Below are 115,343 nucleotides of genomic sequence, written 5' to 3' on the forward strand. Positions count from 1 at the left end.
CGAGGTAATTGGCATCGATTTTTGACACGCTGTTGAGTTCTCAAGGATCGGACGCACACCATCAGTTCGCCGTGTGGCGAAGCCTCTGGGGCAACCTCTCAATCGTATGCTTTCCTGCGTCGTTTCCCCAAATCCGCTTCGCGGCGGGAAAACCGTGGTGGAAAGCCCCCACGTCCTTCTCTGTTCGGCGCAACGAATCGCGCCGGAGACGAACTGTACTGCATGTGGGGTTCAGCCCCGGGACCGGCCTTCTTCGCGGTGGTGACCGCGGTGGTGTCCGTTCCTCCCTGTCGGGCTGACGTCGAGAACATTAGACGGATCCCGCCGCAGAAGACAAATCCGCAGGTCAGCGCCCTGCAGGTCTCCCACGGCGGGATCCGGGGCGCTCAGGCTCCGCGTCGTCCCGCGGCCAGGGACTTGCGACCTCGGCGCAACAGGGCCACCTCGCCGTGCAGGAAGTCGTCCTCCCCCAGGACCTGCTCGGGGTCGGAGAGCTTGACGTTGTTCAGCGAGGCTCCCCCGTCCCCGATGACCCGGCGAGCCGCGTTGCGGGAGTCGACCAGCCCGACGGCGACGAGGGCATCGGTCACCGACATGCCGACGGAGACCTCACCCCCCGGCAGCTCCCCGGTGGCGTCGCGCAGGGTGCGAGCGTCCAGCCCTGTCAGGTCGCCCTTCCCGAACAGCGCCTCCGATGCCGCCTGCACCGCTGCCGTGGCTGCGGCTCCGTGGACGAGCGTGGTGACGTCAGCGGCCAGCGCCTTCTGGCACTCCCGCAGGAACGGCTTCTCCGCCAGCGACTGCTCGAGGCGCGCGATCTCATCGGGCCCTCGGTCGGTGAAGACCTTGAGCAGCTTGACCACCGAGGCGTCCTCGACGTTGATCCAGTACTGGTAGAAGGCCCACGGGCTGGTCATCTCGCTGTTGAGCCAGATGGCGTTGCCCTCGCTCTTGCCGAACTTGGTCCCCGCGGCATCGGTGATCAGCGGGGTGGTCAGCAGGTGCACCGACTTCCCCTCCACCCGGTGGATGAGGTCGGACCCGGCGGTGAGGTTGCCCCACTGGTCCTGGCCGCCGGTCTGGAGCGTGCAGCCGAAGTCCCGGTAGAGCTGCAGGTAGTCCAGCCCCTGGAGGATCTGGTAGCTGAACTCGGTGTACGAGATCCCCTCGTCGCTGTTCAGCCGTGCCGCGACGGCGTCCTTCTTGATCATCTGGTTGACCCTGAAGTGCTTGCCGATGTCGCGCAGGAAGTCCAGCGCGGACAGCGGGGCCGTCCAGTCGAGGTTGTTGACCATCACCGCCGCGTTGTCCCCCTCGAAGTCGAGGAAGGGACGGACCTGCTCCTGGATGCCGGCGACCCACTCGGCCGTCTGCTCCTTGGTCTTGAGGATCCGCTCGGACGACGGCCGTGGGTCGCCGATCAGTCCCGTCGATCCCCCCACGAGACAGATGATCCGGTGCCCGGCCCGTTGCAGGTGTCGCATGACGATCAGCTGCACGAGGTTGCCGAAGTGCAGCGACGGAGCCGTCGGGTCGAAACCGCAATACGCCGTGATCGGCCCGTCGGCGAGTGCCTGGCGCAGCGCGGACTCGTCGGTGGTCTGCGCCACCAGTCCTCGCCACTGCAGCTCGTCGAAGATGTCGCTCACGATGTGGGTTCTCCTTGTCCGGTGGGTCGTGCCGCGGAACCGCAGGCACGAGCACAGCCTGCCCTATGACCCGGTATGGCGTGCACGGGACGTGGTTGGTCGATTCGGTGCCGGTCGGTACACCGAGACGCTCGGTTCGTCCGCGAGCCAGAACCGCCACGGGTGCGCGTCGCCGTCGCCCCCGGCTCCGGCCACCCCGACCCGTGGCCCCGTCCGTACGAGCGCTGGGTCGGTGGGGGTGCCGGGCGCACGGAGGACCACTCCCGTCCCGGCGGCACAGGCATCGAGGCCCGTCTGGGCACCGTCGAGGGCCAGCGTCGTCGCGAGCCGCGCCGGTCCGCGGGCCCAGTCGCGACGGCGGATCCCGTGCCGTCGCAGCGCGGCCACGTCCTCCCCCTCCACCACCTCGCCGGCCCGCAGCAGCACGGCACTCGCCGCGCCGTCGTCGCCGCACACGATGTTGGCGCACCAGTGCATCCCGTACGTGAAGTAGACGTAGAGGTGGCCCGCCGGCCCGAACATCACGGCCGTCCGCGGGGTGGGACCCCGGAAGGCGTGCGACCCGGGGTCGGACTCCCCGGCATACGCCTCCACCTCGGTGAGCCGCACCGTCACGCCGGCGTGGCTGATCGTGGCGCCGAGCAGGGCCGGGGCGACGGTGAGGACGTCACGCGCGAAGAAGGACCGTGAGAGGCGGCGCCCGAGCCGGACGGGACTCAGTCCTTGCGCCGACGGATCTTGTTGCCCAGCCACACCACGGGATCGTAGTGACGGTCGACGACACGCTCCTTGAGCGGGATGAGCGCGTTGTCGGTGATCTTGATGTGTTCGGGGCAGACCTCGGTGCAGCACTTGGTGATGTTGCAGTAGCCGAGGCCGTGCTCCTCGCGTGCCGCCGGCCGCCGGTCGGCACTGTCGAGCGGGTGCATGTCGAGCTCGGCGATCCGCATGAGGAACCGCGGCCCGGCGAAGGCCTGCTTGTTGTCCTCGTGGTCGCGCACCACGTGGCAGACGTCCTGGCACAGGAAGCACTCGATGCACTTGCGGAACTCCTGGCTGCGCTCCACATCGACCTGCTGCATGCGGTACTCGCCCGGCTGCAGACCCTCGGGTGGCGAGAACGCCTGGACCTCGCGCGCCTTCTGGTAGTTGAACGAGACGTCGGTGACGAGGTCGCGCTGCACGGGGAAGGTCCGCAGCGGCGTCACCGTGATGGTCTGGTCCTCCTCGAAGGTGCTCATCCTGGTCATGCACAGCAGTCGCGGGCGGCCGTTGATCTCGGCGCTGCACGATCCGCACTTGCCGGCCTTGCAGTTCCACCGGACGGCCAGGTCCGGGGTCTGCGTCGCCTGGAGGCGGTGGATGATGTCGAGGACGACCTCGCCCTCGTTGACCTCGACGGTGTAGTCCTGCAGGTCGCCACCATCGGCGTCCCCGCGCCAGACCCTGAACTTCGCGTCGTAGCTCATGCCCCGCTCCCGTCGTCGGGCCCCTGCGCTGCCCCCGGCTGTGATGCCGGCGGTCCGTCGCGGCGGGCCAGCTCCGCGTCGGTGAGGTACTTGGCCAGCTCGCTGCGTTCGAACAGCTCGAGCAGGTCCTGGCGGATCTCTGGCACCGGCTGGTGCTTCAGGGCCACGTCCCCCGCGTCGTCCAGCGTGCAGATGAGGTTGACCCCTCGCCACTGGGGGTCCATCTTCGGGAAGTCCTCGCGGGTGTGACCGCCGCGGGACTCGGTGCGCTCGAGCGCGGCCAGGGCGACGCAGCGGCACACCGCCAGCATGTTGCGCAGGTCCAGGGCGAGGTGCCACCCGGGGTTGAAGGGACGTTTCCCCTGCACCCCGACGCTCTTCACCCGCTCGTCCATCTCGTCGAGCATCCCGAGCGCCTCGCGGACCTCACCCTCGCGCCGGATGATGCCGACGAGGTCGTTCATCTTCTGCTGCATCTCGCTGTGCAGGGTGTAGGGGTTCTCCGAAGCCTCCCGGAAGGGCGCCAGCGCTGTCTGCACCGATGCCCGGACGTCCGCCTCGCTCACCGTGGGGCGGGAATCCCCCAGAGCCGCAACGTATTCCGACGCTCCAGCTCCCGCCCGCCGACCGAACACGAGGAGGTCGGACAGGCTGTTGCCACCGAGCCGGTTCGAGCCGTGCATGCCGCCCGCCACCTCGCCGGCGGCGTACAGACCGGGCACGGCCGTGGCCGCCGTGTCGGCGTCGACCTCGACGCCACCCATGACGTAGTGGCAGGTCGGCCCGACCTCCATCGGCTCGGCCGTGATGTCGACGTCGGCGAGCTCCTTGAACTGGTGGTGCATCGACGGGAGCCTGCGGGTGATCTCCTCCGCGGGGAGCCGGGTCGACACGTCGAGGAACACCCCGCCGTGCGGCGATCCCCGCCCCTCCTTCACCTCGCTGTTGATCGCGCGCGCGACCTCGTCGCGCGGCAGCAGCTCGGGTGGCCGCTTGTTGTTCTCCGGGTCCTTGTACCAGCGGTCCGCCTCCTCCTCCGTGTCGGCGTACTGCCCACGGAAGACGTCGGGGACGTAGTCGAACATGAAGCGCTTGCCCTCGGAGTTGCGCAGCACTCCCCCGTCGCCGCGCACCGACTCGGTGACGAGGATTCCCTTGACGGACGGGGGCCAGACCATGCCGGTCGGGTGGAACTGGATGAACTCCATGTTGACCAGGGCCGCACCGGCGCGCAGGGCCAGGGCGTGTCCGTCGCCGGTGTACTCCCACGAGTTGCTGGTGACCTTGAACGACTTCCCGATGCCGCCGGTCGCCAGGATGATCGCCGGTGCCGAGAACACCACGAAGCTGCCCGTCTCCCGCCAGTAGCCGAAGGCCCCCGAGACGGCCCCCGACGCGTCCTTGAGGACGTCCGTGACGGTGAGCTCGGCGAACACCCGCAACCGTGACTCGTAGTCGCCGGTCTCGCGGTGGTCGTCCTGCTGGAGGCTGACGATCTTCTGCTGGAGGGTGCGGATCAGCTCCAGGCCGGTGCGGTCGCCGACGTGGGCGAGGCGCGGGTACTCGTGGCCGCCGAAGTTGCGCTGGCTGATCCGGCCGTCGGGCGTGCGGTCGAACAGCGCGCCATACGTCTCCAGCTCCCACACGCGCTGGGGGGCCTCCTTCGCGTGCAGCTCGGCCATCCGCGGGTTGTTGAGGAACTTGCCGCCCCGCAGGGTGTCGCGGAAGTGGACCTGCCAGCTGTCCTTCTCGTTCGCGTTGCCCATCGAGGCCGCGATGCCACCCTCGGCCATGACGGTGTGCGCCTTGCCGAAGAGGCTCTTGCAGATGACCGCGACCCGCAGGCCCTGCTCCCGCGCCTCGATCGCCGCACGCAGGCCGGCACCACCGGCACCGATGACGATGACGTCGTAGTCGTGCCGTTCGAGGGGTTCGACGTCGGTCACGCAGGCTCCTAGTTGATGAGGCGCAGGTCGGAGAGGGTCCCCGAGGAGACCAGGGCGATGTAGGCGTCGGTGACGACGAGGCTGCCGAGCGTCACCCAGGCGAACGTCATGTGGCGGGCGTTGAGCTTGCCCACGAGCCCCCAGGCCTTGTAGCGCAACGGGTGCTTGCTGAAGTGGTTGAGCCGGCCGCCGACGATGTTGCGGCACGAGTGGCAGCCGAGCGTGTAGCACCAGAGCAGCACCACGTTGGCGAGCAGGATCAACGTGCCCAGGCCCAGCCCGAAGCCGCCGTCCTTGCCCCGGAAGGCGTGCAGCACGTCATACGTGTTGATCAGGCTGATGAGCACGGCAGCGTAGAAGAAGTAGCGGTGCAGGTTCTGCATGATGAGGGGGAAGCGGGTCTCGCCCGAGTAGGAGCGGTGCGCCTCGGGCACGGCGCACGCCGGCGGGCTCATCCAGAACGAGCGGTAGTAGGCCTTGCGGTAGTAGTAGCAGGTCAACCGGAACAGCAGCAGGAACGGCAGCGTCAGGGCCGCGAACGGGATGAGCGCCGGCCACGGGCCGAACGGCGTGCCGAGGTGGGTCGAGCCCGGCACGCACGAGGTCGACAGGCACGGGGAGTAGAACGGGGTGAGGTAGCCGTAGTCGGCGACGAAGTAGTCCTTCTGCAGGCTCGCCCGCACCAGGCCGTAGAGCAGCCACGCGGTGAAGCAGACGAACGTGACGAGCGGCTGGAGCCACCACCGGTCCTCGCGCAGCGTGCGCTCGGCCACGCGGGCCCGACCGGGAGCGTGGACGCCTCCGCCGAAGGGGGCGTTCGACACGTCAGTGGCCCCGGGACGGGCCGACGCCCTCGTCCTCGGCGTCCGACCACAACGCGGGGTCGTACTCCTCGTCGGTGATGAAGACGATCTCGCCGGGTCCACCGGCACGGTCCTGCGACCCCACCCCGGCGCCGCGGGCCAGCAGGTCGACGTCGTCGGCCAGCCGAACCACGTCGTCGCGCAGTCGTTGGACGTCGAGGGTGTTGCCGAGCTCCTTGGAGAGCGCGGTCACCGCCCGTCGCAGTCCGGCCACGTGACCCGCAGCCGCAGTGAGGTCGTCGCTAACACCCATGGCACCGTCCTTGTCGCGAAGGTCGAGGCGGGTCGCCTGTGACCCACGTCACCGAACCTAGCGCGAAGGGCGCCCGAAATCGTGGGACTGCGCCGAACGTGTTTCGTCCTCGTGCGTGACCCGGCTCGCGGACGGCCGTGGAGCGCCCCGAGCGGGGTGGGGCGTCAGCGCACCGTGATGGGGGTGCCGGCCCACGTGCGGGCCGCGGCGGCCTGCTGCTGGACGCGGGTCAGCTGCTCGGCGACCCGTACGGGCGCCGTGCCGCCCTTGGCGCTGCGCGAGGCCAGGGACCCCTCGACGCTCAGGACGTCCCGGACGCCCGGGGTGAGGTGCGGCGAGATGGCTGCGAGGTCGGCGTCGGTGAGGTCCCACAGCTCGATCCCGCGCCCCTCGCACACGCGCACGCAGGCACCGGCCACCTCGTGGGCGATCCGGAAGGCCACCCCCTCCCGCACGAGCCACTCCGCGATGTCGGTGGCCAGCGAGAAGCCCTGCGGCGCAAGGGAGGCCAGTCGTTCGGTGTTGAACTCCATCGTCTCCACCATGCCGCTGAACGCAGGCAGGAGGACCTCGAGCGTGTCGACCGCGTCGAACACCGGCTCCTTGTCCTCCTGCAGGTCGCGGTTGTAGGCCAGCGGCAGCGCCTTGAGGGTGGTCATCAACCCGGCGAGGTCGCCGACCAGCCGACCGGCCTTGCCCCGGGCCAGCTCGGCCACGTCGGGGTTCTTCTTCTGCGGCATGATGCTCGACCCCGTCGAGTAGGCGTCGTCCAGCGCCACGAAGGAGAACTCCTTGGTCGCCCAGAGGACGACCTCCTCGGCCAGCCGCGAGATGTCCACCGCGGTCATCGCTGCGACGAACGCCATCTCGGCGACGAAGTCCCGCGACGCGGTGCCGTCGATGGAGTTCTCGACCGCGGACGTGAACCCGAGGTCGGCCGCCACAGCCTCCGGATCGAGACCGAGCGACGAGCCGGCCAGGGCCCCGGAGCCGTACGGCGACACCGCCGCCCGCACGTCCCAGTCCTGCAGCCGCTGGACGTCGCGCAGCAGCGCCCAGGCGTGCGCGAGGAGGTGGTGGGCGAGCAGGACGGGCTGGGCGTGCTGGAGGTGGGTCCGGCCGGGCATGGCGACCTCGGGATGGCGGGACGCCTGAGAGACGAGAGCGTCGACGACGTCGAGGACCAGCGCCGCGACCGAGCGCGCGTGGTCGCGCAGGTACATGCGGAACAGCGTGGCGACCTGGTCGTTGCGCGAACGGCCGGCGCGCAGGCGCCCACCCACGTCCGCTCCGGCGCGCTCGATGAGCCCGCGCTCGAGGGCGGTGTGCACGTCCTCGTCGTCCTCGGCGGGTGCGAACGCCCCGGACTCGACGTCGGCGGCCAGCTGGGCCAGCCCGGCGAGCATCGCCTCGAGGGTGGCGTCGTCGAGCAGGCCGGCGGTGTGCAGCACCCGGGCGTGGGCGCGGGAGCCGGCGAGGTCGTAGGGCGCGAGGCGCCAGTCGAAGTGGGTCGACTTGCTCAGCGCCGCCAGGGCGTCGGCGGGACCACCGGCGAAGCGACCACCCCAGAGGCTGACCTTGCCCGTCTGCGGCTGGTCGGGCTCGGCGGTGGGGGTCGGGCTGTCGGGGCTCACAGGTGCTCCTGGGTAGGGCGTGCGGTCGGGTCTGCGGTCGGGTCTGCGGTCGGGTCTGCGGTGCGGTCTGCGGTCGGGTCTGCGGTCGGGTCCGCGGTGAGGTGCGGTCGTGCTCGGGGCACGGCCGGGCCCACGTCAGTCGGTCGTGCCGGCGAGGGCCAGCAGGTCGCCCGCCGTACGGCGGCTGGCGGCCGGGCCGGTCGTGATGATCATGATGGTGTCGTCGCCCGCGATGGTGCCGAGGACCCCTGCCAGGTTCGCGTGGTCGATGGCGGAGGCGAGGAAGTTCGCCGCTCCGGGCGGGGTCCGCAGCACGACGAGGTTGTGGGACGGCTCGGCGGTGACGAGCAGCTCCTCGCACACCCGCCGGAGCCGAGCGGTGAGGGCCGTCCCGTCAGCGGCGGGGCGGGCGGTGCGGTCCCCGCCCTCCCCCGGCACGGCATACACGAGGGAGCGGCCGGCGCGGACCTTGACGGCGCCGATCTCGAGGAGGTCCCGGGAGAGCGTGGCCTGGGTGACCTCGATGCCGTCCTGGGCCAGCAGCGTGAGGAGGTCGGCCTGCGAACGCACCTCGTGCCGTCCGAGCAGCTCGACGATCCGGCGCTGGCGCCCGGTGCGGGTCGCGGCGATCGTCATGCGTCCTCCAGGAGGAAGGACAGCAGCGCCTTCTGGGCGTGCAGCCGGTTCTCCGCCTCGTCCCAGACGAGCGACTGCGGGCCGTCGATGACGGCGGCCTCGACCTCGTACCCACGGTAGGCCGGGAGGCAGTGCAGGAAGACGGCATCCGCGGCCGCCCCGCCCATGAGCGACTCGGTCACGGCGAACGGCACGAACGGGCTCTGCGCTCCCTGGCGGTCGCCCTTCTCCTCCTCCATGCCCATCGACACCCAGGTGTCGGTGACGACGACGTCGGCCCCGGCGACGGCCTCCGACGCCTCGCCGGTGACGACGACCGAGCCACCCTGCTCGGCCGCGATCTCCTGCGCGCGAGCGAGGATCGCGGCGTCGGGCTGGTGGCTCGCGGGCGTGCCGATGCGCACGTGCATGCCCGCCAGGGCGCAGCCGAGGAGGTAGGAGTGCGCCATGTTGTTCGCCCCGTCACCGACGTAGGCGAAGGACAGGCCGCGCAGGGATCCCTTGTGCTCCAGCACGGTCAGGAGGTCCGCGAGGATCTGGCACGGGTGGAACTCGTCGGTGAGGGCGTTGACCACGGGCACCCCGGCGTACCGCGCCATCTCCTCGATCCGCTCCTGGCCATGCGTCCGCCAGACGATGGCGGCCGACTGCGGACCGAGGATGCGCGCGACGTCGGCGATGGACTCGCGGGTGCCGATCTGGGCGAGGTTCCCGTCGACGACCATGGGGTGGCCGCCGAGGCCGCTGATCGCCCCCGCGAACGACACCTGGGTGCGGAGCGTCGGCTTGTCGAAGACGACGGAGACGATGCGCGGCCCCGCCAGCGGGGTGCGGGAGTATGGCGCGGCCTTGAGCTCCAGCGCCCGCTGCAGGACCAGCGCCTGCTCGTCGGCGGTGAGGTCGTCGTCACGCAGGAAGTGGCGGGTCATCGGGCGTCCTTCGTGGTGGCGGCCGGCGCGGCGGCACGGGTGGCGTCGAGGGCTGCGTCGAGCAGACCGGGGAGGGCTGCCACGAACAGGTCCAGCTGGTCGGTGGTCACGACGAGCGGTGGTGCGAGCCGAAGCGCGTCGGGGGCCACCGGGTTGACGATGAACCCTGCGTCCCGGGCGGCGGCCGCGACGTGCGCCGCCACGGGTTCGGCCAGGGTGATCGCCCGGAGCAGACCCTTCCCCCGCACCCCGGTGACGAGCGGATGCTGCAGTGCTGCAACGGCGTCCGCGAGGTGCTGGCCCGCTGCCGTCGCGTGCGCGAGCAGGCCCTGCTCCTCGATCGTGTCGATGACGGCGAGCCCGGCAGCCGCGGCCAGCGGGTTCCCGCCGAACGTCGACCCGTGCTGCCCCACCGTGAGGAGGCCGGACACGTCGGACCCGAAGGTCACCAGGGCGCCGATCGGCACCCCGCCGCCGAGCCCCTTGGCCAGCGTGATCGCGTCCGGGACGATCCCGGCCTGCTGGAACGCGAACCACGTGCCCGTCCGCCCGATGCCGGTCTGGATCTCGTCGACAACGAGCAGGGCACCGTGCTCGGTGGTGAGCTCGCGGGCAAGCCGAAGGTAGGTCGCGTCCGCCTCGATGACGCCCGCCTCGCCCTGGACCGCTTCGAGGACCAGTGCTCCCGTGTCGGGTCCCACGGCCGCGCGCAGGGCTGCCTCGTCGCCGTACGGCACGTGGCTGATGCCGGGCATGAGCGGGGCGAACGGCTCGCGGTAGACGGCCTTGTGGGTCAGGGCGAGGGCGCCGGTGGTGCGCCCGTGGAAGGCGCCCTCCGCGGCCACGATGCCGCTGCGGCCGGTGCGCCGGCTGAGCTTGATGGCCGCCTCGATCGCCTCCGCGCCGGAGTTCGCGAAGAAGACCGCGGACCCTGCCGGGGCGTCGGCGATGCCGAGGATCCGCTCCGCCAGCGCGATCTGGCCGGGCGAGGTGAACAGGTTGGAGACGTGGATCGCCTCGCCGGCCTGCTTGCTGATCGCCGCGACCAGCGCCGGGTGGCCGTGGCCCAGGGAGTTGACCGCGATGCCGCCGACGAGGTCGAGGTAGCGCTTGCCGTCGACGTCCCAGACCCAGCAGCCGTCGCCGTGGGAGAGGACCAGGGGCGGACGCCCGAAGACGCCCAGGACGGCGTGCTCGTACCGGTCGAGCAGCTCGTCGTTGCGGGTGGCCATCAGGCGTCGCCTTCCGTCGTGGCGGTGGAGGTTCCGGCGGAGGCAGCCGCCGGCGCCGCGGAGTCGGGGACGACCATGGTGCCGATCCCCTCGGAGGTGAACACCTCGAGCAGCAACGAGTGCGGCTGGCGTCCGTCGATGACGTGGGCCTGCGGGACCCCGTTGTCGACGGCGCGGACGCAGGCCTCGAGCTTGGGGATCATGCCGGCGTCGACACGACCGAGGAGCTCACGGGCTCCGCTGACCGACAGCGACGACAGGAGCGAGTCGCGGTCCGGCCAGTCGGCGTACACCCCCTCGACATCGGTGAGCATGACGAGCTTGTGGGCGCCGAGGGCGACCGCCAGCGCAGCGGCAGCGGTGTCGGCGTTGATGTTGAGGACCTGGCCCTCGACGTCGAGGTCCGGCGCCACCGTCGAGACCACCGGGATCCGCCCGGCGTCGAGGATGTCCTGCACCGCGCCGGGGTTCACCGTGACGACGTCGCCGACGAGCCCGAGGTCGACCTCCTCGCCGTCGACCTCCGTGCCTCGGCGACGGGCGCCGAACAGGCCTGCGTCCTCGCCCGAGAGACCGACGGCCACGGGGCCGTGCTGGTTGAGCAGGCCGACCAGCTCACGGCCCACCTGACCCGTGAGCACCATGCGGACGACGTCCATCACCTCGGGGGTCGTGACACGCAGGCCACCGCGGAACTCGCTCTCGAGGCCGAGGCGCCCGAGCATCTGGGCGATCTGGGGGCCGCCGCCGTGGACGACCACGGGACGCAGGCCGGCGTAGCGCAGGAACGCGACGTCCTGGGCGAACGCCGCCTTGAGCTCGTCGTCGACCATGGCGTTGCCGCCGTACTTGACGACGACCAGCGACCCGCGGAAACGCTCGAGCCACGGCAGGGCCTCGACGAGCGTCTGGGCCTTGCCCCGCGCCACGCGCAGGGCGGCCTTCCCGATGTGGCCGCGGACCGTGCTCGTGGTCGTGGCCCCGTTCGGTGTCGGGGCGGTGGTGGCCGGGGTGGTGGTGTCGGTCATGGGGTCTGGGCTGCCTTCAGCTCGAGTAGGCCGAGTTCTCGTGGACGTAGTCGTGGGTGAGGTCGTTGGTCCAGACCGTCGCCGTCGCGTCGCCGGCGTGGAGGTCGACGAGGACGTGCACCTCGCGTGCCGTGAGGTCGACCAGGGAGCGGTCCTCCCCCACCCCGCCGGCCCGGCACACCTGGACGGAGTTCATCGCGACGTCGAGCTGGTGGGGGTCGAAGGCCGCCCGGGTCGTGCCGACGGCTGCCAGCACCCGCCCCCAGTTGGGGTCGTTGCCGAAGACGGCGCACTTGAAGAGGTTGTTGCGGGCGATCGAGCGGGCCACCTCGAGCGCGTCCGCCTCGCTCGCGGCCGCCCGCACCTCGATGGCGATGTCGTGGTGGGCACCCTCGGCATCGGCGATGAGCTGCCGGGCCAGGCCGGCGCAGACCTCCGTGACCGCGGCCGTGAGCTCGTCGGCGCCGGGGGTGACGCCCGACGCACCGGACGCGAGCAGCACCACGGTGTCGTTGGTCGACTGGCAGCCGTCGGAGTCGATCCGGTCGAACGTCGCAGCGGTCGCCGCCCGCAGCACCGCGTCCAGCTCCCCGCCGGTGACGACGGCGTCCGTGGTCACGACGACCAGCATCGTGGCCAGGGCCGGGGCGAGCATGCCCGCGCCCTTGGCCATCCCGCCGACGCTCCACCCGTCCCGCTGCGCGACAGCCTGCTTGTGCACGGTGTCCGTGGTCTTGATGGCCACGGCCGCATCCTCGCCGCCGTCGGCGTGCAGGGCGGCCGCGGCGGCGTCCACGCCCCCGAGCACCTTGTCCATCGGGAGGAGCTCACCGATGAGCCCGGTCGAGCAGACGACCACGTCCCCCGCCGAGACACCCAGGACGTCGGCGACCTTCTCCGCGGTGGCATGGGTGTCGGCGAAGCCCTGGGCCCCGGTGCAGGCGTTCGCCCCGCCCGAGTTGAGGACGACGGCATCGACGCGACCGTCGGTGAGGACCTGTCGCGACCACGTCACCGGGGCGGCCTCCACCCGGTTGCTCGTGAAGACGGCAGCGGCGTGGTGGTCGGGCCCGTCGTTGACGACGAGCGCCAGGTCCGGTGCACCCGTGCTCTTCAGCCCGGCGGCGACGCCGGCAGCGCGGAACCCGGCTGGGGTGGTGGTGCTCACGAGAGGCCTCCGGAGAGCTTGGCCGGCGCGACGGTGTGCCCACCGCGGCGCCAGGTGTCCATCGCGTCGTCGGCACGGTCGCTGTCCACGAGGATCCAGTCGGTGTCGTAGGTCGAGAGCGCGAGGATGCTGATCTTCTTGCGTGCCAGGGGTTCCAGCAGGCCGGCGAGGACGCCGACCATGGTGAAGTCGAGGGGCCCGGCGATCTCGAACGCCGTGAGCGGTCCTTCCTTCTGGACCCCGTCGGGGAGCGTGTCGAACGCCGAGACGATCGAGGTCTCGCTGTCGGTGTACGTGATCGACGCCAACGGGCCGGTCCGCCAGTCCCACGACGGCTCCTCGCCGGCGGGCAGCCGGACGAAGGCGACGGCCTGGTCGTGGCGCATGAGGTGCAGGGGCAGGCTCACGGTGCCACCCCCGCTGCGGGGAGGCCGGTCGTCTCCGGGAGGCCGAGGGCGAGGTTCAGGCACTGGACCGCTGCGCCGGCCGTCCCCTTGGTGAGGTTGTCGATCGCCGCGACGACGACCACGCGGCCGACGCGCTCGTCGACGACGACCTGCAGGTGGACGCTGTTGCTCCCGAGGACGCTGCCCGTCGACGGCCAGGACCCCTGGGGCAGCACGTGCACGAACGGCTCCGCGGCATACGCCTCCTCCCACACGGACCGGACGCTCGCGGGGTCGACGCCCTCGGCGAGCGGCGCCGTGCACGTCGCGAGGATCCCGCGGGGCATCGGAGCCAGCGTGGGGGTGAACGAGACGGTGACGGGTTCACCCGCGGCGCGGGTGAGGTTCTGCTCGATCTCCGGGGTGTGGCGGTGCGTGCCACCGACCCCGTATGGCGACATGGCACCCATGACCTCGGCGCCCAGCAGGTGGGGCTTGAGGGACTTCCCGGCGCCGGAGGTGCCCGACGCGGCGACCACGACGACGTCCTGCGGGGCGAGGACGCCGCCTGCGTAGCCCGGCGCGAGGGCCAGGGACACCGCCGTCGGGTAGCACCCGGGCACGGCGACGTGCTGCTCCCCCGCGAGGACCGCGCGCTGCTGCTCGCCGTGACCCACCGGCAGCTCGGGGAGGCCGTACGCCCAGGCGCCGGCGTACGGGGTGTCGTAGAACGCCTCCCAGGCCGCGGAGCTCGCCAGCCGGAAGTCGGCGCCGCAGTCGATGACGACGACGTCGTCCGCGAGCTGGGATGCCAGGGCACCGGAGTGCCCGTGCGGAAGGGCGAGCAGGACGACGTCGTGGCCGGCGAGCGTCTCGGGCGTGGTCTCCTCGATCACGCGGCCGGCGAGCGGCGTGAGGTGCGGGTGGACGGCGCCGAGCAGCTGCCCGGCGCTCGAGGCGGCCGTGACCGCGCCGATCTCCACGTCGGGGTGCGCCAGCAGGAGCCGGAGGATCTCTCCCCCGGCGTAGCCACTGGCTCCGGCGACTGCCACGCGCTGCATGTGCATGAACATACACCCCCATGAGAGTTCATGCAGTCGTGCTCGCTGTCCGGACACCCTCCGTGGGGGTGCCGTGCCGGGTCTCAGCCCAGCGGGTCGTCGTCCCCCCACGGCACCAGCGTGATCGTGCGGTCCGCAGCATCCAGCCCACCCGCGGCCCGGTCGCGCAGCGACGCCGGGGTGTCCACCCCGGCCCGGACCATGCGGCCCGACCACACGTCGTGCTCCCCGGCCGCGAGGGCCAGGGCCAGGGCGGTGACCTCGCCCGGGTCGGTCCACTCGGTCCGGCTCACGTGCGCCACCATCGCCTCGGTCATGTCGGTGCGCACGACCCCGGGGGCCAGGTCGAAGGCGAAGACGCCGTGGTCACGCCCGGCGAGGTCCGTGGAACCGGTCAGCCTGGCCAGGGCCGTCTTGCTGGCGTTGTAGGCCGACGCCACGGCGCCCGGACGCACCCCGGCACCGCTGTTGACGTTGATCACCCGGCCAGAGCCTGCGGCCACCATGTGCGGCAGGACGGCGTGGGTCACGAGGAACGGCCCGCGGACGTTGACCTCCATGGTGCGCCACCACTCCTCGGGGTCCGCCTCGTGGATCGGCACCTCGGTGTCGATGACGCCGGCGTTGTTGACGAGCACGTCGATCCGGCCGTGACGGCCCAGCACCTCGCCCACCCACCGCTCGACGGCCACCCGGTCCGTCACGTCCGCGACGGCGCTGGAGCCCCGCTCCACGGCATACCCGGCCTGCTCGAAGGCGTCGGCGAGGTGTCGGCCGATCCCCCGGGACGCGCCGGTGACGACGACGACCGGGGCGCTCGACATCGCGGCCACGGTCACCGCTGCACCGCGCCGGTGCGCTCCGTGGCTGCAGCGACGGCGGCATCGCGCAGGGCGCTGACCTCGTCGGTGGTCAGGGTGCGCTCGGCGGCCCGGAAGGTGAGCCGGTAGGCCAGGGACTTGTGACCGTCGCCCACCTGCTCCCCACGGTAGATGTCGAACAGCTGCACGGACTCGAGCCGGTCGCCGGCGCCCGACCGCAGCGCCGCCTCGACGTGAGCCGCAGGCACGTCCTCCGCGACGACCAGCGCCACGTCGGTGTGGGCCGGCGGGTAGGTCGACAGCTCGGTCGCCTGCAGCGGGACCCCGGTGGCGGCCACGAGCACGTCCACGTCGAGCTCGGCGGCCACGGTGCGTGCCGGGAGGTCGAGGGCGGAGGTGACCTTCGGGTGCAGCTCGCCGGCGTATCCGACGACCGTGCCGTCCTGGAGCGTGATGCCTGCCACCCGGCCAGGGTGCCAGGGCGCACGCTCGGTGGCGGTGACGACCAGGTCGAGGCCGAGGGCCGTCCCCAGGGACAGCGCCCAGGCGACCGCGTCGGAGGCATCCACCTTGCGGCCGGGGCCCCACGGGCCGCCCCGCTCGACCTCGCCGGCGGCCGCCATGGCGACGTGCCGTGGCTGGTCCGGCACGGCAGCGCGGATCCGTGCCAGCGTCTCGTCGTCCGGCTTGACCTCGATGCCGGGGACGGGCGCCTTCGACGGCTCGTCACGACCGATGGTCACCAGTCCGAGCTCGTAGACCGCGACATCGCGCTGACCGCGGGCGACGTTGCGCCGCAACGCCTCCAGCAACGTGTCGAGCACCGAGGTGCGCAGCAGCGGCAGCTCGTCGGACAGCGGGTTGACGAGCGACTCGGCGCGGCGCCGGAGGTCCTGGGGCGCGTAGCCCAGGGCGTCGAAGAGGCCGGGAGCCACGAACGGGTAGGTCAGCACCTCCACGAGCCCCTGCTGCGCGAGCGTGTTCGCCACGACCCGGCGAACCCGTTGGCCGTGGGTCAGTCCGTGCCCGGCCCTGGGGGTCGGCAGGACGGACGGGATCTGGTCGTACCCGCGGACGCGCGCGACCTCCTCCACCAGGTCCGGCCCGTCGGTCAGGTCGGGGCGCCAGGTCGGCGGCAGCACCGAGACGACGACACCACCCTCGGCGACGCCCTCGTCGGTGACGTCGCAGCCGATGGCACGCAGCGTGCCGACGACCTCGTCCTGGGGGTAGTCGAGCCCGACGTAGCGGGTGGGCAGCGTCGTGTCGAAGGTGATGGGGCCGCGCGACGAGCGCTGGTCCACGTCCGTGACACCGGGGTCCGCCGTGCCACCACCGTGGGTGACGAGCAGGTCGACGGCGAGCTGGGCGGCGGCAGCGGCCACCGCCGGGTCGACCCCGCGCTCGAACCGCTTGGACGCCTCGGTGGTGAGCTTGTGCCGTCGCGAGGACCGGGCCACCGAGATCGGGTCGAAGTGCGCTGCCTCGATGAGCACGTCGGTCGTCGCGGCCGTCACCTCGGACGACTCGCCACCCATGACGCCGGCGATCGCCAGCGGTCGGTCGTCGCCGTCGACGATGAGCAGGTCCTGGGGGTCCAGCGCCCGGGCGACGTCGTCCAGCGTGGTGAGCTTCTCGCCCGGCCGGGCGCGGCGCGTGCCGACCCCACCGGACAGGGTCGACAGGTCGAAGGCGTGCAACGGCTGGCCGAGCAGCATCATCACGTAGTTGGTGACGTCGACAGCCAGCGAGATGGGCCGCATGCCGAGCTGGGTGAGGCGCTTGCTCATCCACTGCGGCGTGGCGGCCGTGGTGTCGACACCGCGCACGATGCGCGCGACGTACCGGTCGCACCCGGGGACGCCGTCGATCGGCGACCCGTCGGTGACGTTCACGGCATACCCGTCGTCGTTGGCTCCTGCGACATCGAGGTGGGCCGGGTCACGGAACACACCACCGGTCGACAGGGCGTACTCGCGGGCGATGCCCCGCAGCGAGAAGCAGTAGCCGCGGTCCGGGGTGACGTTGACCTCGACGACCTCGTCGGCCAGCCCGAGCAGCTCGATGGCGTCGTCACCGGGCGTGAGCGCGGCGGCGGCGTCGGCGCCCAGGAGGGTCGACAGGACGATGATGCCGTCGTGGTCGTCGCCGAGCCCGAGCTCGCGGGCCGAGCAGATCATGCCGTTGGAGACGTGGCCGTAGGTCTTGCGCGCCGAGATCTCGAAACCGCCGGGCAGCACCCCACCCGGGAGGACGCACACGACCAGGTCGCCGGGACCGAAGTTGTGCGCCCCGCAGACGATCTCCTGGGCCTTGCCCTCGGTCACCCGCTGGCCGTGCTCCCCGACGTCGACGGTGCACCAGTTGATCGTCTTGCCGTTCTTCTGCGGCTCGGGCTCGACGGTCAGGACGCGGCCGACGACGATGGGGCCCTTGATGTCGCCACCGCTCAGCCCCTCCTCCTCCAGACCCACGCGGACGAGGGCGGCGGCGATGTCGGCACCGGTGGCGTCGGCGGGCACGTCGGCCAGCTCACGAAGCCAGGACACGGGCGCGTGCATCAGATCTCCATTCCGAACTGGCGGGAGAAACGGACGTCTCCCTCGACGATGTCGTGCATGTCCCCCACGCCGTGGCGCAGCATCAGCGATCGCTCGATGCCGAGGCCGAAGGCGAACCCGGAGTAGCGCTCGGGGTCGACGCCGGCGGCCCGCAGCACCCGCTGGTTGACCATGCCGCAGCCACCGAGCTCGATCCAGCCGGTGCCGCCGCACGTGCGGCAGGAAGGGTCCTGGCCGCCGCAGACCCAGCACTGGCAGTCGATCTCGGCGCTGGGCTCGGTGAAGGGGAAGTAGTTGGGGCGCAGCCGCGTGACGATGCCGTCACCGAACAGTCGCTGCACGAACGCGTCGAGCGCGCCCTTGAGGTGGGCCATCGTGATGTCCTCGTCGACGACCAGGCCCTCGAACTGGTGGAACACCGGCGTGTGGGTCGCGTCGAGGTCGTCGGTGCGGAACACCTTGCCCGGGCAGAGCACGTAGATGGGCGGCTCGCGATCGAGCATCGTGCGGATCTGCACTGGCGAGGTGTGCGTGCGCAGCACCAGGCCGCTGCCGGCCGGCGCGACGAAGAACGTGTCGGCCTCACCACGGGCGGGGTGGTCCGGCGACAGGTTGAGGGCGTCGAAGTTCAGCCACTCGGACTCGACCTCGGGACCCTCGGCGATCTCCCAGCCCATGGCCACGAAGATGTCCTCGATCCGCTCGGACACGAGGCTGATCGGGTGGCGGGCCCCCAGCGGGCGCCGCGGCGCGCGGACCGTGAGGTCCATGGTCTCCTCGACGAGGATCCGCTCGTCGCGCTCGGCCTCGAGCTCGGCCTGCCGGGCCGTGAGCGCCTGGCCGACACGACCACGCGCCTGCCCGACGCGCTTTCCGGCCTCGGCCTTGGCGCTCGGCGGCAGGGCACCGATCTCACGGTTCGCCAGCGCCAGAGGGCTCTTCTCCCCCTGGTGCGCGAGGCGGGCCGCCTTGAGCGCGTCGAGCGAGTCGGCTGCCGCGATCGCTGCCACGGCGTCGGCGACGGCCTGGTCGATCACCGCAGGGTCGAGCGCTGCGACCTCGACCGGGTCGTACTGCTTGTTGGGTCCTGACATGCCACTTCCTCTGTCGGCGCAGCCTCGGGGGCTCTCCACCCGTGGGCGCGCACGGCTCGGCGCCCGGGTCGGGCCCACCGAGTCTAGGGGCGCACGACGGCGTCCCCGGTGTTGGGTTGGGGGCTGGGTTGCGCCTTCGGTGGCGGCGAGCAGCCGCGGGGCGGAGCGGGGGCTCGGTGGTGGCCACCCCGCATACGGGTATGGCGCCGAGCCGGCGCGCGCGGGACGGGACCGTCCGCGGTGGGTGCCCTCAGCGCAGCCGTGCGACCGCGTCCGAAGGCGCGGTAAATCGCTCGGCGAGACGGGTCATGGCACCAGCCTGACCCAGGACCGCGTGGCCACGCAACCAGGTTCCGTGGGCGGCTGACGCGCTCACGCGAGGTAGTCCGGCGGCTCCGACGGCAGGCTCAGGCGGAACTGCGCCCCACCGCCGGGGGCCGACTCCACCTGCACCTGGCCACCGTGCGCCTCGACCAGGCCCTTGACGACGTAGAGGCCCAGGCCGGTGCTCCCCCGGCTCGCGCCGTGCCAGAACCGGCTGAAGACGATGTCCCGGTGGTCGTCGGGGATGCCCTTGCCCTGGTCGCTCACCACGAGGTCGATCCCTTGGTGGTGGTGGCCCTTGGACTCGAGCAGCTCCTGGGCGTCCCCGCAGGCCTTGCTCGCCGCGAGGGTGACGACACCCTCGCCGTGGCGGAACGCGTTCTCGATGAGGTTGGACAGGATCTGGTCGAGCCGGTCGGGGTCCGCCCACACCTCGGGCAGGTCGTCCTGGACCTCGATCGCGAAACGCTCGCGGTCCTGCCCGGAGGCCACCGCGCGCTCGACGTGCCGCCCGTAGACTGCGGCGACGTCGACGGGCTGGGGGCGGATCTGCAGGCGGCCCGCGTCGATGCGCGAGATGTCGAGCAGCTCGGTGATGAGCCGGGTGACCCGGTCGGCGTCTGCCTCGATCGTCTCGATCATGAGGCGCTTCTGGTCGTCGGTGAAGCGGTCCCAGCGACGCAGCAGCGTCGACGAGAAGCCCTTGACGGACGTCAGCGGGGAACGCAGCTCGTGGGCGACGGTCGAGATGAGGGCGGCGTGGTCGGCCTCGAGGCGGCGGCGGGCCTCGGCGTCGCGGACCATGACGATGACCCGGTTGACCGGCTGGTTGCGCCCCGGCCGCAGGTACTTCGCGGTGACGAGGACCTCGCGGCCACCCTCGAGCATGAGGAACTTCTCGCGGTGGCCCGTGCGGATGTTGAGGCCGCGCCACGGGTCCGTGACGTCCCACCAGTCGGTGCCGTCGCTGTCGCGCAGCGTGAGCGCCTCACGGATGTCGCGGCCGACGAGATCGCGGGCACGCATGCCGAGGACCTTCGCCGCGCGGCGGTTGAGGAAGCTGATCCTCGCGTCTGCCTCGGCGGCGATGAGGCCGTCGGGGAGGACCTCGCTGGCCATGGCGGCCCGCTCGGCGTCGAGGATGGCTCCGGGCCGGTAGTCCATGCGGGGAACCCTAGCCCCTCTGTGCCGCTGCGGAGGCGTAGACACAGACCGTGGCAGCCATGGCCAGGTTGAGCGACTCGGCCGCTCCGTAGATCGGGACGCGCACGACCTCGTCGCACTGCGCCCGGACCTCCTCCTCCAGTCCCCACGCCTCGTTGCCCATGACCCAGGCGTGCGACGGGACGAGGTCGACGTCCGGGAGCAGCACCGTGCCGGCGCCGTCGGCGGCCAGGACACGGATCCCGGCGTCCCGGAGTCGGGTGATCGTCGCGTCGACGCGCAACCCCGTGACGACCGGGAGGTGGAAGAGCGAGCCCGCCGTGGAACGCACGACCTTCGGGGAGAGGACGTCGACCGAGGCGTCGCTCACGAGGACTGCGTCGGCCCCGGCGGCATCGGCTCCCCGGATCACGGTGCCGGCGTTCCCGGGGTCGCGGACGTTGGTCAGCAGGACCAGCAGCCGCGGCGACCCCACGAGGACGTCGTCGAGGGTCGCCACCGGGGTGCGGCAGACCGCCGCGAGCCCCTGCGGGGTCGGGGTCTCGCTCATCGCGGCGAGCACCTCGTCGGTGACCTCGTGGACGTACAGGCCGGCAGCGGAGGCCGCCGTCACCACCTCGACGTACCGCTCCGCGGCGTCGGGGGTGAGGTACAGGTCGACGACCAGCTCCGGGTGGTGGCGGACCACCTCGCGGACGGACTGCGGCCCCTCGACGAGGAACCGGCCGGTCCGGTCACGCACCGAGCGCCGGGACAGTGCCCTGACCGACTTGACCCGGTCCGACCTGGTGTTGGTCAGAAGGGTGTCCGGCTGGGGCATGTCCCGGCGCTCGGGTGGAGTGCTGTGACGCGCTGGATCAGGCGTTCGCGGTCTCGGCCACGGCCGGGACGTTCGCGCGCGAGATCTCGACGAGGGCGGCGAAGGCAGCCTCGTCGTTGACGGCCAGCTCGGCCAGCATGCGACGGTCGACCTCGATCTCAGCAGCCTTGAGGCCCTGGATGAAGCGGTTGTACGTCATGCCGTTGGCGCGGGCGCCGGCGTTGATGCGCTGGATCCACAGGCGACGGAAGTCGCCCTTCTTGGCCCGACGGTCACGGTAGGCGTAACCGAGGCTGTGGGTGACCTGCTCCTTGGCCTTGCGGTAGAGGCGCGAACGCTGTCCGCGGTAACCGCTGGCGCGCTCGAGGACGACCCGGCGCTTCTTCTGGGCGTTGACTGCCCGCTTCACGCGTGCCACGTGAGTTCTCCTTGCTGTCTAACTGCTTGCGAGGCTGCTTGTCGAGCCCGGCCAAACAATGGGGTTGGGTGGGGCTCGGCTCAGCGGCCGAGGAGCTTCTTGACCTTCTTGGAGTCCGGCTTGGACACCTCGACGTCGTTCGCGATCGAGCGCGTGAAGCGCGAGGACTTGTGCTCGAGGAGGTGGCGACCGCCAGCCTGCTCGCGCATGACCTTGCCCGTGCCGGTGATCCGGAAGCGCTTCTTCGCACCGGAGTGCGTCTTCATCTTCGGCATGAGGCCGATCTCCTTGCTGTTGGTGTAACCGTGTCGTTCGTGCGGGTGGTGCAGGGGTGGAACCGGGCTCAGGTGGCCGGCTCGGTGGTCTCTGCCTCGGGGGCGGTGGGCTCGGCGGCCGTCTCGGTGGAGACGTCCTGGGCCTGGTCCGCGTCGGGGGCCGGGGCGGCGGTGCGCGCGCGGCGCTGCTCGGCCATCGCCTCGGACTTCTTCTTCGTCGGACCGAGCACCATGATCATGTTGCGGCCGTCCTGCTTGGGGGCCGACTCGACCGTGCCCAGCTCGATGACGTCCTCGGCGAGGCGCTGCAGGAGGCGGAAGCCCAGCTCGGGGCGCGACTGCTCGCGTCCGCGGAACATGATCGTCACCTTGACCTTGTCGCCGCCCTTGAGGAAGCGCTCGACGTGGCCCTTCTTGGTGCCGTAGTCGTGCGGGTCGATCTTCGGGCGGAGCTTGATCTCCTTGATGACCGTGTTGACCTGGTTCTTACGCGCTTCGCGCGCCTTCAGTGCCGCTTCGTACTTGAACTTGCCGAAGTCCATGAGCTTGGCGACTGGAGGCTTGGCCATCGGGGCCACCTCGACGAGGTCGAGGTCAGCCTCGGCGGCGAGCCGCAGCGCGTCCTCGACGCGCACGATGCCGACCTGTTCTCCGTTGGGGCCAACCAACCGCACTTCCGGCACCCGGATGCGGTCGTTGATGCGAGGCTCGCTGATGGTGGTGCTCCTTCGGTCAGGGAATCGTCCGACCGCACCCAACGAGAAGAGGCTCCCCGCCGCTGTCGCGCGAGAAGCCTCACCAGTTCCGTCACGGGTGCCCCGAGTACCGTGTGCGGTGCGGGCTGACGCCCGCGGCACACGCCTCGTTGGACCCGGGAACCCGGCGACCGAAGTGGTCGACGCGGGTGGAAGCAGGTGCTGCTTCTCTTGCACACCGCGCCCACCTGTGTGGCCACCCGAAGGCGACCCCGTGAGTGGTCACGGCCGGTCGATCTGCAAGGCTACCAGCGTGAGCACGGAATCTCCCAATCCCCACCCGACCACCTCCCGCTACGACGAGACCACCCCTGCCGACGACGGACAGCTCGCGCAGCAGACCCGTGACATCTCCGAGGTGCCGGCCGTCGAGGTCATCACCACCGCGGCGATCCACCTGATGAGCGCTGCCGCGGTGAAGTGCGGGCTCGCGGAGGGCCCCGACGCCGCCGACCACCTCGACCTCGACGAGGCCCGTCGCCTCATCAACGCCCTGGCCGGTCTCATCACGGCCTCGGCCCCCGACCTCGGCAGCCAGCACGCCGCTCCCCTGCGCGACGGCTTGAAGTCCCTGCAGCTCGCCTTCCGCGAGGCCTCCGTCATCCCCGACGCGCCGGGTCAGGGTCCCGGGGAGAAGCTCACCGGCTCCGTCGTCTGACCTCGCCGGAGCGGCGCCGAGCCGCCAGGCTGGACCGGTATGGCGCGGGAGCTCAGACGGTGGCTGCGGCGCGGGCGCGCTCGGCGGACTGCTTCGCCCGTCCGGCCCGGTGGCGGCGGGCGCGGCCGGAGGTGGCGACAGCTCCCACGAGCGCGATGACCAGCCCTGCCGCCGCGACGACGAGGAACCCCGCACCCCACCCGACGTGGTCGATGGCGACGCCGGCCAGGGGCGCACCCATGGCCCCTCCGGCCGTCATGAACGACCCGTGCCAGCCCATCGCCTCCCCGCGGGCGTCCGCGGGGACCACGCGGCTCGCCTGGTCGACGGTCGCGGTGATGGTGGGCGCGCAGAACAGCCCCGCCACGAACCCGAGGACGGCCAGCGACGGCGCCCCGGACGCGAGCGCCATGGGTGCGGTCACCAGGGCCAGCCCCCCGAGCAGCCAGAAGGCCGAGATGGAGCGGCGCAGCCCGCCGTAGACGAGCCCGCCGACGAGCGACCCGAGGCCCCAGACCGCCAGCACCCAGCCGATCGACCCGGGCGACTGGAAGTCACGCAGGGCCGCGACGAAGGCGATGTCGGAGCCGCCGAGGACGAGGGTGGCCGCACTGGCGCCCAGGCAGATGGCGATGAACTGTGGCCGCAGCCACGACGAGCGCGGCACGGAGGCCGCCGCGGCGACGGCCACGCCCTGGTCGTCGACCTCGCGCGGTGCGTCCTCACGGATGACCGGGTTGGCCGCCCACAGCAGGATGCCCGCGGCGACGCCGAGCATCTGGATGGCGAAGAGGACCCACGTGGTCGGCCAGACCGTCGCGGCCCAGACCCCGAGTGCGGGGCCGACCATGAAGGACAGCTCCACGGCCACCGAGTCGAGCGAGATGGCCGTGCGGCGGTCGTCCTCGGGGACGGCGACGATGATCGCCTGCCGGATGATGGAGAACGCGGGGATGACGAAGAGTCCGGCGACCGAGGCCAGCACGAGCAGCGGCCAGTACGACACGAACGGCGCGATCGACCAGCAGACCGCGGCCACGACGATCGACGGCACGACCACCCGGCGCAGGCCCATCCGGTCGAGCAGCCGCCCACGCCACGGGCCGCTCACGGCGATGGCGATGGTGGCAGCGGCCGAGACCAGGCCGGCCGCGGCGTAGGGGCGGTCGAGGGCGGACACGACGTGGAGGGTGAGGACGATGCCTCCGGCGAACACCGGCATGCGCACGAGGAAGCCCAGCACGAGCGCCCGGCGGAGGGCGGAGCTGGCGAGGACGCGGCGGTAGCGGTGGAGCACTAGCACTCCCCCACTGTCGCAGTCGGGACCGACACCAGCCAAATGGGTTTCGCTCCTGACACCCGGGACCGGGCTCAAGGGTGTCGACGCGGCTCCTCCAGGCGACCTACCGGCCGGACAACCGCTCCTCCCGCAGCACGTCCACCCGGTCGCGTGAGTAGGCCGAGGTGGAAGCAGGAGCCGCCCGTCCGAGGCGCTCGCGAAGAGCTGCGTCGCCCATCCCCCTGTCCAGCGCCCCGGCCAACGCCGCGACGTCCCCACCGGGACGAGCAGGCCGTACACCCCGTCCGTGACCAGCTCACCCCCACGGCGCGGCCGGGCTCCCTCGGATGCGGACCCCGCCCGGATCGGCGAGGGTGGAGGCAGGCTCCGCGCCATACCCGAACCTGACCGACCTGACCGCAACGAACGATCCCGAGGAGCACCATGACCACCCAGAACACCGGCGAGTCCATCCAGACCGCACCCTCCGACGAGGCCCGACTCGGCTCCCACACCGACAACGGCGCACCGGCCCCCAGCGACCGCAACTCCCTGACCCTCGGCGCCGACGGCCCGATCCTGCTGCACGACGTGCACTTCCTGAACCAGATGGCGCACTTCAACCGCGAGCGCGTGCCCGAGCGCAACGTGCACGCCAAGGGCTCGGGAGCGTTCGGCACGTTCGAGACCACCGAGGACGTCTCGCGGTACACCAAGGCCGCGCTGTTCCAGCAGGGCTCGACGGTCGAGATGCTCGCGCGCTTCTCGACGGTCGCCGGTGAGCAGGGCTCCCCCGACACGTGGCGCGACCCCCGTGGGTTCGCGCTGAAGTTCTACACGCCCGAAGGCAACTACGACCTCGTCGGCAACAACACCCCGGTGTTCTTCATCCGCGACACCATGAAGTTCCCGCACTTCATCCGCAGCCAGAAGCGCCTCGGCGGCTCGGGCCTGCGCGACAACCACATGCAGTGGGACTTCTGGAGCCTCAACCCGGAGTCGGCGCACCAGGTCACGTACCTCATGGGTGACCGCGGCATCCCGAAGACGTTCCGGCACATGAACGGCTACGGGTCGCACACGTTCCTGTGGATCAACGAGGCCGGTGAGAAGCACTGGGTCAAGTACCACTTCCACAGCAACCAGGGCGTCGAGGGACTGACCGGGGAGGAGGCCACCCGCATCGCCGGGCAGGACGCCGACCACCACCGCCGCGACCTCTGGGACTCCATCGAGGCCGGTGACTTCCCCAGCTGGACGCTCTCGATCCAGGCGATGCCCTACGAGGACGCGAAGACCTACCGGTTCAACCCGTTCGACCTGACCAAGGTGTGGCCGCACAGCGACTACCCGCTGATCAAGGTCGGCACGATGACCCTGAACAAGAACCCGGACAACTTCTTCGCCCAGATCGAGCAGGCGGCGTTCGAGCCGTCGGCCGTCGTGCCCGGCATCGGCTTCTCCCCCGACAAGATGCTGCTCGGTCGGGCCTTCGCCTACTCCGACACCCACCGCTACCGGATCGGCGCCAACTACCTGCAGCTGCCCGTCAACCGTCCCCGCGTGGAGAACCTCAACACCTACACGCAGGACGGTGCGATGGCGTTCGAGCACCGCGGTGACGCCCCGGTCTACGCCCCCAACAGCCAGGGCCGCGGCTACGCCGACCAGGTCGGCGAGGTCGAGGACGGCTGGGAGGCCGACGGCGCCATGGTGCGCCAGGCCTACACGCTGCGCGCCGAGGACGACGACTTCGGTCAGGCCGGCACGCTGGTCCGCGAGGTCTGGGACGACGCGCAGCGCGAGTCGTTCGTCGAGACCGTGGCCGGTCACCTGCTCGGTGGCGTGAAGTCGCCGGTGCTCGAGAAGGCGTTCGACTACTGGAAGAACGTCGACGCCGACACGGGCAAGCAGATCGAGGAGCTCGTCCGCGCCGGTCTGGGTGGCGACAACCCCGGCGGCATGGCCGACGACGCCAAGGTCGTCCAGGACCCGATCGTGGAGACGAACACGCAGGCGTCCAGCTAGTCCCACGACACCGTGTGCCGCGTGCCCCCGGAACCACCCGGGGCACGCGGCATACCGTGGTCGTCGTGACGATCTTCCACCTCGCCGAACCCGCCCACTGGGCCGCCGCCCAGCTCTCGGGCAGCTACACGCAGTCGACACGCGGACGCACGATGGAGCAGGAGGGGTTCATCCACTGCTCGTCCGCGGAGCAGTGGCCCGTGGTGCGCCGCAACTTCTACGCCGACGTGCCAGAACCCTTGCTGCTGTTGGAGATCGACGTCGACGCGCTCGCCGAGCCGCCGGTCGTCGAGGTCGGGAACCCGACGACCGGCGAGACCTTCCCCCACCTGTATGCAGCGCTGCCGACGTCCGCGGTCGTGCACGTGACCGAGCTCGCGCCCCCGCACGGCGAGGACGTCGACCCGCGGCCGCTCAGCTGATCGAGAAGGCCAGCCCGTCGATGCGGGCGCGGATCTCGCCGTCCGTCGCCAGCCGCTCCCCCACGGCCGTGGCGATCTCCTGGACCCGCTGAGCCGGGAGGCCGGGCACGAGCGTGAGGGCGACGCGCAGCACGCCCTCACCCGGCGTCCCGCCGGTGAGGGCGTGGCCGACCACGTCGGGCTGCTCGTGCAGGGCGTCCGCCACGGCGGCCGCCACCTGGGGGTCCTCGTGCGCCGGGAGCCACTCGCGCTGCTGGGCCAGCGCCCAGACCATGCTCGGGCGCAGGGCGAGCGGCTGCTCGCCCGCGACGTCGACCACGATGACGTCGCACCGTTCGCTCACGGCGGCCTGCGCTGCGCGGGCGGCGGTCACGGGCACGGGGCGCGCCTGCGGGTCCCAGGCGGAGATCGCGTCCATCGAGGTGAAGACGGGCAGGGCCCGGGCACCGTCCGGCGCGACCAGCGTCACGGCGGCCATGTCCGTCTGCTTCTCGACCAGGTGCTCGCCGCTGTCGTCGACCGAGACCGGCTCGGCGACGATGGGGACGAGGAGCCGGGCGCCGGCCACCGCGGCCATCAGGGCGCGTTCGTCGGACGGGTCGGCGAGCGCGGCCGCGAGTGCCGGGTCGGCGGCGCCGGTGTCACCGTCGAACCCCGTTCCCGTCAGCTCACGACCGCCGAAGGGAATGCCCGCGGAGTCCTGCGAGGGCGTCGACCCGCTCACGGTCGTCCCGCCACGTCGAGCGCGTCGGGCAGCGTGAACGCCCCGCGGTAGAGCGCGGACCCCACGATGGCACCCTCGACGCCGTCGGCGACCAGGCCACGGATGGCCTCGATGTCGGCCAGCGTCGAGACTCCGCCGGAGGCGACGACCGGGCGGTCGGTGCGGGCGCAGACGTCCCGCAGCAGCTCGAGGTTCGGCCCCTTGAGCATGCCGTCCTTGTTGACGTCCGTGACGACGTAGCGCGCGCAGCCCTCGCGGTCGAGCCGCTCGAGCGTCTCCCAGAGGTCGCCACCCTCCTGCGTCCAGCCGCGTGCGGCCAACGTGGTGCCCCGGACGTCGAGGCCGACCGCGATCCGGTCACCGTGCTCGGCGATCGCGGCGGCGGTCCACCCCGGGTCCTCCAGCGCCGCCGTCCCGAGGTTGACCCGGCAGCAGCCGGTGGCCAGGGCAGCCTCGAGGGAGGCGGCGTCGCGGATGCCGCCGCTCATCTCCACCTTGATGTCGAGGCGCCCGACGATGTCAGCGAGCAGGTCGCGGTTCGAGCCACGCCCGAAGGCCGCGTCGAGGTCGACGAGGTGCAGCCACTCGGCACCCTGCTCCTGCCATGCGAGCGCCGCCTCCCACGGGTCGCCGAACTGGCCACCGGTGCCGGCCACCCCCTGCACGAGCTGGACGGCCTGGCCGTCGGCGACGTCGACGGCGGGCAGGAGTTCGAGGCGTGGCGTGGTCATGCGATGTCCTTCACGTGTCGTGCGGCGGTCGGTGGGGTGCGTCAGTGGTGTCGGTCGATGGTGACTGTTCTGCCTGAGGGACAGGCTGTTTCGACAGGGTGGGGGACACCTCAGAGGGTGCGGACCCAGTTCTCGAGGAGCGCCAGCCCGGCGTCCCCGGACTTCTCGGGGTGGAACTGCGTCGCCGACAGGGGGCCGTTCTCGACGGCCGCGACGAAGCGGCCACCGTGGTCGGCCCACGTGACCTTGGGCGCCACCGCGGCGAACGCGCCGGTGGGCGGCTCCAGGACCCAGTCCTGCACGGCATACGAGTGGACGAAGTAGAAGCGCTCGGACTCGACGCCCGAGAACAGCCGTGAGTCGCCCGGCGCCTCGACCCCGCTCCAACCCATGTGCGGCACGACCTCGGCGCGGAGCCGGGCGACGGTGCCGGGCCACTCCCCGAGGCCCTCCTGGGGCGTGCCGGTGGGTTCGTCGGAACCGTCGAACAGGACCTGCATCCCCACGCAGACCCCGAGGACGGGCCGCCCCCCGGCCAGGCGGGTCTCGATGACGAGCGGCCCGTCGGCGGCACGCAGGCCGGCCATGCACGCGTGGAAGTTGCCGACACCGGGGACGAACAGCCCGTCGGACTCCAGGGCGAGGCGACGGTCACCCGTCAGCGTCACCTGCGCGCCGACGTGCTCGAGGGCACGCACCGCGGAGCGGACGTTGCCGCTGCCGTAGTCGAACACCACCACGTGTGCCATCAGCTCTCCTCCAGTTCGGCGCGGTGCTGCGCCTGCTCTGCCATGCGGGACTCGAAGCGCGCCACCGCCTGCGCGGTGGGTGCGACGACCTGTCCGCGGGGTTGGTCGGACGGTGCCAGCAGGTCGCCGCCGGGCAGGGACAGGACCTCGAGCACCCGCCGCAGGTACCGCAAAGCGTCGCCGGAGCCATCCTTGAGGACCGCGTGGACCGCGGAAGGGCTGGTCCGGCTGTGCGCGGCCGCCACCAGCTCGGGCGGACGGGCCGGGTCGAGTCCCGGCGTGCGCAGCGGGCCGTTCTCGGGTTCCCACACCAGCCACCGGTGGCCGGCGCGGAACCCCTTGGGCTGCAGGCTGACCACCGCGCGGTGGTCGATGACGAACACCCCGATGGACGGCCGCAGCCGCAGGGGCACGGGCCGTCCCGCGAGCACCGTGACCGCGTCGTCGTACGGGGCCCGGGCGCGCGAGGAGCGCTCGGCCGGCAGCAGCGCCGTCCACTCCCCCAACGGCACGACGTCGCAGGCGACGAGCCCCCTGCGGACCCAGCCGGACACGGGGCCGGGCTTGGCCCGCACCAGGAGCAGTCCGCGCGAGTCCCGCGCGGGCTGCCACGGGACGCTCACGTGGAGAGGCTGCCCTTCGCGCTGGGGACGCCGACCACCCGCGGGTCGCGGGCCACCGCGGCCCGCAGCGCGCGGGCGACCGCCTTGAACTGCGCCTCGACGACGTGGTGGGGGTCGCGTCCGGACAGGACCCGGACGTGCAGGGCGATGCCGGCGCGGTAGGCGAAGGACTCCCAGACGTGACGGGTCAGGGAGCCGACGTAGTTGCCGCCGATGAGGACGTAGGCCTGGCCTTCCGGCTCACCGGTGTGGACGACGTAGGGACGGCCCGCGACGTCGACGACGGCCTGCACCAGCGCCTCGTCGAGGGGCACGGTGGCGTCACCGAACCGGGAGATCCCGCTCTTGTCGCCGAGCGCCTCGCGCAGCGCGTCGCCGAGCACGATCGCGACGTCCTCGACGGTGTGGTGCGCGTCGACGTCGACGTCGCCCGTGGCCTTGATGCGCAGGTCGATCAGCGAGTGCTTGGCCAACGAGGTGAGCATGTGGTCGTAGAACCGCACACCGGTCGACACGTCGGCGACGCCCGTGCCGTCGAGGTCCAGCTCGAGCTCGACGCTCGACTCGGACGTCGAGCGGCTCAGCGAGACCCTGCGGTCACCTGCGGTCACGACGGGCTCCTGTCCGTGGCTGTTGCAGCGATCTCGGCCACGGCGGCCAGGAACGCGTCCGTCTCGGCCGGGGTCCCGGCCGTCACACGAAGATAGTGGGGAATGCCGACGTCGCGGACCAGCACCCCGCGGTCCAGCAGCGCGCGCCACGTCGCGGCAGCGTCGACGAGTCCGCCGAAGAGCACGAAGTTGGCGTCGCTGGCGACCGGGTCGTAGCCGAGGGCGGCCAGCTCGGCGACCATCCGATCGCGCTGCTCCTTGATGACCTCGACGGTCCCGAGCATCTGGTCGGCGTGCGCGAGAGCCGCCAGCGCGATGGCCTGCGTCGGCGCCGACAGGTGGTACGGGAGACGCACCAGCCGCAGCGCGTCCACGAGGGCGGGGTCGGCGGCGAGGTAGCCGAGCCGACCCCCCGCGAACGCGAACGCCTTGCTCATGGTGCGCGTCACGACGAGCCGCGGTCGTCCCTCGAGGAGGGTCAGGGCGCTCGGGGTGCCGGGGCGGGCGAACTCGGCGTAGGCCTCGTCCACCACGACCACGGCCCGCTCCGCCGCGGCATACACGGCCTCGACGACGTCGAGCGGCAACGCGGTGCCGGTGGGGTTGTTCGGTGAGCAGAGGAAGACCACGTGCGGCTGGTGCGCCCGCACCTGCTCCACCGCCGACTCCACGGTGAGGTCGAACGGTGCGTCGGTCCCCTGCCCTCGCAGCCCGTCGACCCACGTCGTGCCCACGCCGGTGCTGATGAGCGGGTGCATGGAGTAGGCGGGGGTGAAGCCCAGGGCCGTCCGGTCCGGGCCGCCGAAGGCCAGCACGAGGTGCTGGAGGACCTCGTTGGAGCCGTTGCCGGCCCACAGCTGGGCCGGCTCCAGCGCCACCCCCGTGGTCGAGGACAGGTATGCCGCGAGGGCGGTCCGCAGGTCCGTGAACTCCCGGTCGGGGTACCGGTTGAGGTCCGGTGCCACGGCGGCCACGCGGGCGGTGATGTCGGCCACGACGTCGGGCGGCACCGGGTAGGAGCTCTCGTTGGTGTTGAGGCGCACGGGCACGTCGAGCTGGGGCGCGCCGTACGGGCTCGCGCCACGCAGGTCGGGGCGCAGCAGCTCCTCGAGGGGGGTCAGGTCGCTCACGACGTCCGCCCGGCTCAGGATGCGTCGAAGCGGGCCGTGACCGCCTCGCCGTGGGCGGGCAGGTCCTCGGCCTGGGAGAGCGTCACGACGTGGTGCGCGACCTCCTCGAGGGCGGACCGGCTGTAGTCGACGACGTGGATGCCACGCAGGAAGGACTGCACGGACAGGCCGCTGCTGTGGCAGGCGCACCCGCCGGTGGGCAGCACGTGGTTGGACCCGGCGATGTAGTCGCCCAGGCTCACGGGTGAGTACGGGCCGACGAAGACCGCGCCGGCGTTGCGCACCCGGGCGGCGACCGAGGACGCGTCCCGCGTCTGGATCTCCAGGTGCTCCGCGGCGTAGGCGTTGACGACGTCCAGGCCTCGCTCGAGGTCGTCCACGAGGACGACGCCGGACTGCGGGCCGGTGAGGGCGGTGCGCACGCGCTCCGCGTGCTTGGTCGCCGGCACCCGGCGCTCCACGGCCGCGGCGACCGCGGCGGCGAGCTCCGGGCTGTCGGTCACGAGGACCGATGCGGCGTTCGGGTCGTGCTCGGCCTGGCTGATGAGGTCGGCCGCGACGTGCACCGGGTCGGCGGAGTCGTCCGCGAGGACGGCGATCTCGGTGGTCCCGGCCTCCGAGTCGATGCCGATCAGGCCCTTGAGCAGGCGCTTGGCGGCCGTGACGTAGACGTTGCCGGGGCCGGTGACGAGGTTGACGGGCTCGGCCACGACGGCCTCCTCGCCCTCCCCGTCGGTGAACCCGTGGGCGAACGCGGCGACCGCCTGGGCACCGCCCACGGCATACACCTCGTCGACGCCCAGCAGCGCGCAGGCGGCGAGGACGGTCGGGTGGGGGTAACCGGCGAACACACCCGTGTTCTCGCGCTGGGGCGGGCTGGCGACGGCCAGCGAGCCGACCTCGGCGATCTGTGCGGGGACGACGTTCATCACGACGCTGGAGGGGTAGACCGCACGGCCACCGGGCACGTAGAGGCCGACGCGGTCGACGGGGACCCAGCGCTCGCTGACGGTGCCACCCTCGGCGACCGTGGTCGTCGTGGTGGTGCGGCGCTGGTCCTCGTGGACGATGCGCGCCCTGCGGATCGACTCCTCGAGCGCGGTCCGCACGTCCGGGGCCAGGGTGTCAAGGGCCGCGGCGATGACGTCGGCGGGCACGCGCAGGCTCGTGGGGCGGACCCCGTCGAACCGTTCGCCGAGGTCGTAGAGGGCCTCGGCGCCGCGGTGCCGCACGTCCTCGCACAGCGGCCGGACGGTCTCGACCGCCGCCGCGACGTCGAACTCGGCGCGGGGCAGGAGGTGGCGCAGCTCGCGGACACCGAGCACGCGTCCGCGGAGGTCGATCGTGGACATCATGGGGCCAAGTCTAGGCGGGGCCGTTCGCGGCTCCTGTGGCGGTCTCAGCCCCCGGAGCCCTGGCGTGGCATGAGCGGGTCCGTCGGGACCTCGGGGCCCACCCGCGGGTCCGGGCCCAGCCCGCCCGCACCCGGGCGGCTCGTGGAGCCGTCGGGGTCCACCTGCCCGTCAGCGCTGCGGGCGTCGTGGCGGAAGGTCGCCTCGATGCTGTCGGCCACCTCGTCGCGGGGCCACCGGGCAGCCAGCAGCACGAGCACGCCGAGGGTGATCACCGCGCAGATACCGACCGCGGCAGCGGCCGAGGTGTGCTCGGAGATCCACCCCGCCGCGAGGAAGCAGACGCCCGTCACGCCGACGGACATGGCCCCCGCGAGACCGAACACGCGGCCCCTCATCGTGGGTGGGACGAGCAGGGTGAAGGCCGACTGGAGCGGCAGCATGTAGCACTGGAGGGCGCCCGAGAGGAACCACGCCACCCACACCACGGGCAGCGGCGGCTCGAAGATCGTCGCGAGCAACGGCAGCGGCATGAGCACCGCGAGGCGCATGACGAGCCGGAACTGGCGCTCGGCGGGGAGCCTGGCGATGAGCAGCACACCGACGACTGCACCGAGGATGGGCGCGGCCATGAGCAGGCCGCCCCACGAGGACGAGCCGCTGTGCTGGGTGCCGTACGGCAGGGCGACGGCCTCGGGCGCGGCGATGGCCAGGGCGCTGGCGAGCGAGAGCAGCAGCAGCATGGTCAGGACGCGGCTGGAACGGATCTGCTGCCAGCCGTGGGCCAGGTCTCCGGCCAGGCTGTAGAGCGGGGTCTCCGTGGTCTCGGCCAGCGACCTCGGCGGAGTGATCCACATGAGCAGGGCGGCACCGAGCACGAAGGTGGCCAGGTCGAGCAGGAGGGCCTGGGTGTCCCCGATGACCCCGACGATGACACCACCGATGGCCAGGCCGATGGCCTGGTTGATCTGGGTGGCGAGGGTGTTCAGCCCGAACGCGCGGGCGTAGAGCCGGCGGTCGGGGAAGATGTCGGTGAGCAGCACCTGGCCGGCCGTGATGGCCGGACCGCCGACGAACTCGAGCACGAACACGATCGACAGCACGAGCGCGAGCGACTCGGTCGTCGACACGGTCGCGATCAGGGCCAGGACGAGCAGCGCGCGCAGGAGGTGCGTGCCGACCATGACGGTCCGTGCGGGCCAGCGGTCGCACAGGGGCGACAGCAGTGCCCTGCCGAGGATGCTCGGCACCAGGGACACGGCGAACGTGGCCGCCGTGGCGAGGGCCGAACCGGTCCAGGCGAACACGACCGAGGCGATCGTGATGCGGGCGATGTAGTCGCCCCACGTCGACAGCGTGGCGGCCATGAAGACGGGCAGGAACACCGGGGCGCGAAGCACCTCGGTGTACGAGGGCACCACAACGGCACCGTCCCTGCCCCTGACCATGCGCCGACCGTACCTCGCTACCGCGAACCGTAAAAGTCGAACTCGGTCACCGTCCGGGCGTGTCGGGCCGCCCGGCGGTACCGGCCCGCGAGGTCTGCTCCGGAGCCCGGATCGCCACCGAGGATGCGGCTCACGCCGTCGGCGACCCGCAGGTCGGAGGGCACGCTGTCGACGGGCCGGCCGCGGTAGAGCACCGCGGCGTTGCGCAGCCGGGAGGCCAGGGTCCAGGACTCCCGCAGGGCCTCGGCGTGCTCGGCGCTGATGAGTCCGGCGCCCTCGGCCGCCTCGAGCGCAGGCAGCGTGCTCGTGGTCCGCAGGCCCGGCACGTCGTGGGCGTGCTGCATCTGGAGCAGCTGGATCGTCCACTCGACGTCGGTCAGGCCACCGCGCCCGAGCTTGAAATGGCTCTTGGGGTCGGCCCCGCGGGGCAGCCGCTCGGCCTCCATGCGCGCCTTGAGGCGGCGGATCTCCCGGACCTGCTCGGGGGTGAGCCCGGCGTCCGGCCAGCGCAGGGGGTCGATCAGCTCGACGAACCGCTCCCCCAGCCCGACGTCGCCGGCGATGGGGGTCGCGCGCAGCAGCGCCTGCGACTCCCAGGTGAGCGACCAGCGCGAGTAGTAGGCGCGGTAGCTCTCCAGGCTCCGCACGAGTGGTCCGTTCTTGCCCTCGGGGCGCAGGTCGGCGTCGAGCCCCAGCCCGGTGTCGGGTCCGGCACCGCCGAGCAGGCGGCGCAGCTCCTGCACCGTGGCGAGGGCCTGGTCCTGGGCGGCGGCCTCGGAGGCGCCCTCGACGGGCTCGTGGACGAACAGCACGTCGGCGTCGGAGCCGTACCCCACCTCGCCGCCCCCGAGTCGTCCCATGCCGACGACGAGCAGCCGGGTGGCGGGCGGGCCGTGCTGCTCCGCCACGACGCGGACGGCCACGGACAGCGCGGCCTCCAGGAGCGCGGCCACGAGGTCCGTCAGCGCGGTGCCGACCTCGCGCAGGTCCAGCTGCCCCGTCAGGTCGGCGACGGCGATCCGGAAGAGCTCCTGACGGCGCAGGCTCCGCGCTGCGCGGACGGCCCGGTCCGGGTCCTCCTGACGACCTGCAGCGGCGGTCATCCTCTTGACCAGGTCGGCGCGCGGCAGGGGCGTGAGCCCTCCGGTCTCGCCGAGGATCGCGACGGACTCGGGGGCACCGACGAGGAGGTCGGCGGCATACCGGCTGCGCCCGAGGACGTGCGCCAGCCGCTCGGCGGCCGTGCCCTCGTCGCGCAGGAGGCGCAGGTACCAGTGGGTCGAGCCGAGCTCCTCGCTCACCTTCCGGAAGGCCAGGAGCCCCCCGTCGGGGTCGGCCTCGTCGGCGAACCACGCCAGCATCACCGGCAGGAGGGTGCGCTGGATGGCCGCACGGCGGCTCACGCCTGAGGTGAGTGCCTCGAGGTGGCGGATGGCACCGGCGGGGTCACGGAAGCCGAGCGCCGCGAGCCGCTCGCGGGCGGCCTCCGGACCGAGGCGGGCCTCGGAGCTGCTCAGCTTGGCGACGGCAGCCAGCAGGGGCCGGTAGAAGAGGCGCTCGTGGATGCGGCGGACCTCGCGCGCCTGCTGCTGCCACTGCGTGACGACCGCCTTGGCGGGGTCCGAGCGGTGTCCCAGCGCCCGACCGAGGCGGCGCAGGTCCGCCTCCCCCGTCGGCATGAGGTGCGTCCGCCGGAGCCGGAACAGCTGGATGCGGTGCTCGAGGGTGCGCAGCAGGCGGTAGGCGTCGTCGAGCGTGGCGGCGTCCTCGCGCCCGACGTACCCACCCCGCGCGAGCGCGTCCAGGGCCTCGAGGGTCGTGCCGGAGCGCAGCGAGTCGTCGGAGCGGCCGTGGACGAGCTGGAGCAGCTGCACGCTGAACTCGACGTCACGCAGCCCGCCGGGACCGAGCTTGAGCTGGCGGTCCGCCTCAGCGGCGGGGACGTGCTGCTCCACGCGGCGCCGCATCGACTGGACGTCCTCGACGAAGTTCTCGCGGGACGCGGCCTGCCACACCATGGGGCGGACGGCGTCGAGGTAGGCCTCCCCGAGCGCGCGGTCGCCGGCCACCGGACGCGCCTTGAGCAGGGCCTGGAACTCCCAGGTCTTCGCCCAGCGCTCGTAGTAGGCGCGGTGGCTCTCGATGGTCCGCACCAGGGGCCCGTTCTTGCCCTCGGGGCGCAGCGCCGCGTCGACGGGCCACAGGGTGCCCTCGCCGGTCGAGGTGGAGCAGGCGCGCATGAGGTGGGTGGCCAGCGAGGTCGCGGCACCGATGGCGCGCGCCTCCTCGACGCCCTCGCGCGGCTCGGCCACGAAGATGACGTCGACGTCGCTGACGTAGTTGAGCTCGCGCCCACCGGTCTTCCCCATGCCGATCACGGTGAAGTCGCACAGGTCGGCGTCCTCCCCGACGTGCTGACGGGCGATCTCCAGGGCGGCCTCGAGGGCAGCCTCCGCGAGGTCGGCGAGCGCTGCCGCCGCCTCCGGCAGGGCTGCAGGCGGGTCGTCCGTCGTGAGGTCCAGGGCCGCGATCCCGAGCAGCTGCCGTCGATAGCCGATCCGCAGCGCGTCGTATGCCGTGCGGTCACCGGGGTCCCGGACCGCGTCCACGAGGTCGTGGACGCGCTGCGCGGGGGTGCGGGGTGCGGCCTCGGTGACGCTGCGCCAGTGCTCGGGGTGCGCGACCAGGTGGTCGGCGAGCGCGGTCGAGGCACCGAGCACGGCGAACAGCCGGTCGCGGGCCGGGCCGGAGTGGCGCAGGGCCGCGACGAGGCCGCTGACCTCCACGCCCGTCCCGGACTCGGCGTCGCGTCGCTTCGGCTCGCCGGCACGCAGCGACTCCATCAGGCGCACCAGGCTGAGCAGCGCCAGGTCGGGGTCGGCGACCGCGGACAGGGCGTCCGGCAGGCCGTCGTTGAAGAGGTCGTCGAACGGGTCGACGAGTCCCGCGAGCGCCCGGTCGGCCAGGAGCTGCTCGGCGCGCGGCGGGTCGGCGAAGCCGAGCCGAGCCAGGGTCGCGGTCTGGGAGACCGCCCGGCCGGCCATCACGACCACGCGCCGCGTGACCGGAGGGGACCGGCCTGCCGCCGGCCGCGCCGTGGCGGACGCGGTCCCGGCGCGATACCGGTCCTCACAGTCCGGGCAGGTAGCGCTCGAGCTCGAACCGGGTGATCTCGCCGCGGTAGTCGTCCCACTCGGCGCGCTTGTTGCGCAGGAAGAAGTCGAACACGTGCTCGCCGAGGGTGTCGGCGACGAGGTCGCTCTTCTCCATCACCCGGATGGCCTCGTGCAGGGACGTCGGCAGCGGCTCGATGCCCATCGCCTGGCGCTCGGCCGACGTCAGGCCCCACACGTCGTCCTCGGTCTCGGGCGGCAGCTCGTAGTCCTCCTCGATCCCCTTGAGGCCCGCGGACAGCATGAGCGCGAACGCCAGGTAGGGGTTGCAGGCCGCGTCCAGGGTGCGCACCTCGACCCGGCTGCTCTGTCCCTTGGTCGGCTTGTACATCGGGACACGGACCATCGCGGACCGGTTGTTGTGGCCCCAGGTCAGGTGGGCCGGCGCCTCGCCGCCACCCCAGAGGCGCTTGTAGGAGTTCACCCACTGGTTGGTCACGGCCGTGATCTCGGCGCCGTGGCGCAGCAGGCCGGCGATGAACTGACGGCCCACCTTGCTCAGCTGGTAGGGCGCCCCGGCCTCGTAGAAGGCGTTGCTGTCGCCGTCGAAGAGGGACATGTGGGTGTGCATGCCGGAGCCGGGGTGGTCGGCGAACGGCTTGGGCATGAAGGAGGCGAAGATGCCCTGCTCGAGCGCGACCTCCTTGATGACCGTCCGGAACGTCATGATGTTGTCGGCGGTGGAGAGGGCGTCGGCGTAGCGCAGGTCGATCTCGTTCTGCCCCGGCCCGCCCTCGTGGTGGCTGAACTCCACCGAGATGCCCATCGACTCGAGCATCGTGATCGCGGCGCGGCGGAAGTCGTGCCCGGTGCCGTGCGGGACGTGGTCGAAGTACCCGGCCTGGTCGACCGGTTCCGGGCTGTCACCGGGCGTGAAGCCCTGCTTGAGGAGGTAGAACTCGATCTCGGGGTGCGTGTAGAACGTGAACCCGAGGTCGGACGCCTTCCCCAGCGCGCGCTGCAGGACGTGGCGGGGGTCGGCGAAGCTGGGCGAGCCGTCGGGGAGGGTGATGTCGCAGAACATCCGGGCCGTGCCCGGGTTCTCACCGCGCCACGGGAGCACCTGGAACGTCGCCGGGTCCGGCTTGGCCAGCATGTCGGCCTCGTAGACGCGCGCGAAGCCCTCGATCGCCGAGCCGTCGAACCCGATGCCCTCGGCGAACGCGCCCTCCAGCTCGGCCGGCGCGACGGCCACCGACTTCAGGGTCCCGAGCACATCGGTGAACCACAACCGCACGAAGCGGATGTCCCGCTCCTCGATGGTGCGAAGGACGAACTCCTGCTGACGATCCATGGGGGTGATCCTGCCCTAGAAGGGTGACGCGGGGGGTGCCGCACCACCGTGGTGTTCAGCTGGCGAGAACCGACTGCGCAGCGTTGTGACCCGGTATGCCGCTGACGCCGCCACCGCGGCGAGCGCCGGCGCCCGCGATGCGCACCCTGGGGTGCCGGGTCTCGACGCCCCACGTGCCGACCTCGCTCGCCTGCTCGGCCCAGGGCCACTGCAGGGAGCGGTGGAAGATGTTGCCGCCCGGCAGCCCCAGGTCCGCCTCGAGCTCGACCGGGGTGCGGGCCTCCAGGCAGAACGCCCCGTCACCGTCCCGGAGCAGCACGTCCTGGATGGGCTCGGCCAGCACCGAGTTCAACGACTCCAGGGTGCGGGCCAGGGCGAGGTCCTTGGCGGCGTCGTGCTCCTCCGCACTGCCCCGGAAGAGGCGGGCAGGCATGTGCAGGCCGAACAGCGTCAGCGTCTGGGCGTCGGTGGCGGCGAGCTCGGCACCGAGGATCGAACGGTCGGAGAGGCTGTGGCAGTAGATCTCGCACGGCGGCAGGTCGGGCACGCGCCCGGCCGCCGCCGCGGCATACGAGTCCTGGAGCTGGGTGTAGCCCTCGTTGATGTGGAAGGTCCCGGCGAACGCCCCGGTCGGGTCCACGGAGGAGTCGCGCAGGCGGGGCAGCCGTGAGAGCAGCATGTTGACCTTGAGCTGGGCCCCTTCGGGTTCGGCCTCCGTCTCGACGGGGTCTGCCCCCGCGGCCTCGAGCAGTCGGTTGAGCACCACCGGTGCGCAGGCCGCGTGGATGGTCGAGGCCGTCGCGGAGCCGCCGTCCCAGCGGACCTCCCCTTCGGGGTCGAGGGCGAGCACCCTTGTCCCCGTGCGGATCTCGGCACCGGCGGCGACGGCAGCGCGCGCGAGGCCGTCGGTGACGGCGCCCATCCCCCCGACCGGGACGTCCCAGTCGCCCGTGCCGCCACCGATCAGGTGGTAGAGGAAGCAGACGTTCTGCCGCAGGTCGTCACCGCGCAGGTCGGCGAAGGTGCCGATGAGCGCGTCGGTGGCCACGATCCCGCGCACGGTGTCGTCGGTGAAGGTCGCCTCGAGCACCTCGCCGAGGGGACGGCGCACCAACGCCTGCCAGAGCTCGTCGTCGCCCACGAGGGCGGCCAGGTCGTCCTCGGTCCGCAGGGGTTCGAGGACCGTCGGGAAGACCTTCTCCGCGAGGCGCTGCACGCGACCGTAGAAGTCGTCCCAGGCGGCGTGCTCGCCGGCACCACCCGTGAGCGCGGCGAAGCCCGAGGCGGTCGCGCCCGGGTCGCCGTGGTCGACCAGCAGGCCGCGGGCGGGGTCGGCCGGCACAGGGGTGAAGGAGGAGTACCGGCGACGGATCAGCCGGACGTCGAGGTCGAGGTCGGTCATCACCTGCTTGGGCAGGAGCGAGACGAGGTAGGAGTACCGCGAGAGGCGGGCGTCCACGCCGGGGAAGGCCTGGGCAGACACGGCCGCGCCCCCCACGTGGTCGGCAGCCTCGAGCACGAGGACCTTTCGGCCGGCTCGGGCGAGGTAGGCGGCGGCGGTGAGCCCGTTGTGGCCGGCACCGATGACGACGTCGTCGTAGTTCACGGCGCCGAGCCTACGGGCTGTCGAACAGGCGGAGTCCGGCACCCGGTGCGCCCGGCCGCCCCTGCGTCAGGGCCTACGGTGGGACGGTGAGCCGCCCCTCGGGTCGACGCGACGAGACCACGCCGCCGGACGGCGACGCCCTGAGGGGCGCAGTGCGCCCGCGCGCCAGGCTGCCGGGACGCCGTCCGTCACGACGACGCGTGGAGGTCGACGGCGTGGATGCCTCGTTGCAGCCCCTCATCGACCGTGCCATCACGGACCTGGCGGACCGGGTGGGGGTCCCGCCGGACGAGGTGGTGGTCGAGGCTGCGGCATCGGTGACCTGGTCGGACAGCTCGTGCGGGTGCCCCCAGCCCGACCGGTCGTATGCCCAGGGGCCGGTCGACGGGGCGTACGTCCGCCTCCGCGCGGGCGGACGGGTCTTCCACTTCCACGGCGGCGGAGGTCGCCCCATCTTCCTCTGCGACGGCTGAGCGGTCGCCCCCGTACCCTCCGTCCGCCGCAGGTCGGGGTCGACCGCACCGTGGTCACGCAAGAAAGTGCAGCGGCGGGGGATGTGCTCGAACTCCTTCCGGGCATACATTCCGGCACGGGGCACGTGTGACCGTCCCGACGGCCCTTCGCGAGACCCCGCCACCTGTTGGCCGTGTCCGGTGGTGAGCCGGACGGGAGGAGTGTTGTCGTGAGGCGCATCATTGCAATGGCAGGGGCCGCGGCTGCGGCGCTGTGCATGGCCACGACACCGAGCTGGGCGGCGACCGCGTCGCCCACGTCGGCGTCCCCGGCAAAGAGCTCGGTCGTACCGAGTGTCACCAAGAGCGCGACGGGCAGCTACATCGTCGTCATGAAGGCAGACCCGCTCGTGCGTTCGATGAAGGTCAAGGACCTGGGCACCCCCCGGGGACGGGAACGCAAGGCCGCTCTGCGGGCGACCCACGACGCGGTGCTCAAGCGCGCCGGTGTCTCCACCACCCAGAGGACCACCGACTACAGCAACGCCGTCAACGGGTTCGCCGTGCGCACCAGCCTTCGCAGCGCCGAGAAGATCGCCCGCGACCCCGGCGTGGCGCTGGTCCTGCCGGACGAGCTGCGACAGCCCACGGCGGTCGCCAGCGACTCGCGGGGCCACGACGACGGGCGGGGCCTGTCCGTCAACGGCCTCAACAGGTTCCTCGGCCTGACCGGCAAGGGTGACGCCTATGCCCGGGGGATCACCGGCAAGGGCGTCCTCGTCGGGGTCATCGACACCGGCATCTGGCCCGAGCACCCCAGCTTCGCCGCCAGGCCGGGACTTCCCGCCGCACCGGTGTTCGACACCGCCGAGCGTTCCGCCTGCGCCTTCGGCAACACAGCCTGGAACCCCAACGACAAGCCCTTCGCCTGCAACAACAAGCTCGTCGGAGCACGCGAGTTCCTCGACACCTACAAGGCCAACCAGGGTCTCGAGGCGCACGAGTTCGACTCTGCCCGTGACAACGAGGGCCACGGCACCCACACGGCATCGACCGCCGCCGGCAACGGCAACGTCCGCGCCAGCATCTTCGGCGTCGGCAAGGGCGTCGTCTCGGGCATCGCCCCCGACGCCCAGGTGATCGCCTACAAGGCGCTCGGAGACCTCGGTGGCTTCACCTCCGACCTCGCGGACGCGATCGACCAGGCCGTCGCCGACGGCGTGGACGTCATCAACTACTCGATCGGTGGCGGCGCACAGACCGTCAGCGCCGACACCATCGCCTTCCTCTTCGCGGCGGACGCCGACGTCTTCACCGCGGTGTCGGCCGGCAACTCCGGACCCGGTGCTGCGACGATCGGTGGTCCCGCAGACGTGCCGTGGGTGACCGGCGTCGGAGCCACGACCTACCCGACCTTCTACAAGGGGGTCGTCAAGCTCGGCAACGGACGCAGCTACGTGGGCGGATCGGTGACCAGGGGAACGGCCAGGGCCGAGTTCGTCGACGGCGCCCGCGCCGGATCTGCCGGTTCCGACCTCTGCCTCGCCGGCACCCTCGACCCCGCCAAGGTGACCGGCAAGATCGTGCTCTGCGGTCGCGGCACCAACGGTCGGATCGAGAAGAGCTTCGAGGTCCAGCGCGCCGGCGGCATCGGCATGGTGCTCTACAACCAGAACGACGTGGACAACATCTTCACGGACAACTTCTTCGTCCCGACGGTGATGGTGGACAACTCCCCGGGCACCGCGATCCGCACCTGGGTGAACTCGACTGCGCACCCGGTCGGCAGCCTCGTCAACGGTGGCATCAGCAAGGCTCCGTTCCCGACCCCGACGGTCGCGAGCTTCTCCAGCCGTGGCGAGAACCCCACGTCGGGCGACATCATCAAGCCCGACATCAGCGCGCCGGGTGTCCAGATCATGGCCGGCAACACGCCGTTCCCGTCGCCCGGCACCCAGCCGGCCGGTGAGCTCTTCCAGGCCATCGCCGGGACCTCGATGTCCGGGCCGGTCGTCGCGGGCTCCTACGCCCTGCTCAAGCAGGCGCACCCGGACTGGTCGGCCGCCGCCGCCAAGTCGGCCCTGATGACGACCGCCGACACCCGCGTCCGCGACAACGACCGCAGGACCCAGGCCGGGCCGTTCGCCATGGGCGCCGGTCTGGCCGTGGTCGGTGAGCCGGGCGAGAAGGGATCCGCGTTCCGACCGGGACTGGTCTACGACGCCGGGTTCCTGGACTACCTCGGCTTCCTGTGCGCTGAGGGACCGGAGGCGTTCAGCAATCCGGATGCCACCTGTGCCAGCCTCCGGGCGGCAGGTGTCCCGACGGTGGCGTCCGACCTCAACTACGCCTCCATCGGCGCAGAGGCCGTCCCCGGGGCGACCACGGTCACCCGGACGGTCACCAACGTGTCCGGCAAGAAGGCCACGTTCACGGCCCGGTCGAGCGCCCCGCCCGGGTACTCGGTCAAGGTCACGCCGTCGACCCTGCGGCTCGCACCCGACGAGTCGGCGACGTTCACCGTCACCCTCACCAACGGGGGGCAGGCTCCGTCGGGCGAGTGGCGGTTCGGTTCGCTCACCTGGGCAGGCAGCGGGTATGCCGTGCGCAGCGCCATCGCGGTCAAGGGCGTGGACATCGCGACGCCGGCCACCGTCTCGGGCACGGGCACGTCAGGCACGGCATCGATCCCCGTGCAGTTCGGGCGGGCCGGCGCGTACACGGCCACCCCGCACGGACTGGTGCCTGCGACGGACACCAACGGGACCATCGACCAGGATCCCGACCAGACGTACCCGAGTGCCGACGACGGCTCGGGCGTCGACCAGATCCCCTTCACCGTGAGCGGCGTCAACCTCGCCCGGTGGTCACTGGTGCTCCCCGGCGCCACCGACCTCGACCTCTACCTGCGTGGTCCTGACGGCAGCATCGTCGCCCAGAGCACCAACGGTGGGACCAACGAGGAGATCACCCTGGAGAACCCGGCTGACGGCACCTACACGATGGTGGTCCACGGCTGGGCCGTCGGGACGCCGGGCACGGCGTACGACCTGCGCAGCTGGCTGGTTCCTGACGCCACCGGCGGCAGCCTCCAGGTGACCTCGGGCAGTCCAGTGACCGCAACGGTCGGTGGCAGCACCACCGTCGGCCTGGCCTGGTCCGGCCTCACCGCCGGGACCGACTACCTGGGCACGGTCAGCCACGCCATCGGCGGAGTGGGGGTGGCCACGACCGTGGTGTCCGTGACGGGATGACCTGACCGAGCCACCTGGCGGTGGCCGACAGCACCAGCACGTGAGGCCCCGGGATCCTTCGATCCCGGGGCCTCACTGGAGCTGACGATCAGGTCAGAGCACTCAGCGGTCGAAGCGGACCTTGAGCAGCATGTCCTGCGCGTTGTTCGTCGTCTTGGCCACCGTGATCTTGGTGCCCGAGCCGGCGACCTGGACCGAGTTCTGCGGGTTGTCCGCAGTCCAGTACTTCTTCTTGTCGAGGTCGTAGAACGTCGGGATCGCCTTGCTCGACTTGACCGTGGTCGGCACACCGTTCATGTGGAAGGTGACCGCGTCGGTCTTCTCCTGCCCGAAGGTGGCGTCGAACGGCTGACGACGGTTGCCGAGCAGCGTGCCGTTCGGGAACTTGACCGGCAGGTAGCGCGCGTCCACCGGGAGCACCTGGCCGTGGCCGGGGTGCACGCTGGTGTTGTTGTCGCCGTACTGGCCGTCGACGTACGTCACGAGCAGGCCGTTCTGGTACGGGAAGCGCTCCACCCAGTCGGGACGGGTGTTGGACCAGCCGAAGTTGTACGGGCCGGTCTTGAGGGTCTTGTCGTACCCGTTGTAGACGCGGTTCTCGGCGAGGTAGTAGTGCTGCACGACCTCGGAGGTCGAGCCACCCGTGCGCTTGAACCCGTTGGCGGTCCAACCGTTGTCACCGTTCTCGACGGTGTCCGTGAGGACGTTCGCACCGTCAGCGGTGACGGCGATGTCGTCGAGGAACGGGCCCTCGTAGTGCAGGCCACCGTCGGTGGCGTAGCGGAACCGGAAGGTGATGTTCTGGCCCGCGTACTTCGACAGGTCCCAGGTCTTCTGGGCCCACGGCGTCAGACCAGCGTTGCCGGCCGGGCCGTCGACGAGTCCGCCGACCTGCTCCCACGAGCCGCCACCGTTGGTCGACACCTCGGCGTAGAGGGCGTCGTAGTCCTGCTCGATGTTGTACTGCAGCCAGGCCGAGACCGACGCGGACTTCTTGCCGGTCAGGTCGATGGTGCGGGCCAACGTGGAGTTGAGGCCGTCAGCCGAACCGCCCCACCACTCGAACGAACCGCTGTGCGGCTTGTTGTAGGTCGTGGTGACCGTCTTGTCCGGCAGGTTGACGAGCAGGGCCTGCGGCAGCTTGGCGTCGTCGCGGTCGGCCGGGCCGATCTTCACGTCGCGGTCGAAGCCGTGGTTGACCTGCTGGTAGTCCAGCCAGCCGAGCTGCAGCTTCTCCCAGGCGCCCATGTTGCCGGGCGTGGTGCCGATGGAGTCGGTGCCCTTGTTGAGCCACGAACCACCGGACATCAGCGTCCAGAAGCCGGTGCCGTTGTCGCCACCCGCGGTGTCGTACAGGTCCGGCAGACCGAGGTCGTGACCGAACTCGTGCGCGAACACACCGAGGCCACCGTTCTCCGGCTCGGTCGTGTAGTCACCGATCCACATGCCCGAGTTGCCGAGCGGCACACCGCCGAGCAGGTTTCCGGCGGGGCCGGTCTTGCCCTGGTTGTTCGAGTAGGCGTACCAGCGGTGCGACCAGATGGCGTCCTCGCCCTGGGCGCCGCCACCGGCTTCCTCGCCCTCACCGGCGTGGATGGCCTGGAAGTGGTCGATGTAGCCGTCGGGCTCGTTGAAGTTGCCGTCGCCGTCGTAGTCGTAGCGGTCGATCTTGTCGAACTGCGACAGGTAGGACTTGATCTGGGCGTCGGTCTTGCCCTGGGCCTTCTGGTCGTTGTACCAAGCGGTCGCGGTGTCGGCGATGAACGGCCAGTAACCCGCGGCGTCGCTCTGCTTGTTGCTGCCGTAGGCGGCCTCGTTGTAGGGCACGGAGACCCAGTTGGAGACGTCACCCTTGGCGAGGAAGCGACCGTTGGAGAGCTTGGTGTAGAAGTCCTTGAACGACTCGCCCTCGCCGAACATCATGTCCAGGTAGTGCTGGCGGTTGAAGTCCTTGGTCCAGTAGGTCGAGTTGTCGTCCGTCTTGCTGCCGTCCCACTTGCGGTCGGGGGCCGGGATCTGGTTGTGGACCGGGCCGGCGGTGCCACCGGTGGTCGTCTTGGTCTTGGAGCCGAAGTCGGCGAGGACAGTGAAGATGTCCTCCTCGCGGTTGACGGGCCACGAGACGTACTTGTCCTTGGCCGCCTTCGTACCGCGGGCCGCGGCGTTCTTGCTGCCCTTGACCTTGATGACGCGCTGGCCACCACGGGTCTCGGTGGTCGCCTCACCCTTGATGAGCTGGTTGACGGCCTCCTCGCGCAGGTCGCGCTGGGCGTCACCGAGCGGGTTCGGCAGGTCGTGCGGCCGGTTCGTGTAGTTCGGGTCCTTGGCCACCACCGGGGCAGGTTTTGCCTGCGCAGGGGCGGAAGCCACACTCATGGCGACGGCCGCGACGGCCACCCCCGAGAGAACGCTGACGTAACGTCTCTTCACTGATCCTCCAATTGACGTTCACCACGTGTGCACCTGGGTCCGGCACACACAAGGGCGAGCCAAACACGGGATCAGGTCTGGCGGATTGTCCGGATTGGTCAGGAAAGCGTAAAGAAATTCACCCGTTCGGCCGATGGACGACGTGTTAATGAACATGGTGACCCAGGTCACATCGCAGCGGCTGGACACGGGCTCCCTAGACTCTCGCCCGTGAACTTCTCCTCGGCCTACGACCAGGGCTTCGCGCGTGTCGCGGCCTGCACCACGCCGGTGACGATGGCGGACCCGGCGGCCAACGCCGCGGCGATCCTCCAACAGGCCAGGACCCTGCACGACGAGGGTGTCGCCGTCGCCGTGTTCCCCGAGCTCAGCCTCTCCGGCTACGCCATCGACGACCTCTTCCTCCAGGACGTGCTGCTCGACGCGGTCGACGCCGCGGTGGTCGAGCTCGCCCGCGCCAGCGCGAAGCTGCGCCCCGTGATCGTGGTGGGGGCGCCCCTGCGACACGGGAACCGGCTCTACAACTGCGCCGTCGTCATCCAGGGTGGCGAGGTCCTCGGAGTGGCCCCGAAGGCGGCCCTGCCCAACTACCGGGAGTTCTACGAGAAGCGCTGGTTCGCCTCGGGCGCCGAGCTGCAGGACCAGCACCTGCACGTGCCGCACTGGCCGGGAGCCGACGAGGACGGCGACGTCATGTTCGGGACAGACCTCGTCTTCGAGGCCGTCGACCTGCCCGGGCTCGCCGTCCACGCGGAGGTCTGCGAGGACATGTGGGTCCCGGTGCCCCCGAGCTCACGAGCGGCGTTGCAGGGAGCCACGATCCTGCTCAACCTGTCCGCCTCCCCCATCACCGTCTCCCGCGCCGAGGACCGGCACCTGCTGGCCCGTTCGGCGAGCGTGCGGTGCAACGCCGCCTACCTGTATGCCGCCGCCTCCAGCGGGGAGTCGACGACCGACCTCTCGTGGGACGGCATGACGATGGTCTACGAGATGGGTGACCTCCTCGGCGAGACCGAGCGCTTCCCGCGCGGTCCGCGGGCCACCGTCGTCGACGTGGACCTCGACCGGCTGCGCCAGGAGCGGATCCGGCAGGGCTCCTTCGACGACAACCGCCACGCCGCGACGCTGCTGGGTGATGGAAACCCGGTGCGGGTCAGGGAGTTCACGCTCAACCCGCCACGCACCGACATCGGCCTGCGCCGCAAGGTCGACCGCTTCCCCTTCGTCCCCGACGACGCCGAGCGGCTGGCGCTCGACTGCTACGAGGCATACAACATCCAGGTCTCGGGGCTCGAGCAGCGGCTGCGCGCCATGGCCACGGACACGTGGCAGCCCAAGATCGTCATCGGGGTCAGCGGCGGGCTCGACTCGACGCACGCCCTCATCGTCGCGGCCAAGGCGATGGACCGGCTCGGTCGCCCCCGTACCGACATCGTCTGCCTGACGATGCCCGGCTTCGCCACGAGCGAGGGCACGAAGAAGAACGCCCTCCACCTCATGGAGTCGCTCGGCACGACGTGGGAGGAGCTCGACATCCGCCCCGCCGCGACGCAGATGCTGCGGGACCTCGGCCATCCGTTCGGTCGGGGCAAGGAGGTCTACGACGTGACCTTCGAGAACGTCCAGGCCGGCCTGCGCACGGACTACCTCTTCCGTGCGGCCAACCAGCGCGGCGGGATCGTCCTCGGGACCGGCGACCTGTCCGAGCTCGCCCTCGGCTGGTGCACCTACGGCGTCGGCGACCAGATGTCGCACTACGGCGTCAACAGCGGCGTGCCGAAGACGTTGATGCAGCACCTGATCCGCTGGGTCGTCTCGAGCGGGCAGTTCGAGGGCGAGGTCAACGCGACGCTCACCGAGATCCTCGACCAGGAGATCAGCCCCGAGCTCGTGCCGACCAAGGAGGGCGAGCGAATCCAGTCCACGGAGGACTCGGTGGGGCCGTACGCGTTGCAGGACTTCACCCTGTTCCACGTCGTCCGCCGCGGCTACCGACCGAGCAAGATCGCGTTCCTCGCGTGGCACGCCTGGCACGACGCCCAGGTCGGCCAGTGGCCGGCGGGCTACCCCGAGAGCCGGCACACGGCATACGACCTCGGCACGATCCGGCACTGGCTGGAGGTCTTCGTGGCCCGGTTCTTCGCCAACCAGTTCAAGCGGTCCGCGCTGCCCAACGGGCCGAAGGTCAGCCAGGGCGGCACGATGTCGCCGCGCGGTGACTGGCGCATGCCCTCGGACGCCCGTGCGACCGCGTGGCTGGCCGAGATCGAGCGCCACGTCCCGAAGGCCTGAGTCGGGGCCCGCACCCGCTGCCCTGCATAGGATGCGGGCATGAGCGACCAGCCCACCTCCCCCACGGCCTCCTCCGAGGTCACCGCTCCCTACGGCACCGGGGTGCAGGCCGCGCCCCAGCGGCGAGTGCGCATCCCGCACCTGCAGGCCATGAAGGTGCGCGGCGAGAAGTGGGCGATGCTCACCGCCTACGACATGTACTCCGCCGAGATCTTCGACGAGGCCGGCATCCCGGTGCTGCTCGTCGGCGACTCGGCCGGCAACAACGTGTACGGGTTCGAGACGACCGTGCCCGTCACCGTCGACCACCTCGTGCCCCTCGTGCGTGCGGTCACCTCGGCGGCCCGACGCGCCATGGTCGTCGCGGACCTGCCGTTCGGCTCCTACCAGGCCAGCCCCCAGCAGGCCCTCGCCACCGCGACGCGGTTCATGAAGGAGGGCATGGCGCACGCCGTGAAGCTCGAGGGCGGTGCGCCCATGGTTCCCGAGGTCGAGCTGCTCGTCCGGGCGGGCATCCCCGTCATGGGGCACATCGGGTTCACCCCGCAGAGTGAGCACGTCCTGGGTGGTTACAAGGTGCAGGGCCGCGGTGACACCGCCGACCGGCTCGTCGAGGACGCGCTGGCCCTGCAGGAGGCCGGGTGCTTCGCCGTCGTCATGGAGATGGTGCCGGCGCCGCTGGCCGCCCGCGTCACCGAGGTCCTGTCGATCCCCACGATCGGGATCGGTGCCGGGCCGGAGTGCGATGCGCAGGTCCTGGTCTGGCAGGACATGGCCGGCCTCCGGGGCGGCAAGGCACCCCGGTTCGTCAAGAAGTACGCCGACCTCCGGGGCGAGCTCGGCCGCGCTGCCGCCGCGTATGCCGCGGACGTCGCCAGCGGGGCGTTCCCGGCGGCGGAGCACTCCTTCTCCGAGTAGGCACCGGCGCTGCTGCCGGGTGGATCCGCGAAAGATCGCGCAACGGTAGGAGCCGAGGAGCGTCCTGCGCGGCTAGCGTCCCTCCGAGGACCCGGACCGGGTCCGGCCCACCTCGTCATCGGAGGACCTTCGTGACCCCTCACCGACGCACCACGACCCTGGCCGCACTCGGCGTGACCGCCCTCGCCCTCTGTCTCGCTGCCGGACCGGCCCAGGCGACCAGGGCCGCGAACACCACGACCGGGTCCGGCTCGGTCTTCATGGTCAACCCCGTGCAGTCCTCCGGCGACCAGTCGCTCACCGACCAGAAGGACTCGGACGCGGCCGTCCCGGCGTCGGCCTACGCGAAGGTCGCCCTGCGCAACCTCGACGGCTCCGGGTACCTCCGCGGGTCCTGGGTGACGGTCCAGTCGGCCACGGGGACCCCTGCCTACAGCGCGACCAACACGTTCACCTACACCCGGCACCAGGACCAGTTCGAGCAGGTGATGGCCTACTTCTGGGTGAACCAGGCGCAGGAGTACCTGCAGTCGCTCGGGTTCGGGTCGACGTTGCCGGGCATCGTGCACCAGTCGTTCGACGTGAAGGTGGACCAGTACGGCGGCGACAACTCCTACCAGACCGACAAGCCCTACCGGGTGCGGCTGGGCAAGGGGGGCGTCGACGACGCGGAGGACGCCGAGGTGATCGTCCACGAGTACGGCCACGCCGTGCACGCCTCCCAGGTCCCCGGCTACGGCACCAGCGAGGAGGCCGGGGCGATCGGTGAGTCCTTCGGCGACTACCTCGCCGTGTCGGTCGGGCTGGCCGCGGCGAAGCAGTACGGGTGGCCGGTCAAGGCCGAGGAGGCCTGCCCGATGGACTGGGACTCGACCTCGTACACGGGCGCACCCCACTGCATCCGCCGGTTCGACCTGGGCCTCACGGTCGCCGACAAGCAGGGCGAGGTCCACTACGACGGCCAGATCTGGAGCCAGGCGCTCTGGGAGATCCGCAAGGGCTACCAGGCGATGGGGAAGACCAGTGCGGCCTGGGACCGCACCCTGGTCAACAGCCAGTTCTCCTACGCCCCCGGCACCAGCTTCTCCGCAGCCGCGAAGGCCACGTATGCCGAGGCCCTCGCCAAGGACGGCGCAGCCGCTGCGGCCCTGGTGAAGGACCGGTTCGCCGCTCGCGGCATCAGGTTCTAGCCGCGTCGTCGCCCTGACCCGGCGTTGCGGCCGGTGCCACGCACCGCCGCAACGCCAGGAGGGCGTAGGTGCGCGCACAGTCCACGAGCTCGTCGACCGCCACCGACTCGTCCACCGCGTGGGCGTGGCGCAGCTCCCCCGGACCGAACTGCAGGGTCGGCACCCCCTGGGCGGCGTAGTGCCGCAGGTCCGAGCCGTACGGCGCACCCTCCACGCGGGGAGCCGCGGCCCCAGCGTGCACCGCCGCCTCCACCGTCTCGCCCAGCAGGGCGTGGCCCTCCGGCAGCGTTCCGGAGGCGAACGCACCACCGGGCCAGGTCACGCGGACGGGGTGCTCGGCCAGCCACCGATTCCTTTGTCCGAGCTGCACGATCGAGTCCTCGAACACCCGCCTGGCCGCGTCGAGCGGCTCTCCGGGCAGCACGCCGTACCGCCCCTCGGCGACCAGCAGGTCGGGCACGGTGCTCGCCCACGTGCCAGCGCGCACGATCCCGATGGAGATGGGCGCGACCAGGTCGAGGTGGGCGAACGCGGCTGGTGCGTCCGCGTTCCGGGTCGCCTCCAGGTCTCGCAGGCAGTCCTGCACCGCAGCCAGGTGGTCGAGGGCACTCTCGCCCACGGTGCGGGTCGACCCGTGGGCCGCGCGGCCGTCGACCTCGAGCCGGAAGGTCAGGGAGCCTGCGTTCGTGGGGATGACCGCACCACTCGTCGGCTCGGCGATGAGGCAGGCGTCGGCGAGGTGCCCGGCGCGGAGGGTGGCGAACGCACCCACTCCCCCGTCCTCCTCCCCGCTGACGAGGTGCACCGCAAGGGAGCGGGTCGGCGTCACGCCCACCGTCGTCAGGGCCCGGACGGCCGCCAGGATCGAGGCGACGCCGCCGAGCATGTCGCAGCTTCCGCGTCCCGCAGCCGTGCCACCGGCCACACCCAGGACGAAGGGATCGGTCCGCCACCGGGCGGGGTCCTCGACCGGCACGACGTCCGTGTGCCCGCACAGGGCGAGTGCGGGGAGGTCGTCCCGGCCGGCCGGTCCCCAGGTGCCGACCACGCCGACGACCGCATCTCGTGCCACCTCCATGCCGGGGAAGTCCGGGTGGGCCGCCTCCGCCGCGAGGTCGACGTCCCACTCGGTGACGTGCAGGCCCAGCTCGCGGAGGCGCCCGGCGCACCAACGCTGCACGGCCACCTCACCGGCACTCCCACCCACCGGGGCGAACGCCACGAGCGCCGCGAGGTCAGCCAGGAGCGCGTCGGTGTCGACGGCCGAGAGGACGCGGCGCTCCTGCTCGGTCGGGGCCTGCAGTGGGGACGTCATGGCGCGAGCCTGCCACGGCCCGCGCGGGCCGAGGGGCCGCAGCCTACGGTGGGGTCATGACGCTGCGCATCGGGTACAAGGCCTCCGCCGAACAGTTCTCCCCCCGCGACCTGCTGGAGTTCGCCGTCCAGGCCGAGCAGGTGGGCCTCGACAGCGTGATGGTCTCGGACCACTTCCAGCCGTGGCGGCACCACGGCGGCCACGCTCCGTTCTCGCTCGCCTGGCTCGCTGCCCTCGGTGAGCGCACCGAGCGGGTGCTGCTCGGGACCTCGGTGATGACCCCCACCTTCCGCTACAACCCGGCGGTCGTCGCCCAGGCGTTCGGCACCCTCGGCTCCCTCCAACCCGGCCGGGTCATGCTCGGCATCGGGACGGGCGAGGCCCTCAACGAGGTCGTCGTCGGCTCGGTGGACGAGTGGCCGGAGTTCAAGGAACGGTTCGCGCGGCTCCGGGAGGCGGTGACGCTCATGCGCCTGCTCTGGACCGAGGACCGGGTCACCTTCGAGGGCGAGTACTACCGGACCACCGACGCGACGATCTACGACAAGCCCGACCAGCCGGTGCCCGTCTACGTCGCCGCCGGCGGGCCGCTCGTCGCGCGCTACGCGGGCCGCGCGGGTGACGGCTTCATCTGCACCTCCGGCAAGGGCGAGGAGCTCTACCGCGACAAGCTGCTGCCGGCCGTGGACGAGGGCCTGGCCAAGTCCGGCCGCACCCGCGACGACCTCGACCGGATGATCGAGGTCAAGCTCTCGTGGGACCCCGACCGCGAGCAGGCCGTGGCGAACTGCCGCTTCTGGGCGGCCCTGTCCCTCACCCCCGAGCAGAAGCACGGCACCAGCGACCCGCTCGAGATGGAGCGGCTCGGTGACGAGCTGCCCGACGAGCAGGTGGCCTCGCGCTGGATCGTCACCGACGACCCCGAGGAGGTCGTCGCGGCGGTCAAGCCGTACGTCGACCTCGGTTTCAACCACCTGGTGTTCCACGGTCCGGGCGCCGACCAGTCGCGCTTCCTGACGACCTTCGCCGACCGCGTGCTGCCCGGTTTGCGCGAGTTGGGCTGACCGCGGGTTCCCTTGCGCCCCAACCGAATCTACGCTGGGTACGGACGGTCGACCGACCGGGTGAGCCTGGCACGAGAGGGACGATCATGACCGAGATGGAGCCCCGCACGCGCTGGTCCGAGGTGTCCGGTGGGCCCGGCGCCGCCACGGCATACCAGCAACGCTTCGACGACCTGGCGGGCCAGGGCGTGGACATCCACGGGGAGGCGGCCTTCGTCGCTTCCCTCGTGTCTCCCCCGGTGCGCGTGCTCGACGGCGGCTGCGGGACGGGCCGCGTGGCGATCCAGCTCACCGCGCTGGGCTACCACTGCGTCGGGGTGGACGCCGACGCCGACATGATCGCGGTCGCCGAGCAGCGGGACCCGTCGACGACCTGGGTGCGCCAGGACCTCAGCCGGCTCCAGCTGCGCTCGCAGGCGTTCGAGCTCGCCGTCCTGGCCGGCAACGTCGTGCCGCTGCTCGCCCCCGGCACCCTCCTCGCGGCGGTCGGCCGGGTCGCCGCCCACCTGCAGCCCGGCGGCCTGCTCGTGGCCGGCTTCGGGCTCGACGCCGCGCACCTGCCCGGCGGCTGCCCGGTCACGCCGCTCGCGGACTACGACCGGGCCTGCGACGTCGCCGGGTTGTCGTTCCTGCGCCGCTACGCGACCTGGGAGCGGTCGCCGTGGGTGGACGGCGGCGGGTATGCCGTGTCGGTGCACCGCCTCAACGACTGAGCTGACACAGCAGGCGGGGGCCGCTCAGGCCTCGGTGGTGCCCTCGTTCCACGCCTTGTCCTCGGCGTCCCAGTCCTCGGTGTTCTTCCGTGCGCTCTCGAGGGCCGACGCAGCAGCCTCCTGGGAGTCGTAGGGCCCCATCAGCTGGGCGCCCTGACTCTTGTCGTCGTCGCTCTCGACCTGGTGGGTATCGACGTTGAACCAGTAAGCCATGGGGGGTGCCCTCCAACTCGACGGATCTGTGGACCTCTCTAGACTCCACCGTATGCCGACGACCTACGCAAGCGTGGCCCCGGGCGAGGTGTCGCCGCGTCGCGCCGTCCCCGCGACCATCGAGCGACCGGAGTACGTCGACCGGCCGGCCCCGAAGCGCGAAGAGGGCGGCGACGTCAAGGACGCCGAGACCATCGAGAAGATGCGCGTCGCCGGCCGGATCGCCGCCCAGGCCATGGCCGCCGCTGCAGCCGTCATCGCCCCCGGTGTGACGACCGACGAGGTCGACCGGGTCGGGCACGAGTTCCTCATGGACCACGGGGCGTACCCGTCGACACTGGGTTACAAGGGGTTCCCGAAGTCGCTGTGCACCTCGGTCAACGAGGTCATCTGCCACGGCATCCCTGACAGCCGCCCCCTCGAGGACGGCGACATCGTCAACATCGACATCACGGCGTTCATCGGCGGCGTTCACGGCGACACCGATGCCACCTACCTGTGCGGCGACGTCGACGAGGAGTCGCGCCAGCTGGTCGAGCGCACCCACGAGGCGATGATGCGGGGCATCAAGGCCGCGGTCCCCGGGCGTGAGATCAACATCATCGGCCGCGTGATCCAGAGCTACGCCAAGCGCTTCGGCTACGGCGTGGTCCGCGACTTCACCGGGCACGGGATCGGCACCGCGTTCCACGGCGGACTGATCATCCCCCACTACGACGCTGCGCCCTCGTACGCGACGATCATCGAGCCCGGCATGACCTTCACGATCGAGCCGATGCTCAACCTCGGCACCCCGGACTGGGACATGTGGGACGACGGCTGGACGGTCGTCACCAAGGACCGCCGGCGTTCGGCGCAGTTCGAGCACACCATCCTCATCACCGAGAACGGCAACGAGATCCTGACGCTGCCGTAACGCACCACCCACCCGCCGCACGGCGCGGCGACCGCAAGGAGGCGGCACACCATGTCCAAGCACGCCACGCAGGGACTCCCGCTCGGGATCGACGTCGGGGGCAGCGGCATCAAGGGCGCGCCCGTCGACCTGTCCTCCGGGTCGTTCGCCTCGAAACGGATGCGGATCGACACCCCGGCCACCTCCACCCCGGAGGCCGTCGCCGAGGTGATCGACCAGATCGTCGACCACTTCGAGGACGTCCGCGGCGACTCCCCCATCGGTGTCACCATCCCCGGCGTCGTCACGCACGGTGTGGTGCGCTCAGCGGCCAACATCGACAAGTCGTGGCTCGACTTCGACGCGGAGCCGATGCTGGAGAAGAAGCTCGGCCACGACATCGTCCTGGTCAACGACGCAGATGCCGCCGGGGTGGCGGAGCTGCACTACGGCGCCGCCAAGGGGCAGAAGGGTCTCGTCGTGATGACGACGCTCGGCACCGGCATCGGCTCGGCCCTGATCTTCGACGGCCGTCTCATCCCGAACTCCGAGCTCGGCCACCTCGAGATCGACGGGTTCGACGCCGAGTCGCGAGCGGCCTCCTCGATCAAGGACAAGGAGGGCCTGAGCTACCCCGAGTGGGCCGAGCGGCTCCAGCGCTACTACAGCCACGTCGAGGCACTGCTGTGGCCGGACCTCTTCGTCGTCGGTGGCGGGGTCTCGAAGGACGCCGCCCAGTTCCTGCCCCTGCTCGAGCTCAAGACCCCGATCGTGGCAGCGACCCTCCAGAACAAGGCCGGCATCATCGGGGCGGCGCACCTCGCCCAGGAGGAGCACGACCGGCGCAAGAAGTAGTCCCCCCGGGGCCGGGTCACGGCGTGCAGTAGCGCAGCACGTGCCCGGCCCCACCGGGCGCCACCAGCTCGAGGTCCCGACGGACCACGCGCACCGACGGCGAGGTCCTGCACGCCGCGGCGAACCCACGGTCCGTGTACTCCACGTCGAGGACCCGGGTGCCGTACACCCGGGTGAACGCACCACATTCCTCGTACCGGCCGCAGTCCTCGGTCACCGCGAAGTCGAACGCCGGTCGCCCGGGTGCGTCGAGCAGCTCGACGGTGTTCTTCTGGGCGACCGCGAGCCCGCGGGCGTGCGCGGCCGCGACCAGGAGCCTCGCGTATGCCGCCGCGTCGGCCTGCGTGAGCCGCCCACCGGACCGGGTCCACGAGTCGAGGTTGTCGAGCTCCACGGCCTCGAAACCCTGGCCGACGCAGGTGTCCAGCTGGGCGGAGACGACCGTCGCGGCCGCCTGCCGGAGCGCTGGACGGCCGATGTCGATCAGCAGCTCGCCCGGCCAGCCGGGGTCCGTGACCGGAGCACCGGACGCATGGCGCAGGACGAGGGCTGCGCGGTCCCTCAGCCATGCGTCCCGGTCCTGCGGCTGGGTCTGGAAGGCGTTGACGTAGCAGACGCCGTAGCGATCCGACGGACTCGGCGACTCGCGGTCCCGCACCACGACGGTGACACCCCCAGCAGGTGGGTAGGGCTCGTCCAGCTGGTAGTCGAACGCCCCGGTCGTGGGGGGCAGGTGGACCGCGGCCGCCGGCCGCGAGGTGGTGGTGCTTCCCGAAGGTCGCACCGAGGTCGTCGCGGTCGCCGCGGGAGTCCCGCTCCGACCGGACGACTCGCCGGTCGCCGGCGCCGTCGAGCAGGCACCGACCACCGTGACGGTGGCCAGCACGACCACCGCCCTCACAGCGCGGACGGGGCGAGGCACGTCAGCGCATCGAGACGAGGTCCTGGAGCAGGTCCGCCTGGCGCCTGCGGAACAGGTCGGCACCCACGCGCACCGCGACGACTAAGGCCGCGGCCCCCAGCACCGGTCCGAGGACCAGCACCAGCCAGGCCGCCCAGGCATGCCCGAACAGGGCCACCGCGAACAGCACCAGCGCCGGCAGCGACAACGCCATGACGGCGCCCCCGCACACGGTCTGCACCGCGAAGGTCACGCCGACCGAACCCGGGCGGCTGCTGAACGGGCTCTCACCCGGCGAGGGCACGGCATACTGCTTGACCGCGCTGGTGACCGACGCGACGGCGAACCCGTTGAGCACCACCGCCACGCCGGTGCCCAGCGCCGCCGGGAAGTACGCCCACGAGCCGCCCAGGAGGGCCCCCAGGAGGGCGTAGCCGGGCACGCAGACGAGGGCCAGCACCCCCGAGGGGAACAGCCGTCCCACCCGGTCCGCCACCCCGTCCACCCCCGAGGCCACGTGCAGCCAGAAGGCCGTGGAGTCGTAGCCGACGTCGTTGTGCTGCCCCCAGCCGATGAGGTAGGCGGCCACGAGGGGCATGACCGCGAGCAGGCCGTCCGACCCGTCACCAGCCAGTCCGGGGAACAGCAGCCCGGCCGGGAGCAGGACCGTCATGATGGCCGGGAAGTTGAAGCGCGGGTCGCGGATCCAGTAGGTGCCGGCCCGGGCCGCGATCGCGCCCATCGGTGTGCCGGGGAGCGCCGCGAACAGGCCCAGGCCCCGGCGGGCGCCACCACCCTCCCCGGTCGACCCCCTCGGGTTGCGCAGGACCGACACGAGCAGGCGTTCCCAGACGAGGAACAGCACCAGCGCCGTGGCCGCTGCGAGGAGAAGACGCAGGCCGGCCTGGCCCCAGTGACCGAGCAGCACGTCGCCCGACGCCGCCCACGCCCACCCGAGCGGCGTCCACGCGAGGACGTCGGCCAGGCCGACGAGGCGCTCACGGGTGACACCCCCGTCGTTGATGAAGCCCAGGAGCGGTCCCACGGCGAGGAAGAACAACAGTCCCCCGACACCGGCGACGTCGCGGCCCCGCCGCGAGGCCAGCACCGCGGCGGCGGCGCCGGAGACGACCCGGCTGGCGATGAGGCAGGCCGCGAGGCCCAGCACTCCTCCCACGAGTGCCACGAGGGCCGCGAGCGGGCTGCGCGTGGAGGCGAACACCATGCCGAGGACGATCAGCACGGTCCCGATCCCCGGCAGCCCGACGAGGGCACTGAGGAGCAGCCCCACGGCGAGCGTCCGTTCCCGGACCGCGAACGTCGCGAACCGTGTCGGGTCCAGGGTCGGGTCGATGCCGAAGAGGACGACGGGCAGCAGCGCCCAGCCGGCGACCAGGCCTGCTCCACCCACGGTGAGGACGGTGCGGGTCAGCTCCGCGTCCCCCTGGAATCGCAGTGTTGCCATCAGCACCAGGATCCCGATGACGATGCCGCCGCCGTAGAGCATGCCCAGCACCATCCCGACCAGGGCTGCCACGCTGCGCCGGAACCCGTTGCGCAGCAGGTCGAGCTTCAGTCGGAGGAGGTGCGCAACCATGCGAGCCCCTCCACGTCGGTCTGTCCCCCGACGAGGTCGAGGAACCGGTCGTCGAGGCTCATCCCGGCCCGGACGTCGTCGACGGTGCCGTGGGCGCGCACCTGTCCGGCGGCGATGATCGCCACGTGGGTGCAGATCCGCTCGACGAGGTCCATGACATGGCTGGAGAGGACGACCGTGCCACCGTTGGCGGCGAAGTCCTCCAGGATGCCGCGGATGGTCCGCGCCGAGACGGGATCGACCGCCTCGAACGGTTCGTCGAGGACGAGCAAGCGCGGGGCGTGGATCAGGGCACAGGCCAGCGTGACCTTCTTGGTCATGCCGGCCGAGTAGTCGATGACGAGCTTCTCCGCGGCGTCGGTGAGCCCGAGGGCCGCCAGCAGCTCGTCGGTCCGCTGCCTGACGAGCTCCCGGTCCATGCCCCGCAGCAGGCCTGCGTAGGTGACGAGCTGACGACCGGTCAGCCGGTCGAACAACCGCAGGCCGTCGGGCAGCACCCCGATCCGGGCCTTGGCCGCGACCGGGTCGCTCCACACGTCGGCGCCGAGGACGTGGGCCGTGCCCTGGTCGGGGCGCAGCAGGCCGGTGGCCATCGAGAGCGTGGTCGTCTTGCCGGCACCGTTGGGACCGACGAGGCCGAAGAACGAGCCCCGCGGGACGTCAAGGTCCAAGTGGTCGACGGCGACCATGTCGCCGAAGCGCTTGGTCAGGCCCCGCAGGCCCAGGGCGATCTGGTCGTCCGGCATGGCCACGACGCTAGCGCTGACGCGCCACCAGCATGGCCTTCTTCGGGACGTCAGACCGAACGGTGTAGCGCCGCGGCTTCGTGTCGTCCTGCTCGGCGTAGCCCATCTTCTCCAGGCGCATGAGGACGACCGGGCACTGCTTGCAGCGCGGCTTGTCCTTGCAGCACTTCTTCTTGGCCTTCGCGGTCGTGGTCGCCTTGGCCTTGGGGTCCTTGGGCACGTCACGAGCGTAGGTGAGGCTTACCTAACCGCCAAATCCAGTCCGGCCACCGGTCAGGAGTGGAACTCCCGGCTCGCGCCGCCCGACAGGTCGTGGATCTGCGTGTCCGGGGACCCGAGGTTGGCCGCCTGCGTGAGGTAGAGCGTGCGCCCGACCTCGCTGAGGAGGGCGTCGTGGACCGGGATGGCGTGGGGGGCAGCGAGCCTGCGCAGGAACCCGGTCATGTCGCGGCTGCGCGCCCACGGTGCGCTGAGGGGGAAGGCGAGGACGTCGACCTTCCCGGGCTCGGCGTCGAGGGCGTCGCCCGGATGGAAGAACGTCGGCTCCCCCGGTGCCGTCACGCGCATCCCCGTGTTGTGGATCCGTGGGATGTCGTCGTGGATGAGGGCGTGCATCTCGCCCACCCCGGTCACCGTGACCGCACCCACGGAGACCTCGGCGCCGGCCGGCAGGGGTTCAGCGTCGATTCCCTTGTCCTCGAGCTGCTTCGCGGTCTCGGGGTCCGTGACGAGCCGGGCACCGGAGTTCGCCGACAGCAGTCCCGGCAGTCGCTGCACGTCCAGGTGGTCGGGGTGCTGGTGGGTGACGAGCACGGCGTCGAGGTCGCGCTGGCCCATGGCGTCCGGGGAGAAGGTCCCCGGGTCGATCAGGATGCGTGCGTCCGCGAGCTCGACGAGGAGGCAGGCGTGGCCGAGGTGGGTGATCCGCATGGATCCACCGTAGGGCGCGTCGCCGGACGCGGCACCCCCTCCCCCGTTCGGTCGATGGACACGAACCCGTTACGGGGAGGTACCGCTGGGGCAGGTGGGAAAGACTGGTGCTCCCCCACCCTGGACCGCACCCAGGGGCCCACCATGAACGAAGGACGCCGTATGACGCACCGGCTGGCTGCACGCCTCACGCCCCTGTCCCGGGAGCGCGGCGCGACCGCGGTCGAGTACGGCCTGATGGTGGCGCTGATCGCCATCGTCATCATCGCTGCCGTCGTCCTGCTGGGCAACAACCTCTCGGGACTGTTCCGCAAGGCCGCCACCAGCGTCTGACCCACCGCGGCAGCCCAGCGGTCCCGAGGTCGTTCAGCGAGCCGTCAACGACGCCCGCAGGTGGACCGCGACCCGTTCGAGGATCTCCCGCGCCCGCCGAGGGTCGCCGTCGAGGAAGTAGTGGTCGGCCCCTGCGACGACGAGGTGCTCGACGGGCACGCCCGCGTCCGCGAGCCGCGCGGCATACGCGTCGCCCTCGTGGCGCAGGACGTCGTGCTGCGCCGTCACGACGAGGGCCGGGGCGAGGCCGTCGAGCCGCTCGGCGCGCAAGGGTGAGGCGTAGGCCTCCCCGCGGCGGGAGCCGTCGCGGAAGTACGTCGCGCGGACGAGCTCGAGCAGCTCCGTCCCGATCATGGCTCGAGGTGCTCGTGCCACCTTGGTGCCGACGGGCTCGGCCACGTCGAGCGACGGCACCCCGAGGACCTGGAGGGCCGGCCGGACAGACCTGTCGTCACGGGCCAGCAGGCACGCCGCCGCCGCGAGGTTGCCCCCCGCGCTGAGGCCGCTGACCGCCACGGCCGTGCCGCGGGGCACCAGCGTCTGGGCGGGCGACGCGGCCCAGGCCAGGACGTCGTGAGCCTCCTCGTGCGCCACCGGGTAACGGTGCCGCGGGGCGACGTCGTAGTCGACGTTGAGCACGACCACCCCCGCACGGGCTGCCATGTAGCGAGCCCAGAAGTCGTCCATCGCCGGGTACCGCATGACGAACGCACCACCGTGCAGGTGCACGAGCACCCCGGTGGGTTCACCGTGCGGCCGGTACACCTCGCAGCGCACCGAACCGTGGCGCGTCGCGACGCGAACCTCCGTCGGTGCTGCGAGGTCGCCGCCCTCGAACTGGAGGGCGTCGCCGTACGTCACGGTGCGCGATGCTCCGCGACCCATGGTCCAGGCGGTCAGGTCGGCGCGGAGTCCCATGAGGGTGCTTCGACGCTGCCCCCGAATCGGCTTGCCCTTGAACGCCGTTCGGGTGCGTCGTGGGGCCTCGGCCGGCGCCTGGTGCGGATGCACCGGCAGGTATGGCGCGTGGGGACTGCTCGCAGCGCCCCACCTCAGGTGAGTGACGACGGTCGGCCACCGCTTGGTTGAGACCGGGCTGGACGAACGGACGAGACGACCGTCAAGGCTTGGCCAAGTCGACCAGCCCGGCGCGGCCCAGTGCCCACGATGGAGGAGTCGCGGAGCCCCCGATCCGCGAGTCGTGGTGGTTCCCCTGACCCCCCGACCACCTGGAAGCAACGGAGATCACCCATGTCTGTCGAGACCAGCACCTCAGCCCGCCGGACCGTCCTGAAGACGCTTGGCGTCGCCGCCGTCGTCGCCACCGGAGCTGCCGTCACCGGCGCCGCTCCTGCCGGCGCAGCCACCGCGCAGGACGACATCCTCCTTGACTCGTTCACCGGCACCGACGACGAGAAGCTCACCCAGGCGCTGGCCGTCGCGAAGGTCTCGTGCCCGCGCCGGGCCATCCGCCTCGCCGGCCGCGCCCACACCTTCACGCAGACGCGAACGACGTTCTCCGGCCTGCGGATCCTCGGCCCGAACGTCGGCTGGCAGAACCCCGAGATCTCGGGCACGGGTGGCGCGCTCCCCCAGTGCACCGTCACGCTCAACTGCGGCAACGCCGGCAACTCCTGGCTCGTCGGGACGAGCACGACGTACAACGTCACCATCGCCGGCATCACCTTCAAGTCGGGCAACGGGGTCACGCAGTTCTACCACCACCCCTACAGTGCCGGGACGTGCTACGCCGCCACCTTCGACACCCTGTCGTTCTACGGGTTCAAGCACGTNNNNCAAGGGCTCCTGGACCTGCGTCGCGGTGCAGGACACGCAGTTCTCCCTGCGCGGCTCCGACAACTTCCTGTGGGTCGCCGGTGACATGAACTACGGCTGGGCCGGCGCCAACGGCGGCAAGTACCTCATCCGCTTCAGCAACCTGGCCAAGACGTCCGTCCGCCACATGTACCTCACCGCCCGCGGCGGCTCCCGCGCGATCCTCGTCGAGGGACCCGCGTCGCAGCAGGGTGGGCTCGACATCTCCGACTGCGTCGTGGAGGGACAGAACCTCAACGACCCGGCCATGGGTGCCCTCATCGTCGTCAAGGGCGGCGGCGTCTCCTTCACCAACACCAAGCTCAACTTCGGCATGGCCCGCCCCACCGACTTCACCGACCAGAAGGACACCGCGCTGATCATGGTGAAGGGCGGCACCGCGCTCATCACCAACACCTGGACCTGCCGCGCGAGCGCCACGTCCGAGTCCGTCCCGGTGATCGCCGTCTCCGGTGGCGCCGCCTACGTCTCCCGCGTCATGGGCATGGGTGGCGCGTGGGCCGGCAAGCCGAAGGTCGTCCGCACCTCCGGCACCCTCGTCGCCGACGAGACCGTGACCGTCGCCTGACCGATCCCCCGTCCCTCAGCCCCCCACCCGCAGCGCCCCCACCCTCGTCGAGGGTGGGGGGCGCTGTGGGGTCAGCTCCGGCGGCCCAGTCGGGTCCAGGTCTCGACGACCGTGTCGGGGTTGAGCGACATGGTGTCGATGCCCTGCTCGAGCAGCCACTCGGCCAGATCGGGGTGGTCGCTGGGCCCCTGGCCGCAGATGCCGACGTACTTGCCCCGCGCCTTGCAGGCGGTGATGGCTGCGGAGAGCATGAACTTCACGGCCGGGTCGCGCTCGTCGAAGCCCGCAGCCACGAGGCTCGAGTCGCGGTCCAGACCGAGCGTCAGCTGGGTCATGTCGTTGGAGCCGATGGAGAAGCCGTCGAAGTGGTCGAGGAACTGGTCGGCGATGACCGCGTTGGACGGCAGCTCACACATCATGATCACGGACAGGTCGTTCTCGCCGCGGCGAAGACCGTTCTCCCCCAACAGCTTGATGACGCCCTCTGCCTCGGTGACGGTGCGGACGAACGGGATCATCACCTTGACGTTGGTCAGGCCCATGTCGTCGCGGACGAACCGCAGCGCCTCGCACTCCATGGCGAAGCACTCCCGGAACTCCTCGGAGAGGTACCGGGACGCCCCGCGGTAGCCGATCATCGGGTTCTCCTCGTGCGGCTCGTAGAGCTCGCCACCGACGAGGTTCGCGTACTCGTTGGACTTGAAGTCCGACATCCTGACGATGACCGGCTTGGGCGCGAACGCCGCTGCGATCGTGGCCACGCCCTCGGCGACCCGCTGGACGAAGTACTCCCTCGGCGAGGCGTAGGGGGCGACGGCCGCGTCCACGTGCTCGCGCACTGTGCCGGTCAGCTGCTCGTGGTCGAGCAACGCCTTGGGGTGGATGCCGATCTGGCGATTGATGATGAACTCCAGGCGTGCCAGCCCGACGCCCTCGTTCGGCAGGCGGGAGAACGCGAACGCCTGGTCGGGGGTGCCGACGTTCATCATGATTCCGACGGGGATGTCAGGCATCGCCTGCATGTCCGTCTCCTCGACGGCGAAGTCGAGCAGCCCGTCGTAGACGTACCCGGTGTCGCCCTCGGCGCACGAGACGGTCACTTCGCGCCCATCCGGGAGCTCCTGCGTCGCGTTGCCTGCACCCACCACGGCGGGTATGCCGAGCTCGCGGGCGATGATGGCGGCGTGGCAGGTGCGGCCACCACGGTTGGTCACGATCGCGCTGGCCCGCTTCATGATCGGCTCCCAGTCGGGGTCGGTCATGTCCGCGACGAGGACCTCGCCCGGGTGGAAGTCGCGCATCTGGTCGGCCGACTTCAGCACCCGGACCGGGCCGGCGCCGACCTTCTGCCCGATGGCCCGACCCTCCACCAGCAGCGGCCCCTTCTCGTTGATCCGGTAGCGCGAGATCGTGGTCGCCGACTGACGTGACTTCACCGTCTCCGGCCGCGCCTGGAGGATGTAGAGCTGGTCGTCGGTGCCGTCCTTGCCCCACTCGATGTCCATGGGACGGCCGTAGTGGTCCTCGATGACCAGCGCGTGCCGCGCCAGCTCCTCGACCTCGGCGTCGGTGAGGCTCAGCAACGGCTGGTCGGCCGGGTCGACGTCGACGAACTCCGTCGTCCTGCCCACGGCCGCGTCGGACGTGTAGACCATCTTGGTCGCCTTGCCGCCCACCCCACGCTTGAGGATGGCCGGGCGCCCGGCGCGCAGGCCCGGCTTGTAGACGTAGAACTCGTCGGGGTTCACCGCGCCCTGCACGACCGCCTCACCGAGCCCGTAGGACGAGGTGATGAAGACGGCGTCGTCGAAGCCGGACTCGGTGTCCATCGTGAACATCACGCCCGAGGCGCCGACGTCCGAGCGGACCATGCGCTGCACCCCGGCCGAGAGTGCGACCTCCTCGTGCTCGAACCCGTGGTGGACGCGATAGGCGATGGCGCGGTCGTTGTACAGCGACGCATACACCTCCTTGACGGCCTGGAGGACCGCGTCGATGCCACGGATGTTGAGGAAGGTCTCCTGCTGTCCCGCGAACGACGCGTCGGGGAGGTCCTCCGCGGTGGCGCTCGACCGCACCGCGAACGAGGCCGCGTCGTTGTCGGCCACCAGCTGGTCGTACGCGGCCCGGATGTCGGCCTCCACGTCGTCCGGCAGGGGCTGCCGGACGATGGCCTCGCGGACCTGCCGGCCGACGTCGGCCAGGGCGATGACGTCCTCGCTGTCGAGCCCGGCCATCAGCTCGACGATGGTCTGCGACAACCCCTCGTGGGCGATGAACCGGCGGTAGGCGTCGGCCGTCGTCGCGAACCCGTCCGGGACACGCACTCCCGCCGACGCCAGGTTGCTGACCATCTCCCCGAGCGAGGCGTTCTTGCCGCCGACCTGGTCGATGTCCTTCATGCCGATGGTGGAGAACCACAGGACGTTGGTCATGGGCGACTTCCTTCGTGGGAGGGGCGCGAACCCAGGGTTTGCAGGATGAGGGTGGACATCTCCTCGACCGACTTCGTCGTGGAGTTGATGACGGGTATGCCGTTGGCCTTGTAGAGCGCGTCGGCCCGGCGCAGCTCCTTGGAGCACTGCTCCAGGGACGCGTAGGGCGAGTTCGGGCGGCGCTGCTGGCGGACCTCGCTCAGCCGCGCCGGGGTGGCGATGAGGCCGAAGCACCGGTCCCCCAGCTGGGCGAGCGGGCGGGGCAGCTGCGTGCTCTCCAGGTCCTCGTCGAGCAGGGGGTAGTTGGCGACGAAGACGCCGTGCTGGAGAGCGAGGTACATGGTGGTCGGCGTCTTCCCGCACCGCGAGGGCGCCACGAGGATGACCTCGGCCCGGTCGAGCGCGCGCAGGCTCTGCCCGTCGTCGTGCTCGATCGCGAACTCGATCGCCTGCATCCGCGAGTTGTACCGCTTGATGTCGCCGACGCCGTGCAGTCGTGCGGCGACCCGCGCCCCGGACTTGCCGAGGATCGCCTCGACCTTCTCCATGTGCATCTCGAAGAAGTCGATGATGGGGCACCTGGAGGTGTGCAGGATCTCGCGGACCTCGTCGGTCGCGGCCGTGGTGAACGCCAGCGGTGTCACCGGCCCGTCCATCGCCGCATCCAGGATCGCCACGACCTTGCGGGCCTCGTCGGCGGTGGCGATGAAGGGGATGAGGCGGCGTTCGAAGACGAGGTCCGGGAACTGGATGAGGAGTGCATTGCCCATCGTCTCCGCGCTGATGCCGGTGCTGTCGGACAGGAAGAAGACCGGGACTGCCACGTCCTGCATACCTCCTCCTCTCTGAGTCGGCCGTGTTCGCGTCGGACCCATCATGGCGAAGACCTCCGGCGCGGACACCCCCGGGCCGGTGACGAGGGTTGGGGAGAGCCATCGACGCGGCGAGGCGGGCGGACCGCGCAGCTGCCGTGAAGGTGGTCGAGCAGCGCCTCCGAGCTCAGACGAGGCGCAGGTTGGGCGACTCCGACTCCGGTGGAGGGTCCAGCTCCAGCAGGTCGGGCGCAGGTGCCTCCACCGTCTCGTGGGCCAGCTCGCGAAACAGCTTCAGGAGGGCTTGTTCGCTCAGGTCACCGTCACCCATGAGGAGGCCCCTGACGATGCCGGAGTCCCGGGCGGTCCGCAGCAGGGAATGCAGGTCCTGGTTGACCTCCTTGGTGTTGGCAAGGTCGAGCGCCAGCTCGACCTGGATCGCCATGAGCTCCGCCGTCATGGCCGCGAGCTGGAGCAGGCGTTGCGGCGCTGTCGTGGCCACCACGAGGTGCCCGACCGCTCTGCAGTCGGGTACTGCGATGTCGAGGAGCACCTCTGTGGAGAGTCTTGTGGGGCGTGACTGCTCTTGCTGCTCCTGGTCGGCGCTGACCACCAGTGGGTCGGCCCGGCCGGCGCGGGTGACCATCAGCTCGACGTGGCTGGCACCGGGCACGGCCTCCAGCACCATGGCCGGGGCAGCACGGACGATGTCGTCGAAGGACCTGCCGATCAGCCCGGTCGCCGCCTCGGCGACCGCCTCCAGTGCGCGACACGTGGTCGCCACGTCGCTGAGGATGGTGCTCACGTCGACCCACCGTCGCAGACCGGGCAACACTCGATCTCCCGAGCGCCCAGCTGCGTCGTGTCGCAGCGCCACATGGAAGAACCCCGTCCCGACGTGCCTGTGACTTTCCTGTCACCGCCGGGTCCGGGGCGGCGCCACCGAAGTGGGTCACGGACAAACGTCGCAGGGTGCCCAATTGCTGTCAAGGGATCGCACCGCCCCCGGATCAGCCTCGCAAGGCCCCCATCGCGTCGAGCAGCAGGTCGAGACCGACGTCGAACTCGTCGGCGAAGTCGTAGCCGGCCTCGACGACCTCGGTGATGAGGGCGTCGAGATGGGGATACGGACTCGGCCCCTCATGGTCGCGCACCACGTCGACGACGGGGGTGGGATCGGTGGGCAGGGCCAGCTCCTGCAGGACGAACCCGTAGACGTAGGCATCGAGGAAGGCCAGGACCTGCGCCGACCCTCGGCCAGAGAAGCCGCGAGCACGCAGGTAGCCGATGACGTGGTCCTGGTGTCCCAGCGTGATCGGCCCCGGCGCAGTCCGGGACTCGACCAGCCCGATGGCCCAGGGGTGCCGGCGCAGGACCAGGCGCTCCGACACCGACCTCGCGCGCAGGCCGACTCGCCAGTCCTCACCCTCGGGCAGGGCCATCTCACTGAAGACCCGGTCGACGAGGGCATCGAGGAGCGCTTCCTTGTTCGCGAAGTGGTGGTAGACGGCCATGCCCTCCACACCGAGCCGTCGCCCGAGCGCCCGCATGGACAGTGCCGCCAAACCACCGTCGTCGGCGAGAGCCGTCGCTTCCTCGAGGATGCCCTGAACCGTCAGGGCGCCGCGCTGTAGGGGTTGCCCCTGACTCATCCCTGACTCCTGTTGCACCTGGGCATCGACCTTTACGAAGTAAAGTATCGTGCTTTACGCTGTAAGAGTCTCGTCGGGAGGTCATCTTGTGACTGCACTGTCTTGTGCCACGTCGGCGTCGACCGGCGCCCCCGATCGCACCGTCCGCTCGCAGAGCGCGGCGTGGAACCGGTGGGTCGCCCGGTGGTTGAAGGTCGCACCGCCGGCCGCGGTCGGCTGGGGCCGTGTCATGAATGCCCGCACGCCGGTGCGCCATCACCTCGTGCTGTGGGCGGCGGCCCTCCTCACCCCGGCCGTCTTCCTCGTCCCGGTCGGCTTCGTCGCCCGCCGCGGTTACACCGGCGAGTCCGACCTCGTCGTGGCTTCAGAATCTGGCTTCATCGGTGCCGACCTGTCGAGGCCCGTGACCGACTCGCCGTCCTTGGCCGAGCTGACCGCCGTCTGGCGGGAGTTCCACCTCGTCAAGGCACTCATCGCCGGCCTGCTCGTCCTGGCCCTCATGGGCCTGGCCTCGGCGGTGCGCCGTCGGATGGAGGCCGCAGGACGTGGTCGTCGCCGGCTCCTGCTCGTGGCCTACGGCGCAGTGGTGGTCTGGCTCCTCGGCGCGCTCACAGTTCTGCTCGCGAACGTGCAGGGCGCCGCAGCCCCGTTCGCGTCAGTCGCCTCGCTCCTGCCACCCGGGCACGCGTCCGGTGAGCTGTCCGGGGTCCTGGGTGAGCTGCGGCGCGCGGTGGAGGTCGGGGCCCCCTCCCCCGCTGGAGGGATCGCCAGTGAGCTGCTCGGCGACTTCACCCTCTACCACGCGGTGTTCGCGGTGCTGGGTGCTGTCACCGGCGTTGCGCTCGTCTCCTTGGCCGTTCGCGCGGTCTGGCGACGGTGGCGGCTCCGCGGATCGGCGCGCTCCGCGGACCCGACGTGGCTTGTGCAGACCACCGTGTACGGCGCTGCGGGAGGCATCTTCCTCGTGCTGTCCCTGGCGAACGCGAGCACGTGGGTGCACCCCGTTCCCGCCCTCCTGGCCTCCCTCGGGGGCAGCTGACCGCCCGCCTGACCACGGGCCTCCCGCGAAGTCGTCGCCCCTGGTGGAGCCAACTGGCCCATCACCCCATACCCCTGAACGAAGGAGCACGACCATGGAAGGACTACAAGCCACCACCGCCCCGACCCAAGGCCCGATCGCTCGAGGCCGGTTCGTCGGCGCGGCCGCGATGGCGGTGGCCGTACTGGTGATCGTGGAGAACGTCGTGCTGGCAGCAACAGGCGCACCGTCCTTCGCCTCCCCGATGAACGAGGTCCTGGACTACTACGCGGCCAACCGCGCGGCGGTCGCGATCGCGTCAGGTGTCGTGGCCGTGTACCTGCCGCTGCTGCTCCTTTTCCTGACCGGGCTGGAGGGTCTTGTGGGTCGGCGCGGTGCGAAGGGCGCCGAGTGGGCGCGGCTCGCCGTCGCCGCCGGCGCGACGCTGTCGGGCGTCTTCGTCCTGGTCAACGTCCTGCAGGTCGGGCTCGCCCTCTCGGCTGGCGGCCAGTCGGAGCCGACTCCCCTACTCGAGCTCGTATGGCGCGTTCATGCGGCCGCGTTCGCTCTGGGGCTGCCGATGCTCGGTGCCACCCTTGCCGGCACAGCCCTCGCCACCCACGCAAGCGGGTTGACGCCGGCGTGGCAGCGCATGCTCGGCCTCGTGGGCGGCGGGCTGCTGCTCGCCGCAGGCATCGGGAACCTCGCCGTCGCCGACGGCTCAGCGCTGATCTTCGTGGGTCTGCTCGGCCTCGCGTCATGGCTCGTCTGGCTCATCGCGACCGGAGTGCGACTCGTCAGGTCATGACTGGGGTGGGTCCGTTACCGAGGTCGGGACGCAGGAGTCGGTCCGGCTGAGGGACGCGGCCTCGAAGTGGCGCTCACAACGCGGCACCAGATCACGCGAGCATGTCGACCGATTGGGCCTCACCGCCGCGCGTCATCGCGCGGTACGACGCGAAAGACGATCACCAATCGCAGGGGATCGTCGAGATGGTCGCTGTGCACCCGGCCCATTGAGGTCGAGGGCACGCCCGCGCCCTGATGCAGTTCGCACTCCAGCGGCTCCGTGGTGAGGGACTGGCGCTCATCAACGTGGGCACCGGTGGCGACCCCGGACACGCGCCGGCGCAGGCACTTCATGAAGGATTGGGATTCACCGGTGTTCCGTTGGTGAACTCCACATGGCGAACGGTTAGAGCAACGGCAGCCACGGTTGGTCCCGCTCAACACCCAGCGTCTGGCGGGACCGACCTGGCCTTTCACCAACCGCGCCTGGCAGCAGTGGTAGCGACATCCGCTCATGCGGCTGCCCAAACGGTGGGCAACGCATCCGTCATCATGATCCACATGTCCTTGACACCTGCGCCGGACCACGAGTTGCATGCCCGTCATCGGTTGGCCGACGCCGTCGTCGAGTGCCTGACGGCGGCTGGACTACCCGCTGCTTTGGAGACCCCGAATGGGCCACGGATCACGGGCGCCGGGGTCGAAGTCGACCAGTTCGATGACGAGGAAGGAGGAGGTGTGTTCGTTCATTGGTCTGGAAGCCCGGAACTCGCTGAAGACTCGAACACGGCCGTCATGGCGCATGACTATGAGAGCCCCGCCATCCAGCTCAATGGCGCGATTGCGGGTGTCATGGCCGACGCGCTGCTATCCATCCTCAACGCCAGTGGGCTCCGTGCCGAGATCTCAGAGGATGAGTACCGGCCCTACTCACTCAAGGTTCTCCGCGGGCGGGACTGACATCCGCTCATGTCGCCGCGATCCGAGACTGTGAGCGAAGCCGGCTCAGTACGGCTTGACCCCGTCAGTCGGAGCTGTCAGCTCGGCGAACCTCGCGGGCGGCGTCCGCCCGAATCCGTGCCCGTGGTCACTCACTTGGCCACCCACTCCGTGGGTGATGGGCGGACCTTTCACACGTCGCAGCCTGCCGTACGCCCACAAACCGGACCCTCATGGGCGAAGATGCCGGTATGGCATCGCGTCCGGTCCTGACCCCGACTCGCTCCCTCATGTCCCGACACCTTCGAGCTGTCGTTGGGAGGGATGGCCAGGTGCACGCCTACTACGACGCTGCTGAGCGGAACGTGGTCGCGGTGATCAGCTCAAGTTCGACGCCGGCGCCAGGGCTCGACACGTACGCGACGGCCTCCCTGCATGCGTCGCCGAACATGCTCGACGAGCATGACATCCGGGTCGAACTCATGGTGGTCGCCGGAAGCGGGACGCCGCAAGCGGCCAACATCGTGGCGACCTCCGCACTCTGCGTCATGAAGGACGGCTGGCTGGCCGCGCCGGGGGTCGTCTTTCCCAACGCAGTTCGCGAGTATGTCGCTGACACGACCGTGCCCCACCTCATGTGGACTGAGCCATTCGACTTCGAGGGTCTCGGCAAGATGACGGTAGAAGGAATCGACCATGAAGTGCACGCACTGCAGGGCGTGCCGCTGTCGGACCGCGAACACGACTTCCTGGTGACCTATGGATTCGACGAGCTGACCAATCGCCTCGAGTCATCCAACGTCGCCCACTTCGACTTCCACCGCGACTCGGTCTGTTGACGAGTCCAGTGCCGATGTCCCCTGCGTCCGGATTGAGGATTGCGCGCCTGGTTTGGCCGTGTGAGCACGGGCTCCTGTTTCTGACGTCGCCTTCGGGCCCTGCGGACCACACGTCCATGGCGAAAAGCCTTGAGCCGGTTCATTCTGTTCGCGGATCACTGGCACTCGCCGTTCGGCACTACGTCGATGGCGACGTGACCGTCGACGTGTGGGAAGGGCCGGCTGACTCGTCGACCGATTTTGAGACCGTCTTCGACGGACCGATCGATCTCGATGGTGGCGACCTGATGCTCACCGACACCCTGAATCGTGTCCGATTGACGTTCCCGGTCGACGACTCCGTCCGGATCGTCGTGCGGGCACAGGGACTTCCGCATGTCGACCACGTCGTGGTTGAGATGCACACGGCCTGACCCTGCTCGGATGGACCCCACGTATCCAGGCGACTCAGCGCCGCTAGACCAAACTCAAGGCCAGGCGTCATTACCCTCGGCGGCGCACACCACGGCAACAGCGACCCGAACCAGGTGAACCATGACCCCCAGCCCTTGGACGATCCGCCCACAGGTCGGCGTCGGCACGCTCTGCCTCGGAGACCCGATTGCCGACGCGCACCGCACCCTGACGGAGACCGCCGACTTCGAACACACCGTCCAGTCAGCACCGTACAGCGGGCACTTCTCCAACGGCATCACTGTCGCCCTCGACGCCGACAGCGCCGGCTTGCTGGAGTCCATCGAGATTTGGTATCCGATCGATCCCAACACCACGACGGTGACCCTCGAGGGAGTCAACGTGTTCGCCGCCGACGTCGATACGACCAGCGCGCGCCTGCGGGCCGTCGGCCTGGACCTGTCCCGCCACCACGACAGCTTGATCGACCGAGGCCGCAGCATCGGCCTCACCGTTGCCGACAAACGCATCGTGGCGGCCCTGGTCGGTGTCGCCGGCTACTACGACTTCCTCGACGACCTGCCCTGACGGCCGCTACCGCCAGCTAAGCCTCGGTCGAGGGCTCCTCACCCACATTCTGTTGCCGCCTACCTTCCTGCGGGTGAACGGCAAGGGTGGCAAGGTCGCTGCCTCCGTGGCCCTGGTGGCCAAGCGCGACCGGGGTCGCGGCACCTTCATCGACTCAGCCCTGAGTGAGACTGACACGTTCCACGCCGAGGTCCTTTGGCGACCTCAAGGCGTGGTCGGCCGCACCGCTGAAGCTGCGACAGGGCTCGCTACTGACGAGTGAAGGCGTAGAACCAACCCGGCCCGCAGTCTTGGCGCCGGCTGACTACCCGGCCAAGACGGCCCAACGGAGATCACCCCGCTCGACGCACGTACCTATACCCCCGCCCCCTGGATTTCAATGGCGCTGCCACCGATGCAAGGAACGCGGTCACTCCGCACACGGCGACGTGCGGAAGAACTTGACGCTCCGCATGCGTCTACGCGGGGACCGCGTCGCGCGAAACGGCACAATGGCGCTCATGACTCGAGCCGCTCAGCATCGCTATCGACTCACGACTCCTGGACGCACTGTGTCTCGGGTACGAACCGCTGACGCCTTCACTGGGTGGCTTCTTGAGCACAGCGAGGACGGGGACGAGAACTGGCGCGAGAATTTCCGGTGGAACAGCATCAGCGGCAGTCTCTGAACGCGTTTGGACCGGGATGCCAGCTGAGGCGCGGCCGTTCGCTCATGCCGCGAAGGGAGTGGACCTCCTGGTACGTCCGCCGGAATCAGGATCCCAATCGTGCGTGACGGGCTTTGCGTCCCGGCTTCCTAAGGATCCACAGGTGACCGCTGGTGCCACGAGCGGCCATCTGTTCGAATGCCCTAGGCGCAACGAACGTCCGCACATGCCGCGGACGGGACGTCCGACCTGCCGCAGTCAGAGCGGATGCCGACAAGCGAGCCATCCTTCGCCTTGTGCATGATGTCGAGATGGAGGTCATTCCAACGCCTACGCGGGTTGGCGTTGGTCGTTGGACCTCACGGGGGGACGTAGTCCTAGGGGCGCTGCACGCGTTCCAGGGCCTTGGCGTTTTCGCGTCGCAGGTATACGTCGTCCGCGTAGGCGAGCTCGACGATCTCGCGCGCCTGCTCCGGCCGCCCAGCGTGTAGTGCCGCAGCCGCCGCGAAGACTAGGTGACTCCCCCGTACATCGATGCTCCCGGGAATTCTCTCGGCCTTCATCCCTGCAAGCGTCGCGTCCGCCAGTGCCCCAGGCGTCCGCCTGGCGTTGAGCCAGGGCAGCACCGCTTGGCGAAGCATCCGTTCAACTGGTTCGAAGAGGTCGTCCGCAGCAACCTCAGAGTCGAAGCCCCACATCGACCCGACCACGTCGAACTCCCACCTCATCGCATCGGTGGGAAGCCCGTAACTCGGCTCTCCTGTCGTCGCGAAGCATCTCCCGTACCAAGTCTTCGAACTCAGGGAAGTAGAGGTCGACCCGCAGGACCAAGTGGTGGCGGCGGTGTAGATAGGTCGCGCGGAGAAAGGCGAAGAAGGTGAGCACCTGCTTCATACCGCCAACCTCGCGGCGGTGCTTGAACCCCGTGGAGGGTTTGAAACCCTCTGGTTGCAGCACGTCCTCCGAGACGCGCGCCATCAAAGGGACGAAGCATCGCGTTCACATCGCGCCTTGAGTCCACCTGTCCCCCTTCGTCTTTCGGTTCCCTGCCTGATCGTCATCTCGAGACGTGCACATCGGAATAACGCGGCACGGGCGTCCACACAATCGCACTCCCATGCCACTGTCCCAGCAAACAGATACTCCCTCATCAAGTGAGTTGGCTGCCAGTCGAAGACTCTGGATGGAAGGGTGAGGGCGATGCCGCTGAGGTATTGGTTCGATGACGTGCCACACGTCGAGTTCGAGAACAACGCGACCGCCACTGACGTGTGGGTGGCACTGTCGACTGAACTGCTTGCGGGCCATCTCGTTAACCGCGGTGTTGGCCTGCCGGATGAAGTCGCGGCCGTGTTTCCTCGGCGTGACGCCCTGCCTGACGTGATTGCTCATCCCGAGCCAGTTCTCCTGCGTGTTGCAGGTGCCCATGTCCTTGGGGGCACGGTGTCGTTAGGGCCGCTGAAGGGTTTCTACTGCGTCTACGGTGGACACTGGGTCGTGGGGATGGTGTCGTCACACGGCCCCCTCAATCTGTCGGAGGCCCCCGGCCCGACCGCCGATCGGTGGCCCGCACTGAACTGACTCTGTCCAGCCCCAAAGGCCCGGGTGGGCAGACAGTGGACTGGCGACGGGCCGTACAGAGCGCTTAAAGGCCGTATTTCGTACGCAGCCAAGCGTCCTTTGAGACCATTCGATCCATGGGTATCGGTATTGATGAGTTCCTCGAGAAGAGGGTTCGTGATGACGAGCGGCTTGGTCGGGAGGCTCTGGCGAAAATGCCGACTGAAGACTCTCGCCTGCTCGAGGCAAGCGATGGCCGCGTCAGCGCGACGGGGTGGCGGATTCTCAGAGATGCGGCGTTGAAGCGGGAGATGATCTTCAGCCACGACGATTACCTTGAGCTCCCTGCTGACGGACGCCCTCCCGTGGTGGAGTGCGTCACTTGCCGGGAGCTGTACCCCTGTCAGTCTCTGCGCATCGCCGTAGCCGTCTACGCAGACCATCCCACCTACAACCCGGCTTGGCGTCCATTCGAGCCGGACACCCGCGCTGACTAACGAGCCTCAGCACATGCCGCGAAGGGTGCGGACGGCCGCGCCGAGATGAGCAAGACTCTTGAACCGTGACGAGGACGCTTCGCCGCACGAAGTTCACACACGCGCAGAATGTCACTGAGGTTGCCTTCATGTCGTCATCCAGGCTTCTACGGTTCTGAGGGTGGCGAGAAGAGTGGATGTGGGTTCTCCCCTCAATGGAACCGAACGGTGTGTTCGCGGGTGTATGTGGTGTGAGCGACTCGACTCCTAGCAGCGCTGAAGCGGTGCGCGACCTCTATCAGGCGTGTTACCCGCGCCTCGTAGCCGTCGTTGCGCTGGCCGCTGACGGCCGCGCGGAAGCGGAGGAGTGCGTCCAAGAAGCGTTCATCCGTCTACTTCGCGAGTGGCCCAAGGTGTCCCAGTTCGACAACCCCGAGGCGTGGACTCGGCGAGTGGCGCTCGGTTGTTGTCGAACCGGCGACGCAAGACGCAAAACGGCGTGAAGGCGTTCCTGCGTCTCGGCCAGCCCGTCTCACACCCAGCACCCGCTGATGAGCCCGTGGACGTCCAGCGAGCGTTGGCAAGCCTGCCTGTCACCCAACGACAGGTCGTGGTCCTGCACTACCTGATCGGGTTGGGAGTAGCCGAAACCGCCGCCGAGCTGGGGATCGCCCCAGGCACCGTCAAGTCCCGGCTGAGCCGCGCCCGCGCCGCGCTCAGTCCACTGCTGCGCGAGGAGGTCCACCATGCCTGACCTGTCCGAACTCTTGGCCGCGGAAGCGCGCCGACAGGAGCCGACCAGCCAGCCCCCGTTCGAGGACCTGATTCGGGCACGCCGAAGGCGCGACCGTCGAGGGCGCATCGCCGCAGGCTCCCTCCTCGTGGCGGTCGTTGCCGGTGTGGCACTGGTTCCCACGTTCGTTGCTGCTCAGCGACGCCCGATCACAAGCGTCGTCGGGCCTGGGTCAGCGGCAACGGTCACAGGTGTCCTGCGCTCCAGCGGAGGCCCGGTGGGTACCGGGCAGTTCGAGCTGCGCGGCGAGATCGTGTTCAAGTCGGCCACCGGCCAGACCACCACCACCAAAACTGGGAGCGACGGCATGTTCACCATCGCCGTTAAGCCAGGGACCTACACGGTCACCGGCTCCAGTCCGCAGTACTCGGACGGGCAGGGCGCGTGCCAGACCGACGATCCGGTCACCGTCAGCTCCGCAGGTTTGACAGGTGTGACAGTGACCTGCCCTATGAGGACCCCGGCCAGCGGCGTGACGACGCCCAGCGCCCGGTCGCTCAGGGCTGTCCTCACCCTGCCGACCACCACGATCCGCACCGGCGAATCGGTGGCGGCGCAAATCACCGTGACCAACAACACCGGCGAAGACATTCATCTGGTGGGATGCGGGCCCATTTACACGGTGCTCCTCATCGGAGGCCCACACCAAGAGTCCCCGTTCTGGGCAGCCTGCGCTCAAAACATCACGATCCCCAAGGGTGATACGACTTACCCGGTCACGGTTGCCGCGACCTACAGCGAGTGTTCACCGCGCGGCGATCAGGGCATGGCCAAGTGCCTGCCGAAGGAGGGCTCCATGCCCGGCCTACCCCGAGGCCGCTACACAGCAACCACCTGGGGCGTGACAGACCAAGTGCCCGTCCCTGCTCCCATCACGGTGACCGTCAAGCCGTAGCGCACTGAGGTCGGCACGAGAAGGCTGTGACCGACTCGGCCCCTCGACAGCCCTCGCGAACCCGGCGGGGCACCGTTGGGTCTACAGGTATCCGCCCCACCCCCCACCGACGACGCCCCGGGAGGTGAATTGCGCGCGGGCGTTGCCGGCATACCAGCGTAGGTAGCCACGACGGTCGACCGTGAGGAGGTCTGCGGCTCCGTCGTCGTTCCAATCGGTGCTGAGGATGGTGAGAGCGTTGCTGAACCCGCTGCCGATCTTGTATCCACGGTGGGCAAACCCTCCATGGCCGTTGCCAGGGAACAACCAGATGGTGCCGTCGGTGCGTAGACCCAGAATGTCGGGGTGGTGGTCGCCATTCTGGTCGCCAGCCCCGAGCAGCTGGCGGTAGCCGCCCCAACCGCTGCCAAGACGGACGCCGGCGGCGAGGGTGTCCTGATTGGTGTGCCGGTAGTAGTACAGCTCGCCAGTGTCTTTGACGCCCATGACGTCCGGTTCACCATCCCCCGACCAATCGTCGGAAGAGAACACCTTGGACATTCGGGTCCACCCGCGCGACAGCGCGTACTCATAGTTGAGGTTCCACTGATGGACGCCCGTGGCGAGATGCTCGCGAAACGTGCCGTCGTAGTTGACGCTCCAGAAGGTGCGGATCTCGTTCTGGGGAACGGGTCCGTAGTGGGGAAGCAGGATGCGCTCGTCCTGAAGGTTTCTACCGATGATTGCCGTGCTGCCCGTGAATCCGCCTCGGCAGTTGCCCCGGTGAAGTGCAACCACTCCGGCGGAGCTCACAGTGACCAGGTCTGAGCACGTGTCGTCCCAGCTACCCGTGGCGATGATTCGCTGTCCGTGCGCTCGTGGGATGACAGTCTGCGACACCTTCGGCCCGAGCCCTATGTCGCTGTTGGCTTGCACCGCGATCGTGTACGACTGCATGTCCGTCAAGCCGGTGATCGTGACCGATCGTGCGGACGCACCGACCGTGACGGTCTTCTCCGGCTGGACGACGGTGACGACGAACCCGGTGGTCGGTGTGTCTCCGCTGTAGGGCGCCAACCACCGTACGGTCACCATCTCCTCCCCCGGCACGATGGTGGGGCTGTGCATGATCGGGGGAACGGTCACGTTGGACGCCAGTCCGGCGAGACTGGCATTTCCCACTGCAGTGCGGCTGACGGTCCGATTCCCGTCGACGGCAGAAGCCGACCCGCCACTGAGGGCAGGAACGGTGACTGCAATGAGCACACCCAGGACAAGAGCGGACCGCCGACCACCTCGACCTGTGACAGGACGGTGAGACCCATGTTCGTTCTGCGCGCCACCCGACATGACTGCCCCCAAATCACGCCAGACCGTTCCGGCTGAAGGAATCTTGGGGCACCACCTGCCGCCCAGCAATGACAGTTGTCACGAACGCGGGTCGTTTGCGGCCGACGCGTGGATGAGGAACACCTATCTCTACGCGATGGCGGCGCTCCCCCTCGTGGACTCACGGCTCGTTCTCACCGCTGACGGTTGGGTCGCGGCGACGGGGTCGTGAGCTACGACCACACGTAGAAGCCGACCGAGCCTGACACGCGTTTCCACTCGTCCCGTCCCGTCAGGGAGACTGGGGGGGAACACCGACCGTAGCTTTGACAAGGAGCCCACCGTGACCGAGGGAACCGTTCGCTGGTTCGATGCCGACCGAGGGTTCGGCTTCATCGCCCTCGGGCCGGAGGCAGAGGATCTGTACGTGCATGCGTCCGAGATCATCAGCAACGACGCGATGAAGCTGCTCCGCGAGGGGCAGGTGGTCGAGTTCGAGATCGGCGAAGGGGACCGCGGACCGCAGGCGCGCCGCGTCCGGGTCACGGCCGACCAGGCCGCGGACACGCCGCTGGGCGTGCTCGGCACCGTCTCCTGGTACGAGCCCGCCAAGGGGTACGGCTTCGTGACTCCCGACGACGGTGACGGCGAGGTGTTCGTGCACAGCTCGGCCATCGTGGGGGGCGGCGTCGTCCGCGAGGGACAACGGGTGGCGTTCCTCGTCGTCGACGGGGAGAGGGGACTGCAGGCTGACCCTCTGCTCCCCCTGGGAGCCCAGGCCGCACAGCAGGCCCAGTCCTCCGACGGGGCTGACGGCACCGTGTCCTGGTACGACGTGGACAAGGGCTTCGGGTTCATCACCCCCGAGTCGGGCGGCTCCGATGTCTTCGTCCACGTCCGCGAACTGGCCCACGGACTCGCAGAGCTGGACGAGGGCGACAGGGTGACGTACGACGTGGTCGTGAGCGACAAGGGCCCGCAGGCTCGCGACGTGCGCCTCGCGCGCAGCTCGACATCGAGGGGCGCACCCTCGACGTCGCCGACCCGCGCTCGTTCGGGACACCGGGAGCCATCCGACGCACCGGTGCGCGGCGGCGAGGGCGTGGTTGCGCGCTACGACGCGGACCGGGGGTTCGGGTTCATCGCCCCGGACGCCGGTGGCGCGGACCTGTTCGTGCACGTGTCGGTCGTCAGGGGCGCCGAGGCGTTGCACGAGGGCGATCGGGTCCGCTACCAGGTGCGTCAGAGCGACCGGGGACCACAGGCCGATCGCGTCGAACTGCTCTGAGCAGAAAGGCATTTCGCGCGCGTTCTTCCAGAAACCGTTGGACGCGCCGGACATCCCTCGCGAGGAACACGGAGGTGCCGGCCATGTATCCGTTGTGTCACTTGGGGTCACAGGGCAGCATGGCCTTCCGTTGGAAGTGGACCGGCAGAGGCCGAACGGCCCTTGCCCGAGGTACCCGCAGAAGGAATCCGGCAGCGGCCACCACCGGCCTGTTGTTGCGTTCCTCCTCCTCTCGCGCAGGACGCTCAGTAACGGCGGGTCAATCGCTGAATGGCGGACCTTCCATCCGGGTCGTAAAGCGTGCGGTACATCGGCGTGGCCCAGATCCGCGTCCAAGGCGACAGACGAGGCTCCGCCAGGGGACGCAGCCGGCCCGGCGGACGCTCGCCCACCCGCCCGACACCGTGCCACTGCTGGAGCCGCCGCGCCGACTCGGCGAAGGCCTCGAACATGGTTGACAGCTCGACCTCGCCACCCTCCGCTTGGTCGAGGTGCTCGTTTGCCAAGGTCGTGCGCAGCCCTCTGGCGTAGCCTTCGTCGAGCACCGCCGCCGACACCTCTGAGTCGTGGGTCCATGACCGGCGGTTGAAATTGTCCGACCCTACGGTGGCCCAGGTGTCGTCGATGGTGCACACCTTGGCGTGCACGTAGACGGGTACTCCGGCGTGGTTCTCCAGACCGTAGAAGGCGACCCGGTCACCACCCGCCTGCCGCAGGATGTCGACCGCACGTTCTCGACCAATCAAGTTCGGCGGCTGGCTTAGGTACCCGTCCTGGTCCGGGTGGTGCGGCAAGACAGCTATCAGCCTCAGCTCTTCGTTGTCGCGCAGCGCCTGCGCGAAGGTCTCCGCGACGTGGCGCGACCACAGGTACTGGTCCTCGAGATAGATCAGCCGACGGGCGCGTCGGATCGCCTTCGTGTAGCCGCGCGCGACGCTCCGCTCGCCCTTCGGTGCGAAGCGGTAGCCCGGGAGACGCTTCGGATAGGTCCGCAGGAGTTGCAACGGCATCTCGCCGACCGGCTCGGGATCCGGCAGCTGTGGGGGCAGCGGTCGGAGTTGCCTCGGTTCGTCCTTGCGCAGCCGGTCGCCGAGCAGCCGCAACGGATCTCGGGTTAGGGGCCGCGGGTCGTCCCAACGCTCGCGGAACACCGTCTCAACGTCACCGACGGCTGGGCCCTTCACCATCAGCTGGATGTCGTGCCACGGCGGCCGCTTCCCGTAGACCTTCGCCATCGGTTGGGTCTGAGGATCACCGTGGTGGTCGCGATCGTCCCGGCGGCTGTGGCAGAGATCGATCCCGCCCACGAAGGCCACGTCGAGCTCGGGGCGACCGGGGTGCCGAAGCACCACGAACTTCTGGTGGTGTGAGCCGCCGGGGCGGACGCGCATGTCGAGCTCGCACTCGCCGCCTGCCGCGTTGATGTCCTCGCCCATGTGCCGGTTCTCGGTGGCGGAGAACTGCAGCCGGTCCAGATGAGACCGCCACATCAGCCCGCGCACGTCCACTCCACGCTCAGCCGCGCGGCTCAACACACGGGCGATCTCGCTGCCAGGCTCGCCCAGCAGTTGTTCGTCGGGGTCGCCGCGCCAGTCGACGAAGAGCAGCAGGTCGCCGTCACGCATGTTGGATACGCCACGGTGCAGCTCCGCGTAGTAGGCGACACCGTGCACGAGCGGGACGACTGTGTTGCCCTCGGTCCAAGCCTTGCCGTCCGAGTGCCGTCGGTCGAGGGAAGTCTCGACGTTGCCGCGCCCTGCACCATCGAGGAACCACTGTGCCGCTGTCACGTGCCATGCATAGCGGTGATCACGGCCCGGCGAAAGGCCGTACGTCATGCCGTGAGCTGACCGCACCTCCCCTCGCTGTGGTTTGTCTCTGTCCGGGCTGGTAGCAGGGGCTTTTCTCGACTCAGGTGCAGATCGTTCTCTACGGCGCTGTTGACGGGCGGAGGTGGGGCGGCCTGGCAGCCGTGGCCCAAGCCCTGACACTCCCAGGCCCACCTTTTCGAAGACCCTGTGGGCTGACCCTTCGAACAGGCACACCTGCCGGTCAAGAGCTCATCTCCTTGGCTTCGGGTCACAGCGCAACCCGCGCGAGAGGTTGATCCCGCTTGCAGAACTCAGGGGTATCGGACTCGACGCGCCCGATCTAAACTTCCCGATCGAAGGCCCATCCCGGACCCCGATGGGCAGGTCTTGGCCGGCCTCAGGCCCCGCAGCCACTCCAGCCAACGCTTGCTCGTCTGATCGATGGCGGCGTGGTTGGAGGCATCGTGGACATCTACCCCCAAGTGATGCAAGACCGGGCATCGTGGACCAGCGAGGGCGACCATGCGAGGCCGGTCTTCGACTCGATCATCCGTGTAGCCAGGCACCTCATACCTGGGACCCACGTCGGGATCTGCATTCTTGACAGCGACGATCACCTCACGACTTTGACCGGAACCGACCCGCTCGTCTTCGCCCTGGATGAAATGCAATCTGCAGCGGATGAAGGGCCTTCCATCACAGCTGTCCGTGAAGGACACACCGTCATCATCGACGATGCTGAGAGTGAGCATCGATGGTCGGGCTTCATTTCGCACGCCGTGAACCTGGGGCTGCGGTGGTACCTGGGCGTGCCGATCGGCTTCGATGACCGCAGTTTGGGTTGCCTGAACTTGTACTCTCGCGCGCACATGCATCTCGACTCCGACCACTTGGCGCACGCACAAGTCTTTGCCGCCCAGGCATCGGTAGCTCTGAACCAAGGGCGGCGTGAGAACGACCTGATCGCGGCCCTCAGGTCGAGTAGGACGATCGGGACCGCCATCGGCTTAACGATGCAACAGCACAACCTCAACTCGCAGGAGGCCTTCGACCACTTGGCGGCTCGGTCTCGCATGACCAATCTCAACCTTCGAGAGGTGGCGGCGCGTCTCGTCCAGGAGGCGAACGACGTCCGGCAGGCGACGGCGACGGCGACGGCGACGGCGACGGCGACGGCGGAGCCCAGCGATGACGACGCACCAGTCGCGGCCTGGTGTCCGACTCTCGAACTTGCCATCGATGGGGACTGCCACGACTAGACGGGTGCCGCGTCCTCAGGCGTAGGACCGCCCTACGCCTGAGAAGGCCAGGCCTCGAGGGCAGGCAGTAGCCTCCACGCACGCAGGCTGCACTCTCTGAACACGACACCGTGATGGCTCGAGTTGGGCTGTCCGACTGGTTGATGGACGCACCCGACACCGCGGACATAAGGGTCAAAATGCCACGATGGGACTCAGCCAGGGCCCAAGGTCCGCGCACCCCTTGGCTTGCGACATCTGTCGTGTGACCATCGAGTCATGGTCCGAGACTCAGAGGCCTGCCCCAGATGCGCATCGCCCAAGTGGACGATCGTCACCGTACCTCGGGCCCAAGACGACACACGTCCCGCCAGAACTCATCATGTAGCTCGGTGTCTTTCGTGCGGTCATCAGTGGGATCCCGCACCAAGCGTGACCGCACCCGGTAAAACGGACGATTGACGCATCGAGGTGCGGCCCGGGGCGACGTCCCAAGGGCGCGTCGCCCAGTCCGTTCCCGAATCACTCGCGCCGACCCGCAAGCAACCGCCATGAGTGGCTATGTCCAAGACCCGCCGTTCCCCCAGCCGGCGCCCGGATGGACGTGGACTTCGTCGTCCTGCCACGCCTCGTTTCGACGACCGCGGATGCGATTGACCACTCCGTAGGCCACCAGCGCGACGAAAGCCGCCGCACCGATCCCAAAGAGGATGTACAAGACGTACTGCATCCGGACTCCCGATCCCCAGCTGCCATTAGCGTTGCAACAACGGTACATCCATGATGCTCGCAGCAAGCTCGGATCAGTAGGGTAGAGGCGGCCTCGACGGACGAGTGAACCCGGCTTCGGGCGAGTTGGGGTCCAGCCCCCCCGGCCGATCCCACGCTTCAAGCTTGTTGTACCTGTGCGTTCAGAACGGTCAAACGCCGTGTCTCAGAGCGGTCGAGCCTCCGAGGAGAGCGCCGTCTCCGTTCAACCCCGAGCCTGAAGAGCCGTATACGGATGGTGGTGGTCCGGGCCACGCCCTCACTGACTGCTTAGCAGGGCTCCATCGTCCCGTCGCCCCGTCGCGCCGCTGACCGCAGTCACGATGTCGAGCAGGCACCGGACGGGCTCGTCTCGGCTGAAGGACGGGTCCGCCAGTCCCACAACGATCTGCTCAGCCACCGATGCGAGTTTGATGTTGTTGAGGCTCGAGTACGCCTTCAAGAGCTCGAAGGCGATCTCGTCGTCAACACCAAATGTGATCATGAGGGCACCCTTGGCCTGCTCGATCGCGGCGCGGTGCTTGGAAGAAGCCTCCACCGCCTGCCTTGCGCCCTCGCGCACAGGTTCAGTGATGTCCACGACAAACCCGGTGAGCCGCTTCACGATGCCGGCGACTGCCTCGCTCTGACCGACGAACACGAGGCGTCGCGTTTCACCGGTCGGATCAGTCATCCGGTAGACGCAGGAGTACGGCCCCTCGTTCTCGAGGTGGTGCTGGAATCGCGCCAGCATCAGCGGCCGGTCCTCGGCGACCATCTTGTTCAGCAGCACTTGTGTCGTGGGATGTTCACCGTCAAGAAGTCCGTGCAGGTCGCGAAGGCCCTGCGACCAGGACCATCGACCGCTGTCGGCCTGGTACTCGAAGGCCAGCGTCTGCCGATCGCTCTGCATGGTTTGCGGATCCACAGTCACCTCCTACGTGACGATCCAAAGGATCTCCCAAGCGAGAAGGCCACTCCTTGACCGAGGTCAGGATATGACAACTTCCGCGCCAAAAACCAGCGCCTGTTGGCGATCCGTTGGCCTCTGCACCTCGCAACCCCTGAGCAGTCCCAGCACGTGGTTGACCTGCGACCAAAAGGCAGTCGGAGCGCCGCCGCGCTGGTGTCATTCGTGCATCGGGAAGGGCGCTGGGCGGTCGTGCACGCTTCGATGGGCCATGTCGAAGGTCGACAGGACCTCGACGAGGAAGTCGCTCGCCGCCGCCGTGATCGACGGGATGTCCTGCTCCGGCGCACCGGCGAGCACTTCGGCCAACACTCGGTGATGGACTCCGACAAGGTTCAGGAGGCTCACCCTGTCGTCGATCGCGTTGCGCCCCAACTGGTAGCCAAGAGCCAGCGCTGCTTCACTCCGCTGGGGGAGGTAGCGCAGGAATGCAGCCCGGTAGTCGCGCAGCAGGTCCTCCAGCCTCGTCACGAAGCGCCCACATCCCGCAGTCGACCGAGGTAGGCGAGGCCTTCCTCCAGGTCCAGGGCGGTCGGCACCTGCCCCATGTCCATGCCTAGGCGCACCATCGCGAAGGCGACCTCTGGCTGGATGCCTACGATGACGGTGGTCGCGCCCCGCAGCCTGGCGATGTCGGCGATCGAGCGCAGGGTTCGGGAACCGAAGCTGTCGATCACGTCGAGGGCGGCGACGTCGATGATGATCCCCCGCGCCCGGACCTCGCCGATCTGCCTCACGAGGTCGTTCTGGAACCGGATCATCTCGGAGTCGTCGAGGGCAGTGTGAACCGACGCCACAAGGGTGTCGCCTTGTCGCAGGATGGAGACGAGCGCCGGTCCTGAGTTCACGAGCCTTCACTCACCTCCTTACGGGTCACGGAGTAGCCAAGCAGGCGCTCTGCCTCCTCCAGGCCCCCTTGGAGGTCGCCGATGGTGTTCATCTTGCTCAGGTCCACGCCGATGGTGACGAGGGTCTGGGCAATGGTGGGCGACAGGCCGGTGATGATGACGCTGGCCCCCATCAGGCGCGACGCGTCCACGGTCTGGACGAGGTGGTTGGCGACCGTTTCATCGACGTCCGGAGCACCAGTGATGTCGATGACGACCACCTTGGCGCGATGGGTCCGTATGCCGCTCAGCAGCTGCTCGGTGAGCTGCTTGGCGCGCTCGCTGTCCAGGACGCCGATGATGGGCAGGATGAGAAGTCTCTCGCGCACGGGTAGGACAGGCGTGGACAGCTCACGGATGGCGTCCTGCTGCTGACGGATGACTCGCTCGCGCTCGTCGACGAAGCTGACGGCGACGGTGTTCGCTATGCGGTTCGCGGCGGGCTCGTAGGCATCGAGGATCTGGTTCAGGAGCCCGAAGTCTCGTTGGTACTTCTCGAACAGCGAGCGTGCGAGGACGTCGCGCAGAAGGAGAACGATGCCGACGACCTCATGGGTTTCCACGCCTCGGGGGATGATGCGTTCTGAGAGGTCACGTGCGTAGTGCTGCAGTGCCTCGACGCTCCCGGTCTCCAGGACCTCGACGTAGTTGTCGTACACCGACGTGGTCTCGGCGACCATCTCCTGTGGCGTCATCGCCTCGAGCAGGTGGGCGTCACGGATCCGCGAAGCCCACTCGTCGCGCAGCTTGGCCCGGTGCTCCCTCAGGTGAGCCACGAGCTGCGGCAGGAGATGGTTTCCGGACAACGAGGAGCCGGGTTCCGTGTCCATCTCGGTTTCGTTGGTGTTCATGCGGATCCCTTCGGGTCGAACCACTTGGTCATGCTGACAGTCGTTCCGTGACCGGCCTCCGAGACAAGGTTGAACTCGTCCATGAGTCGTCGGGCGCCGGGCAGTCCCAACCCGAGCCCGCTGTAGGTGCTGTAGCCGTCTTGGAGCGCCGCCTCGACGTCCGCGATGCCTGGCCCCATGTCCCTGGCGACCACCCGGATCCCGCGTCGTGGCCGCTCCAGGAGTTCGATCGTGACGTCGCCGTTGTCGGCGAACCGGACGATGTTGCGGGCGACCTCGGAGACAGCGGTGGCCAGCATGGTGAGGTCGGTCCCGGTGAACCCGGCCTGCGCGGCCAGGTCTCGTGCTGCTCGCCGGGCGGACACGATGTCAGGGTCGGCTCCGATGGGCACGCGGAGCACGTCGTCCCGGACCGGTCCACGGTCCATCAGCGGTTCGCTGAGCCGGGCGCACACATCGCACTCCAGCAGGTGCCGGGCAGCGTCCACCTCACGTTGGCGACGCCGGTCAGCACTCGACAGAGCCAGCAGGACAGGCCTGCACCTGTCGGTGGGTGGCTCGATGTGGTCGAGCGCCAAGAGGTACTCGACTCGGAGCCGCGCGCGTGTCCTCTTGAGCTGGGCGGCAACAGCGCCGGCCGTGCTACCCGCTTCGTCAGCCAGCACCTGCGTGGCGGCGCCGCGGACCTCGTGTGCGAGCAGCACCTGTCTCTCGCGGTCGGTGAGCCTGCGCAGGGCCTCGTTGATGGCGAGCTGCTCCTCCGAGGCAACCAGCACGTTCTCGACATCGTCCGGCTGGGTGGGATCAAACACCCTGTGGCGATTGCGCACCTCACGGTCGTCGGTGCGCCACATCGTCGCCATGACGTTGCGGACGGTCGCGATCGCGTACGGCTCGATCATGCCGGGTTCGATCCGGTCCTCAGCGGCCAGGACCCGCACAAGGGTTTCCTGCACGAGGTCCTCGGCCGACGGATGCTGTCCGACGCGAGCCGCGACGATGCGGCGCAGCATCGGGATCAGAGCGGCGACGTCCTCCGCCCCTCCCGGCTCCGGAGGCTGGTCCGCCATCCTGGCCGTTGTCACGAGGCCGACCCTACGCCGGAGGAGGGCGTGCCAGCTCTCTGACGTGCGGTTTTGTCGTAGCGCGAGGCAGTGGAGCGCAAGGTAGGGCTTCTGCCGGTGCAGCACCCGTGACCAGTTTCAGGACCTGTCAGGGTCGCCTTTGGCGTCATCGATCTCGGCGCCCGGGGCTTGAGTGTCGAGGCCCCCGACGGGAGCCATCTCAGCCAGCAGTGTGCTGTCCGCGAGCGGGTCGACATACCCGGGCGGTAGGGGCGGGTCTCGGGGAAGGGGGACGGGAACGGCGTCCACCGAGCCGGGTACGGCTGGGTCTTCATGCACATCCCCATGGTCACCATCGGGGCAGGACACTGGCGACCTCCTTCCGACGTAGGCGGCGCGGAGCGTCAGGTTGGTCTGACGTGGTGGTTGCGGTCACGGCCGTCGTGCCTTGAGGCCAGGCTCCCCGTGCAGCGTCCAGAGCTCCACCTTGTGCAGCAGATGCATGAGACCCAGGGCGAGGAGGGGCGTCATGAGGGCGAGAGCGATCACCGACGGCCCACATCCCTTGCTGCTGCCGGCCTGCCGCGGCGGGAACCCTGACCGCGGGGAAAGGCCAGGCAGGGATCGATGACGAAGGCATCCACGTCGATGGTCATACCCATGAGGTCGAGCTTCAATCCACGGACGACGGGGCGAAGACCCTGTTCGTCACGCACGAGTTCTGCGGGCACGGTGGCACGTCGGGTGTCCACGCCGATCAGGGTGCCGTCCGGCTCGCGGAGCTCCCCGGTGAAGATGCCCGAGACGAATGCGCCCCGAGGCGCGATGACCAGACGGGTGAGACGAAGGCTGCCCACCATCGTCCCCACTCGTCCCCGTGGTGAGCGGAAGCGACCGACGATCGGGGTGGTGTCGCATGGATGCCGCTCGGACGAACTGGATCGAGCTCTCGGCTTGAAGGCGATCACGGTCATCAGGGGCTCCAGACGGTTGACGGGGTGATGGCGGTGGGGCCGCGGTGGCACTCCGGAATGAGGGGTGGAGCGCCACCGCGGGGTAGGAAAGGGGCTGGTGTCAGAGACCCAGGCCCGTGAGAAGGCGGTTGAGCAGGGCCGCGACACCGCCCAGCGCGTTGCCGGGGCCGTCGAACAGCCCGGCGACGGCGCACAGCAGGTTGCCGAGGAGGTTGCCCGCCCCCGGCACGGCGGTGACGTCGAGGACGACTGGCGCGAGGTCGATGACGAGCCCGAGCACGTCGAGGTGGAGGGGGCCGAGGTCCAGGTTGAGGATGCTGCATCCGTTGGGCGCGGCGAGGTTCTGCACGGGGGCCGTGAAGGTCGTTCCACCCGTCGGCAGGCCGGTGCCGCTGATGGTGCCCGAGAGCTGGACCACTCCGTTGACGACCGAGGTCGTCAGGTTGCTCAGGCTGCCGACGAAGGCTGTGCCGTCTGGCAGCGTTCCCGTCACGGGCAGCGTGGTGGCTGCGGGTTGCGCCGCCGGGGCCACCGTCGCGCGGGGCGAGGCCGCGCTCGCCGAGGTGGCTGAGGGGACGAGCCCCACGGCGCCTGCGATGAGGATGGCTGTTCCGGTTCCGATGAGCTTGGTCTTCATCATGAGCTTCTCCTTGGGCGGGGCCGGTTGGGCCCCTTTGCGGATCGAGTTGCTGCTGACGGCTGACGGCGGACCGGGTCGGTCCTGCACTCTCCCGTCACACCCATGAAGACCCCGTCACCCCGTCGACATGACGCGGCGATGGTGCGACGGTTCGCTCGTGTTTGCGCCTGTAGCTGCCCGAACGCGGCGAGGAGGAACTCGGAGGCGCGTCCGGAGCGCGTTGGATCGTGGCCAAGAGCTGTCACACACGGATCAGCCCTGGGGCGCGCTGACGTGTTGCACGCATACGGCCGCCGTGCGGACGCCGATGCCCCCCTCACGTGACGCGGTGACTCGTCCACAGCGCCCTACGGCCGCAGGAGGCACGCCCAAGAGCCTTGCGACAACCATCAAGCCCTGGACGAGCCGCTGCGCGCACCGCGTGCCAACCGCCTCCCTACGCCTATCGCTGCAGGTCAGAGCGGCGTATCCTCGGCAAAGGACCTCATCAGGGGAAGGCAGTCCACGGTGAAAGATCCCGGCTGTCCGACGAGGTTCGGGGCGACCGTTGCCTTTGGTGGACGGTCGCCCGCAGGGGGAGCAAACTCTCAGAGCACACCCGTCGAGGCGCGGGCAACCGGGCCATCAGATCTGGTGTCGGAGAATTGCGGCGCCGGCCGCGGGCTGTTCCAAAGCCAGCAAGATGTCCAGCAGCCCGCGTACCGAGTCGTCCCTGGAGTACGAAGGGTCTGACAGCCCATCAACGATGTGTTCGGCGACAGAGGCCAGCTTGATGTTGGAGCGCGTGGAGTAGCCACGGAGCAGGTCGAAGGCGGCCTCGCCGTTGATCCCGAAGCTGAGCATGATGGCGCCCTTGGCCTGCTCGATGCTGGCGCGGTGCTCCACCGCGCCAGCCACAGCATCCGCCGCAGTCTCGGCCAGCAGGTCGGTGATGTCGATGACGAACCCGTGCAGCCGGTTGACCTCTCCGGCAACCGCCTCGCTCTGGCCCACGTACCTGATGCGGCGGACCCGTGCACGTCCGTCCCGTAACTGATAGGTGTACGAAAAGGTCCCGGGCGCCGCGAGGTGCTCGACCAACCGCTTGCGCATCAGATTTCGGTCCTGCAACAGCATGCGCGCCAGCATGACCTGCGTGGTGGGGGACTCTTCAGGCCGGAGACCATGCAGGTCACGAAGCCCCGGGGCCCACCCCCAACGCTTGGCCGGTACGTCGTACTCGAAAGGCCACACGGCCTCGCTCGGGGGACCTGACGGCATGCAACGCCTCCTACGCGACGTGCCCACAGAGGGGGTCGGACGACCGGTGTTACCGAACCGGCACCAGCATGCCATCGCAGGCCTCGAGACGGGAGGCATCCCTACAACCGGAGCGTGACCAGAGGCGCACGTCCCCCGCGCGCCCTCGGTTGCTGGCCACTCCCCCCGTTCGCGGCACAGCCAGAGGGGGTTGACGGGTCACCGGTTGCGCAGGGCGTGCACCAGCTCGGCCTTGTTCATCGAACTGCGGCCCTCGATCCCGAGCTCGCTGGCCCGTTTACGGAGTTGAGCGACCGTCCGCTCGTCGTAGTCGTCGGCCTTCCCACCCTTGCGTCCGACGGACGTTCGAGATGAGGCTGCGGCCGCGTTGGCGATGCGTGCGGCCTTCTCCTTCGAGGACCCCTCGTCGCGCAATGCCTCATACACCTCTGGGTCCTTCACACTTGGCCCTGGGCTCTTCTTCGGCATGAACTCATCTCCTTCTTCGACACCGAAACAGCCATGCCCGTCTGCTACCTCAGCGCGGGCTGAGAGCGTTAGCGCAGCTGGCGCTGAAGGGCTGTCGAGGAGGCCGGTTGATGTTCCGCACGTTCCTCTCCCCTGCCGGCGGGATCTGGCGCTCGTCGACAAAGTAGGCGTCCCGAGGTCGTCGTGCAACAGCGTCCAAGGGCCGCGGGTGAAGGGCTGAGGTGGGTCACGTGGACGCAGCCCACCGCCTCCCGAGAGGGGTCAGCAGGTGCCGGAACGTGTCATCGCCGCTGCGTCCCCAAATCCGGCCGTCCGTGGTTTGGGATGGTCACTGACGGGGCAAGGGTCAGTCCAAGGAGTTCTGACGACATCGAAAGGTGTGTACTTCGTGACAGCGACAAATCAGGCGCAGTCCCAGGCTTGGGGTAGCGAGCTCGCGGCACATCTGGCGCCCCGGTGCTTCCCAGCCACGCATGATGACCTGGCAGCCCTGCTGCTGCGACAGCACGCCCCCAGCCGCTTGGTCTGGTACCTCTCGGTCCTCCCGCGCCAACGCAGGTTCGACACGTTGGAAGAACTTCTGGATTGGCTTGACGCGTACCGTCCACCAGCCGTCGACACCGATCCAGCGTGAGGCTTGACGCTGAGGCATCAACGGCGTTCATCGGCCGGTGACGATGACCAGGAAGTCGGACGAAAACAGCTAGGCCGACACGTGGTGGCACCACGGCCCGACCGTGTCTCCGCGCCAGATCGGCGACGGCTGCGGCACCAGTCTGGGTGTCGGTCATGCTCGCCGCGTGGGGTGCTCACTGCGCGGCGGAGGTGACGGCGTCGCCGCCCCCGATCACCGTCTCGGCGGTTGGGGACCAAGTTGCCGCGTGGGCCTTGGGATCGGTTCACGCCGTTCACAACGTGCCGACGTAGGCTGGGAAACGCCCTTCGGGGCCCCGGGCGGGCGTCGAGGGCCGAGCGCAGCATCCCCCCGCTGGAGGCCCGGCACTCCGCCCGTTCGGGTTGAACATCACGCCTCGGGGTCCGTCTGGCCCTTGGTCTCCCGCAGCCGCCTGCCGCGCTCAACATCCCGCTCTTCCTTGGCCCGCGCCTTGTCGCTGGTGCGCGTGTCCCGGGGCGGCAGCTGCAGCGTGCGCTCCGCTCGGATCCCCGACTGGAGCTCACGGCCACGTTCGAGCTCGCTGTCCAGCTCCGCGCCGAAGAGGAGTGCGAGATTGGTGATCCACAGCCACAGCAGGAAGACCACGACCCCCGCGAGAGCGCCATACGTCTTGTCGTAGCTGGCGAAGGTCGAGACGTAGAGGCCGAATGCGAGGGTGGCCAGCACCCACACGACGATGGCCACCAACGCCCCCACGCTGAGCCACCGGAACCGCGGCTGCTCGACGTTGGGCGTTGCGTAGTAGAGCAGCGCCACCACGAGCGCCACCACGACGAGGACGACTGGCCACTTGGCGATGTTCCAGATGAGCAGCGCGGTGGACCCCACACCGATCGCGTCGCCCACGGCCTTGGCCGCAGGACCTGTGAGCGCAAGGGCGACGGCGACCAGCGCCACGAGGACGAGGGCGACGAGGGTCACCACGAGCATCACCGGCCGCAGCTTCCAGAACGGGCGGCCCTCCTCCACCTCGTACATACGGTTCATGGCCCTGCCGAAGGCGCCGACGTAGCCCGACGCGGACCAGAGGGAGGCGGCGAGGCCGACGACGAACGCGAGGCCCGCGGCTCCCCCACGGTCTGCAAGGGACTGCAGCGTGGGGCCCAGCGTCGTGACGGCAGAGCCTGCACCCAGGTCACGCAAGATGCTCAGCAGCGTGTCGACCGTCGTGCGGCCCTGCCCGACGAGGCCCACGAGCGAGAGGAGCGCGATCATCGCCGGGAAGAGCGCCAGCACGGCGTAGTAGGTCAGGGCCGCCGCGAGGTCCGTGCACTGGTCCCTGCTGAACTCCCTCAAGGTCTTGCGGGCGATGAACTGCCATGACTCCTTCGAGACGTCTGTCGGGGAGTCCGGCTGCCCCTCTGGCGCGTCGCCTGCGGGGGTGCCGGGTGAGGTGTCGGTGTGCGTCGTTGCTGGCATGTCCGTCCTGTGCCCCGGCGAGGACGACTTCAACCGCCTTTGGACCCGAGCAGTATCCGCGCATCGGCGCATGACCTCTGCGCGTTCCCGGGACTCGCCAGGACCCGACGAGACTGAGCGGTTGAGCAGGTGGGGACGGGGGTCGAGGGCCGCCGCTACCGCCAGCCCCATCGCGCGTGCCGGGTGGCCGCTCGGTCCGCCACCCGCTCCCCTTTCGTGCTGTGGTGGAGTCAGAGGATGTCGGCCAGGCGATCGAGCAGTGACACTGCGTCGTGCGGAGCCCGGCCGTCGATGTCGTTGTCGAAGTACACGTAGGAGTCATTCCCCTCGGCGCTCCAGCCCCGGATACGTCCTGCCCACGCGTCCAGTGTCTTCGCCGCGTAGCCGCCCCCGTACAGCCTGTCCTCCCCGTGTAGCCTGACGTACGCGTGGTCCGTGGTGAGCGCCGCGAACCTGGGCCAGGTGCCCGCGCTGTCCGACTCGACCAGCGCCACGCCGTGACTGTCCAGGAGTGCGCGCGCCCGCGGGTCGTCGAAGCTCTGGTGCCGGGGTTCCAGCGCATGACGCACTGGTGAGGCCGGGTCCACACCAGCCTCCAGGTGAGTCTGGGCCCGGCCCTCGGCGACCTTGTCGTCGTGCTGGTGAGCCAGTTCGGCTGCCTCGCCTGCGGTACGCGGCAAGAGGGAGAGGAAGCGGTCGAGACGGTCCTCGTCGAAGGCGGACCGCGCCGGCAGCTGCCACAGCGTGGGCCCCAGAGCCGGTCCCAGGGCGAGGACTCCCGAGGCCCAGTGGTTCGCGAGCGCGGTCTCGACACCTTGGAGCCGGCGGAGATGGGTGATGTACCGCCCGCCCTTGACGGCGAACTCGAAATGCGGTGGGGCCACGGCGGCCCAGCTGCGGTACCGCTCAGGGCGTTGCAGGGAGTAGAACGAGCCGTTCACCTCGACACTGGTGACGAGCCGGCTGAGGTGGGAGAGCTCCTCGCGCTGCCTCAACCCCGTGGGGTAGAAGTCGCCACGCCAGCTCACGTACCGCCAGCCCGAGGTGCCGACCCGCACGCGCCCGGTGTCGCGCCTCAGGGCTGCACCTGCTCGTCGGGCTGACCTCGTCGCGTGCGGTCAAGTGGGCTCACCTGAGCGCGCCGCGGTCCGGGTGTGGGCGGGGCGTCGGCGCGACGGGGTCCGGCCAGGGCGGGGGGCTCGGATGGGTTCCGGTGAGCGGACCGGCGAGCTGGGGAATCACCATCGGGGGATCCTTTCGCGGGGTGGTACGGACCGGTCAGCCTGGCCGCGCCAGGCACTCGATCCGATGCCATCGAATGCAGCGCACGGACAAGCATGCTTCTACCCGCTGGTGACTCGCAGAAACACGTGGGCGCCGAGGAGGGGCAGGGCGAGGGACTTCGGCCTCAGGCGACCGCGACGAACACCTCCAAGTCGTGACGCAGCAGGGCCACGATGCGGGTGAGGTGGCGTGACACCTGCATCTGGCTCACCCCGAGCTCCTCGGCGATCTCCGACTGGGTCATCTCCTCCACAAACCGGAGATGGACGATCCGGCGATCCCGGTCGCTCAGCTTCTGCAGACTCGTCGACAGGACCACATGGTCGTCCACGGTGGCGGACTCATCCCGGGTCAGCAGGGACCCCACCCATCCGGACGGAGCACGAAGGTCATGGTCCAGCGACGCGGCCCGGAAGGCACTGCGGCAGGCCATGACCTTGTCGACCTCCCGGATACTCCAACCCAGCGAGGTCGCGAGCTCAGCGGCCGTGGGCTCGCGGCACAACTCTTGGCGCAACCGCTCCTGAGCGGCGAGCATCGGCTCACGGCCTTCCTGCAGGCTTCTCGGGGGTCGCACCGCCCAGCAACAGTCACGGAAGTAGTGCTTGATCTCTCCCTGGATGGTCGCGCGGGCGTACGCGGCGAAGCCGGAGCCCTTACCGCTGACGTACCGGATGGCCGCCTTGACGAGAGCCGCATGGGCGACCTGCGACAGGTCCTCCAGCTCGACACCTCGCTGCACGTAGCGCCGTGCACAGGAGTCGGCCAGGTCGAGGCACAGCAGGACGGCATCGTGCCTGAGGCGGCCGGCCTCTCTCGCGTCCTGGCACACGAGCGCGGCTTCGAGCAGCGACTCCGCTCGCCGGAGGTCAGTGTCTCGGCCAGCGCCTCGAGGAAAGGGGTGAGACTGTGTGGTCAACGGGTCCATAGGCGGGCGCCCTTCGTGCTCGTGGGATGCACCGGCGCCGCTGTTGGACCATGCGTTCCTCAAAGACAAGCACCCCATATCGGACCGCGCAACCTGTGTGCGGCCCGCGCGCGTCGAGCTGGCGCGGTGCGCCAGACCGACGCAAGGCGTCAACTGGTGAGCGGACATGTGACATTGCCCGACGACCTTCGACTGCACCCCGTCTGCGGGACGACTCTGGGGGTGGACGGGGGTAGAAGAAGGCTTCAGAACACGGGTTTCCCGCCAGTGACGCCCAGCACAGAACCGGAGACGAAGCTCGCTTCGTCCGAGGCAAGGAAGACGAAGGCCGAGGCCACCTCAACCGGATGGCCGGCACGACCCAGCGGCGTGTCTGAGCCAAAGCCGTGGACCTTCTCGGCCGGCATGGTCGCCGGGATGAGCGGCGTCCAGATCGGACCGGGCGCGACGGCATTCACGCGAATCCCGGTAGGGCCCAACTCCTGTGCGAGATTGACGACCAGGTTGTTCAGAGCGGCCTTGGTCGCGGCGTAGTCCAGGAGATGCTGCGAGGGCGAATATGCCTGAACCGACGTCGTCACGACCACGCACCCGCCACCACGCAGCTGTGGCGCCAGAGCCTCGGTCAGCCAGAACGGTGAGAAGACGTTGGTCTCGAACGTTCGACGAATCTGCTCTGGCGAGAAGTCGCTGAGCTCGTCATGTGTCATCTGGTAGGCCGCGTTGCAGACGAGGACATCCAGCCCGCCCAGCAACTCAACGGCGCCGTCGGCAAGGTTCTTGTTCGCCTCCCAGGTGCGCAGGTCGCCGGGGACGGAGTGCGCCTGCCTACCGACGGACCGCGCGAAGTCGACCGTTTCGTCAGCGTCGGCCTGCTCCTCAGGAAGGTGGGCCACCACGAGATCGGCCCCCTCCTTGGCGAAGGCGACGGCACACGCTCTCCCGATCCCCGAGTCTCCGCCCGTGATCACCGCGCGTTTGCCCGCCAGCCGGCCGCGGCCCACATACGACTCTTCGCCGTGGTCCGGTCGAGGGTCAAGGTGGCCAACGGCGCCTGGCCAGTCCTGCTGCTGTCCAGCAATGTTCGAGAGATCTGCTCGTGTGTCCATGAGCGAGCCATACCCCGTTCAGTCCGGGGCATGCATACCTGGGTCGGCTGTTGTCGCGTGTCCCTTGACTCAGCGGCACGCGACAAGTGAGCGGTTCGCGTTCGACCTTGATGGGGGCACGCGCAACGTCCCACGACCCGTGGCTCGCCGATCGACGGCGGACGCTGCTCGGGCCTACGCGCTGACCGCAGTTCCCTCGAGGCTGACCACGGTCGTCCTACGCAAGACCCCGCTCAGAACGTGCCATCGCCACACTGCGTGGGCAGCGGTGCGCGAGCCGCTCAGCACATCTGCGCAGGTCAGGGGCTCACAAATGGTTTGGGGCGTCAGGCCGGGGGTAGATAGGGAGAAGGCGCCCAGCACCGAACGGCGTGCCACCCCCTTCAACAGGACTGGACGAGACATGAGTGAGATGTACGGAACGACCAGTAGGGACGACTACGACAACACGCGTGAACTGGGCACCGTCGAGGTGACCCACGGGCGCGAGGACCGTGCCTTCTCGGATGAGGTCGGCGCCACGAGTACGAACGACGCGGCCAGCACCAAGGACGTCGCCAAGGAGGAGGCGAAGGCCACCGGCGAGCAGGTCAAGGACGGTGCGGCGCACGTGGCACAGGTTGGCAGGGACGAGGTGAAGAACGTCGCCCAGGAGACCAGCCAGCAGGCCAAGGAACTCTGGCAGCAGACGCGCACGCAGCTGATGGACCAGAGTGCCCAGCAGCAGACCCGGGTCGCCGAGGGCCTGCGTTCCCTGAGCGAGGAGCTGTCGGGCATGGCCCGTGGCTCCGAGCAGCAGGGCGTCGCCAGCGACCTTGCCCACCAGGCGTCACAGCGGATGGGCGATGCGGCGGCGTGGTTGGACCAGCGCGATCCTGGTTCGCTGGTCTCCGAGGTGAAGCAGTTCGCCCGCCAGCGTCCGGGCACCTTCCTCGCGACCGCGGCCCTGGTTGGCCTGGTGGGGGGACGCCTGAGCCGTGGACTCGTGGCAGACCACCAGGACCAGGACGCTAGCGGGACCACCGATGCGGCCACGACCACGGCGCCGGCCGCGGCTCCGGTCGCACCGGTTGTCGACCACAGCACTGCCGGGTTCTCCGCCTACAGCGCGCCCGTCAGCACCGGCGAGTCGCCCCGATGAGCCACCCCGACCAGCTCGACGACCCCCAGGCCCGCTCGCTGAGCAACGTCGGCGAGCTGTTCGCGGACATCAGTCGCGACCTGTCAACCCTGGTGCGCCAGGAGATGGAGCTGGCCAAGGTCGAGATGCGCGAGTCCGCCACCAAGGCGGGCAAGGGCGCCGGGATGCTCGCCGGAGCCGGTGTCGCCGGTCACTTCGTCCTGCTCTTCCTGTCCGTCGCCGCATGGTGGGGACTGGGCAACCACATCGGACGTGGGTGGTCAGCCCTCGTCGTGGCAGGCGTGTGGGCTGTCATCGCTGCAGTTCTGGCTGCACGAGGACGAGGAGAGATCAAGCAGGTCAAGGGAATTCCACAGACAACCAAGACTGCCCGGGAGATCCCCGACGCGCTCAAAGGGAACGAGGACCACGCATGACGAACAACCCAGACCAGATCCGCAGGGAGATCGAGGACACCCGCGGTCGGCTCAGCAATGACGTGAACGCACTCACCGAGACCGTGAGCCCCTCCAACGTCGCCCGCCGACAGGCCGACAAGGTCGCTGGCGTGGCCACCTCCGTCAAGGAGCGCGTGATGGGTGCCGCCGACGACGTCCGGGGCAGCGGTTCCGACGCCGCCTCGAGCGTCGGTCGAGCCCCTGGCGCGGCAGCCGACAAGGCGCGGCGCAAGACCGAGGGCAACCCCCTCGCCGCAGGGCTGATCGCCCTCGGCGCAGGATGGCTCGTCGGCTCGATGCTGCCGGCCTCGGAGAAGGAGAAGCAGGCCGCGGTGGCGCTCAAGGACAAGGCCGAGCCGCTCATCGAGGAGGCGAAGTCCGTGGCGCAGGACACCGCCCAGGAGCTCAAGGAGCCAGCCCAGCAGGCAGCCGCGAGCGTGAAGACCGCGGCCACGGATGCCGCCGGCACGGTGACCGAGGAAGGGAAGGCCACCGCCGACGACGTCAAGGCCCAGGCCCAGTCGTCCGCCGACACGGTGCGCTCAACCCAGGAGTAGAACGCAGCGCCCGTTCCTCGACGTCGACGGTTTCAGTCGCAAAGGAGGATGCGGTACGAGCAGCACAGCGTCTCGTGCACGGCATCCCGACTTCGCAGTCGGAACTGTTGCCGGGCGGGGTGAACGTGGCCTTGAGGGGGCCCAGGTCGACCTGGGCCCCCTCATCATGGAGCGAAGCTTCTCAGCCGGCCGACTGGCCGTCTGTGGACCAGGTCGGGGTCGTAGCGAGGTCGGCCGCGACGGGAGCCGACACTGGCCGAGGTTCCGTTGGACGATCTGTCAGTGAGCCGGGCTCGGTGCGGCTACGGCCGGGGTCCCGTGGTCCGCGGCAGGCCCGGATCAGCAGTCGTACAGCTTCGTCGACCGTCTGGCCGATCACCCGCTCAGGGAGCCCGCTGAAGTGAAACACGTGTGTCTCGACGTGGTCCCGGCGTCGGACGGCAAGCCAGGTCGTTCCGGCTGCTACCCCACTTTGGGGCCCGGGTCCCCCCACTCCCGTGGCAGCCAGAGTGAGATCCGAGCCGAAGAGTTCCGCTGCTGAGGCCGCCATGGAGCAGGCGGCGGTCGGGCTGACCACCGGGCCCGGCGAGACGCCCAGGATGTCGAACTTCGTGCGGGAGGCGTAGGCAACGATGCCCCCGAGGAACCAGGAAGCAGCCTCAGGACCACGGCCCAGTTCCGAGGCGATGGCGCCGGAGGTAAGGGATTCCGCCACTGCGATCGTCCAACCGCGTTCCTGCAGCAGTGCCGCGAGTAGCTCAAGTCGGGACAGGCTGTCGGTCATGCGCACCTCCGTTGGCCCAGCGCCCACAGGCATGGAGGTAGGGACCTGCGGGTCGGCAGCAACCGATCTCGAAGGCGGTGTGGGTCCGCCTTGGCGCAGCCACCGACGCGCACGGCTCCCCCGAGCACGGCGGACTCACCTGTCCGGGTCCCGGGTGGGCGTGACGGGCCGAGCCCGGGCCCCCCGTTGCCACAGTCCCGGCGCTGCGCCTGTTCGCGTTGCTTTTCGCCCATCGGGCCCTGCCTGGTTCCTGGGTTCGCGCAGTCACCTGACCGGCGCCGGGTCCTGCGCGTCCTTGGCTCGGGGGATGGTGGTGCGCTCGGGCCGACGCGGCGGCTGCCGCGTGGTCCGGATGACACCCCCGCAGGGAGCTCGCGGACGGGCTGACGATCAAGGGCAGCCCGGAATGGACTTTGACTGTGGCTTGGACAGTCGGTCATTGCTGGCATGTCTGTGGTGTGCCCTGACAAGGGGGTTCTCAACCGTGTTGGGGCTTCCCGACTCGGGAATCTGCTCCCTTGCACGGGCTGCCGTGCTCGAGTTCGCCCGTCGAGAGGTCGAACATCGAGCGGTGGCGCGATCGCGATCTGGGGTGGGCTGGCGCGCCGCCAACCGGCCATCTGGGTTCCGGACACTGTCGACAGCGACGTTCCCGGCGGACCAGTCCATCGGGCCGCTTCAGGGCCGAGCAGGGCAACTTAGGGTGTGCCGCACCAGGTTGCGTCTTCGTCGGTTCGTGGCCGACTCCTGATTGGGCCATGGGTCATGCGGGTAGATCGGAGATGGAAGACCCCAGGGAAGGAGATCAGATGTCAAAGGATCTGAGTGACAGCCGGAACCGCAAGCGGCTGAAGAAGTCGTCGTTCGCCTTGCCGGAACAGGAGAAGTACCCCATCCCCGACATCGAGCATGCGCGGAACGCGTTGGCTCGGGTAGCCCAGCATGGATCAGAAGCGGAGAAGCAGAAAGTACGAGCTGCGGTGGAGAAGAAGTACCCGAGTCTCAAGAAGGACGACTGACCGAGGGGCCGTCACATGGCGACCGGCACCGGGCTGCGACAGGGCCAGCTCTTCAGCCTCAACATCGACGGTCGCGACCTGGAGCAGTCGGAGGCGCTGAGCGCGCATCTGGAGAGCTGCCCCGCGACCTCGTTGGTCTCACCAACGAGGTCGGCATGCCCATGCGGCGATCTGCGTCCTGGCCCGAATGGACCGCGCACTCACGGCAGCGGAAGTCCCCCAGTCCGGTTCCACGAGCGCACCAGGGAAGCTCTCGACGGAGTGCCCGGAAAGTGTGCTTGACCATTTGCGGACCAGCAATGGCTCGAGGAGACAAACCGAAGGCAAGAGGCGTGAAGTGGATGAGTCGGCCGATACGCCGGGTTCTGTCCCGCGGCCCGGTTGCCCGGGCCGTGGTGACGGTCATCCATCTACGACAGCCGTTGCCGACTGCCTCCAGCGCTCTACCCGTGTGCTCGGGCGGGCAGCCCTCGGACGCACACTGTCTGAGCTTGCTCCAGGTGGGGTTTACCTAGCCGAGCCAGTCACCTGGCCCGCTGGTGGTCTCTTACACCACCGTTTCACCCTTACCGCGGTGCCTGCGCAACCGGAGCTGCGTGGTCCACCGCGGCGGTCTGTTCTCTGTGGCACTGTCCCGCGGGTCACCCCGGGTGGCTGTTGGCCACCACCTTGCCCTGTGGAGCCCGGACGTTCCTCGGCGGTGGTTGCCCACCGACGCGACCGCCTGGCCGACTCATCCGTCGCCAAGGATAGGGCAGGTATGGCGCGTGGCCGGCCACGCGCCATACCTGCCGTCCGAAGGGGGGCGACTGGGGAGTGACTAGTCCCTGCGGACCAGGGCGCATGGTCACGTCGGGCCACAGCGGATTGGGGGTGACCTTCTGAGCGGAATGCACCGTGTGCACGGACGCAGGATGCGACAGCCTCGGACGCGGTGAGGAGGGGTCACATGACGACGTACGACAGCACGACAGCACGTCCAGCCCAGAGGGGCGGCGGGCGACCTGCGCGGATGCAGGTCAGGTTCTTCGGCGGGTTCCACCTACGGGTCGGCGCCGTGGTCCTCGGACCACGCCAGCTCGGCGGCACCAAGCCGCGATTGATCCTGGAGGCGCTGCTCGCCCACGGCGGCGCCCCGGTGAGCAAGGACCGCCTGGTCTCGATGCTCTGGGAGGGCGACGGGTCCAAGGGGTCGAGGGCCAACCTCGAGACGTACGTGTGCGTGCTGCGCAAGCACCTGCACGCGGCTGCGCCCGGCATCGAGGACGTCATCGGCTCGGTGGCCGGGAGCTACACGCTCGACATGTCGCGCGTCGAGCTCGACCTCGACCGGCACGAGGAGCTGATCCGGCGGGCGACCGACCCACGCACCGCGGCGGCTGACGCCGTACCGCTGTTCGTCGAGGCCCTCGCCCTGGGGCAGGCCGACGTGCTCCCCGAGGAGGGCGACCTGGAGTGGCTGGTCGACCTGCGACGCCTGCACGTCGGGCGCATGCGGACCCTCCTCGTGCAGGGAGCGGTCAAGGTCCTCGACCTCGCACCCTCGCTGTCGCGTCAGTGGTCGATGTTCGCGCTGGAGCAGGACTCCCTCGACGAGGCCGCCTGGATCTCCTACCTGTCCAGCCTGGAGCGGCTCGGCCAGCACGCCGAGGGCCTGCGCGCCTACAACGACTGCCGGCAGGTATTCGCTCGCGAGCTGGGCTGCTCCCCCGGCCGGGTGCTGCAGGAGACGTACGTCCGCCTGCTGCGCGGGGCGAACGAGGCGAACGGTGAGCTCAGCCGCCTGCTCGATGCCGTCGTCAGCCTGCACAGCGTGACAGGTAGCCGCGGACCGGCGTCGTCGCTGCACCGTGGACCTGCTCCCCGCAGCACGCCTCCCGTGTCCTTCGAGGAGGCTCGACTGGTGCTGTCCACGCTCTTGGCACGAGCAGGGAGCACGACGAATGGTGGAGCCGCCGCGGCGCGATCGGCCTGACAATCGGGGGCGGGTCGTACAGGTCGGGATGGACCACGTTCGACCTCGGCCTGGGCTGGCAGCAGCGCGACGGAGGGGGCTGGTCGCATGGAGGTGCAGGAGACGGTCACGCGCGTCCTGGTGGTCGACGACCACAAGACGTTCGCCGAGCTGCTGACGAACGCCCTCGACCGTGAAGCCGATCTCGAGAGCGTCGGCCACGCGACGACAGCGGCCCAGGGGGTCGCGATGTTCCGCGAGCTGCGGCCGGAGCTGGTGCTCATGGACGTGCAGCTGCCGGACTCGACCGGGTTCGACGCCACCCGCCAGATCATGGCCATCGACCCGTTCGCCCGGGTGATCGTCCTGACGGCCCACGCCAAGCCGGAGTTCGCCGGCGACGCGCTCGTCGCCGGCGCCTGCGGTTTCCTGGCCAAGGACGGAACCCTGGCCGACATGCTCGAGGCGGTGCGCACCGCCGGCCCGGGCCACGTCGCCGTGGACCCCGAGCTGATGGTCCACCTCATCGCGGAGGCCGCGGAACCGACGACGACCCCGGTCCGGCTGAGCGACCGGCAGCTCGACGTGCTCGCCCTGCTCGCCCGCGGCGAGGACGTGCAGCACATCGCCAAGGAGCTCAACATCTCGTTGAGCACGTGTCGCAGCTACGTGCAGACGATCCTGACCAAGCTCAAGGCACACAGCCAGCTGGAGGCGGTCATCATCGCCGCCCAGCTCGGACTGGTCACCATCGAGCAGCCCGATCGCCAGCTGCGAGACGACTTCCGCTGATGTGGGGCCGCGGCGGGTCCTCCTCGGAGAGCACCGAAGTGCGGCGCGCCGTCGTGCGGCACCTCCTGTACGGCGCGGTGGCGCTCGTCGTCGTGTCGGTCCCGACCTTCCTCGCCTTCGAACGGATCGCGGAGGCGCACGCCCTCGACAACGCGGCGGAGGACGGCGCCAGCATCGCCCGCAGGCTCCTCGCGCCGGGGGTCACCGAGGCCCTCATCGCCTCGCAGCCGGACGCGATCGCCGCGATGGACCGCCGCCTCGGGCCGCGCATGAGCGACGGATCCCTGGCGCGGGTCAAGATCTGGAAGCCCGACGGGGTGATCATCTACTCCGACGAGCACGCCCTCATCGGGCGGAACTTCTCGTCCGACCCCGACCTGTCGAAGCTCCGCCCGGGTGGTGCGCCGGTCTCGGCGATCTCCACCCTCGACGAGGAGGAGAACGTCTTCGAGAGGGGCACCGACAGCCTCGTCGAGGTCTACACGTTGTCGTCCTCACACGCGGGACAGGACGTCGTCTACGAGATGTACTTCCCCCTCGTCCGCGTCGAGCGGGAACGTGACCAGCTGCTCGCCAAGATCGCCCCCGTGGGGGTGCTCGCCCTCGGCGCCCTCACGCTGTCGCAGCTGCCGCTGGCCATCGGCCTCGCCCGACGGGTCAGCAGCATCCGCAGGTCGCGTACGCGCCTGCTCGCCCAGACCGTCAAGGCCGTCGAGCTCGAACGGCAACGGCTCGCACAGGACCTGCACGACGACGTCATCCAGGACCTCTCGGGCGCGGCGGTCAGCCTCGAGGCCCTCGGGAGGGCCGGCGACGGCTCGGACCCGACGGCCGACCGGGCCGCGGCGATCCTGCGTCGCGACATCCGCCTCCTGCGCGACATCGTGGCCAACCTCTTCCCCGTGACACCCCACGAGGCCGGCCTCGACGCGGCGATCCGTGACCTCGCGGCCGGGCTCGGGGAGCAGGGCCTGCGGGTCGAGCTCGACCTCGACGAGGACACCGGCGTCGACCCCGTCACCGCGGGACTGATCTACCGCGTGGCACGCGAGGCGATGGTCAACGTGGCGAAGCACGCCGAGGCCGGCGTGGTCGACGTGGAGCTCATCATCACGCCGTATGCCGTGAGCCTGCGCGTGGCGGACGACGGTCGCGGCCTGGTCACCAGCGGCGGCACTGCCGTGGCGACCCGGATCGCCGGGCACGTCGGGCTCGACATCGTCCGGGAGACGATCACCGAGGCCGGGGGCTCGGTCGTCGTCGAGGGCAGGCGTCCGCACGGGACCGTCGTGCGCGCCCGGCTCCCCCGCTGACCCGGCAGAAAGATTTTCCCAAGGTCGTGCCTCCACCGTGGGCCTGTCATTTCCTCAGGAGGCAGGTGTGTCATGGCCAGTTCCCACGCACGGTTCGAGCGTGTTGCCCGAGAGCTCCGGGATCCCGGAGAAGGTCGGTCCGGTCCGAGTGGCCGCAGACGCAGCACAACCCTGCGACGCCCGGCGCGACTGACGGTCCTCGGATCCGTCGGCGCCGTCGTCGCCGCCCTACTGCTCCAACCGTCGCTGGCTGCGAACGCCGCCTCGGCACCGGTCGAGGCAGGATTCACGATCACCGCGGGTGACCTCTCGTTCATCCTCAAGCAGATCAACATCGCTGAGCGGCACGCCGCGACGGCGACGCCGGCAGAGCCCTGCAAGGGACTGCTCAACCAGCCTGGCGACGGGATCCCGGATGCCGAGCAGGTACCCGACGTCCTCACCTCCTACGGCCTTCGCACCGTCGGCGGCGAGTGCAACAACCTGGTCCCCGGACGCGAGAAGTTCGCCGCGGCCGACGTGCCCTTCGAGCGCATGGCCCCCGCCGACTTCAAGGACGCGGAGAACGTCCCGGCGGGCTTCCCCGGTGCCGGAACCCCCACGACCTACAACACCAAGCAGCCGGGCAACATGGTGTTCGACACCCAGCCGCGCATGATCAGCAACCTCATCGTCGACCAGACGGCCACGAACCCGGCCGCCGTGGCCGCCGCCGGACACCCGGTGCGCAGCCAGGGCAACACCGGGGTCTTCCCGTGTGACGCCAACAACCTCCCCGCCGGCTGCACACCCGCTGGCGAGACCCTCTCCATCCCGAACATCACGACGGACGTGGGTCTGTCGCCTCCGTTCAACGGCCTGTTCACGATCTTCGGGCAGTTCTTCGACCACGGCGTCGACCAGACGGTCAAGGGCGGTGGCACCGTGTTCGTGCCGCTGCGCGACGACGACCCGCTGGTCGCGGGCCCGGACCACATCTTCGGCAACGCCGACGACCTGGACCCGAACCTGCGGTTCATGGTCCTGACCCGTGGCCAGAACGAGCCCGGCCCGGACGGCGTCTTCGGCACCGCTGACGACCTCGACCCGGCCAACACCGACACCCCGCTCGTCGACCAGAGCCAGACCTACACCTCGCACGGATCGCACCAGGCGTTCCTGCGTGAGTACGAGCTGGACGCGGCCAACCACCCGAAGGACACGGGCCGCCTCCTCGGAGGCCCGAGCGTCGCCAACGGGCTGGCCACCGACGACCTGCGCAAGAACGGCATGTCGACCTGGGCCACCACCAAGGACCAGGCGGCTCGGGTCCTGGGGCTCAAGCTCCGTGACGTGGACGTGCTCGACATCCCGATGCTCGCCACCGACCCCTACGGCAACTTCGTCCCCGGACCGGACCGTGGCCTTCCGCAGTACGTCACCCAGACCGGTCTCGTCGAGGGCGACCTCGCGTCCCCCGTCGAGCCGCCGGCCAACGTGCTGCACTTCCACACGCCGTTCCTGACGGACATCGCCCACGACGCCGACCCCGGCTCCGTCGGTCCGTGCACCGCCCCGAACACCCCGTCCGGCTGCAAGAGCCCCGACCCCGACACCACCGCCGGCACCCAGCTCGACGGGCAGGCCGCCGGCACCTACGACGACGAGCTGCTCGACTCGCACTTCACCGCCGGTGACGGTCGCGTCAACGAGAACATCGCCCTCACCACCGTGCACCAGATCTTCCACTCGGAGCACGACCGGCTGGTCGGCGACATCAACAACACCCTGACCACCAAGGTCCCCCAGTCGGTGCTCCAGCAGTGGACCCGCACGGACGGCCCGTCCGGGTGGAACTACGGCCAGCGCCTCTTCCAGGCCGCTCGCTTCGTCACCGAGATGGAGTACCAGCACCTGGTGTTCGAGGAGTTCGCCCGCAAGGTGCAGCCCGCGATCGACCCGTTCCACGTCTACCACTCCGACGTGAACCCGACGATCCCCGCTGAGTTCGCCGCCGCCGTCTACCGCTTCGGCCACTCCATGCTGACCGAGACGATCGACCGCACGGCCCCGCTCCCGGCAGGCTCGACCTCGCCACCGCAGCACTACGACATCAAGCTGCTCGACGGGTTCCTCAACCCCCCGGAGTACAACCGGGGCCTGAACGGGAGCGCGCTCAGCTCTGAGGCCGCTGCCGGCGGGATCATCATGGGCATGTCCGACCAGGTCGGGCAGGAGATCGACGAGTTCGTCACCGACACCCTCCGCAACAACCTGCTGGGGCTGCCGCTCGACCTCCCGACCCTCAACATGACCCGCGCCCGGTCCGAGGGCATCCCGACGCTCAACAACCTGCGCCGCCAGATCTTCTCCGTCACCAACGACGGGCAGCTGGCGCCGTACACGAGCTGGGCCGACCTGGGCAACAACCTGAAGCACCCGGAGTCCCTCGTGAACTTCGTGGCTGCCTACGGCACGTACCCGAGCATCGTCAACGCCACCACCTACCAGGCCAAGCGCGCCGCTGCGCAGGCCATCATCGACCCGGGCGTGGGCCTCAGCCCGACCCAGGACGAGATGGACTTCATCAACGGCGCCGGTGCGTGGGCGAACCAGGAGACCGGCCTCAACAAGGTCGACCTCTGGGTCGGTGGTCTCGCCGAGTCGACCGACATCAACGGCGGGCTGCTCGGCAAGACGTTCAACTACGTCTTCGAGACGTCGCTGACGAACCTCCAGAACGGGGACCGGCTGTACTACCTGGCCCGCACCCCCGGCATGAACCTGCGGACGCAGCTCGAGAGCAACAGCTTCGCCGAGCTGATCATGCGCAACACCGACAACACGCACACGCTCAAGCAGGACGCGTTCGCGACGGCCGACTGCAAGTTCCAGCTGGCCAACCTCGCCAACACCGCCGCAGGGTTCACGCAGTTCGGTGCCTCCGTCACCGACGACCCCACGACCGACTGTGACGAGAACGCACTGCTGACGCGCTCGGCCAACGGCCAGATCACCTACAAGCTGATCAACTCCGTGGACCCCGCGGGCATCAACGGGCAGTCCGTCTACAACGGCGACCTGACGTCCAACCGGATCAAGGGCGGCATCGACAACGACACCATCCTCGGCAACGACGGCAACGACTGGCTCGACGGCAACTCCGGCGACGACGTCGTCATCGGAGGCGACGGTGCTGACCGGATGACCGACACCGGTGGTGCCGACGTCCTCAAGGGTGGTCCGGGCAACGACGCCATGGACGCCGGTAGTGGGATCGACATCATGATGGGTGGCGACGGCCGGGACTTCATGAACGGCGGCGCCAACGACAACGAGGAGTTCGCCGGACCTGACGACGACTTCGTCATCGCCGGTGCCGGGACCGACACCGCCTTCGGTGGTGGCGGCGACGACTGGATCCAAGGTGGGTCCGGTCAGGACCTGCTCATCGGCGACCACGGTGCACCGTTCTTCGACGACCCCGCCGAGACCAGTCCCGGTCACGACATCTTCATCGGCCAGGTCGGTGAGAACGACTACGACACCGAGGGTGGCGACGACATCATGAGCCAGAACTCGTTCGTCGACCGCAACGCGGGCGCCGGAGGGTTCGACTGGGCGATCCACCAGTACGACACGGTGGCCGCCGACGACGACATGGCCATCAACAACAACCTCGGCCCGTTGCCGATCCAGGTGGTCGTCAACCGCGACCGCTGGCAGGAGACCGAGGCCGACTCGGGCTCCGCACGCAACGACGTCATCCGTGGCAACGACGACGTCCCCTCGGCGATCGGCGGCGCAGGCTTCACCGGCTGCGACGTCCTCGACCAGGCAGGCGTCAACCGCATCAGTGGGCTCTCGGCGATCCTGCCGCCCCTCACCGGTGCGCTGGCTCCGGTCGTGGCCAACTCGGCCGCAGGCACCTGCCCGCTCTCCGGACCCATCTGGGGTGACGGCAACATCCTGCTCGGTGGTGGAGGCAGCGACACGATCACCGGTCGTGGCGCCGACGACATCATCGACGGCGACCGGTCGCTCCAGGTCCGCATCAGCGTCCGCACCAACGCGGACGGCACCGGCCCGGAGATCGGGTCGGCGACGCTGATGGAGGGCACCTACCAGGCGGGCAACCCGAAGACGCTGCAGCAGGCAGTGTTCGACGGGACCGTCGACCCCGGCCAGCTGGTCATGGTGCGCGAGATCGTGCCGGCCCCCGCTGGTGACACCGGTGTCGACACCGCGGTCTTCCTCGCCCCCAGGGCGTCGTTCACCGTGGTCCGCAACGCCAACGGCAGCTTCACGGTCACCCAGACCGGGGCGGTCAACCGGGCCACCCAGAAGGTGTCCGACGGCATCGACACGCTGCGGAACATCGAGCGGCTGCAGTTCACCGACCAGGTGCTGCTGCTCACCCCGCCGCCGGCACCCACCAACGTCGCCGCAACGACGACGCCGAGTGCCGCCGCCACCGGATCGGCCACCGTCACCTGGACCGCACCGGTCCTGCCCGCGGGCACCTCGCCCATCACGAGCTACGACATCGTGGTCAGCTCCAACGGTGTGGTCACCCAGACCATCACCGGGATCGCCCGCACGGCCGTCAGCCGCGTGGTCACCGGTCTGGTGACCAACAGGCCGTACACCTTCCAGGTGCGCGCCAACAACCTCTTCGGAGCGGGTCCGCTCTCGGCGCCGTCCAACGCGGTCACCCCCGTGGGCGTCCCGAGCGCACCGACAGCGGTCACGGCGGTCCGGGGCAACACCAGCGTCAGCCTGAGCTGGACCCCGGGTAGCGACGGAGGGTCGCCGGTCACGGGTTGGCTCGTCCAGGTCCGGATCGGTGGTACGACCGTCAGGACGGACACCGTCTCCGGCAGCACGCCGAGCGCGCTCGTCTCGGGCCTCACCAACGGCACCGCGTACAACTTCAGGGTGCAGGCGGTCAACGCCAACGGCACCGGCGCGGCGTCGGCCAGCTCCAACACGGTGACCCCGGCAACGGTGCCGGGCAAGCCGGGCATCGGGACTCCGATCGCCGGTGTCGCCGGCGGCGCGAGCAACGCTCAAGCCGTCTGGAGTGCTCCTGCCAGCAACGGTGGTTCGACCATCACGAACTACCGGGTGAACGCCTACCGGGTCGCCGCAGACGGCGTCACGCTGACGTTCTTCAGCCAGACGACCTTCAACGGCACCGTCACTCCCAGGACGATCGCCCTCCCCACCGGCAACTACCAGTTCGAGGTGGTGGCGATCAACGCCCTCGGGGACAGCGTCCCGTCGGACAAGTCCACCACGGTCGTGGCCAGATGAGCTGAGGTGAGCCGGTCCGGGGCGCGCGAGGGGCGGCCCGGACCGGCAGCTCCCTAGCAGGACCCCACATCCGCGGGCCCCGGACCACCCCCTCACTCAGTCCGGGGCACCGCCCTTTCCGACAGTGCCCGGCACATCACCCCCGATGTGCCGGGCACTGTGCTGCGCCCGTTCGGCCAGTGCCCCCGTATGCGGCCGGGCCGGCTGGCTGCGTACGGCTCGCCGCGCCGTCCGGCCCAGCAGCGCAGCCCGTCACAACGATGCAGCCAGCGCCAGCAGTGAAGACCGCGAGGCGTGCCGCCCGGCCCACCAGCACCGGCGGGCCCACGGGCGCAGCCGGGCAGGTCCGGTCGGGTCAGGGGGCGCCGTCCACGACGCGGGGGACGGACGTCCCCGACGAGGTCGAGGACCCGGGCGTGCTCTGGGCCGCCTGGCGGCCCGGGACGATGGACACCAGCGCCGCCGTCAGCCCGAGGATGACAGCAGCCAGGGCGACCTCGCCCACGAGTCCCCGCCGGAACGGTGTCCAGCCCGGATCGCCTGTGTTGCCAGCGCGATCGGGCCCTTCCACGGGCGCTGATCGACGAGCCACCCACCGGCGGGCCAGGTTGGCCACGGCGAGCAGGAGGACGACGGCGACGCTCTTCGCCAGCAGGACGCGTCCGAACGTCGTGGCCCCCAGCGCCCCCACGGTGCCGACCTCGCGCCACGCCAGGACCACCCCGGAGGCGACCAGCACCGCGACGCTCCCGAGCGCCAGGACCGAGAACCTGGGCAGCGCACTGCGTGCGACCGTGTCGCGGTCGACAGAGAGGCCCACGAGCACCACGCAGAGCCCACCGAGCCACAGGACCATGGCGGCGATGTGCACGAGGTTCACGCCGACAGCCAGGGTCTCGCCGGGCGGCACCGCGGAGTGGCCGACCAACGGCCAGGTGGCCAGCAGTGCCAGGGTCGCGACCACGGCCACGCCGACCCAGACCCTGCGCCACCGGTCACGCGCCGGCGCGGGGAGGCCGAGCAGGGCCACCACCCCGACGGCCGCAGCCACGAGCAGGTAGCTGCGCACGGCATACACCCGGTCGAAGCGCTCGGAGTGGCTGTCGAGGGTCTGCGGCGCCTGCCAGAGGGCGGCGAGCGGTCGGCCGCTCGCGTACACCCCCTGCAGCAGCATGCCGCCGGCCGTGCTCACCGCGAGCAGACCCAGACCCGTGCCGACGAGCAGGCGGATCCTGCGCTGCCCCAACCCCGCCGGCCACACGAGGAGCGCAGCCACGACGGCGCCTGGTCCGAGCGCGGCACCCACGAAGCCGACCCACCGCAGCACCCCCAGGAACGTCCCGACCCCCTCGTTGCGCCCGGGGTCGGGCAGGGTGCCACGGACCTGGCTGGGGCTCCCCACGGAGAACCGGAAGGAACCCGCCACGGGGTGGGTGTCGCCCGAGCTGACCCGCCAGGCAACGGTGTACGTGCCCGGTGCCAGCCCGGGAGGGAGGGAGACCCGCAGCGTGAACGGATCCCGCGGGGTGGCCAGGACCGGGCCGGCGTCGACAGGGGCGAACCGGTCGTCGTAGACGTCGATCCCACCGTCCCCCGCCTGCACCTCCTCACCGAAGGTCAGGGTGACGACCTGCGGGGCGCGGGCGACGACCGACCCGGCGGCGGGTGAGCTGCGCACCAGCTGGGCGTGCGCCTGCGCGGCGGTCGCGGTGAACCAGATGATCGCGCAGCAGGACAGCACCACCGCCAGTGCGGTGGCGCCCGCACCACGCAGCCCACGGCCGGAGACCACGCCCCGGAGCGTAGCGGGCGGGCGCCCGGCGCAACTCCGCCCCGAGGATGACCCAAAGATTTGCCCAAGGTGCCGGGTCGACCATCGACCCATGTCCCTCACGACGTCGAGTGCCGCGCCACGGCTGTGGCGTGTGGCCCTCGTGGCGCTGTTCGTCCTGACGGCGACCGCCTTCGGCGCCCGTCACGTCGTGTCGGTGCTCAAGGGGCCTGCTGACCCGATGACGTTGCAGGTCAACGGGATCAGCTATCGCGTCCTGCACGTCGAGCAGGTGAGCGGACTCAGCGACGCCGACCTGGGTGGGATGTCCCACGGGGTCAACAGCCTCGTCACCACCGACCGGGCGCTCGTCCGGGTCACCCTCGAGGTCGCGGCGTCCGACGCGGACGCCGGCTACGACACCTCGGTCCTGCGCGCCCTCGCCGGCACGGTCCCCCTCGACCCCGTGGCGGGGTCGATGAAGCGCGGTTCGCTGCGTCGCGGGGGCCACCTCGAGGGCGCCCTCTCGTATGTCGTGCCCCGCAACGGAGCCCAGCTGCGCCTGACCGCACCCGGCCAGGTGGCGGTCCCCCTGCTCCGCGTCGACACCGCCGGGCCGGCCGCCACGCACGACCACGGCAGGTCGGGCCCACCCTCCAACGCACCTCCGGTCACCAGCACCACCGTCCCGAAGCAGGTCTCGCCATGACTCAGTCACCACGACCCGTCCCTCTCGTCGCCCGCATCACCCGCGACGTCCTGATCGCCTGCGCCTTCGCCGTGCTCGGTGCCCTGTGGCTGGGGTGGCTCGAGCTGGCGGGGGCGCAGGGTCACGTCGGGGCGGGGGCCGCGCTCGACGGCCTGCCCGTGACCGGGTTCCTGCTGCCCCTGCTCGTCATCGCCGTCCCGACCGTGCTGGCCCACGACCGCCGGGGACAGGTCGGTGCGGGCCACCGGGGGGTCGGCCACAACCTCCCCGACGCGGCCCTCCCGAGCTCCCCGGTCGTGGCCGCCCTCCAGCTGGCCATGACGGGGGCCCTCGCGGCAGCCGCCGGCAACGGCATCCGGTCCACCTTCTTCGACGCCGGCAGCGGCGCCCTCCCCGTCGTCGCGCTGCTCGCGGACACCGCCTCACTGCTCGTCGTCTACCTGCCGTTCGCCGCCGTCGTCCTGATCGCGCCCCGGCTCCCCCGGGCGCTCCCGTCCCTGCTGCGCCGGGTCGCCCGCAGCCGTCGTACGGTCGCAGTGCTCTCCGTCGCAGCCGTCGCAGCCGCGACGGCTGCAGCCTCGTCCGTCCCCGCCGCCGCAGCTCCCTCGCCGGGGTCGACCAGCTGCTTCGCGGGGGGCCCGGCCGACAAGGTCTTCGACGTCACGGCGATGGACGTGGACATCCCGCTCAACCGCTTCGGTGACCACGACCCGAAGGGCAAGATCTACACGCTCACGAGCCAGGTCGCCGCCGTCAAGGCCCAGGCCCTCTCCCAGAAGGTGTCCGTGGGACTGCACGGCGACGCCATACAGCCGCTGGTGATCCGCGCCAACGAGGGTGACTGCGTCCAGGTGAAGTTCACCAACCGGTCGACGACCGGCTCCTACGGCTTCCACATCGACGGTCTCGAGTTCACCCTCGCCTCGTCGGGCAACACCCTGGGGAAGAACCCCGCGGCGACCGTCCCGCTGAACGCCACGCGCACCTACCGGTTCAGCGTCCCGGACGACCCGCGTGAGGAGGGCGGCCACTACATCCACCCGGGACCGGGATTCCGTGCGGCCGTCAACCACGGGCTGTTCGGTGCCCTGGTCGTGGAGCCGAAGGGTTCGACCTACTGGGACCCGACCACGGCAGGCCTGCCGCTCACCTCCGGGTGGGAGGCGATCATCAAGCCCGCCGGGACCGACGTCGCCTGCGACCGCTACTCGACGATGCCCACGTGCGGCTTCCGTGAGGCGGCCCTCCTGCACCACGAGATCGGGAACGACAACGAGCTCCTCAAGGACAAGAACAACCTGGACATCCCACTCGTCGACAACATCACCGGGACGTACCGCCCCGGCGCGTTCGCGCTGAACTACCGCTCGGAGCCGTTCCGCAACCGCCTGCTGGCGTTCCCGAAGGAGAAGTCGCACTCGTACAGCTCCTACACGTTCGGCGAGCCGGCGACCCCGATCATGCGCGGCTACCTGGCCGACCCCACGAAGATCCGCCTGATGCACGTCGGCGCGGAGAAGTTCCACGTCTTCCACCTGCACGGTGGTGGCGACCGGTGGCGGGCGAACCCCGTGGCCGACGACGCCATCAGCTACGCGAAGACGGGGCTATACAAGGACCCGGAGACGGGGTCGCAATCGCAGCGGCTCGACTCCCAGTCGATCGGCCCCGGTGAGACCTACAACCTCGAGATCGAGGGCGGCGCCGGCGGCGTCCAGCAGAGCGCTGGCGACTTCCTGTTCCACTGCCACATCGCCAAGCACTACACGTCTGGGATGTGGGGCATGTGGCGCGTCTACGACACGCTGCAGCCCGACCTCGTGCCGATCGGCGACCGGACCGCCCCTCCGGCCGCGGTGGACTCGGCCGGTCTCATCGGCCGGACCATCAACGGCACGACCCTGACCAAGGACAACCTCGACGACTGGATCCGTCCTCAGCTGCCGCCCTCCGGCCTACCGCAGAACGGGCAGGACCCCACCGTCTGGGACTGGAAGGTCGCCGGCACGTCCGAGGCACCGCTGTACCTCGGCGCCCCGGCTGACCCCACCGTCTTCCCCGACTCGGTGCAGGTCGTCCAGGGACAGCCGAACCTGCTCGCGGTCGACGTCGGCCACCTCGTCGGGAACCGGCCAGCCATCCTGTTCAACCCGGTGAACGGCAGACCCGCCTATCCGTTGCTGCGCACCAACATCGGCAAGCGACCACCCTTCACCGCCAACGGTCACTCGGGCGCCCCGTGGCTCGGCGCCAACGCGAACCAGGCAGCAGGGTCTTCGACCGACCCGTGGGCCTCCCGTGACGACGGGCTCTGCCCGCAGGGTCGAAAGCTGCGGACCTACAACGTCGTCGCGATCGGCAAGACCATCCCCCGGACCCCCACGGTCAACGACCCGGACGGCAAGCTGTTCGTCCTCGCGAAGGACAAGGCCGCGACGCTCGCCGACCCGGCGAAGTCCGATCCGCTGGCGATCCGCGCCAACCAGGGCGACTGCGTGGCGATCACCCTGACCAACGAGATCCCCGACGCCTCGGCCTTCGACAAGTTCTCGAAGACGACCATGCACATCCACCACGTGCAGTTCGACGTCCAGGGGTCCGACGGCGTCTCGACCGGCTTCGCCTACGAGCACAGCGTGCGCCCCTACACGGTCACCGACCCGAAGCTCGTCGACGCAGCGCACGAGGGCGACACCGTCCTGCACCTCACGTCCGTGGCCAAGTTCGTGGGGACCGACGCGAACGACCGACCGACCCACCCGTGGCTCGCCGTCGGTGAGGGACTGGAGTCGATCGAGCCCCACCAGGTCGCGTCGGTCGACACGGCCGCCGGCACGGTCACCCTGACGTCCCCGCTCACGAAGGACCACGACGCGGCTGAGTCTGCCGGGATCGAGTTCATCCAGTACCGGTGGTACCCGGACGTGGCCCTGGACAACGTCTTCTGGCACGACCACGTCGACGGGATCCACGGCTGGGGCCACGGACTCGTGGGCCAGCTCATCGTGGAGCCCCGCGGCTCGACCTACCACGACCCGGTCTCCGGTGCCGAGGTCGACTCCGGGACGATCGTGGACATCCACACCTCGAACCCGCTCGTCCCCGGAGTGGTCGACGGCAGCTTCCGCGAGCTCGCCCTGTGGACGATCAACGACAACGACGCGGCCGGCTGGTCGACGCTCAACCTCAAGGCCAACCCGCTGGCCGGCCGGACCGACAAGGCCAACCAGTTCAGCTCGTGGAGGTACGGCGACCCGGTGACGCCGCTGCCACGGTTGTACCCGGGTGACCCCCTCGTCGTCCGCTCCATCAGCATCTCGCCCACCATCGACTCCCTGCACTTCGTCGGCGCGCGCACCAACCAGGAGCTCCGGGAGACGAAGGAGTCGATCATCGACGCCGTGCACGCCGGGATCAGCGAGCGCGACAGCCTCGTCATCGGCGGCACCGATCCCGAGCTGCGGCTGAGGCCCGGGGACTACTTCTACGCGAACGGCACCGAGCTGCGCACGCAGCAGGGCGCCTGGGGTCTCGTCCGGGTGCTGCCCGGCCGTGTGGACTCCCTGCGGCCGCTGCCGGGCAACACCCCCGACGGCCCTGACTACACGGTGCCGACACCCACGGGGGCAGCCCCACCGCCGACGACGTCACCGGGCAACCCGTGTCCTTCGGGTGCGCCCCAACGCACCTTCGGCCTCAGCGCCATGGACCGGTCGGGCAACGTCAGCGGTGGTCGCACGGCATACGTCCCCAACGCGGACGTGGCGTCGGTCAAGGCGCGCCTGAAGGTCCCCGTGCCCCTCGTCATGCACGTCGTCGCGGGTGAGTGCGTCACGGTGAACCTCACCAACCTGCTCACGACCCCCGTGGGGTTCTCGGTCGGCAAGCTCGACCGCGAGGCCGGCTCCGGTGGCGTGAACATCGGCTTCTCGACCGACCAGAACACCGCATCCAACGCCACGCGCTCCTACGTCTATTACGTGCCGGAGCACCGGGT

At 70.0% G+C, this 115,343-nt stretch carries 103 protein-coding genes and 1 other RNA gene (1 of these 104 running past the window's edge); 37 read left to right on the forward strand and 67 right to left on the reverse strand.

Translation table 11 applies throughout. From position 1 onward, the window contains the following. Positions 1-386 precede the first annotated feature (386 nt). The 22 genes from tyrS to infC form a co-directional block, all read right to left on the reverse strand. The gene (tyrS, locus tag ASD62_RS17355; RefSeq protein ID WP_056917499.1) at positions 387-1,649 is read right to left on the reverse strand and encodes a tyrosine--tRNA ligase; all 1,263 of its coding nucleotides are present in this window, start codon (positions 1,647-1,649) and stop codon (positions 387-389) included. Positions 1,650-1,712: 63 nt separating this feature from the next. Next, a complete protein-coding gene (locus ASD62_RS17360; protein ID WP_235530784.1) occupies positions 1,713-2,402 on the reverse strand; it encodes a DNA-3-methyladenine glycosylase in 690 nt (229 codons plus the stop codon). Next, positions 2,366-3,118, reverse strand: a complete 753-nt coding sequence (locus ASD62_RS17365) for a succinate dehydrogenase/fumarate reductase iron-sulfur subunit (protein ID WP_056917500.1) — start codon at positions 3,116-3,118, stop codon at positions 2,366-2,368. The genes ASD62_RS17360 and ASD62_RS17365 overlap by 37 nt, the downstream gene beginning before the upstream one ends. Continuing rightward, the gene (locus ASD62_RS17370) at positions 3,115-5,064 is read right to left on the reverse strand and encodes a fumarate reductase/succinate dehydrogenase flavoprotein subunit (protein WP_082581036.1); all 1,950 of its coding nucleotides are present in this window, start codon (positions 5,062-5,064) and stop codon (positions 3,115-3,117) included. The genes ASD62_RS17365 and ASD62_RS17370 overlap by 4 nt, the downstream gene beginning before the upstream one ends. A gap of 8 nt (positions 5,065-5,072) precedes the next feature. Further along, positions 5,073-5,888: a hypothetical protein gene (locus ASD62_RS17375; protein WP_056917501.1), complete on the reverse strand. Its 816-nt coding sequence runs from the start codon at positions 5,886-5,888 to the stop codon at positions 5,073-5,075. Position 5,889: 1 nt separating this feature from the next. Further along, entirely contained in the window at positions 5,890-6,180 is a 291-nt protein-coding gene (locus ASD62_RS17380) for a hypothetical protein (protein WP_056917502.1), read from the reverse strand. A gap of 164 nt (positions 6,181-6,344) precedes the next feature. Beyond that, positions 6,345-7,814: an argininosuccinate lyase gene (gene argH / locus ASD62_RS17385; protein ID WP_056917503.1), complete on the reverse strand. Its 1,470-nt coding sequence runs from the start codon at positions 7,812-7,814 to the stop codon at positions 6,345-6,347. A gap of 135 nt (positions 7,815-7,949) precedes the next feature. Beyond that, entirely contained in the window at positions 7,950-8,450 is a 501-nt protein-coding gene (locus ASD62_RS17390) for an arginine repressor (RefSeq protein WP_056917504.1), read from the reverse strand. Further along, on the reverse strand, positions 8,447-9,379 hold the full coding sequence (gene argF / locus ASD62_RS17395; RefSeq protein ID WP_056917505.1) for an ornithine carbamoyltransferase: 933 nt from the start codon (positions 9,377-9,379) through the stop codon (positions 8,447-8,449). Before argF ends, ASD62_RS17390 begins: the two co-directional genes overlap by 4 nt. Beyond that, positions 9,376-10,611: an acetylornithine transaminase gene (locus ASD62_RS17400; RefSeq protein WP_056917506.1), complete on the reverse strand. Its 1,236-nt coding sequence runs from the start codon at positions 10,609-10,611 to the stop codon at positions 9,376-9,378. The genes argF and ASD62_RS17400 overlap by 4 nt, the downstream gene beginning before the upstream one ends. Further along, positions 10,611-11,639 carry an acetylglutamate kinase gene (gene argB, locus ASD62_RS17405; RefSeq protein WP_082553351.1) on the reverse strand — a complete coding sequence of 343 codons (1,029 nt, stop codon included), beginning with the start codon at positions 11,637-11,639 and terminating at the stop codon, positions 10,611-10,613. The genes ASD62_RS17400 and argB overlap by 1 nt, the downstream gene beginning before the upstream one ends. A gap of 16 nt (positions 11,640-11,655) precedes the next feature. Next, a complete protein-coding gene (gene argJ, locus ASD62_RS17410; protein ID WP_056917507.1) occupies positions 11,656-12,807 on the reverse strand; it encodes a bifunctional glutamate N-acetyltransferase/amino-acid acetyltransferase ArgJ in 1,152 nt (383 codons plus the stop codon). Next, positions 12,804-13,214 (reverse strand): ACT domain-containing protein, encoded by a 411-nt coding sequence (locus ASD62_RS17415; RefSeq protein ID WP_235529260.1) that lies wholly within the window; start codon positions 13,212-13,214, stop codon positions 12,804-12,806. Before ASD62_RS17415 ends, argJ begins: the two co-directional genes overlap by 4 nt. Continuing rightward, complete coding sequence (gene argC / locus ASD62_RS17420; protein WP_056917854.1) at positions 13,211-14,254, reverse strand: N-acetyl-gamma-glutamyl-phosphate reductase; 1,044 nt, start codon at positions 14,252-14,254, stop codon at positions 13,211-13,213. Before argC ends, ASD62_RS17415 begins: the two co-directional genes overlap by 4 nt. 83 nt (positions 14,255-14,337) lie before the next feature. Beyond that, positions 14,338-15,078 carry an SDR family oxidoreductase gene (locus ASD62_RS17425; protein WP_056917855.1) on the reverse strand — a complete coding sequence of 247 codons (741 nt, stop codon included), beginning with the start codon at positions 15,076-15,078 and terminating at the stop codon, positions 14,338-14,340. Positions 15,079-15,089: 11 nt separating this feature from the next. Further along, positions 15,090-17,636 carry a phenylalanine--tRNA ligase subunit beta gene (gene pheT, locus ASD62_RS17430; RefSeq protein ID WP_056917508.1) on the reverse strand — a complete coding sequence of 849 codons (2,547 nt, stop codon included), beginning with the start codon at positions 17,634-17,636 and terminating at the stop codon, positions 15,090-15,092. After that, on the reverse strand, positions 17,636-18,730 hold the full coding sequence (gene pheS, locus ASD62_RS17435; protein WP_056917509.1) for a phenylalanine--tRNA ligase subunit alpha: 1,095 nt from the start codon (positions 18,728-18,730) through the stop codon (positions 17,636-17,638). Before pheS ends, pheT begins: the two co-directional genes overlap by 1 nt. Positions 18,731-19,102: 372 nt before the next feature. Next, on the reverse strand, positions 19,103-20,218 hold the full coding sequence (locus ASD62_RS17440; RefSeq protein ID WP_056917510.1) for an ATP-binding protein: 1,116 nt from the start codon (positions 20,216-20,218) through the stop codon (positions 19,103-19,105). Between the two features lie 10 nt (positions 20,219-20,228). Beyond that, positions 20,229-21,038, reverse strand: coding sequence for an RNA methyltransferase (locus tag ASD62_RS17445; protein WP_056917511.1), 810 nt, complete (start codon positions 21,036-21,038; stop codon positions 20,229-20,231). 37 nt (positions 21,039-21,075) lie between these two features. Next, the gene (gene rplT / locus ASD62_RS17450) at positions 21,076-21,456 is read right to left on the reverse strand and encodes a 50S ribosomal protein L20 (protein ID WP_056917512.1); all 381 of its coding nucleotides are present in this window, start codon (positions 21,454-21,456) and stop codon (positions 21,076-21,078) included. Between the two features lie 80 nt (positions 21,457-21,536). Further along, the gene (gene rpmI / locus ASD62_RS17455) at positions 21,537-21,731 is read right to left on the reverse strand and encodes a 50S ribosomal protein L35 (protein WP_056917513.1); all 195 of its coding nucleotides are present in this window, start codon (positions 21,729-21,731) and stop codon (positions 21,537-21,539) included. Between the two features lie 68 nt (positions 21,732-21,799). Then, a complete protein-coding gene (gene infC, locus ASD62_RS17460; protein ID WP_369818826.1) occupies positions 21,800-22,414 on the reverse strand; it encodes a translation initiation factor IF-3 in 615 nt (204 codons plus the stop codon). 325 nt (positions 22,415-22,739) lie between these two features. On the opposite strand from infC, the gene ASD62_RS17465 reads away from it, so the two are divergent. Then, a complete protein-coding gene (locus tag ASD62_RS17465; protein WP_056917515.1) occupies positions 22,740-23,144 on the forward strand; it encodes a DUF1844 domain-containing protein in 405 nt (134 codons plus the stop codon). 52 nt (positions 23,145-23,196) lie between these two features. Here ASD62_RS17465 and ASD62_RS17470 read toward each other — a convergent pair whose 3' ends face one another. Next, on the reverse strand, positions 23,197-24,447 hold the full coding sequence (locus ASD62_RS17470) for an MFS transporter (RefSeq protein ID WP_056917516.1): 1,251 nt from the start codon (positions 24,445-24,447) through the stop codon (positions 23,197-23,199). Positions 24,448-24,867: 420 nt separating this feature from the next. On the opposite strand from ASD62_RS17470, the gene ASD62_RS17475 reads away from it, so the two are divergent. Further along, on the forward strand, positions 24,868-26,451 hold the full coding sequence (locus tag ASD62_RS17475; protein ID WP_200947839.1) for a catalase: 1,584 nt from the start codon (positions 24,868-24,870) through the stop codon (positions 26,449-26,451). A gap of 65 nt (positions 26,452-26,516) precedes the next feature. Next, complete coding sequence (locus ASD62_RS17480; protein ID WP_056917857.1) at positions 26,517-26,873, forward strand: DUF952 domain-containing protein; 357 nt, start codon at positions 26,517-26,519, stop codon at positions 26,871-26,873. Here the strand turns inward: ASD62_RS17480 and ASD62_RS17485 are convergent. The 11 genes from ASD62_RS17485 to ASD62_RS17535 all read right to left on the reverse strand — a co-directional run bounded on the left by ASD62_RS17485 (position 26,866) and on the right by ASD62_RS17535 (position 40,314). After that, entirely contained in the window at positions 26,866-27,597 is a 732-nt protein-coding gene (locus ASD62_RS17485; protein WP_056917517.1) for an SseB family protein, read from the reverse strand. The genes ASD62_RS17480 and ASD62_RS17485 overlap by 8 nt on opposite strands. Continuing rightward, on the reverse strand, positions 27,594-28,328 hold the full coding sequence (gene priA / locus ASD62_RS17490) for a bifunctional 1-(5-phosphoribosyl)-5-((5-phosphoribosylamino)methylideneamino)imidazole-4-carboxamide isomerase/phosphoribosylanthranilate isomerase PriA (protein ID WP_056917518.1): 735 nt from the start codon (positions 28,326-28,328) through the stop codon (positions 27,594-27,596). The genes ASD62_RS17485 and priA overlap by 4 nt, the downstream gene beginning before the upstream one ends. 110 nt (positions 28,329-28,438) lie before the next feature. Further along, on the reverse strand, positions 28,439-29,077 hold the full coding sequence (gene hisH, locus ASD62_RS17495; RefSeq protein WP_056917519.1) for an imidazole glycerol phosphate synthase subunit HisH: 639 nt from the start codon (positions 29,075-29,077) through the stop codon (positions 28,439-28,441). Next, positions 29,077-29,700, reverse strand: coding sequence for a hypothetical protein (locus ASD62_RS17500; protein WP_056917520.1), 624 nt, complete (start codon positions 29,698-29,700; stop codon positions 29,077-29,079). Before ASD62_RS17500 ends, hisH begins: the two co-directional genes overlap by 1 nt. Then, on the reverse strand, positions 29,697-30,311 hold the full coding sequence (gene hisB, locus ASD62_RS17505) for an imidazoleglycerol-phosphate dehydratase HisB (protein ID WP_056917521.1): 615 nt from the start codon (positions 30,309-30,311) through the stop codon (positions 29,697-29,699). Before hisB ends, ASD62_RS17500 begins: the two co-directional genes overlap by 4 nt. Continuing rightward, positions 30,308-31,432, reverse strand: coding sequence for a histidinol-phosphate transaminase (locus ASD62_RS17510; RefSeq protein ID WP_056917858.1), 1,125 nt, complete (start codon positions 31,430-31,432; stop codon positions 30,308-30,310). Before ASD62_RS17510 ends, hisB begins: the two co-directional genes overlap by 4 nt. A gap of 23 nt (positions 31,433-31,455) precedes the next feature. Beyond that, the gene (gene hisD / locus ASD62_RS17515; RefSeq protein WP_056917522.1) at positions 31,456-32,796 is read right to left on the reverse strand and encodes a histidinol dehydrogenase; all 1,341 of its coding nucleotides are present in this window, start codon (positions 32,794-32,796) and stop codon (positions 31,456-31,458) included. Positions 32,797-32,840: 44 nt separating this feature from the next. After that, complete coding sequence (locus ASD62_RS17520) at positions 32,841-34,241, reverse strand: MFS transporter (RefSeq protein ID WP_082553353.1); 1,401 nt, start codon at positions 34,239-34,241, stop codon at positions 32,841-32,843. A 17-nt stretch (positions 34,242-34,258) separates the two neighbouring features. Beyond that, on the reverse strand, positions 34,259-37,285 hold the full coding sequence (locus ASD62_RS17525) for a bifunctional [glutamine synthetase] adenylyltransferase/[glutamine synthetase]-adenylyl-L-tyrosine phosphorylase (protein WP_056917859.1): 3,027 nt from the start codon (positions 37,283-37,285) through the stop codon (positions 34,259-34,261). An 85-nt stretch (positions 37,286-37,370) separates the two neighbouring features. Next, on the reverse strand, positions 37,371-38,708 hold the full coding sequence (gene glnA, locus ASD62_RS17530) for a type I glutamate--ammonia ligase (protein ID WP_056917524.1): 1,338 nt from the start codon (positions 38,706-38,708) through the stop codon (positions 37,371-37,373). 55 nt (positions 38,709-38,763) lie between these two features. Then, positions 38,764-40,314: an NAD(P)/FAD-dependent oxidoreductase gene (locus ASD62_RS17535; protein ID WP_056917525.1), complete on the reverse strand. Its 1,551-nt coding sequence runs from the start codon at positions 40,312-40,314 to the stop codon at positions 38,764-38,766. Positions 40,315-40,400: 86 nt separating this feature from the next. Here ASD62_RS17535 and ASD62_RS17540 point away from each other — a divergent pair, with 86 nt between their 5' ends. Further along, complete coding sequence (locus ASD62_RS17540) at positions 40,401-40,787, forward strand: hypothetical protein (protein WP_157581622.1); 387 nt, start codon at positions 40,401-40,403, stop codon at positions 40,785-40,787. A 209-nt stretch (positions 40,788-40,996) separates the two neighbouring features. After that, the gene (locus ASD62_RS17545; RefSeq protein WP_157581623.1) at positions 40,997-44,020 is read left to right on the forward strand and encodes a S8 family serine peptidase; all 3,024 of its coding nucleotides are present in this window, start codon (positions 40,997-40,999) and stop codon (positions 44,018-44,020) included. Between the two features lie 102 nt (positions 44,021-44,122). Here ASD62_RS17545 and ASD62_RS17550 read toward each other — a convergent pair whose 3' ends face one another. Beyond that, on the reverse strand, positions 44,123-46,354 hold the full coding sequence (locus tag ASD62_RS17550) for an immune inhibitor A domain-containing protein (protein WP_235530785.1): 2,232 nt from the start codon (positions 46,352-46,354) through the stop codon (positions 44,123-44,125). A 306-nt stretch (positions 46,355-46,660) separates the two neighbouring features. Between ASD62_RS17550 and ASD62_RS17555 the strand changes: the two genes are divergently transcribed. The 3 genes from ASD62_RS17555 (at position 46,661) to ASD62_RS17565 (ending at position 50,850) form a co-directional block, all read left to right on the forward strand. Continuing rightward, the gene (locus ASD62_RS17555; RefSeq protein WP_056917528.1) at positions 46,661-48,742 is read left to right on the forward strand and encodes an NAD(+) synthase; all 2,082 of its coding nucleotides are present in this window, start codon (positions 46,661-46,663) and stop codon (positions 48,740-48,742) included. A gap of 39 nt (positions 48,743-48,781) precedes the next feature. Then, a complete protein-coding gene (panB, locus tag ASD62_RS17560; protein ID WP_056917529.1) occupies positions 48,782-49,660 on the forward strand; it encodes a 3-methyl-2-oxobutanoate hydroxymethyltransferase in 879 nt (292 codons plus the stop codon). A gap of 131 nt (positions 49,661-49,791) precedes the next feature. Next, positions 49,792-50,850 carry a M36 family metallopeptidase gene (locus ASD62_RS17565; RefSeq protein ID WP_056917530.1) on the forward strand — a complete coding sequence of 353 codons (1,059 nt, stop codon included), beginning with the start codon at positions 49,792-49,794 and terminating at the stop codon, positions 50,848-50,850. On the opposite strand, the gene ASD62_RS17570 is transcribed toward ASD62_RS17565, so the two are convergent. Beyond that, the gene (locus ASD62_RS17570; RefSeq protein WP_056917531.1) at positions 50,840-52,165 is read right to left on the reverse strand and encodes an ArgE/DapE family deacylase; all 1,326 of its coding nucleotides are present in this window, start codon (positions 52,163-52,165) and stop codon (positions 50,840-50,842) included. The two genes, ASD62_RS17565 and ASD62_RS17570, sit on opposite strands and share 11 nt — an antisense overlap. Positions 52,166-52,221: 56 nt before the next feature. Between ASD62_RS17570 and fgd the strand changes: the two genes are divergently transcribed. Together fgd and ASD62_RS17580 are read left to right on the forward strand one after the other, a co-directional pair. Further along, positions 52,222-53,229, forward strand: coding sequence for a glucose-6-phosphate dehydrogenase (coenzyme-F420) (gene fgd, locus ASD62_RS17575; RefSeq protein WP_056917532.1), 1,008 nt, complete (start codon positions 52,222-52,224; stop codon positions 53,227-53,229). A gap of 86 nt (positions 53,230-53,315) precedes the next feature. Continuing rightward, positions 53,316-53,942, forward strand: coding sequence for a class I SAM-dependent methyltransferase (locus tag ASD62_RS17580; RefSeq protein WP_056917533.1), 627 nt, complete (start codon positions 53,316-53,318; stop codon positions 53,940-53,942). 24 nt (positions 53,943-53,966) lie between these two features. On the opposite strand, the gene ASD62_RS17585 is transcribed toward ASD62_RS17580, so the two are convergent. Next, positions 53,967-54,155 carry a hypothetical protein gene (locus ASD62_RS17585; RefSeq protein ID WP_056917534.1) on the reverse strand — a complete coding sequence of 63 codons (189 nt, stop codon included), beginning with the start codon at positions 54,153-54,155 and terminating at the stop codon, positions 53,967-53,969. A gap of 52 nt (positions 54,156-54,207) precedes the next feature. Between ASD62_RS17585 and map the strand changes: the two genes are divergently transcribed. Then, entirely contained in the window at positions 54,208-55,071 is an 864-nt protein-coding gene (gene map, locus ASD62_RS17590) for a type I methionyl aminopeptidase (protein ID WP_056917535.1), read from the forward strand. A 51-nt stretch (positions 55,072-55,122) separates the two neighbouring features. Then, on the forward strand, positions 55,123-55,905 hold the full coding sequence (gene ppgK, locus ASD62_RS17595; RefSeq protein WP_056917536.1) for a polyphosphate--glucose phosphotransferase: 783 nt from the start codon (positions 55,123-55,125) through the stop codon (positions 55,903-55,905). 16 nt (positions 55,906-55,921) lie between these two features. Here the strand turns inward: ppgK and ASD62_RS17600 are convergent, their stop codons facing one another. The 5 genes from ASD62_RS17600 to ASD62_RS17620 are packed head-to-tail and all read right to left on the reverse strand — an operon-like array spanning position 55,922 to position 60,079. Continuing rightward, the gene (locus tag ASD62_RS17600) at positions 55,922-56,791 is read right to left on the reverse strand and encodes an endo alpha-1,4 polygalactosaminidase (protein WP_200956960.1); all 870 of its coding nucleotides are present in this window, start codon (positions 56,789-56,791) and stop codon (positions 55,922-55,924) included. Between the two features lie 37 nt (positions 56,792-56,828). Then, entirely contained in the window at positions 56,829-58,403 is a 1,575-nt protein-coding gene (locus tag ASD62_RS17605; RefSeq protein ID WP_056917537.1) for a hypothetical protein, read from the reverse strand. Continuing rightward, a complete protein-coding gene (locus tag ASD62_RS17610; RefSeq protein ID WP_056917538.1) occupies positions 58,379-59,149 on the reverse strand; it encodes an ABC transporter ATP-binding protein in 771 nt (256 codons plus the stop codon). The genes ASD62_RS17605 and ASD62_RS17610 overlap by 25 nt, the downstream gene beginning before the upstream one ends. A 10-nt stretch (positions 59,150-59,159) precedes the next feature. Continuing rightward, a complete protein-coding gene (locus tag ASD62_RS17615; protein WP_056917539.1) occupies positions 59,160-59,369 on the reverse strand; it encodes a hypothetical protein in 210 nt (69 codons plus the stop codon). A gap of 53 nt (positions 59,370-59,422) precedes the next feature. Beyond that, a complete protein-coding gene (locus ASD62_RS17620) occupies positions 59,423-60,079 on the reverse strand; it encodes an MBL fold metallo-hydrolase (RefSeq protein WP_056917540.1) in 657 nt (218 codons plus the stop codon). 144 nt (positions 60,080-60,223) lie between these two features. Between ASD62_RS17620 and ASD62_RS17625 the strand changes: the two genes are divergently transcribed. Beyond that, positions 60,224-60,412 (forward strand): Flp family type IVb pilin, encoded by a 189-nt coding sequence (locus ASD62_RS17625; RefSeq protein WP_235530786.1) that lies wholly within the window; start codon positions 60,224-60,226, stop codon positions 60,410-60,412. Between the two features lie 33 nt (positions 60,413-60,445). Here the strand turns inward: ASD62_RS17625 and ASD62_RS17630 are convergent, their stop codons facing one another. Next, entirely contained in the window at positions 60,446-61,330 is an 885-nt protein-coding gene (locus ASD62_RS17630; protein WP_200956961.1) for an alpha/beta hydrolase, read from the reverse strand. 333 nt (positions 61,331-61,663) lie between these two features. Between ASD62_RS17630 and ASD62_RS17635 the strand changes: the two genes are divergently transcribed. Further along, on the forward strand, positions 61,664-62,205 hold a 542-nt coding region (locus ASD62_RS17635), incomplete at its 3' end, for a hypothetical protein (RefSeq protein ID WP_235530787.1). A gap of 682 nt (positions 62,206-62,887) precedes the next feature. Here ASD62_RS17635 and ppsA read toward each other — a convergent pair. The 4 genes from ppsA to ASD62_RS17660 all read right to left on the reverse strand — a co-directional run bounded on the left by ppsA (position 62,888) and on the right by ASD62_RS17660 (position 67,715). Further along, positions 62,888-65,251, reverse strand: a complete 2,364-nt coding sequence (gene ppsA, locus ASD62_RS17645) for a phosphoenolpyruvate synthase (RefSeq protein ID WP_056917544.1) — start codon at positions 65,249-65,251, stop codon at positions 62,888-62,890. Then, a complete protein-coding gene (locus tag ASD62_RS17650) occupies positions 65,248-66,084 on the reverse strand; it encodes a pyruvate, water dikinase regulatory protein (RefSeq protein ID WP_157581624.1) in 837 nt (278 codons plus the stop codon). Before ASD62_RS17650 ends, ppsA begins: the two co-directional genes overlap by 4 nt. A 166-nt stretch (positions 66,085-66,250) precedes the next feature. Beyond that, a complete protein-coding gene (locus ASD62_RS17655) occupies positions 66,251-66,868 on the reverse strand; it encodes a hypothetical protein (protein WP_157581625.1) in 618 nt (205 codons plus the stop codon). Positions 66,869-67,073: 205 nt separating this feature from the next. Then, the gene (locus tag ASD62_RS17660) at positions 67,074-67,715 is read right to left on the reverse strand and encodes a TetR/AcrR family transcriptional regulator (RefSeq protein ID WP_056917546.1); all 642 of its coding nucleotides are present in this window, start codon (positions 67,713-67,715) and stop codon (positions 67,074-67,076) included. 229 nt (positions 67,716-67,944) lie between these two features. Between ASD62_RS17660 and ASD62_RS17665 the strand changes: the two genes are divergently transcribed. Together ASD62_RS17665 and ASD62_RS17670 are read left to right on the forward strand one after the other, a co-directional pair. Continuing rightward, positions 67,945-68,754: a hypothetical protein gene (locus ASD62_RS17665; RefSeq protein ID WP_056917547.1), complete on the forward strand. Its 810-nt coding sequence runs from the start codon at positions 67,945-67,947 to the stop codon at positions 68,752-68,754. Positions 68,755-68,848: 94 nt separating this feature from the next. Then, positions 68,849-69,541, forward strand: a complete 693-nt coding sequence (locus tag ASD62_RS17670; RefSeq protein WP_056917548.1) for a hypothetical protein — start codon at positions 68,849-68,851, stop codon at positions 69,539-69,541. A gap of 119 nt (positions 69,542-69,660) precedes the next feature. Here ASD62_RS17670 and ASD62_RS17675 read toward each other — a convergent pair whose 3' ends face one another. Next, a complete protein-coding gene (locus tag ASD62_RS17675; protein ID WP_056917549.1) occupies positions 69,661-69,876 on the reverse strand; it encodes a hypothetical protein in 216 nt (71 codons plus the stop codon). 198 nt (positions 69,877-70,074) lie between these two features. On the opposite strand from ASD62_RS17675, the gene ASD62_RS17680 reads away from it, so the two are divergent. From ASD62_RS17680 to ASD62_RS17695, 4 genes are all read left to right on the forward strand, one after another. After that, a complete protein-coding gene (locus ASD62_RS17680) occupies positions 70,075-70,482 on the forward strand; it encodes a hypothetical protein (RefSeq protein WP_056917550.1) in 408 nt (135 codons plus the stop codon). A gap of 311 nt (positions 70,483-70,793) precedes the next feature. Beyond that, the gene (locus tag ASD62_RS17685) at positions 70,794-71,300 is read left to right on the forward strand and encodes a suppressor of fused domain protein (protein WP_056917551.1); all 507 of its coding nucleotides are present in this window, start codon (positions 70,794-70,796) and stop codon (positions 71,298-71,300) included. 194 nt (positions 71,301-71,494) lie between these two features. Further along, complete coding sequence (locus ASD62_RS17690; RefSeq protein ID WP_056917552.1) at positions 71,495-71,713, forward strand: hypothetical protein; 219 nt, start codon at positions 71,495-71,497, stop codon at positions 71,711-71,713. Between the two features lie 121 nt (positions 71,714-71,834). Continuing rightward, the gene (locus tag ASD62_RS17695; protein ID WP_056917553.1) at positions 71,835-72,281 is read left to right on the forward strand and encodes a hypothetical protein; all 447 of its coding nucleotides are present in this window, start codon (positions 71,835-71,837) and stop codon (positions 72,279-72,281) included. A 1,024-nt stretch (positions 72,282-73,305) separates the two neighbouring features. On the opposite strand, the gene ASD62_RS17700 is transcribed toward ASD62_RS17695, so the two are convergent. Then, positions 73,306-73,656 carry a hypothetical protein gene (locus ASD62_RS17700; RefSeq protein WP_056917554.1) on the reverse strand — a complete coding sequence of 117 codons (351 nt, stop codon included), beginning with the start codon at positions 73,654-73,656 and terminating at the stop codon, positions 73,306-73,308. Positions 73,657-74,119: 463 nt separating this feature from the next. Between ASD62_RS17700 and ASD62_RS20215 the strand changes: the two genes are divergently transcribed. The 5 genes from ASD62_RS20215 to ASD62_RS17715 all read left to right on the forward strand — a co-directional run bounded on the left by ASD62_RS20215 (position 74,120) and on the right by ASD62_RS17715 (position 76,652). Further along, positions 74,120-74,509 (forward strand): hypothetical protein, encoded by a 390-nt coding sequence (locus ASD62_RS20215; RefSeq protein ID WP_162254789.1) that lies wholly within the window; start codon positions 74,120-74,122, stop codon positions 74,507-74,509. A 116-nt stretch (positions 74,510-74,625) separates the two neighbouring features. Beyond that, positions 74,626-74,985, forward strand: a complete 360-nt coding sequence (locus ASD62_RS17705) for a DUF6221 family protein (RefSeq protein ID WP_056917555.1) — start codon at positions 74,626-74,628, stop codon at positions 74,983-74,985. A 194-nt stretch (positions 74,986-75,179) separates the two neighbouring features. Then, positions 75,180-75,467, forward strand: coding sequence for an RNA polymerase sigma factor (locus ASD62_RS21050; protein WP_369818834.1), 288 nt, complete (start codon positions 75,180-75,182; stop codon positions 75,465-75,467). Continuing rightward, entirely contained in the window at positions 75,464-75,718 is a 255-nt protein-coding gene (locus ASD62_RS19920) for an RNA polymerase sigma factor (RefSeq protein WP_162254791.1), read from the forward strand. The genes ASD62_RS21050 and ASD62_RS19920 overlap by 4 nt, the downstream gene beginning before the upstream one ends. Beyond that, positions 75,711-76,652, forward strand: a complete 942-nt coding sequence (locus ASD62_RS17715) for a hypothetical protein (RefSeq protein ID WP_157581627.1) — start codon at positions 75,711-75,713, stop codon at positions 76,650-76,652. Before ASD62_RS19920 ends, ASD62_RS17715 begins: the two co-directional genes overlap by 8 nt. 81 nt (positions 76,653-76,733) lie before the next feature. On the opposite strand, the gene ASD62_RS17720 is transcribed toward ASD62_RS17715, so the two are convergent. After that, positions 76,734-77,777, reverse strand: a complete 1,044-nt coding sequence (locus ASD62_RS17720) for an FG-GAP-like repeat-containing protein (protein WP_162254792.1) — start codon at positions 77,775-77,777, stop codon at positions 76,734-76,736. 526 nt (positions 77,778-78,303) lie between these two features. Here ASD62_RS17720 and ASD62_RS17725 point away from each other — a divergent pair. Continuing rightward, the gene (locus ASD62_RS17725; RefSeq protein WP_056917559.1) at positions 78,304-79,248 is read left to right on the forward strand and encodes a cold-shock protein; all 945 of its coding nucleotides are present in this window, start codon (positions 78,304-78,306) and stop codon (positions 79,246-79,248) included. Positions 79,249-79,493: 245 nt separating this feature from the next. On the opposite strand, the gene ASD62_RS17730 is transcribed toward ASD62_RS17725, so the two are convergent. Continuing rightward, positions 79,494-81,086 carry a phospholipase D-like domain-containing protein gene (locus tag ASD62_RS17730; protein WP_082581043.1) on the reverse strand — a complete coding sequence of 531 codons (1,593 nt, stop codon included), beginning with the start codon at positions 81,084-81,086 and terminating at the stop codon, positions 79,494-79,496. Between the two features lie 437 nt (positions 81,087-81,523). On the opposite strand from ASD62_RS17730, the gene ASD62_RS17735 reads away from it, so the two are divergent. Beyond that, entirely contained in the window at positions 81,524-82,318 is a 795-nt protein-coding gene (locus ASD62_RS17735; protein WP_157581628.1) for a GAF and ANTAR domain-containing protein, read from the forward strand. A gap of 1,006 nt (positions 82,319-83,324) precedes the next feature. Here ASD62_RS17735 and ASD62_RS17740 read toward each other — a convergent pair. From ASD62_RS17740 to ASD62_RS17805, 13 genes are all read right to left on the reverse strand, one after another. Then, a complete protein-coding gene (locus ASD62_RS17740) occupies positions 83,325-83,972 on the reverse strand; it encodes a PAS and ANTAR domain-containing protein (RefSeq protein WP_056917561.1) in 648 nt (215 codons plus the stop codon). A 201-nt stretch (positions 83,973-84,173) separates the two neighbouring features. Continuing rightward, entirely contained in the window at positions 84,174-84,485 is a 312-nt protein-coding gene (locus tag ASD62_RS17745) for a phosphatase RsbU N-terminal domain-containing protein (protein ID WP_056917562.1), read from the reverse strand. Further along, entirely contained in the window at positions 84,482-84,862 is a 381-nt protein-coding gene (locus tag ASD62_RS17750; RefSeq protein WP_056917563.1) for an STAS domain-containing protein, read from the reverse strand. The genes ASD62_RS17745 and ASD62_RS17750 overlap by 4 nt, the downstream gene beginning before the upstream one ends. Continuing rightward, positions 84,859-85,752, reverse strand: coding sequence for an STAS domain-containing protein (locus ASD62_RS17755; RefSeq protein WP_056917564.1), 894 nt, complete (start codon positions 85,750-85,752; stop codon positions 84,859-84,861). Before ASD62_RS17755 ends, ASD62_RS17750 begins: the two co-directional genes overlap by 4 nt. Next, positions 85,749-86,942 carry a sigma-70 family RNA polymerase sigma factor gene (locus tag ASD62_RS19925; protein WP_235530788.1) on the reverse strand — a complete coding sequence of 398 codons (1,194 nt, stop codon included), beginning with the start codon at positions 86,940-86,942 and terminating at the stop codon, positions 85,749-85,751. Before ASD62_RS19925 ends, ASD62_RS17755 begins: the two co-directional genes overlap by 4 nt. A 419-nt stretch (positions 86,943-87,361) precedes the next feature. Further along, a complete protein-coding gene (locus ASD62_RS17765) occupies positions 87,362-87,790 on the reverse strand; it encodes a hypothetical protein (protein ID WP_157581629.1) in 429 nt (142 codons plus the stop codon). A 100-nt stretch (positions 87,791-87,890) separates the two neighbouring features. Further along, the gene (locus ASD62_RS17770; protein ID WP_056917566.1) at positions 87,891-88,430 is read right to left on the reverse strand and encodes a hypothetical protein; all 540 of its coding nucleotides are present in this window, start codon (positions 88,428-88,430) and stop codon (positions 87,891-87,893) included. A gap of 624 nt (positions 88,431-89,054) precedes the next feature. Continuing rightward, positions 89,055-89,546, reverse strand: coding sequence for an ANTAR domain-containing protein (locus ASD62_RS17775; RefSeq protein WP_162254793.1), 492 nt, complete (start codon positions 89,544-89,546; stop codon positions 89,055-89,057). Between the two features lie 342 nt (positions 89,547-89,888). Continuing rightward, on the reverse strand, positions 89,889-90,158 hold the full coding sequence (locus ASD62_RS17780; RefSeq protein ID WP_056917568.1) for a Rho termination factor N-terminal domain-containing protein: 270 nt from the start codon (positions 90,156-90,158) through the stop codon (positions 89,889-89,891). Between the two features lie 1,024 nt (positions 90,159-91,182). Further along, positions 91,183-92,253, reverse strand: a complete 1,071-nt coding sequence (locus ASD62_RS17790; RefSeq protein ID WP_056917570.1) for a YihY/virulence factor BrkB family protein — start codon at positions 92,251-92,253, stop codon at positions 91,183-91,185. Positions 92,254-92,483: 230 nt separating this feature from the next. Further along, a complete protein-coding gene (locus ASD62_RS17795) occupies positions 92,484-93,311 on the reverse strand; it encodes a DUF72 domain-containing protein (protein ID WP_235530789.1) in 828 nt (275 codons plus the stop codon). A 350-nt stretch (positions 93,312-93,661) separates the two neighbouring features. Further along, positions 93,662-94,369, reverse strand: a complete 708-nt coding sequence (locus ASD62_RS17800) for a sigma-70 family RNA polymerase sigma factor (RefSeq protein ID WP_162254794.1) — start codon at positions 94,367-94,369, stop codon at positions 93,662-93,664. Between the two features lie 341 nt (positions 94,370-94,710). Continuing rightward, positions 94,711-95,574: an SDR family oxidoreductase gene (locus tag ASD62_RS17805; RefSeq protein ID WP_056917573.1), complete on the reverse strand. Its 864-nt coding sequence runs from the start codon at positions 95,572-95,574 to the stop codon at positions 94,711-94,713. A 403-nt stretch (positions 95,575-95,977) separates the two neighbouring features. Here ASD62_RS17805 and ASD62_RS17810 point away from each other — a divergent pair, with 403 nt between their 5' ends. Genes ASD62_RS17810 through ASD62_RS17820 form a run of 3 tightly spaced genes read left to right on the forward strand, consistent with a single transcriptional unit; the run spans position 95,978 to position 97,709 of the window. Continuing rightward, a complete protein-coding gene (locus ASD62_RS17810; protein WP_056917574.1) occupies positions 95,978-96,715 on the forward strand; it encodes a hypothetical protein in 738 nt (245 codons plus the stop codon). After that, positions 96,712-97,131, forward strand: coding sequence for a phage holin family protein (locus tag ASD62_RS17815; protein ID WP_056917575.1), 420 nt, complete (start codon positions 96,712-96,714; stop codon positions 97,129-97,131). Before ASD62_RS17810 ends, ASD62_RS17815 begins: the two co-directional genes overlap by 4 nt. Continuing rightward, positions 97,128-97,709, forward strand: coding sequence for a DUF3618 domain-containing protein (locus ASD62_RS17820; RefSeq protein WP_056917576.1), 582 nt, complete (start codon positions 97,128-97,130; stop codon positions 97,707-97,709). The genes ASD62_RS17815 and ASD62_RS17820 overlap by 4 nt, the downstream gene beginning before the upstream one ends. 181 nt (positions 97,710-97,890) lie before the next feature. Here ASD62_RS17820 and ASD62_RS21055 read toward each other — a convergent pair whose 3' ends face one another. After that, the gene (locus ASD62_RS21055) at positions 97,891-98,526 is read right to left on the reverse strand and encodes a CinA family protein (RefSeq protein WP_369818827.1); all 636 of its coding nucleotides are present in this window, start codon (positions 98,524-98,526) and stop codon (positions 97,891-97,893) included. A gap of 776 nt (positions 98,527-99,302) precedes the next feature. Here ASD62_RS21055 and ASD62_RS17825 point away from each other — a divergent pair. Beyond that, positions 99,303-99,512 carry a DUF6582 domain-containing protein gene (locus ASD62_RS17825; RefSeq protein ID WP_056917577.1) on the forward strand — a complete coding sequence of 70 codons (210 nt, stop codon included), beginning with the start codon at positions 99,303-99,305 and terminating at the stop codon, positions 99,510-99,512. Between the two features lie 338 nt (positions 99,513-99,850). Here ASD62_RS17825 and rnpB read toward each other — a convergent pair. After that, positions 99,851-100,248: RNase P RNA component class A (gene rnpB / locus ASD62_RS19515), an RNA gene on the reverse strand. 213 nt (positions 100,249-100,461) lie between these two features. On the opposite strand from rnpB, the gene ASD62_RS17830 reads away from it, so the two are divergent. From ASD62_RS17830 to ASD62_RS17845, 4 genes are all read left to right on the forward strand, one after another. Further along, on the forward strand, positions 100,462-101,487 hold the full coding sequence (locus ASD62_RS17830) for a BTAD domain-containing putative transcriptional regulator (protein WP_082553358.1): 1,026 nt from the start codon (positions 100,462-100,464) through the stop codon (positions 101,485-101,487). Between the two features lie 87 nt (positions 101,488-101,574). After that, complete coding sequence (locus ASD62_RS17835) at positions 101,575-102,258, forward strand: response regulator transcription factor (RefSeq protein WP_056917579.1); 684 nt, start codon at positions 101,575-101,577, stop codon at positions 102,256-102,258. Positions 102,259-102,296: 38 nt separating this feature from the next. Then, a complete protein-coding gene (locus tag ASD62_RS17840; RefSeq protein ID WP_157581630.1) occupies positions 102,297-103,571 on the forward strand; it encodes a sensor histidine kinase in 1,275 nt (424 codons plus the stop codon). A gap of 72 nt (positions 103,572-103,643) precedes the next feature. Beyond that, positions 103,644-108,866 (forward strand): peroxidase family protein, encoded by a 5,223-nt coding sequence (locus ASD62_RS17845; protein ID WP_082581048.1) that lies wholly within the window; start codon positions 103,644-103,646, stop codon positions 108,864-108,866. Between the two features lie 355 nt (positions 108,867-109,221). On the opposite strand, the gene ASD62_RS17850 is transcribed toward ASD62_RS17845, so the two are convergent. Then, positions 109,222-110,658, reverse strand: coding sequence for a copper resistance CopC/CopD family protein (locus ASD62_RS17850; protein WP_056917581.1), 1,437 nt, complete (start codon positions 110,656-110,658; stop codon positions 109,222-109,224). Between the two features lie 91 nt (positions 110,659-110,749). Here ASD62_RS17850 and ASD62_RS17855 point away from each other — a divergent pair, with 91 nt between their 5' ends. Then, positions 110,750-111,346 (forward strand): hypothetical protein, encoded by a 597-nt coding sequence (locus tag ASD62_RS17855; RefSeq protein ID WP_056917582.1) that lies wholly within the window; start codon positions 110,750-110,752, stop codon positions 111,344-111,346. Beyond that, a protein-coding gene (locus tag ASD62_RS17860) for a multicopper oxidase domain-containing protein (protein WP_056917583.1) crosses the window boundary here: on the forward strand, positions 111,343-115,343 show its 5' portion. 691 nt of this gene lie beyond the right edge of the window; 4,001 of the gene's 4,692 nt are visible here — the first part of the coding sequence; it begins with the start codon at positions 111,343-111,345; its stop codon lies off the right edge, out of view. The genes ASD62_RS17855 and ASD62_RS17860 overlap by 4 nt, the downstream gene beginning before the upstream one ends.

Origin of the sequence: Phycicoccus sp. Root563, from assembly GCF_001427915.1 — a bacterium.
Taxonomy (GTDB): Bacteria; Actinomycetota; Actinomycetes; order Actinomycetales; family Dermatophilaceae; genus Pedococcus.

Excerpts from the sequence above, each read along its gene's own strand:
- ASD62_RS17365 (WP_056917500.1), bottom strand. The coding sequence starts at position 3,118 with ATGAGCTACGACGCGAAGTTCAGGGTCTGGCGCGGGGACGCCGATGGT.
- ASD62_RS17380 (WP_056917502.1), bottom strand. The coding sequence starts at position 6,180 with ATGGGTGTTAGCGACGACCTCACTGCGGCTGCGGGTCACGTGGCCGGA.
- ASD62_RS17390 (WP_056917504.1), bottom strand. The coding sequence starts at position 8,450 with ATGACGATCGCCGCGACCCGCACCGGGCGCCAGCGCCGGATCGTCGAG.
- argF (WP_056917505.1), bottom strand. The coding sequence starts at position 9,379 with ATGACCCGCCACTTCCTGCGTGACGACGACCTCACCGCCGACGAGCAG.
- ASD62_RS17400 (WP_056917506.1), bottom strand. The coding sequence starts at position 10,611 with ATGGCCACCCGCAACGACGAGCTGCTCGACCGGTACGAGCACGCCGTC.
- argB (WP_082553351.1), bottom strand. The coding sequence starts at position 11,639 with ATGACCGACACCACCACCCCGGCCACCACCGCCCCGACACCGAACGGG.
- argC (WP_056917854.1), bottom strand. The coding sequence starts at position 14,254 with ATGCAGCGCGTGGCAGTCGCCGGAGCCAGTGGCTACGCCGGGGGAGAG.
- ASD62_RS17425 (WP_056917855.1), bottom strand. The coding sequence starts at position 15,078 with ATGTCGAGCGCCCCGGTCGTCGTCGTCACCGGCGCGTCCCGGGGGATC.
- pheT (WP_056917508.1), bottom strand. The coding sequence starts at position 17,636 with ATGCACGCGCCCGTGTCCTGGCTTCGTGAGCTGGCCGACGTGCCCGCC.
- pheS (WP_056917509.1), bottom strand. The coding sequence starts at position 18,730 with ATGTCAGGACCCAACAAGCAGTACGACCCGGTCGAGGTCGCAGCGCTC.
- ASD62_RS17440 (WP_056917510.1), bottom strand. The coding sequence starts at position 20,218 with ATGGACTACCGGCCCGGAGCCATCCTCGACGCCGAGCGGGCCGCCATG.
- ASD62_RS17445 (WP_056917511.1), bottom strand. The coding sequence starts at position 21,038 with ATGCCCCAGCCGGACACCCTTCTGACCAACACCAGGTCGGACCGGGTC.
- rpmI (WP_056917513.1), bottom strand. The coding sequence starts at position 21,731 with ATGCCGAAGATGAAGACGCACTCCGGTGCGAAGAAGCGCTTCCGGATC.
- ASD62_RS17475 (WP_200947839.1), top strand. The coding sequence starts at position 24,868 with ATGACCACCCAGAACACCGGCGAGTCCATCCAGACCGCACCCTCCGAC.
- priA (WP_056917518.1), bottom strand. The coding sequence starts at position 28,328 with ATGACCACGCCACGCCTCGAACTCCTGCCCGCCGTCGACGTCGCCGAC.
- hisH (WP_056917519.1), bottom strand. The coding sequence starts at position 29,077 with ATGGCACACGTGGTGGTGTTCGACTACGGCAGCGGCAACGTCCGCTCC.
- hisD (WP_056917522.1), bottom strand. The coding sequence starts at position 32,796 with ATGATGTCCACGATCGACCTCCGCGGACGCGTGCTCGGTGTCCGCGAG.
- ASD62_RS17520 (WP_082553353.1), bottom strand. The coding sequence starts at position 34,241 with ATGGTCAGGGGCAGGGACGGTGCCGTTGTGGTGCCCTCGTACACCGAG.
- ASD62_RS17525 (WP_056917859.1), bottom strand. The coding sequence starts at position 37,285 with ATGGCCGGCCGGGCGGTCTCCCAGACCGCGACCCTGGCTCGGCTCGGC.
- glnA (WP_056917524.1), bottom strand. The coding sequence starts at position 38,708 with ATGGATCGTCAGCAGGAGTTCGTCCTTCGCACCATCGAGGAGCGGGAC.
- panB (WP_056917529.1), top strand. The coding sequence starts at position 48,782 with ATGAGCGACCAGCCCACCTCCCCCACGGCCTCCTCCGAGGTCACCGCT.
- ASD62_RS17570 (WP_056917531.1), bottom strand. The coding sequence starts at position 52,165 with ATGACGTCCCCACTGCAGGCCCCGACCGAGCAGGAGCGCCGCGTCCTC.
- fgd (WP_056917532.1), top strand. The coding sequence starts at position 52,222 with ATGACGCTGCGCATCGGGTACAAGGCCTCCGCCGAACAGTTCTCCCCC.
- ASD62_RS17580 (WP_056917533.1), top strand. The coding sequence starts at position 53,316 with ATGACCGAGATGGAGCCCCGCACGCGCTGGTCCGAGGTGTCCGGTGGG.
- ASD62_RS17585 (WP_056917534.1), bottom strand. The coding sequence starts at position 54,155 with ATGGCTTACTGGTTCAACGTCGATACCCACCAGGTCGAGAGCGACGAC.
- map (WP_056917535.1), top strand. The coding sequence starts at position 54,208 with ATGCCGACGACCTACGCAAGCGTGGCCCCGGGCGAGGTGTCGCCGCGT.
- ppgK (WP_056917536.1), top strand. The coding sequence starts at position 55,123 with ATGTCCAAGCACGCCACGCAGGGACTCCCGCTCGGGATCGACGTCGGG.
- ASD62_RS17605 (WP_056917537.1), bottom strand. The coding sequence starts at position 58,403 with ATGGTTGCGCACCTCCTCCGACTGAAGCTCGACCTGCTGCGCAACGGG.
- ASD62_RS17610 (WP_056917538.1), bottom strand. The coding sequence starts at position 59,149 with ATGCCGGACGACCAGATCGCCCTGGGCCTGCGGGGCCTGACCAAGCGC.
- ASD62_RS17620 (WP_056917540.1), bottom strand. The coding sequence starts at position 60,079 with ATGCGGATCACCCACCTCGGCCACGCCTGCCTCCTCGTCGAGCTCGCG.
- ASD62_RS17625 (WP_235530786.1), top strand. The coding sequence starts at position 60,224 with ATGAACGAAGGACGCCGTATGACGCACCGGCTGGCTGCACGCCTCACG.
- ASD62_RS17630 (WP_200956961.1), bottom strand. The coding sequence starts at position 61,330 with ATGGGACTCCGCGCCGACCTGACCGCCTGGACCATGGGTCGCGGAGCA.
- ppsA (WP_056917544.1), bottom strand. The coding sequence starts at position 65,251 with ATGACCAACGTCCTGTGGTTCTCCACCATCGGCATGAAGGACATCGAC.
- ASD62_RS17650 (WP_157581624.1), bottom strand. The coding sequence starts at position 66,084 with ATGCAGGACGTGGCAGTCCCGGTCTTCTTCCTGTCCGACAGCACCGGC.
- ASD62_RS17660 (WP_056917546.1), bottom strand. The coding sequence starts at position 67,715 with ATGAGTCAGGGGCAACCCCTACAGCGCGGCGCCCTGACGGTTCAGGGC.
- ASD62_RS17665 (WP_056917547.1), top strand. The coding sequence starts at position 67,945 with ATGAATGCCCGCACGCCGGTGCGCCATCACCTCGTGCTGTGGGCGGCG.
- ASD62_RS17670 (WP_056917548.1), top strand. The coding sequence starts at position 68,849 with ATGGAAGGACTACAAGCCACCACCGCCCCGACCCAAGGCCCGATCGCT.
- ASD62_RS17675 (WP_056917549.1), bottom strand. The coding sequence starts at position 69,876 with ATGAAGTGCCTGCGCCGGCGCGTGTCCGGGGTCGCCACCGGTGCCCAC.
- ASD62_RS17680 (WP_056917550.1), top strand. The coding sequence starts at position 70,075 with ATGATCCACATGTCCTTGACACCTGCGCCGGACCACGAGTTGCATGCC.
- ASD62_RS17695 (WP_056917553.1), top strand. The coding sequence starts at position 71,835 with ATGACCCCCAGCCCTTGGACGATCCGCCCACAGGTCGGCGTCGGCACG.
- ASD62_RS17700 (WP_056917554.1), bottom strand. The coding sequence starts at position 73,656 with ATGAGGTGGGAGTTCGACGTGGTCGGGTCGATGTGGGGCTTCGACTCT.
- ASD62_RS17705 (WP_056917555.1), top strand. The coding sequence starts at position 74,626 with ATGGGTATCGGTATTGATGAGTTCCTCGAGAAGAGGGTTCGTGATGAC.
- ASD62_RS21050 (WP_369818834.1), top strand. The coding sequence starts at position 75,180 with ATGGAACCGAACGGTGTGTTCGCGGGTGTATGTGGTGTGAGCGACTCG.
- ASD62_RS17715 (WP_157581627.1), top strand. The coding sequence starts at position 75,711 with ATGCCTGACCTGTCCGAACTCTTGGCCGCGGAAGCGCGCCGACAGGAG.
- ASD62_RS17730 (WP_082581043.1), bottom strand. The coding sequence starts at position 81,086 with ATGACGTACGGCCTTTCGCCGGGCCGTGATCACCGCTATGCATGGCAC.
- ASD62_RS17755 (WP_056917564.1), bottom strand. The coding sequence starts at position 85,752 with ATGAACACCAACGAAACCGAGATGGACACGGAACCCGGCTCCTCGTTG.
- ASD62_RS17765 (WP_157581629.1), bottom strand. The coding sequence starts at position 87,790 with ATGACCGTGATCGCCTTCAAGCCGAGAGCTCGATCCAGTTCGTCCGAG.
- ASD62_RS17770 (WP_056917566.1), bottom strand. The coding sequence starts at position 88,430 with ATGATGAAGACCAAGCTCATCGGAACCGGAACAGCCATCCTCATCGCA.
- ASD62_RS17775 (WP_162254793.1), bottom strand. The coding sequence starts at position 89,546 with ATGCTGTTGCAGGACCGAAATCTGATGCGCAAGCGGTTGGTCGAGCAC.
- ASD62_RS17780 (WP_056917568.1), bottom strand. The coding sequence starts at position 90,158 with ATGCCGAAGAAGAGCCCAGGGCCAAGTGTGAAGGACCCAGAGGTGTAT.
- ASD62_RS17790 (WP_056917570.1), bottom strand. The coding sequence starts at position 92,253 with ATGCCAGCAACGACGCACACCGACACCTCACCCGGCACCCCCGCAGGC.
- ASD62_RS17805 (WP_056917573.1), bottom strand. The coding sequence starts at position 95,574 with ATGGACACACGAGCAGATCTCTCGAACATTGCTGGACAGCAGCAGGAC.
- ASD62_RS17810 (WP_056917574.1), top strand. The coding sequence starts at position 95,978 with ATGAGTGAGATGTACGGAACGACCAGTAGGGACGACTACGACAACACG.
- ASD62_RS17815 (WP_056917575.1), top strand. The coding sequence starts at position 96,712 with ATGAGCCACCCCGACCAGCTCGACGACCCCCAGGCCCGCTCGCTGAGC.
- ASD62_RS17820 (WP_056917576.1), top strand. The coding sequence starts at position 97,128 with ATGACGAACAACCCAGACCAGATCCGCAGGGAGATCGAGGACACCCGC.
- ASD62_RS21055 (WP_369818827.1), bottom strand. The coding sequence starts at position 98,526 with ATGCCTGTGGGCGCTGGGCCAACGGAGGTGCGCATGACCGACAGCCTG.
- ASD62_RS17825 (WP_056917577.1), top strand. The coding sequence starts at position 99,303 with ATGTCAAAGGATCTGAGTGACAGCCGGAACCGCAAGCGGCTGAAGAAG.
- ASD62_RS17830 (WP_082553358.1), top strand. The coding sequence starts at position 100,462 with ATGACGACGTACGACAGCACGACAGCACGTCCAGCCCAGAGGGGCGGC.
- ASD62_RS17835 (WP_056917579.1), top strand. The coding sequence starts at position 101,575 with ATGGAGGTGCAGGAGACGGTCACGCGCGTCCTGGTGGTCGACGACCAC.
- ASD62_RS17845 (WP_082581048.1), top strand. The coding sequence starts at position 103,644 with ATGGCCAGTTCCCACGCACGGTTCGAGCGTGTTGCCCGAGAGCTCCGG.
- ASD62_RS17855 (WP_056917582.1), top strand. The coding sequence starts at position 110,750 with ATGTCCCTCACGACGTCGAGTGCCGCGCCACGGCTGTGGCGTGTGGCC.